Genomic DNA, 115,343 nt, shown 5'->3' on the forward strand with positions numbered 1-115,343 from the left:
TCACGTAAGTGATGCGGTAGAGGAGCGTTCTGTAAGCCTGTGAAGGTGAGTTGAGAAGCTTGCTGGAGGTATCAGAAGTGCGAATGCTGACATGAGTAACGACAATGGGTGTGAAAAACACCCACGCCGAAAGACCAAGGTTTCCTGCGCAACGTTAATCGACGCAGGGTTAGTCGGTCCCTAAGGCGAGGCTGAAAAGCGTAGTCGATGGAAAACAGGTTAATATTCCTGTACTTCTAGTTATTGCGATGGAGGGACGGAGAAGGCTAGGCCAGCTTGGCGTTGGTTGTCCAAGTTTAAGGTGGTAGGCTGGAATCTTAGGTAAATCCGGGGTTCTAAGGCCGAGAGCTGATGACGAGTTACCTTTTAGGTGACGAAGTGGTTGATGCCATGCTTCCAAGAAAAGCTTCTAAGCTTCAGATAACTAGGAACCGTACCCCAAACCGACACAGGTGGTTGGGTAGAGAATACCAAGGCGCTTGAGAGAACTCGGGTGAAGGAACTAGGCAAAATGGCACCGTAACTTCGGGAGAAGGTGCGCCGGTGAGGGTGAAGGACTTGCTCCGTAAGCCCATGCCGGTCGAAGATACCAGGCCGCTGCGACTGTTTATTAAAAACACAGCACTCTGCAAACACGAAAGTGGACGTATAGGGTGTGACGCCTGCCCGGTGCCGGAAGGTTAATTGATGGGGTTAGCTAACGCGAAGCTCTTGATCGAAGCCCCGGTAAACGGCGGCCGTAACTATAACGGTCCTAAGGTAGCGAAATTCCTTGTCGGGTAAGTTCCGACCTGCACGAATGGCGTAACGATGGCGGCGCTGTCTCCACCCGAGACTCAGTGAAATTGAAATCGCTGTGAAGATGCAGTGTATCCGCGGCTAGACGGAAAGACCCCGTGAACCTTTACTATAGCTTTGCACTGGACTTTGAATTTGCTTGTGTAGGATAGGTGGGAGGCTTTGAAGCGTGGACGCCAGTCTGCGTGGAGCCATCCTTGAAATACCACCCTGGCAACTTTGAGGTTCTAACTCAGGTCCGTTATCCGGATCGAGGACAGTGTATGGTGGGTAGTTTGACTGGGGCGGTCTCCTCCTAAAGAGTAACGGAGGAGTACGAAGGTGCGCTCAGACCGGTCGGAAATCGGTCGTAGAGTATAAAGGCAAAAGCGCGCTTGACTGCGAGACAGACACGTCGAGCAGGTACGAAAGTAGGTCTTAGTGATCCGGTGGTTCTGTATGGAAGGGCCATCGCTCAACGGATAAAAGGTACTCCGGGGATAACAGGCTGATACCGCCCAAGAGTTCATATCGACGGCGGTGTTTGGCACCTCGATGTCGGCTCATCACATCCTGGGGCTGAAGCCGGTCCCAAGGGTATGGCTGTTCGCCATTTAAAGTGGTACGCGAGCTGGGTTTAGAACGTCGTGAGACAGTTCGGTCCCTATCTGCCGTGGACGTTTGAGATTTGAGAGGGGCTGCTCCTAGTACGAGAGGACCGGAGTGGACGAACCTCTGGTGTTCCGGTTGTCACGCCAGTGGCATTGCCGGGTAGCTATGTTCGGAAAAGATAACCGCTGAAAGCATCTAAGCGGGAAACTTGCCTCAAGATGAGATCTCACTGGAACCTTGAGTTCCCTAAAGGGCCGTCGAAGACTACGACGTTGATAGGTTGGGTGTGTAAGCGCTGTGAGGCGTTGAGCTAACCAATACTAATTGCCCGTGAGGCTTGACCATATAACACCCAAGCAATTTGCGAACTCGAAAGAGGCCAGATTGCGGTGTGTGAAGACGATACAAACCGAAAGTTTGCACAACACACAAAGCTATTACATGCCCAATTTGCTGAAGCGAGGCCATCCGGTCACGAGTCAGTACCCGAATTTCTTGACGACCATAGAGCATTGGAACCACCTGATCCCATCCCGAACTCAGAAGTGAAACGATGCATCGCCGATGGTAGTGTGGGGTTTCCCCATGTGAGAGTAGGTCATCGTCAAGATTAAATTCCGAAACCCCAATTGCGAAAGCAGTTGGGGTTTTGCTTTTGGGCGACAAAAAATGCTTCATTCCTCGCAACACTCGTGTTGTTCCTTTCGGCTGTCACTGCTGCGCGACGGTGCTAAGGTTCGCCCCTAGCTTTTGCATTTTCCAAGGAAGCCCTTATGCCGGACGCCATGTCCCTCAGCGCTGGTTTTATGGTGGTTCACGGCAACCGCCTGGATGAGCTGCGCAGCCTGGTGGTCAGCTGGATGCGGCGTTACCCCTTGGCGCCTCTGGAAAACGAGATCGCTCTGGTGCAGAGCAATGGCATCGCTCAATGGCTGAAACTGGCACTGGCGGAAGATCCTGAGGAAGACGACATGGGCGGCTGCGGCATCGCCGCGGCCATCGACGTACAGCTTCCGGGCAGTTTTATGTGGCAGCTCTATCGCATGGTGTTGGGGCGCGATGAAATTCCACCCAAATCCCTTCTGGATAAAGCCCCGCTGACCTGGCGTCTGATGCGGCTCTTGCCTGAGCTGATCGGCCAGCCGCACTTCGAACCCCTGCAACGTTTTCTCACTCATGACACGGATCTGCGCAAGCGCTATCAATTGGCTGAGCGCCTGGCCGACCTGTTCGACCAATATCAGGTCTATCGTGCCGACTGGCTGGAAGATTGGGCGGCAGGACGTCATCAACTGCGCAGTGCGCGGGGCGAAGCCAAGGCCCTGGCTCCGGCCAATTGCTGGCAAGCCGAACTCTGGCGCGCATTGTTGCTGGATGTGGGCGAAGAGGGCATGGCGCAGAGCCGCGCCGGTGTCCATCAGCGTTTTATCGAGCGTATTCTCACCCTGGAAAACGCACCACAGGGTTTGCCTTCGCGAGTGATCGTTTTCGGGATTTCTTCCTTGCCGGCACAAGCTCTCGAAGCCTTGGCCGGATTGGCTCGATTCAGCCAGGTCCTGCTGTGTGTGCATAACCCCTGTCGTCACCATTGGGCGGATATCGTCGCCGACAAGGATTTACTGCGCCATCAGTACAAGCGCCAGGCGCGCAAAGCAGGAATGCCTGTGGCGCTCGACCCGCAAACCCTGCATCAACATGCCCACCCGCTGCTGGCTGCGTGGGGTAAGCAAGGGCGCGACTACATCAGTCTGCTCGACAGTTACGATGATCCCAACAGCTATCGCTCGGCCTTTCGCGATGGGCGTATCGACCTCTTCAGCGAGAGCGAGCCGCAAACCCTGCTGAACCAGTTGCAGGACGATATTCTCGAATTGCGCCCGCTGGAGGAAACCCGTCAGCTGTGGCCGACAGTCGATCTGCGGCAGGACAAGTCGATCCGTTTTCACATAGCCCACAGTGCCCAGCGCGAAGTGGAGATCCTTCACGACCAACTGCTCGCGCGCTTCAGTGAGGACGCTGATTTGTGCCCGCGAGATGTGATCGTGATGGTGCCGGATGTCGACAGTTATGCTCCGCATATCCGAGCGATTTTTGGCCAGTTGGAGCGTGACGATCGGCGCTTCATTCCATTCACCCTGACGGACCAGGGCCAACGTGGCCGCGATCCATTGCTGATTGCCGTGGAGCATCTGCTCAAGCTGCCGGACAGCCGTTTTCCCGTCAGCGAAATTCTCGACCTTTTGGACGTTCCCGCATTACGCGCACGCTTTGGCGTCGATGAGGCCGACCTGCCGACCCTGCATCGCTGGATCGAAGGCGCGGGTATCCGCTGGGGGATGAATGCGCAGCAACGGGCCGACCTGGGGTTGCCAGAGAAACTGGAACAGAACAGCTGGCGTTTCGGCCTGCGCCGGATGTTGCTGGGATATGCCGTAGGGCGTTCCGACGCCTGCGAAGGGATCGAACCCTACGACGAGATCGGTGGCCTGGATGCGGCCTTGATCGGTCCGTTGGTGGCGTTGCTCGATGCGCTGGATGTGGCCTACCAGAGCCTTACCCTGCCGGCTACGCCGTCCCAGTGGGGGGAACGCCTGCAAGCACTGACGCAGCAGTTTTTCCTCGCCAGCACCGAGCATGACGACTATTTGCTGAGCCAGTTGGAAGACCTGCGCGAAACCTGGCTGGAAACCTGCGAGTCGGTCGGCCTGTACGATGAGTTGCCATTGACCGTGGTGCGGGAGGCCTGGCTGGCTGGCCTGGACCAGGGGCGTCTGTCCCAGCGCTTCCTGGCCGGCGCGGTGAACTTCTGCACGTTGATGCCGATGCGCGCGATTCCCTTCAAGCTGGTGTGCCTGTTGGGGATGAACGACGGTGACTACCCTCGGGCACAACCGCCGCTGGATTTCGACCTGATGGGCAGCGACTATCGGCCCGGTGACCGCTCACGGCGCGAGGACGACCGTTATTTGCTGCTGGAAGCGCTGCTTTCGGCGCGGGATCAGTTGTACGTCAGTTGGGTCGGCCGCAGCATTCGCGACAACAGCGAGCGTCCGGCTTCGGTGCTGATCGGTCAGTTGCGCGATCACTTGGCCAGCGGCTGGAAGCTGACGAGCGAGCCTGGCGAACTGCTTGAGGCCATGACCCAGGAGCATCCGCTGCAACCTTTCAGTGCCCGCTATTTCCACGAAGGCGACGACCTGTTCAGTTATGCGCGAGAGTGGCAACTGTTGCACCAGGCGCAGCCCGCTCCTCAAACGCTGGAGCCTCTGGTGCCCTATGTCCAGGAGGAGCCTTTGAGCCTGGGGCAGTTGCAGGATTTCCTGCGAAACCCGGTGCGGCATTTCTTCAGCCAGCGTTTGAAGGTGTTCTTCGAGGCGGCCGATGCGCCGTTAGCCGATGAAGAGCCGTTTGTGCTCGACGCGCTGCAACGTTACAGCCTGAGTGACAGCTTGCTGGAGGCGGCGTTGAACAGTGCCGGTGATCCAGAGCAGGCCCTGCTGGACCAGGCACAACGGCTACAGGCCAGCGGCCTGCTGCCCATGGCCGGTTTTGGCGAGAGTCTGCAAAGAGAGTTGATCGAGCCTTTGCCGGATCTGTTGATGCGTTATCGACAATTGCTGGAGCTCTGGCCGATCCCGCTTACCAGTGCCTTGCCAGTGACTCTGGAGCTCAAGGGCGTGAGCCTAGAGGGCTGGCTGAGCGGCTTGCATCAACGCAGCGATGGCGGGTTGCTGTCGGTCACGACCATCCCCAATAGCATCGGCTCGTCCAAGACTCGAAAGTGGCATCGCCTGACTCGTCCCTGGGTCAACCATCTGGTGGCCTGTGCCAGCGGCTATACCTTGACCACTGCGTTGGTGGCCAGTGATGACACGTTGTTGTTATCGCCTCTGGACCCTGGCTCGGCGTTGCAAAGCCTGGGCGACTTGCTGCTGGCCTGGCAGACGGGCATGTGCCAGCCGTTGCCGGTGGCGGTAAAAACCGCCTTTGCCTGGCTCGGCCAGAGCGATCCGGGCAAAGCCGAAGCGGCGGCGCGTAAAGCTTATGAGGGAGACGGCCAGACTACCGACGGCGAACGTCGGGAAAGCCCGGCCCTGGCGCGTCAATACCCGGACTACAACGCATTGATGGCCGATGAAACCTTCAGCGGCTGGGCCGACTCGCTGTACCGCCCACTGCTGCAAGCGCCTTGGCGCTCTGCGATTGATGGGGAGGCTGACGCATGACCCGGCAAGCACCTCTGGCCCTGGCGTTTCCGCTACGGGGCAGCCAACTGATCGAAGCCAGCGCCGGCACCGGCAAGACCTTTACCATCTCGGCGCTGTACCTGCGCCTGGTGCTGGGGCATGGCGGCGAAGAGGCCGGGTTCGGCCGCGAACTGCTGCCTCCGCAGATCCTAGTGGTGACCTTCACCGACGCGGCGACCAAGGAGCTGCGCGAGCGGATCCGCACCCGTCTGGCTGAGGCCGCACGTTTCTTCCGGGATGAAACCGCCGCGCCGGATGCGCTGATCGCCGAGTTACGCGAACAGTTCGCCGCCGAGCAATGGCCGGGGTGCGCCAGCCGGCTGGACATCGCCGCGCAGTGGATGGACGAGGCCGCGGTCTCGACCATCCATAGCTGGTGTCAGCGCATGTTGCGCGAACATGCGTTCGACAGCGGCAGCCTCTTTACCCAGACCCTGGAAACCGATCACAGCGATTTACTGGGCGAAGTGCTGCGCGACTACTGGCGCCTGTTTTGTTACCCGATGCAGGGCGATGCGCTGAACTGGGTGCGGGCCAACTGGGGTGGGCCGGCGGCCCTGCTACCCAGGGTGCGTGCGTTGTTCGGCAGCGAGCGGGAAGCGCTCGATGAACGCTCGCCGGCAGAGCTGATCGACGCCTGCCTGCTGGAGCGGCGCGAAGCCCTGGTGCAGCTCAAGGCGCCGTGGTTGCAATGGGCCGCGCAATTGCGGGAGATCTGCCTGCAAGGCGTCGCTAACAAGGCGGTCGATGGTCGGAAGATGCAGGCCCGTTACTTCGAGCCCTGGTTCGACAAGATCATCGCCTGGGCCGAAGACGAAACCATCGAGCAACTGGATATCGGCACCGGCTTCAGCCGCCTGACCCCCGAAGGCATGGCCGAGGCCTGGAAAGGCGAAGCACCGGATCACCCCGCACTGGCGGCCATGGCCGGCTTGAAAAGCGCGCTCGATGTCTTGCCAAGCCCTGATGCCGCGGTACTGCAACATGCCGCGCGTTGGGTCGGCGCACGTTTCGAGGAAGAAAAGCGTCGACGGGCCGAAATGGGCTTCGACGACATGCTGCTGCGCCTCGACGCGGCCTTGCAGGCCGAGGGCGGCGAGCGCCTGGCGACGCTGATTCGCGAGCAGTTCCCGGTGGCGTTGATCGACGAGTTCCAGGACACCGACCCGGTGCAGTACCGGATCTTCGAAAGCATCTACCGCATCGAGGACAACAATCCAGAGACCGGACTGTTTCTGATCGGTGACCCCAAGCAGGCGATCTATGCCTTTCGTGGGGCGGATATCTACACCTACCTGCGCGCTCGCCAGGCTACCAGCGGCCGCTTGCACACCCTGGGTACCAACTTCCGCTCCAGTCATGCCATGGTCCATGCGGTGAACCATGTGTTCGCGCGTGCCGAGTCCCGGGAGCAAGGGCGTGGTGCGTTCCTGTTCCGCGAACAGAGCGGAGAGAACCCGGTGCCGTTCCTGTCGGTGGCATCGCAGGGGCGTAAAGAACAGCTACAGATAGACGGACGACTAATTCCGGCACTGAATATCTGGCACCTGCCGACAGAGCAGCCCATTTCCGGCGCCCTGTACCGGCAACAACTGGCGGCGGCCTGCGCCAGCGAAATCGTCGCGCTGCTCAACGGCGGACAGCAGAACAGTGCCGGGTTCGCCCGGGACGGGCAGCCCTTCAAAGGGTTGTTGCCGGCAGACATCGCGATTCTGGTGCGCGATGGCAAGGAGGCCCAGGCCGTGCGTGGTGAACTGGCCGCGCGCGGGGTACGCAGCGTCTACCTGTCGGACAAGGATTCGGTGTTCGCCGCCCAGGAGGCCCACGACCTTCTGGCCTGGCTCAAGGCTTGCGCCGAACCGGATGTCGAGCGCCCGCTGCGCGCCGCGTTGGCCTCCATCACCCTGAACCTGCCGCTGGTTGAGCTGGAGCGCTTGAACCAGGACGAGCTGGCCTGGGAGAGCCGGGTCATGCAGTTTCGCGGTTACCGCCTGATCTGGCGGACCCAGGGGGTGCTGCCGATGTTGCGTCGCCTGCTGCATGACTTCCAGTTGCCCCAGGCCTTGATTGCCCGCAGCGACGGCGAGCGGGTCCTGACCAACCTGCTGCATTTGTCCGAACTGTTGCAGCAAGCAGCTTCCGAGCTGGACGGCGAACAAGCGCTGATCCGCCATCTGGCCGAGCATCTGGCATTGTCCGGCCAGGCTGGCGAAGAACAGATCCTGCGCCTGGAAAGCGACGAGCAGCTGGTCAAGGTCGTGACCATCCACAAATCCAAGGGCTTGGAATACCCGTTGGTGTTCTTGCCCTTTATCTGTTCGAGCAAGCCGGTGGACGGCAGCCGCCTGCCGTTGCATTACCACGATGCAGCGGGCAAGGCGCAGGTAACGCTGCACCCGACCGCGGAGCTGATCGCCCAGGCCGACGACGAACGCCTGGCCGAAGACCTGCGCTTGCTCTATGTCGCCCTGACCCGTGCCCAGCATGCCTGCTGGCTGGGGGTTGTCGACCTCAAGCGCGGCAACCACAGCAGTTCGGTGTTGCACCTCTCGGCCCTGGGTTACCTGTTGGGCGGCGGTGCGTTGTTGGGTGAGTCCAGTGCCCTGGCTCGCTGGCTGCAGGACCTGCAGCAAGGCTGCGAGGCAGTGAGCGTCGACGAAATGCCGAGTCCTTCCGAGAGCCGCTTCCACCCGCCGCGCAACGACGCCACCCTGTTGGCGCCCTTGATGCCCAAGCGGCGTGCCGCGGAAAACTGGTGGATTGCCTCCTACAGTGCCCTGCACATCGGCGACAGCCTGGGGGCCGGCAGCACCGAGGCCCCGGAAAACCCGCAGGCGCAAAAGCTTTTCGACGACGAGCGGCTCGACCCCGATGCGCCCCGCGAAGTCGTGGCCAGCGGTGTGGATATTCATCGTTTCCCCCGTGGGCCGAACCCGGGGACCTTCCTTCACGGCCTGCTGGAGTGGGCGGGCGACGAAGGTTTCGCCGCCGACCCCGCAGCCATTGAGGATGCCATCGGTCGTCGCTGCAATCGCCGGGGCTGGGAAGGCTGGATCCGTACCTTGAGCGACTGGTTACGGCATCTATTGCAACTGCCTTTGCCGGCCGGTGCGGGGCGACCGCCAGTGGTGCTCGCACAACTGACCCAGTACCGAGTCGAGATGGAATTCTGGTTCGCCAGCCACAAGGTCGATGTGCTCAAGCTCGACGAACTGGTACGCCAGCACACGCATCAGGGCGTGCCGCGGGTGACGGCCGAGCCGGTACTGCTCAACGGCATGTTCAAGGGGTTTATCGACCTGACCTTCGAGCACGAGGGGCGCTATTACGTGGCCGACTACAAATCCAACTGGCTGGGCGTGGACGACGCCGCCTATACCGAGCAGGCCATGGAACAATCGATTCTCGACAACCGTTACGACCTGCAATACGTGTTGTACCTGCTGGCCCTGCACCGCCAGTTGCGGGCGCGCCTGGCGGACTACGATTACGACCGGCACGTGGGCGGCGCCCTGTACCTGTTCTTGCGTGGCACGGGCTCGGCCAGCCGCGGCGTGTATTTCACCCGGCCGCCCCGTGAACTGATCGAGCGCCTGGACCGGTTGTTCCAGGGCAAGCCCGAGCAACCCAAGGCCGAGCCGGCGTGGGAACAGGGAGTATTGCTGTGAGCGAGGATCTGCTGACATCTCTTGAACCGCGGCCGCAGCCCGACCTGATGCCCCTGGTGCGGGCCGACGACCTGCTGTCATTGCTCGATCGCTGGGTCGAGCGGGGCTGGTTGCGTGCCCTGGACAAAGCCTTTGTGTCCTTTCTCCATGAGCTGGAACCGCAAGGCGATCCGCGGGTGCTGATGGCTGCCGCGCTGACCAGCCATCAGCTGGGCCATGGCCATGTCTGCCTGGACTTGTTCGAGACCCTCAAGGAGCCGGACTTCGCCCTGTCCCTGCCACCTGAAGGCGACCTGCAAAGCACGGCCGCGGTATTGCCATCGCAAGTGCTGGCGACGCTGGAGGGCGCGCACTGGTGCAAGGCCCTGGCGACCAGTGGCCTGGTGGCGTTGGCGGCCGATCAGAGCGAGCACGCTCGCCAGCGGCCTCTGGTGTTGTCGGGCAAACGCCTGTATCTGCGCCGTTACTGGGCCTACGAGCGGCGTATCGACAACGCCTTGCGCCAGCGCCTGGCGGTGCGGGAGGAAACCCCTGCGGATCTCGCCGAGCGCCTCGCCGGTCTGTTCGGTGCGGCCAAGGCGGCGGGGCCGGTCGACTGGCAGAAGCTCGCCTGCGCGCTGGCCACCCGTGGCGCCTTCAGCATCATCACCGGTGGGCCGGGAACCGGCAAAACCACGACCGTGGTGCGTCTGCTGGCCCTGCTCCAGGCTCCGGCCGTCGAAGCCGGCAAGCCGTTGCGCATCCGTCTCGCGGCGCCCACCGGCAAGGCCGCGGCCCGCCTGACCGAGTCCATCAGTCTGCAAGTACGTTCCCTGTCGGTTGCCGACAGCGTGCGCGAAAAAATTCCCAGCGACGTGACCACGGTGCATCGCCTGTTGGGCAATCGTCCGGGCACCCGGCACTTCCGTCACCATGCCGGCAACCGCTTGCCGCTGGATGTGCTGGTGGTCGACGAAGCCTCGATGATCGACCTGGAGATGATGGCCAACCTGCTCGATGCCCTGCCCATGCATGCTCGCCTGGTGTTGCTGGGAGACAAGGACCAGCTGGCCTCGGTGGAAGCCGGCGCGGTGCTCGGCGATTTGTGCCGCGACGCCGAAGCCGGCTGGTACAGTCCGCAAACGCGTAGCTGGCTCGAGGCGGTCAGCGCAGAACGCCTGGCTGATAGCGGCTTGCAGGAGGACAGCACAGGCGCTCATCCGCTGGCCCAGCAGGTGGTGATGCTGCGCCACTCCCGACGTTTCGGCGAAGGCAGCGGTATCGGCCAGTTGGCACGTTGGGTCAACCAGCAACAGGCAGAGGAAGCGCGCCGGCTGCTGGCTGCCCGTAGCCATGCCGACCTGTATGGCTTGAGCCTCAAGGGCGAACAGGACCGCGCCCTGGAGCGCTTGTTGCTGGAAGGCCACGGCGACGGGCCGCAGGGGTACCGGCATTACCTGAGCCTGTTGCGCGGTCAGCGCCCGCCCGCAGGTACCGTGCTGGAAGATCCGCGCTGGACCACCTGGGCCCGCGACGTGCTGTCGGCCTTCGATCAGTTTCAGTTGCTCTGCGCGGTGCGCAAGGGCCCCTGGGGCGTCGAGGGGCTGAACCAGCGGATCACCGCCGCCCTGTTCAAGGCACGGCTGATCGAAAGCGACCAGCAGTGGTATGAGGGTCGTCCGGTGCTGATGACCCGCAACGACTATGGCTTGGGCCTGATGAACGGCGATATCGGCATCGCCTTGAAGCTGCCCGAGCACGACGGCACCGAGGGTGGGCGTCAGGTGCTGCGGGTGGCTTTTCCGCGCAACGATGGCCAGGGCGGGGTGCGCTTCGTGCTGCCGAGCCGGCTCAACGACGTGGAGACCGTGTACGCCATGACCGTGCACAAGTCCCAGGGCTCGGAGTTCGCTCACACCGCGCTGATCCTGCCCGAGGCATTGAACCCGGTGCTGACCAAGGAGCTGATCTACACCGGCATTACCCGGGCCAAGGATTGGTTCAGCCTGATCGAGCCACGGGCCGGGGTATTCGAAGAGGCGGTGCGGCGCAAGGTCAAGCGCCTGAGCGGTTTGATGCTCGACCTGGGGTGAGCGTGGGGGCGCTGGTCTGCGGGAGGCGTTCGGTTGAAAACCAGCGCATTGTCACCCGGGGCATGGAGTACCCCTTCACGCGTTGCTTATCCGTGCGCAGCAACGAAGCGGCGGTCTGTTATCGCGTCCATTACGCCGGCTGTTTCTGTGGGCGTCACGGACGGCGAAAGGGCCTGGAGAGCAGCGGCTGTTGTCCCGTAGAAAAGTGCTGAATCCGCCGCGTTGGCGGGCTTGCAAAGGGGGCTGGGCTTTCATACCGTCGAACCCGCCGTCGCAGCTTGTCGACGGTCTCGCAGATTGACGAAATAGGCCATGAGCGGGCGACGTGTTTCTAGTGGTCTCAGCTAACCTCAAGGAGTCCTGGCGGCGTAGTGGCACCTGGTTGAGGTGGCGGGATGGGATCGATGGCAATCGACGCTCCGTGTAGCGGTTTTTTCACATCTCTGGTCGCGCTGGAGGTTCATCCGGATCTCGCCTTTGGGTGGGCAATACAGGCTATGACGAACAGGAAGGTTGAAATCGCCAGGTCACTTTTTTCCGCCTCAATCGCCTGCCCTGCATGGCTGGCAACCTCGCGGCGGTTTCGCCGGTTGTGCTATCGTTGCGGCATCATTGTATGAAGATCAAAGAGAATCCCTGCATGAACGTGGCTGTCTCGGCGACAGAGCGCTTTTCGGGCTGGAGGCAGGTACTGCTGTCTGCCCTGATCTGTCTGCTGAGTACTTTTGCCGTCGCGCAACCCGAGCCTGCTGCCAGCCCCGCGGAGCAGCGCGCCAAGGCTGTGACTCAAGTGGTGCTGGGCATCCTCAGCTATGCGCGCTGGCCGGTGGAGCCGGCGCAATTGCGTTTGTGCGTGGTGGGGCCGACCGAGTACACCGACGACCTGGTCAAGGGCACGACCCAGGCCACAGGGCGCCCGGTCCTGGTACGGCGGTTGCTGGCCGATAATCCGGCCATCGTCAGCGAGTGCGATGCGTTGTATATCGGCAAGCTGACGGACGACCAACGTACGCGGTTGTTCAATTCCCTGGTCGGTCACCCGGTGCTGAGCATCAGCGAGGGCGGCGACCAATGCACCGTAGGCAGTCTGTTCTGCCTGCGCGTCAGCGATAACCAGGTGTCATTCGAGGTCAACCTGGATTCCGTGGCCCGCAGTGGCGTGCGGATTCATCCGAGCGTGCTGCAACTTTCCCGTCGTCGAACGGCGGTGCCATGAGCTTCTTCAAGTCAACTGCCCGCCCTACGTTGCGTTCGGTTATTGGCCGCGGGAACCTGATCGTCGCGTTGCTGGCCATTTCCATGGCCAGCCTGTCCCTGACGTTTCTCGGGGTGCTGGCGTTGCGGGTGTATGCCGACCACAACCTGCACCTGATCGCGCGCTCGATCAACTACACCGTCGAAGCGGCAGTGGTGTTCAACGACAGTGCCGCGGCGACCGAGGCCCTGGCGTTGATCGCCTCCACCGAAGAGGTGGCCGATGCCCAGGTGCTCGATGTCCGGGGCCGGGTACTGGCGCGCTGGGAGCGCCCGGAAACCGGTTTGCTGACCGATCTGGAAATGCAGATTGCCAGGGCCTTTCTCGAGAAGCCCATCACGGTGCCGATCCAGCATCAGGGCCAGGAAATCGGCAGCATTGTCTTGACCGGGCATGGTGGCAGCCTGCTGCGGTTCCTGCTCAGCGGCCTGGTGGGGATTGTCCTGTGTATCGCCGTGAGCGCCTGGGTGGCGCTGTATCTGGCTCGGCGTCAGTTGCGCGGCATTACCGGGCCGCTGCGCAGCCTGGCCAACGTGGCGCATGCCGCGCGTCGCGAGCGGGCGTTCGACGTACGGGTGCCGCCGGCGCAGATTGCCGAGCTGGACAACCTGGGCAATGACTTCAATGCCCTGCTCGATGAGCTGGAAGCCTGGCAGAGCCACCTGCAAAGCGAAAACGAAACCCTGGCCCACCAGGCCAGCCACGACAGCCTGACCGGGTTGCCGAACCGGGCGTTTTTCGAGGGCCGGCTGATCCGCGCGCTGCGCAGCGCAAGCAAACTCAATGAGCGGGTGGCGGTGCTGTTTCTTGATAGCGACCGCTTCAAGGGCATCAACGACAGCTTCGGTCACGCCGCTGGCGACGCGGTGCTGATGGCCGTGGCGTCGCGCGTGCGGGCGCAACTGCGTGAAGAAGACCTGGTGGCGCGCCTGGGGGGCGACGAGTTCGCCATTCTGCTGAGCCCGCTGCATCGGGTCGAAGACGCCCAGCGCATCGCCGAGAAAATCATCGCCAGCATGGAGACGCCGATCGCCTTGCCTGGCAGCACCTCGGTGCTGACCTCGCTCAGTATCGGCATTGCCGTCTACCCTGATCATGGCACCACCCCGGGTGCGCTGCTCAACGCCGCCGATGCGGCGATGTATCAAGCCAAGCGTGTCTCGCGAGGCGGGCAACACACCGCGGGGGAGGATCCCCCCGTTGTTCACGTTCAATCCAGGAGCTAATCCTTTGTTTTCACTGACTCGACCTTCCTTGCGTTTTCTCACCGCCACGCTGTTGCTGGCGCTGCTTTCATTGACCGGTTGCCAGAGCGTGCCGCCCAAGGGGCTGACGCCGCAACAAGTGGCGGTGCTCAAGCAGGAAGGGTTCGAACTGACGGATGAGGGCTGGGCCTTCGGCCTGTCCGGCAAGGTGCTGTTCGGCAGCGACATCGAGCGCCTGAACGCCGCCAGTACCGATATCGTCGAGCGCATCGGCAAGGCCCTGGTCAGCGTGCACATCGATAAGGTCCGCGTCGATGGCCACACCGACGCTTCCGGCAAGGAAGCCTACAACCAGCAACTGTCCCTGCGTCGGGCGAAAAGCGTGAGCAAGGTCTTGGTGGGCACGGGCATGCGCGAAGAAAATATCCAGCTGCGCGGCCTCGGCAGCAGCGAGCCGGTGGCTCCCAACAACACAGTGGCCGGCCGCACCGAAAACCGTCGCGTCTCGATCGTGGTGATCGCCGACTAATCGGCGAACACCATCGCCCGGGTCTGCCCCATCAGCAGGCCCTGATTCTGCTCGGTCACGCTGCGTATGTAATCCCACAGCAGGGTGATCCGCTTGAGCTTCCTCAAGTCTTCCCGGCAGTACATCCAGAACTGTCGGGTAATGTTTATTTCTTCCGGCAGCACGGGCAGCAGGCGTGGGTCCTGGGCGGCGAGGAAGCAGGGCAGGATGGCCAGCGAGCGGCCTTGCTGCGCCGCCACGTACTGGGCGATCACGCTGGTGCTGCGCAGGTTGGCGCTGGCGCCGGGCAGCACGTTGGCCAGGTACAGCAGCTCCGAGCTGAACGCCAGGTCGTCCACGTAGCTGATGAATTGATGCTCGCCCAGGTCCGCCGGGCGGCGGATCGGCGGGTGCTGGTCGAGGTATTCCTGGGTCGCGTACAGCTGCAGGCGGTAGTCGCAGAGTTTGCAGCAGACGTAGGGGCCGTGCTCCGGCCGCTCCAGGGCGATGACGATGTCGGCTTCGCGCTTGGACAGGCTGATGAAGTGCGGCAGCGGCAGGATGTCCACCGAGATCGCCGGGTAGGCGTCGACGAAGTGGCTCAGCTGCGGGGTGATGAAAAAGCTGCCGAAGCCCTCGGTGCAACCCATGCGTACATGACCGGACAGCGCCACGCCCGAGCCCGAGACCTGTTCGCAGGCCATGTGCAGGGTGCTTTCGATCGACTCGGCATAACCCAGCAGGCGCTGGCCCTCGGCGGTCAGCACGAAGCCGTTGGTCCGGGATTTTTCAAACAGCAACGTACCCAGCGCGCCTTCCAGCGAACCGATGCGCCGCGACACGGTGGTGTAGTCCACCGCCAGGCGCTTGGCCGCGCTGCTGGCCTTGCGGGTGCGGGCTACTTCGAGGAAAAACTTCAGGTCGTCCCAGTTCAGCGAACCCAGGGAGGTGATGTTTTTTTGCATGATGGACCGGATTTTATGTGCGTTCTTGTTAGAAGTTTGCACATCTATACTCCAAAAACAGCCCGACAACCAATCCGGCGCACGCCTCGTTTCAAGGCGCTTCCACGCCTTGGCTCCCTGCATAAGAACCTCAAGAAGTCAGGAGACCCGCATGAACGCATCCCTCAAGCCCGAGGGCACCACCCTGCAAACGGTCAAGCTGCTGATCGACGGCCAGTGGGTCGAATCCCAGACCCGCGAGTGGCACGACATCACCAACCCGGCCACCCAGCAGGTGCTGGCCAAGGTGCCGTTCGCCACGGCAGATGAAGTCGACGCCGCCATTGACGCCGCGCAGCGCGCCTTCCAGACCTGGAAGCTGACCCCGATCGGCGCGCGGATGCGCATCATGCTCAAACTGCAGGCGTTGATCCGCGAACACTCCAAGCGCATCGCCCAGGTGCTCAGCGCCGAGCAGGGCAAGACCATCGCCGATGCCGAAGGCGACATCTTCCGCGGCCTGGAAGTGGTCGAGCATGCCTGCTCGATCGGCACCCTGCAGATGGGCGAGTTCGCCGAGAACGTCGCCGGCGGTGTCGATACCTACACCCTGTGCCAACCGATCGGCGTCTGCGCCGGCATCACCCCGTTCAACTTCCCGGCGATGATTCCGCTGTGGATGTTCCCGATGGCCATCGCCTGCGGCAACACCTTCGTGCTCAAGCCTTCGGAGCAGGACCCGCTGTCGACCCTGCTGCTGGTGGAGCTGGCGCTGGAGGCCGGCGTTCCGCCTGGCGTGCTCAACGTGGTGCACGGCGGCAAAGAGGTGGTGGACAAGCTGTGCACTCACCCGCACATCAAGGCGGTGTCGTTCGTCGGTTCGACCGCGGTCGGTACCCACGTCTACGACCTGGCCGGCAAACATGGCAAGCGCGTGCAATCGATGATGGGCGCGAAGAACCACGCCGTGGTGTTGCCTGACGCCAACCGCGAGCAGGCGCTCAATGCCCTGGTCGGCGCCGGTTTCGGCGCGGCCGGCCAGCGCTGCATGGCCACCTCGGTGGTGGTACTGGTGGGCGCGGCGAAACAATGGCTGCCGGACCTCAAGGCGCTGGCGCAGAAACTCAAGGTGAATGCCGGCAGCGAGCCGGGCACCGACGTCGGGCCGCTGATTTCCAAACGCGCGAAGGAGCGCGTGCTGGGCTTGATCGAAAGCGGTATCAAGGAAGGCGCCAAGCTGGAACTGGACGGTCGCGACGTCAAGGTGCCGGGCTTCGAGCAGGGCAACTTCGTCGGCCCGACCTTGTTCTCCGGGGTGACCACCGACATGCAGATCTACACCCAGGAAATCTTCGGCCCGGTGTTGGTGGTGCTGGAAGTGGACACCCTCGACCAGGCCATCGCCCTGGTCAACGCCAACCCCTTTGGCAACGGCACCGGCCTGTTCACCCAGAGCGGCGCGGCGGCGCGCAAGTTCCAGAGCGAGATCGATGTCGGCCAGGTCGGGATCAACATTCCGATTCCGGTACCGGTGCCGTTCTTCAGCTTCACCGGCTCCCGCGGTTCCAAGCTGGGCGACCTGGGGCCGTACGGCAAGCAAGTGGTGCAGTTCTACACTCAGACCAAGACCGTCACCAGCCGCTGGTTCGACGACGACAGCGTCAACGATGGCGTGAACACCACCATCCATTTGCGTTGAGGAGTCGCTCATGAAAATCGCATTCATCGGCCTGGGCAACATGGGCGCGCCCATGGCGCGCAACCTGCTCAAGGCCGGGCATCAGCTGAACCTGTTCGACCTCAACCAGGCCGTGCTTCAGGAACTGGCCGGGCTGGGCGGCAGCATCAGCGCCTCGCCCCGCGCCGCCGCCGAAGGCAGCGAACTGGTGATCACCATGCTGCCGGCCGCCGCCCATGTGCGCAGCGTCTGGCTGGGCGACGACGGCGTGCTGGCGGGAATCGCCCGCGGCACGCCGGCGGTGGACTGCAGCACCATCGATCCGCAGACCGCCCGTGATGTCGCCGCGGCCGCCGCCAAGCAAGGCGTGGTCATGGCCGATGCGCCGGTCTCCGGCGGGACCGGCGGCGCGGCGGCGGGCACCCTGACCTTCATGGTCGGCGCCAGCGCCGAGCTGTTCGCCACCTTGCAGCCGGTGCTGGCGCAAATGGGCCGCAACATTGTGCACTGCGGCGAAGTGGGGACCGGGCAGATCGCCAAGATCTGCAACAACCTGCTGCTGGGCATTTCGATGATCGGCGTCAGCGAGGCCATGGCCCTGGGCAACGCCTTGGGCATCGACACCAACGTGCTGGCGGGCATCATCAACAGTTCTACCGGGCGCTGCTGGAGTTCCGACACCTACAACCCCTGGCCCGGGGTGATCGAGACCGCCCCGGCCGCGCGCGGCTACACCGGCGGCTTCGGCGCCGAGCTGATGCTCAAGGACCTGGGGCTGGCCACTGAGGCCGCGCGCCAGGCCCATCAGCCGGTGGTACTGGGCGCCGTGGCGCAGCAGCTATACCAGGCCATGAGCCTGCGCGGTGAGGGTGGGCTGGACTTCTCGGCCATCGTCAACGGCTACCGCAAGCCGAGCTAGAAATGGCGAAGCCTGCGCTCGGCAATGAGCGCAGGCTTCGTCGACGTCTGTGGACGCTGCAAACTTTCCGGGACCCATGTCGGGTGGGCTCCCGGTTTTTTGTTTCTGGCGTAGAACAAAGACCCTGTAGGAGCGAGGCTCGCCCGCGAGGCAGGCAATACGGTGTGCCTGACGTACCGCCATCGCGAGCAAGCTTCGCTCCTACAGGTCTGCGGAGGGTCAGGCGAAGACGAAATACTTGCGCACGGTCTCGACCACTTCCCAGGTGCCTTTCATACCCGGTTCGACCACGAAGATATCGCCGGCGCGCAGGTGGATCGGCTCCATGCCGTCCGGGGTGATCACGCAGTAACCTTCCTGGAAGTGGCAGTACTCCCACTTCACGTAGTCCACGCGCCATTTGCCGGGCGTGCAGATCCAGGTGCCCATGATCTTGCTGCCGTCTTCGCTGGTGTAGGCGTTGAGGTTGACGGTGTGCGGGTCGCCTTCGAGCTTTTCCCATTTGCAGGCATCGAGCACGGGCAGCGGGTGGGTATCGCGCAGAACGGTAATCGGACGAGTCATGATGGCTCCAGGCAAGAGGGCTAACTGAAGTCGCACCCTATAGCGCCCGGCACGGTCTTGGTTGTCTGTGCTCGACATCGGGGTGTCCAGAAACGCAGTGTCGGCCACTGAAGCGCGATGGCGGTTTGCATTGAAATTTCCGAGCGCGAATCTGAGTTTTCCTGAAAGTTTTTGCGAAAGATTCCTTGGAGGCCGCAGCATTTCGCAAGAATATTCACGGGTTTCGCTCGTATGATTCAGCTCGAAGTGGCCGAGAACAGTGCGATGAATAAAACAACAACCTGGTGGGACATCAGCCCGCCCCTGAGTACCGCGACCCCGACCTGGCCCGGCGACACACCGTTCCAGGAAGAACGGGTCTGGCAGTACGGCCCGGAGTGCCCGGTGAACGTCGGGCGCATCACCCTGTCGCCGCACACCGGTGCCCACGTCGATGCGCCGTTGCATTACAGCGCCGACGGCGCGCCCATCGGCGAAGTGTCGCTGGACGTTTACCTCGGCCCGTGCCGGGTCGTGCATTGCCTGGACTGCGGCCCGCTGGTATTGCCCCGGCACCTGCAAGGCCAGCTGGACAACCTGCCCGAGCGCGTGCTGCTGCGCACCTATCGACAGGCGCCGCTGAGCACCTGGGACCCGGATTTCAGCGCCGTGGCCAAAGAGACCGTCGAGCTGCTGGCCAGCCACGGGGTGCGGCTGATCGGCATCGACACGCCTTCCCTTGACCCACAGCAATCGAAAACCATGGACGCGCACAACGCCGTGGCTCGCCATGGTTTGGCGATCCTCGAAGGCATCGTGCTCGACGAGGTGGCCGAGGGCGACTACGAGCTAATCGCGCTGCCGCTGCGTTTCGCCCATCTGGACGCGAGCCCGGTGCGCGCGATCCTGCGGCCTTTGCCGCGCTAGTCTTTACAACAACGAAGCGTCGACTCCGCGCGCCCTCGATCAAGTTCGGCGGCGGACGATCGACCCGCCGCCACCTGGCATGAGGAGCCCACGCGATGAGTCAATGTCCCTACTCGAATAATCCGCCGCCCGACAATTGGCATGACGCCGAGCTGAATTTTTCCGATTCCATGAGCTACGGCGACTACCTGGACCTGGGGCGCATCCTCAATGCCCAGCACCCTTTGTCGCCGGACCACAACGAGATGCTTTTCATCATCCAGCACCAGACCTCGGAGCTGTGGATGAAACTGATGCTGCACGAGCTCAAGGCGGCCCGCGAACATGTGCATCAGGGGCAGTTGCCGCCGGCGTTCAAGATGCTGGCGCGGGTCTCGCGGATCTTCGACCAACTGGTGCACGCCTGGGCGGTGCTGGCGACCATGACCCCGTCGGAGTACAAGTCGATCCGCCCGTACCTGGGGCAGTCGTCGGGCTTCCAGTCGTTCCAGTACCGCGAGATCGAGTTCATCCTCGGCAACAAGAGCGCGACCCTGCTGCGCCCTCACGCCCATCGTCCGGAGCTGCTCAAGGAGCTGGAGCTGGCCATCGCCACGCCGTCGCTGTACGACGAGGCCATTGGCCTGATGGCCAAGGCCGGGTTGCCCATCGACCCCGAACGCCTGGCCCTGGGCAGCCGCGCGCCGACCCAGCACGATGCGTCCGTGGAGGCGGCCTGGCGCGAGGTCTATGCCGATCCGTCGCGTTACTGGGACCTGTACCAGCTGGCGGAGAAGTTCATCGACCTGGAGGACTCCTTCCGCCAGTGGCGCTTCCGCCATGTGACCACGGTGGAGCGCATCATCGGCTTCCAGCCCGGCACCGGCGGCACCGAAGGCGTCGGCTACCTGCGCAAGATGCTCGACACCGTGCTGTTCCCCGAACTGTGGCGCGTGCGTTCGGCGCTGTAGGCGCCAGGCATGAAAAAGGCCCGGCATTCGCTGAATGCCGGGCCTTTTCGTTTATCACCAATCCCTGTAGCCGCTGTGGATCAGGCCACCGCGCGAGCGCCGGAGCGGGCCAGCCGCAGGCGGTAGAACACCCAGATCAGCGCCGCCCACACCGGGATGGCGTAGACCGACACGCGGATCCCCGGAATCATCAGCATCACGCTGATGATCACCAGCATGAAGGCCAGGCACAGGTAGTTGCTGAACGGGAACCAGAAGGTCTTGAACGCCGGCACCTGGCCCTGTCGATCCATGGACTTGCGGAATTTCAGGTGGGTCAGGCTGATCAGCGCCCAGTTGATCATCAGCGACGCCACGACCAGGGCCATCAGCAGCTCCAGCGCTTCGTGCGGCGCCAGGTAGTTGACCAGCACGCAGAGCAGGGTGATCAGCGCCGAGACGCCCAGGGCTAGCAACGGTACGCCCTGCTTGTTCAGCTTCATCATCGCCTTGGGCGCGTCGCCCTGTTCGGCCAGGCCGTAGAGCATGCGGCTGTTGCTGTACACGCAGCTGTTGTACACCGACAGCGCGGCGGTCAGGACCACGAAGTTCAGCACCTGGGCGGCGGTGTCGCTGCCGATCAGCGCGAAGATGCGCACGAACGGGCTGCCGCTGTAGGAGTCGCCGGACGCGTTGAGGCTGACCAGCAGATCGTTCCACGGGTACAGGCAGAGCAGCACGGTGAGGGCGCCGACGTAGAAAATCAGGACCCGGTACACCACCTGGTTGATCGCCTTGGGGATCACCTTGCGCGGCTCGCTGGCCTCGGCGGCGGTGATGCCCACCAGTTCCAGGCCGCCGAAGGAGAACATGATGAAGGCCATGGCCATCAGCAGGCCGGTGCCGCCGTTGGGGAAGAAGCCGTCGTGGGCCCACAGGTTGCTCACCGCGGCTTGTGGGCCGCCGCTGCCGCTGAACAGCATGTAGCAGCCGAGGACGATCATGCCGATGATCGCCACCACCTTGATGATCGCGAACCAGAACTCCATCTCGCCGAAGTTCTTCACGTTCATCATGTTGATCAGGTTGATCAGTACGAAGAACGCCGCCGCGCTGACCCAGGACGGTATCTCGGGCCACCAGAACTGTACGTACTTGCCCACGGCCGTGAGTTCGGCCATGCCCACCAGGACGTACAGCACCCAGTAGTTCCAGCCGGCGAGAAAGCCGGTGTAGCCGCTCCAGTATTTGTGCGCGAAGTGGCTGAAGGAACCGGCCACCGGCTCTTCGACGATCATCTCGCCGAGTTGGCGCATGATCAGGAAGGCGATGAACCCGGCAATCGCATAGCCGAGAATCATCGAAGGCCCGGCGGACTTGAGCACGCCGGCGGAGCCCAGGAACAGTCCGGTGCCGATCGCCCCGCCCAGGGCAATCAGCTGGATATGGCGATTCTTCAAGCCACGCTTGAGTTCGCCGGGTTTCAAGATCTCATCCACTACTCACGCTCTCTTTGTCGTTGTTATCCGATCTGCCCGTTGTCGCGAGCCGATCTTGGCTGAAGGCTGACGGATCAGATATTACTCTCGGTGAACTTCTCGTAATACAGCTGAACGCTCTCAAGTTGCTGATCTTGCAGCCAGATTCGGATCGATTCGACCATCGGCGGCGGTCCGCAGACGTACATATCCACTGGCGTGTCGCGCAGTTCGCTGCAATCGAAGTGCTCGGCGATGTAGCCGCGCTTGCCCGGCCAGTCCGCCGTCGGTTCGCTGACCACGGCAGTGTAGCGAAAGCCCGGCAATTGCCCGGAATACGCCTCGATGCGCGCGGTTTCGCACAGGTCGGCGACGTGGCGCACGCCGTAGTACAGGTGTACCGGCTGGGTGCAGCCGTCGGCGACCAGTTGTTCGAGCATCGCCAGCAGCGCCGAGAGCCCGGTGCCGCCGGCCACCAGCACCAGCGGCCGGGTGATATGGCGCAGGTAGAAGGCTCCCAGCGGCGCCTCCAGCCCGATGCGGTCGCCGACCTGGCAGCCTTCGCGCAAGTAGTTGCTCATCGCCCCGTCGGGCAGCAGGCGAAGCAGAAACTGCAACTGGCGTTCACCCGAGCGATTGGCGAACGAGTAGGAACGTTTGCTCGAGGTGCCGGGGATCGATAGTCGGGCGTATTGCCCCGGCAGGAAGTCCAGCGCCGGTTGATCCGGGTCGAGTTGCAGTTGCAGGATCGCCGTGTTGTCGGACACCTGGCGTACCTCGCTGACTGTGGCGTTCAGCGGCGTCGGCCCCGCGGCGCTGCACAAGCTGGAGTCGAAGTCGAAATAGAACGTTGCATCGGACTGCACCCGGGTCTGGCAACTGAGCATCTTGCGCTGCGCCAGATCGGCCGGGGTGAGTGCTTCCTCGTCCACGTAGTCCTGGCTGTAGCGGCCGGACTCGCAGCGGCCCTGGCAGGTGCCGCAGACGCCTTCGCGGCAGTCCAGGGGGATCTTGATACCGTTGCGCAAGGCGGCATCGAGCAGTATTTCGTTGGCGTGCACGGGGAAGAACAGCGTCTTGCCGTCGGCAAAACTGAACGCGACCTTGTGGTTCATGCCCGGTCTCCGTCAGAGGTGGTAGAAATCGAGCACCGAATTGATGCGGTCGTTGAGCAACAGCACGTGCTTGCGGGCGATCAGCCAGCTGTCGCCGTGGGGCTTGAGGCGATAAGTGGCATGGCCGAAGAACTGCTCGGCGGTGGCCAGGCGGTAGAACAGCGTGTGCCAGTTCAACCGCACTTGCAGGCTGCCGTCGGCCTCTTCGGCGATCCGCACATTGGCGATGTTGTGCAAGGTGCGCGGCATGGGAATGGTCGAGGCGGCCTTGCCGGTGCGGATGCGAAACACCCGGTCTTCCAGGCCCGAGCGGCTGGCGTAGTAGATCAGCGACATACCGCGCTTGGGGTCGGTGGTGTAGACATGCTCGGAGTCCCATTGCGGCAGGTGGAACTCGCTCTGCGGGTCGAAGAGCTCGAGGTAGGCGTCCCAGTCCTGAGCGTCGCACAGCTCGGATTTACGGTAGAAAAACTGCTCGATACGGTATTGCAGGTCGGCGTTCATCGTCACACTTCCTTGAGCTTGAGGGACTGTTCTGCGGCGGCCTTGCGGGCCAGGCCTTCGAGCAGGAAGCGCTGCCAGTTGCCATGCTGGTTCACGTACAACCCTTCGTGGGTGAATTCGGTGCCGGTCATGGCCGGCTGGATGCCGAGGGTCTCGCTGTTGCGGGTCGGCCCGGTTGCCCAGCGGTGGCTGCCGCGGGAGATGTCGCTCCAACGCTCCAGGCGGCCCTGGAAGCCGCGCTGGGCTTCGCGAAATTCCACCAGGTCGTCGGGGGTGCCCATGCCCGAGACGTTGAAGAAGTCCTCGAACTGACGGATGCGGTTCTCGCGGTCGGCGTCGGACTCGCCCTTGACCCCGATGCATTGGCTGACGATCTCGGTCTGGTTCCAGGCCAGCGGGCGGATGATCCGCAACTGCGAGCTGATCTGGTCGAGGAAGAACAGGCTGGGGTAGACGTTGAGGTTGCGCAGGCGGTGCATCATCCACTCGGCCCTGGCCTGGCCGTGCTCTTCCACCAGCCGCGGCATGATGCTGGCGTAGCCGGAGCGCACCGCGGGGTTGGGCATGTCGCTGAACAGCACGCTATGGCCGTTCTCGAAGGCGAACCAACCGTCGTCGGTATCGGCGTCGCCGGCGCCGAGCTTGCTGTAGTCCAGGGTCGCGCCGCTGCTGCCGTGCTCGCTGTTGACCTGCTGGCGGTGCTGCACGGTGGCCACGTAGTTGTAGTGCACGGTGCTCACGTGATAACCGTCCAGGCCATTCTCGTTCTGCAGCTTCCAGTTGCCGTCGTAGGTATAGGCGGACTTGCCCGGCAGTACCTCCAGCTCACCGGTGGGCGACTGGGCGACCATCATGTCGAAGAACACCTTGGCGTCACCGAGGAAGTCCTCCAGGGAATTGTCGGCCTGGGTGTCGAGGCTGATGAAGACGAACCCCTTGTAGCTGTCGATGCGCGCTTTCTTCAGGCCGCGGGTGGCCTTGTCGAAGCCCTCGGGGTATTCCCCCGGCGCCTTGACCTTCACCAGGCGCCCGTCGCTCTTGTAGCACCAGGCGTGGAACGGGCAGGTGAAGGTGGACTGGTTGCCCTTGCCGACCCGGGTCAGGGTGGTGCCGCGGTGTTGGCAGGCGTTGATCAGCGCGTTGAGCCGGCCTTCGCCGTCGCGGGTGATGATCATCGGCTGGCGTCCGGCGCGCATCGTCACGAAGTCGTGGTTATTGGCCAGCTCGCTTTCGTGGCAGGCGTAGATCCAGTTCTTCTCGAAGATCAGTTCCATCTCCAGGTCGAACAGCTCGGGCTCGGTGAACATGTCCCGGGCAATGCGGAATACGCCGTCGTCGGGGCGAAAGTCCAGGCAGCCGTCGATAAAGCTTTTCCATTGTTCTGCGTTTCTCGCACCACTCATGAGTGAGTACCTTTCTTGTTCAGGCCAATCGGTGCCTGCATTAGAGAGAGTGGGGCGCCTGGGTGGCTATCCGCTTAATCGGCCAAGGCCATCCACAAAATTGAATGCCCTGGATGCGCTCTTGTAGGAGCGCAGCTTGCTCGCGATCGAGGCGACGCAGTGGGTCAGGAGAAGCGCTATCGCGGGCAAGCCTCGCTCCTACAGGACTGCACAGTCGTTCGCAGCCCGCGGCAGCGGCCACAGGGGGCGTGGGTGTGGGGGAAATACCCAGGGCGCGCGCGGCAGGCGATCAACGGCTGCACCGCGCTGCACCGATGGGCTACTGTTTGGCGCAGCCTCGTTTGGGTTTTTAGCCAGGGTCGGGCCGGCTCTATCCACTTAGTTGGCGATTGCTATCCAGTTGGTTGGCAGTGCCGGGCGGTGGCGTAAAACTTGCTCTTCTTGCTGTCGACTGTTGCAAGCAAGCCGTACTTCAAGCCAGACGCGCCGTCAGAGCGCGCCAAAAAAATATTGCCGTGGGTGCGCCGTGATGAATAGCAAGGCCGATTCGCCGTTTCGCGACATTCGTATCGATCGCTACGACCTCGAAGGGGCGCGCACCTGGATGTCGGGAATCTGCGGGCCGCACCGGCTCGAGACCGCGACCCCCGAGCGCATCCGTTTTCACCACAGCGCCAATGTGTTCAAGTCGCGGGCCACGACCCTGGGCATCATCGAATACGGCACCGACGTCACCATCGATATCGAGGACGCCGAGCATTTCAGCAGCTACAGCCTGAGCCTGCCGCTGAGCGGCGACCAGGAGCTGAGCAAGGACGGCCGCCTGCTGCGTTCCAATCGCGACCAGGGGGTGATCATCGCGCCCAACGAAAGCCAGATGCTGGCGATCTCCGGCGACTGCCGCAAAGTCCAGGTGGTGATTACCCGCGCGGCCATGGGCGAGGCCCTGGAAGCCCTGTTGCAACGCCCGCCAGAGGCGCCGCTGCGTTTCGAGGCGGTGATGGATGCGGTGGACGGCGCGTCGGCGTCCTGGTGGCGCATGGCGCGGTACTTCATCGGCGAGCTTGAGCGCAGCAGCGAGCTGTACGAACAACTGGCGTTTACCCGCGACCTGGAAAGCTCGTTGATCAAGGGCCTGATCCTCGCCCAGCCGAACAACTACTCGGCGCAGTTGCGCGAGGTGCTGGAGGTCAAGTTGCCCCACTACCTGCTCCGCGCCCGCCAGTACATCCATGCCAACGCCCGCGAGCCCTTGTGCCTGGAGGACCTGGAAGCCGCCGCCGGGGTGTCGCGCTTCAAGCTGTTCGAGGCGTTCAAGAAGTACTTCGCCCTGTCGCCGATGGCCTACCTGAAGAAATACCGGCTCACCGCGGTGCGCCAGGAAATCCTCGAGCACGGCTCGGCGCGGACCATTTCCGAGATCGCCCTGGGCTGGGGCTTCAGCCACCTGGGGCGGTTCTCCGCGGAGTACCGCAAGCTGTTCGACGAGCCGCCCAGCGTCACCTTGCAGCGCCACGACGCGCGGCGCCTGGGCGGTTTTTGAGGCGCGCTACTTGCGCAGCACCAGGTCCAGCAGGCCGTCCTGTTCCTTGATTTTCTGCAGGATGATTTCCGAGCGGATGTCGGTGACCCCGGACGTACGGTTCAGGTGATTGACGATGAAATCCGAGAAGTGCTTGAGGTTGCGCGCCTGGATCCGCAGCACATAGTTGCTGGCGCCGGTGATCACATAGGCGCTGGCTACTTCCGGCCACTGCTGGAGCTTCTTGATAAAGGTCTCGTGCCAGTCGGCCACGTCCTGGCGCAGCGAGACATGGACGATCGCCTCCAGCTCGACGCCCAGGCGCTCGGCGTCGAGCACCGCGCGATAGCCGCTGATGATGCCTTCGCTCTCCAGCAGGCGCAGGCGTCGCAGGCAGGCCGAGGGCGAGAGGGCGACTTTTTCCGCCAGCTCCTGGTTGCTGATGCGGCCGTCCTGTTGCAGGAAGTGCAGGAGGCGCAGGTCTGTCGAGTCGAGAATCATGGTTGGCATTTATCCGCGTTTTTTTAAGTTGTAGTCGAATAATCTTCGAGGCTGTGCCGCACTCGTAGCGCATTTTGCATGAAAATTCTCCAAGGCTTCGTTCATTATTTTCCTCACCGTGCAGGCACCGATGCCCTTCGGGTATTGCGTGCGCTGTCGCCTGCCCAGCGAAAACAGGAACGCCCATGACAACAAGAAACCACTGCCTGGCCCTCGATGCCCAAGACCCGCTGGCGCCGCTGCGCGACCAGTTCGCGCTGCCCGACGGGGTGATCTATCTCGACGGCAACTCCCTGGGCGCGCGCCCGGTGGCGGCACTGCAACGCGCGCAGCAAGTGATTGCCGAAGAGTGGGGCAACGGCCTGATCCGTAGCTGGAACAGCGCCGGCTGGCGCGACCTGTCGCAGCGCCTGGGCGACCGCCTGGCGCGGCTGATCGGCGCCGATGCCAACGAAGTGGTGATCACCGACACCACCTCGATCAACCTGTTCAAGGTGCTTGCCGCGGCCTTGCGCGTGCAGGCGCTCAAGGCGCCGCAGCGGCGGGTGATCGTCAGCGAGAGCAGCAACTTTCCCACCGATTTGTACATCGCCGAAGGCCTGGTCGAGATGCTCCAGCAGGGTTATTCCCTGCGCCTGGTAGACGGCCCCGAGGAGCTGCCCCAGGCCATCGGCGACGACGTCGCGGTGGTCATGCTCACCCACGTCAACTACAAGACCGGCTACATGCACGACATGCAGGCGGTGACCGCGCTGACCCACGAATGCGGCGCGCTGAGCCTCTGGGACCTGGCCCATTCCGCCGGCGCGGTGCCGGTGGACCTCAAGCAGGCCGGCGCCGACTACGCCATCGGCTGCACCTACAAGTACCTCAATGGCGGGCCGGGTTCGCAGGCGTTCGCCTGGGTCTCGCCGGCGCTCTGCGACCTGGTCAAGCAGCCGTTGGCCGGATGGTTCGGCCATGCGCGGCAGTTCGACATGGACGCGCAATACCAGCCCAGCAGCGGCATCGCCCGTTACCTGTGCGGCACCCAGCCGATCACCTCGCTGGCCATGGTCGAGTGCGGCCTGGAGATCTTCGAGCAGACCGACATGGCCAGCCTGCGGCGCAAGTCCCTGGCGCTGACCGACCTGTTCATCGAGTTGGTGGAACAGCGCTGCGCGGCCCACGGCCTGACGCTGGTCACCCCGCGCGAACACGCCAGGCGCGGCAGCCATGTCAGCTTCGAGCACCCCGAAGGTTACGCGGTGATCCAGGCCTTGATCGCCCGAGGCGTGATCGGCGATTACCGCGAGCCGCGGATCATGCGTTTCGGTTTCACGCCGCTGTACACCCGCTTCAGCGAAGTCTGGGACGCGGTAGAGATCCTCGGCGAAATCCTCGACCAGCGAACCTGGGCCGAGCCGCAGTTCCAGATTCGCCACAGCGTGACCTGAACACAGCAACCCGATACCTGTAGCCGCTGCCGCAGGCGGCGTTCGGCGACGAAGTCGTCGTGAAGCCGATGGGCGCGGTTTTCCAGTGACACCGCGGACATCGGTTTACGCCTGCTGCGCAGTCGATCGCAGCCTGCGGCAGCGGCTACAGGAATGTTCGACGTTACAGCGTGCCAATAACAATAAAAGAGGCTCACACACGTGACCAATACCAACCAGGGTTTCGCCGCGATCTCCCATCGCGAACAGGGCTTGCGCCGCCAGCTCACGGCCGGGCAGATGAGCATGATCGCCATCGGCGGGGCGATCGGCACCGGGCTGTTCATGGGCAGCGCCTACGCCATCGGTTACGCCGGCCCCAGCGTACTGCTCAGCTACGCCATCGGCGCGCTCATCACCTTGCTGCTGATGGGCTGCCTGGCGGAAATGACCGTGGCCCATTCCACTTCCGGCTCCTTCGGCGCCTACGCCGAGTTCTACATCAGCCCGCTGGCCGGGTTCCTGGTGCGCTACGCCTACTGGGCGGCCATCGTCCTGGCGGTCGGCGCCGAGGTCACGGCCATCGCCATGTACATGAAGTACTGGTTCGCCCACGTGCCGGAATGGGTGTGGATCGTCTCGTTCTCCAGCGTGCTGATCCTGCTCAATGCCATCAGCGTGAAGACCTTCGGCAACTTCGAGTACTGGTTCTCGACCATCAAGATCGCCGCCATCGTCGGCTTTATTCTCCTCGCGGTGTACGTGGTGTTCGGCTCCGGCAACGCCGACTACGGCTTGCACAACTACACGGCCTTCGGCGGCTTTTTCCCCAACGGTATGGAGGGCATGTGGATCGCGGTGATCGTCTCGATCTTCAGCTACCTGAGCGTGGAGATGATCGCGGTGGCCGCCGGCGAAGCCGAGGACCCGCAGCAAGCGGTGAAAAAGGCCTTTCGCGCGACCATCGTGCGGCTGGTGGTGTTCTACCTGCTGACCCTGGCGCTGATGCTGGCCATCGTGCCCTGGACCCAGGCCGGCAAGGCGCAAAGCCCGTTCGTCACGGTGATGCAGACCCTGGGCATTCCCGGTGCCACCGGGGTGATGAACTTCGTGATCCTGGTCGCCGCGCTGTCGGCGATGAACAGCCAGCTGTACATCACCACGCGCATGATGTTCAGCCTGTCCCGAGGCGGCTATGCGCCCAAATCCATGGGCACGCTGAGCAAGAGCGGCATCCCGCTCAATGCCTTGCTGCTGTCCAGTTCGGGCATCGCCCTGGCGACCCTGGTCAACGTGCTGTACCCGGAAAGCTCGTTCACCCTGATGATGGCGATCTCGATGTTCGGCGCGATCTTCACCTGGTTCATGATCTTTCTCACTCACTACTGCTTCCGTCGTTACCACCAGCGCCATGGTGAACAACAGTTGTCGTTCCGCATGCGTCTGTTTCCCTGGAGCACGTTGTTGGGGCTGGTGTTGATGGGCGCGGTGATGGTTACCACTTACTTCACCGAGGCGTTCAAGATGACCCTGGTGTTCGGCGTGCCGTTCCTGGTGATCCTGACCCTGGTGTACGGGCTGTTCTTCAGGAAGCCCCGGGCGGCGGGCGCGCTGTCCAAGGTCTGATTAAAAACCTGTAGGAGCGCAGCTTGCTCGCGATCCGCGTAGCGGCCATCCACCGCAGCGTTGCGCCGAACGCTATCGCGAGCAAGCTGCGCTCCTACAGGGCCCTCAGGGCTTCCAGCAAGGCCTTGGCGTAGGCCGGCAACTGCGCAAAATCTTGCGCGCACAGCAGCAGTTTGCGTTGCGCCCAGTCCTCCTTCAGCGCCACGCAGCGGAAGGCGCGCGGCTGCGGCCAGCGCTCGACCGCCGCTTGCGGCACCACCGCCAGCCCGGCGCCGCGGGCGACCATGCGCAGTACTGCGTCGAAACCTTCGGCGCGGATGCGGATGTGCATGCGCAGGCCGAGGTGCAGCGCCTGTTCTTCCAGGTAGCCCGCCAGCGCACTGTGGGCAGCCAGGCCGACATAGGGGTAGGGCAGGGTCTCGGCGAAACCAGGCCGCTCGGCCTGGGCCAGGGGATGCCCGACGGGCAGGACCAGCACCAGCGGGTCGTCGCGAAACGGCCGGGTCTGCAAGCCCTGGGTTTCCACCGCGTCGGAGACGATGCCCAGGTCCGCCGCGCCCTGGCGCAACGCATGGGTGATACGCAGGCTGGGCAGTTCCTGCAGCTCGATATCGAGGTTGGGGTGGCGGCAGAGAAAGTCCGCCAGCGGCTCCGGCAGGTATTCGGTGATCGCCGTGGTATTGCACAGAAGGCGCACCTGGCCTTTGACGCCCTGGGCGTACTCGGCCAGTTCCTGTTGCAGGTGCTCGGCCTGTCGCAGCAGGCTGCGCGCGTGTTGGGCCAGGGCCTTGCCGGCGGGCGTGGGGCTCACGCCACGGCGGCCGCGGTGCAGGAACTCGGCGCCCAGGGACGCCTCCATCGCCCGGATTCGCGCGCTGGCGGCGGCCAGCGACAGGTGGCTGCGGCTGGCGCCGGCAGTGATATTGCCGGCGTCGAGGATGTTCAGGTACAGGCGCAGGTCGGTCAGGTCGAAGTGCATTAGAGGTGTCCTTGATAGCGCCGCGTTGCGGCTATCGCGAGCAAGCTCGCTCCTACAGGGGACGCGTTCTTCTGTAGGAGCAAGCTTGCTCGCGATAGGGCCATAACAGCCGCTGAAAATCTCAAGCCTCTGCCTAAACAAGAGGCTGCCTCAGTATATGGCAGATTTTCAGCCCGCCGCCGCGGGCGCAGGATGGCGCCATGAATACCTCTCTCGCGTTCTATCAACACCTCGGTTTAGCCCTTTCCCTGCTGGTGCTGGGGACTTTCGTCGTGGCCGGCATGATCAAGGGCGTGATCGGCCTCGGCCTGCCGACCATCGCCATGGGCTTGCTCGGCCTGGCTATGGCACCAACGCAGGCTGCGGCGCTGCTGATCATTCCCGCGACCCTAACCAATGTCTGGCAACTGGCGTTCGGCGGGCACCTGTGGGGGCTGCTCAAGCGCTTGTGGCCGATGCTGCTGGCGATCTGCCTCGGCACCGGCCTGGGCAGCCTGTGGCTGGGGATCGACGGCGGGCATTGGGTGGTGCGGGCGTTGGGGGCGGCGCTGCTGCTGTATGCCCTGAGCGGCTTGCTGCTGCCGACCCTGCGCCTGCCGCCGCGCCTGGAAACCTGGCTGGGCCCGGCCTGTGGCCTGGTAACGGGCGTCGTCACTTCGGCCACCGGGGTGTTCGTGATTCCGGCGGTGCCTTATCTGCAAGCGTTGGGGCTGCGCAAGGACGAGTTGGTGCAGGCGTTGGGGTTGTCGTTCACCGTCTCGACCCTGGCCCTGGCGGCCGGCCTGTACGGGCGCGGCGCCCTGGGCGGCGGCGAGCTCGGCGCCTCGCTGCTGGCGCTGGCTCCCGCGCTGCTCGGCATGTGGCTGGGCCAGGTGTTGCGCCAGCGCATCAGCGCGGTGCTGTTCAAGCGGGTGTTTTTCAGCGGCCTGGGGCTGCTGGGCGGTCACTTGCTGATCAGCGGCTAGCCGAGGACGGGCTGAGCATATCGATACGGCGGATATCGAAGTCGCGCTCCAGGTAATCCATGCGTTTGTCGAAGAACGCCTTCATGTGCGGCAGGTTGGAGTGCACGTCCAGATGCGCCTGGGATGCCCAGATCTCGTAGAAGATGAACAGGCTCGGGTCCTGCTGGTCGCGCAGCATGTGGTATTCGATGCAGCCGGGTTCGGCGCGGCTGGGTTCGACGTAGGCGCGAAACAGCGTCTCGAAGGCCTCGGACATTTCCGGGCGGGTCTTGGCGTGAAGGATAAAACCGTGCTGTTGGGACATGGTGCGGTTCCAGGAAGGGGGAGGTTGAAAAATTCTACGGCACGAATCCATTACCAATTCGTGCCGATTGGTCAAAAGTTTTTTGCCTGAACCGCGCTTATTCATATCGTCTTTCGCCGATATTCTGCGCCCCATCGTTTTCAAACTTCTCGACCCGGTCCTGCCTCGCAGCGCCAAAGGGGTCGTTCCTGATGAGGCCGGACCCATGAAAAAAGTGCTGTTGCTCAACGGTGGCAAGAAATTCGCCCACTCCGACGGTCGCTATAACGCGACCCTGCATGAAGCTGCGGTGGCGGTGCTGGACCGCGGCGGGGTGGACGTGAAAGTCACCCACATCGACGAGGGCTACGACATCCAGGAAGAAGTGGCCAAGTTCCTCTGGGCCGACGTGATCGTCTACCAGATGCCGGGCTGGTGGATGGGCGCGCCCTGGATCGTGAAAAAGTACATCGACGAAGTCTTCACCGAAGGCCACGGCAGCCTCTACGCCAGCGACGGCCGCACCCGTTCCGACGCTTCGCAGAAATACGGCAGCGGCGGCCTGATCCACGACAAGCAGTACATGCTGTCGCTGACCTGGAACGCGCCACAGCAGGCGTTCGACGACCCCACCGACTTCTTCGAGGCCAAGGGCGTGGACGCGGTGTACTTCCCGTTCCACAAGGCCAACCAGTTCCTTGGTATGTGCGGTTTGCCGACCTTCCTCTGCGTGGACGTGATGAAGCGCCCGGACATCGACAACGATGTGAAGCGTTACGAAGAACACCTCAAGGCGGTGTTCAACCTGCCGGCGTAAATCCGGCTACTATCGGTTTTTGCGCCGTATGCACGATGTAACCCCTGTAGCCGCTGCCGAAGGCCTTCAGCGATCTCACGGCCTTGCGCCCCCTTCGGTGGCGATCGCAGCCTGCGGCAGCGGCTACAGGTGCATGGCCAGCCAACCGATACAGAGGACTTACGTGAAAGCCAGATCCGACGAACTGCAGATCTTCGTCTGCGTCATCGAGTGCGGTTCGATCTCCGCGGCGGCCGAGCAGGTGGGCCAGACGCCGTCGGCGGTCAGCCGCACGCTGTCGCGCCTGGAGAGCAAGCTCGACACCACGTTGATCAACCGCACCACCCGGCGCATGGACCTGACCGAAGAGGGCAAGTACTTCTTCGAGCAGGCCAAGCTGATCCTCGACCAGATGGACGAACTCGAAGAGCGCCTGTCGTCCCGCCAGCAGACCCCGTCCGGACGCCTGCGCATCAACGCTGCCTCGCCGTTCATGCTGCACGCTATCGTGCCCTACGTTGCCGAGTTCCGTAGCCTGTACCCGGATATCCAGCTGGAGCTCAACAGCAACGACCTGATCATCGACCTGCTGGAGCAGAGCACCGATATCGCGATCCGTATCGGCACCCTGGCGGATTCGACCCTGCATGCGCGTTCCCTGGGGTGCAGCCCGCTGCATATCCTCGCCAGCCCCGCGTACCTGGAGCGCCACGGCACGCCGGCCACCGTGGCCGCGCTCAACGAGCACACCCTGCTCGGTTTCACCCAGACCGAAAGCCTCAACCACTGGCCGCTGCGCCACGTGCACGGCGACCGCTGGCCGATCCAGCCGGGCATCAGCGCCTCCAGCGGCGAGACGGTGCGCCATTTGGCGCTGGAAGGGCAGGGCATTGCCTGCCTGTCGCACTTCATGACCATCGACGACATCCGCGCCGGGCGCCTGACGCCGATCCTCGCCGAGTTCAACAGCGGCTATCGCCAGCCGATCAACGCGGTGTACTACCGCAACTCGCAACTGGCCCTACGCATCCAGTGCTTCCTCGACTTTATCCAGGGCAAGCTGGCCGATTACGCCAATCCGCTGTTCAGCGCCTGATTCCGACCAATGCCTGATCCCTGTAGGAGGTTGTTGGCCGCTGGAGTCGATGAAAATACGGCGGGTCGATTTTCATTATTCGCGACACGACATATCTATCCGCGACAAAGCGTGTCTCTCCACGAAAGTTACTTTCATGCGGTTTGAAAACTCTTTCATTAAATGATTAATGAGTTTCACAAACATTCGACGTGACCCTTTTTCGAGGAGTACCGCATGACACCTGCATCGGGCTATTGGCTGTTGGGCTATGCCGCCATTGCCATCATTGCGCTGATCGTCCTGATCGCGCGTTATCGGATCAATCCGTTCATTGTCATCACCCTGGTTTCGCTGGGCCTGGCGCTGATGGCCGGGATGCCGCCGTCCGGCGTGGTCGGTGCCTACGAGGCAGGTGTCGGTAAGACCCTCGGGCACATCGCCCTGGTGGTGGCGCTGGGCACCATGCTCGGCAAGATGATGGCCGAGTCCGGCGGGGCGGAGCAGGTGGCGCGGACCCTGATCGACCGTTTCGGCGAGCGCAACGCGCATTGGGCGATGGTCTGCATCGCTTTCCTGGTGGGTCTGCCACTGTTCTTCGAGGTCGGTTTCGTGTTGCTGGTGCCGATCGCCTTTACCGTGGCGCGGCGGGTCGGCGTGTCGATCCTGATGGTCGGCCTGCCGATGGTCGCCGGCCTTTCGGTGGTGCATGCCCTGGTGCCGCCGCACCCGGCAGCGATGCTGGCGGTGCAGGCTTATCAAGCCTCGGTGGGGCAGACCCTGCTCTACGCGATCCTGATCGGCATTCCCACGGCGATCATCGCCGGCCCCGTGTACGCCAAATTCATCGTGCCGCGTATTCAACTGCCGGCGGAAAACCCGCTGGAGCGTCAGTTCATCGAACGCGAACCGCGCACCCGCCTGCCCAGTTGCTCAATCACCATGGCCACCATCCTGTTGCCGGTGGTGCTGATGCTGATCGGCGGCTGGGCCAACCTCATTTCCACCCCGGGCAGCGGCTTCAACCAGTTCCTGCTGTTTATCGGCAACTCGGTGATCGCCCTGTTGCTGGCGACCCTGCTGAGCTTCTGGACCCTGGGCCTGGCCCAGGGCTTCAACCGCGAGTCGATCCTCAAGTTCACCAACGAATGCCTGGCGCCGACCGCCAGCATCACCCTGCTGGTGGGCGCCGGCGGCGGCCTGAACCGGATCCTGGTGGACGCCGGGGTCACCGACCAGATCGTCGGCCTGGCCCATGAATTCCAGTTGTCGCCGCTGCTGATGGGCTGGCTGTTCGCCGCGCTGATGCGGATCGCCACCGGCTCGGCCACCGTGGCCATGACCACCGCCTCGGGCGTGGTGGCGCCGGTGGCCCTTGGCCTGGGCTATCCGCACCCGGAACTGCTGGTGCTGGCCACCGGCGCCGGCTCGGTGATCTTCTCCCACGTCAACGACGGCGGCTTCTGGCTGATCAAGGAATACTTCAATATGACCGTTGCCCAGACCTTCAAGACCTGGACGGTGCTGGAGACCCTGATCTCGCTGGTCGCCTTCGCCCTGACTGTCGGTCTTGCCCAATTGCTTTGAGCCCAGGTGCCGTTTATGGACATCCTCTACCAGATCCGCTCCCGCCAGGATTCGTTCAGCGCCGGCGAAGGCCGCATCGCCCGGCTGATGCTCGACGACGTCGGTTTCGCCGCCTCCGCCAGCCTGGAAGACCTGGCGCAGCAGGCCGAAGTCAGCGCCGCCACGCTGTCGCGTTTCGCCCGCAGCGTGGGCTGCCGCGACCTGCGCGACCTGCGCCTGCAGCTGGCCCAGGCCAGCGGGGTCGGCAGCCGTTTTCTCGACCCCGCGGGCACCCCGGAACAATCGGGGTTCTACCGGCAGATCGTCGGCGACATCGAATCGACCCTGCATCGCCACCTGGCCGGGTTCGACGAGTCGCGCTTTCGCGACGCGGTCCGCCTGCTGGGCAAGGCGCAGATGATCCACGCCTTCGGCATGGGCGGCTGCTCCACCCTGTGCAGCGACGAGTTGCAGGTGCGCCTGGTGCGCCTCGGCTACCCCATCGCCGCCTGCCACGACCCAGTGATGATGCGCGTGACCGCCGCGGCCCTGGGCCCGCAACATGCGCTGATCGCCTGTTCGCTGACCGGCATCACCCCCGAGCTGCTGGAGACCGTCGAACTGGCTCGCAGCTACGGCGCCAGCGTGCTCGCCATCACCCTGGCCGACTCGCCGCTGGCCGAACTGGCGGACGTGGTGCTGCCGCTGCAAAGCGCCGAGACCTCCTTTATCTACAAACCCACCGCCGCGCGCTACGGCATGCTGCTGGCCATCGACGTATTGGCCACCGAGCTGGCCCTGGCGCTGCCCGAAGACAACCAGGAACGCTTGCGCCGGATCAAACTGGCCCTGGACGATTACCGCGGCGGCGACGATTGCCTGCCGCTGGGAGACTGACATGCTCTACGACACCCTGATCCGCAACGCCCTGGTGATCGACGGCAGCGACACCCCCGGCTACCCCGCCGACGTGGCGCTGCTCGACGGCCGCATCGCGCGCATCGGCGACTTGAAAGAGGCCCGGGCCAAGAGCGAAATCGACGCCGCCGGCCAGGTGCTGGCGCCGGGTTTCATCGACGTGCACACCCACGACGACACCGTGGTGATCCGCCAGCCGCAGATGCTGCCCAAGCTCAGCCAGGGCGTGACCACGGTGATCGTCGGCAACTGCGGCATCAGCGCCTCGCCGGTCAGCCTGCGCGGCGATCCGCCGGACCCGATGAACCTGCTGGGCACCCAGGCCGCCTTTGTCTACCCGCGCTTTCGCGACTACCGCGACGCGGTGGACGCCGCGCAACCGGCGGTCAACGTCGCTGCGCTGATCGGCCATACGGCGCTGCGCAGCAACCACCTGGACGACCTGTATCGCACGGCGTCGGCAGATGAAATCGCCGCCATGCGCGAGCAACTGCGCGCCAGCCTGGAAGACGGCGCCCTGGGGTTATCCACCGGCCTGGCCTACGCCAGCGCCTTCTCGGCCGAGACCGACGAAGTACTGCAACTGGCCGAAGAGCTGACGGCGTTCGGCGCGGTGTACACCACCCACCTGCGCAGCGAATTCGAGCCGGTGCTGGAGGCCATGGACGAAGCCTTCCAGATCGGCCGCCACGCCAAGGCGCCAGTGATCATCTCCCACCTCAAATGCGCGGGCGCCGGCAACTGGGGGCGCAGTCCGCAGTTGCTGGCCTCCCTGGAGCGAGCGGCCAAGGACCATCCAGTGGGCTGCGACTGCTACCCCTACGCGGCCAGTTCCTCGACCCTCGATTTGAAACAGGTCACCGACGCGTTTCGCATCACCATCACCTGGTCCACTCCGCACCCGGAACTGGGCGGGCGCGACCTGATGGACATCGCCGCCGAATGGGGCACCAGCCTGCTCGACGCCGCGCGGCGCCTGCAACCGGCCGGCGCGGTGTACTACGGCATGGACGAGGCCGATGTGCGGCGCATCCTCTCCCACCCGCTGTCGATGATCGGTTCCGACGGCCTGCCGGAAGACCCGTTTCCCCACCCGCGCCTGTGGGGCGCCTTCCCGCGGGTGCTCGGGCATTTCAGCCGCGACCTCGGGCTGTTTCCGCTGCACACCGCGGTGCACAAGATGACCGGCCTGTCGGCGGCCCGCTTTGGTCTCAAGCAGCGCGGCGAAATCCGCGAAGGGCACTGGGCCGACCTGGTGCTGTTCGACCCGGCGCGGGTCCGCGACGTGGCCGATTTCAAAAGCCCGCAACAGGCGGCCGAGGGTATCGAGGGCGTGTGGGTCAATGGCGTGCGCAGCTACGCCGAGGGTCAGGCCAACGGCCGCAGGGAAGGGCGTTTCCTGGCGCGGGAAGGGGATCTGCGCGATGGCTTCAAGGCTTGAATGGTGAGTTCGCCACAATGATGGCTCAATGATATTAAAGAAAATGAGCGTCGGGCCGAAGCGCTGACATCCACGTGTTGTACTGTGATGCATCTTTGATCAGGGAGTCGCGCAATGAGCTTCGGCAAAACCACCCCCATCCTGCGGATCTTCGACGAAGCCAAGGCGCTGGAATTCTACGTCGGCTTCCTGGGTTTCGCGCTCGACTGGCAGCACCGCTTCGAAGACAACTTCCCGCTGTACATGCAGGTGTCGCGCGGGGCGTGCGTGCTGCACCTGTCGGAGCATCACGGCGACTGCACCCCGGGCGCGGCGCTGCGTATCGAGACCGACGAACTGGAAGCCTTCCAGCAGCAGTTGCAGGCCAAGAACTACCGTTTTTCCCACCCGGGGATCGAGGCCACGCCTTGGGGCAGCCAGGACCTGACGGTGGTCGATCCGTTCGGCAATCGCCTGGTGTTCACCAACGCCATCAGCGTCTGAGCCAAGGCCTTCGGAACGCCTCGTCACCCCTGTAGGAGCGAGCTTGCTCGCGATGGCGTCCTGCCTGAGACACCGCGCCGTCCGGATCGCCAGCAAGCTGGCTCCTACAGGGAAGGGCGGGGCCGCTGGTGCTGGCGAAACTCCCCCGGCGTCATCCCCGTCCGGCTCTTGAAGGCCCGATGGAACGAGCGCGGTTCGGTAAAGCCCAGATAATGGGAAATGTCGTGGATCGCCAGGTCGCTGTGCAGCAGGTAATGCTCGGCCAGTTCCTGGCGCAGGTCGTCGAGGATCTGTTGGTAGGAGGTGCCGGCCTGCTGCAACTGGCGTTGCAGGGTACGCACCGACATCGCCAGCAGCTCGGCCACCTGTTCCTTGCGCGGCAAGCCTTCCTTGAGCAGCCGGCGCAGGGCGTTTTTCACTTGCAGCGCCAGCGGCGCTTCTTCCAGCGACGCCATCAGGCTCATCGCATGTTCTTCCAGGGTGCGCAGCAATTGCGCGTCGGCCTGGCGCAGCGGCAGTTGCAGGTAATCCAGCGGCGCGAGCAGGGCCGAGCCGCTTTGCTCGAACAACACCGGGCAGCCGAAAAACGCCTCGTATTGCGCCAGTGTGGTGCCGACCGGCAGCGGGTGCTCGAACCACACGGCGCTCGGCGAGAGCTGGGTGTCGGCGATCCAGCGGGCGTAGAGCAGCCAGGAGGCGAGCACGTTTTCCACCAGTTGGCGGCGGGTGTCGGAGGGCCGCAGGCGGCAGTTCCAGATCAGCCGCACCTGCTGTTCGGTCATCTCGACGCGACTGACACCCATGTCGCCCACCAGTTTCTCGAACGGCATGATCCGGCTCATGGCCTCGCCCAGGGTCGCGCAGTTCATGGTGATGTAACCGAGCACGCTCCAGGAGTTGGGCAGCACGTAGCGAGCGGCATTGAGGCCGAACAGCGGGTCGCCCGAGTGTTGGCAGAAATACCCCAGCAGGCGTTCGTGGACCTCGACGGGCAGGCGCAGGCTGTTGTCGTTCAGTTGCTCGGCCCCGATGCCGGTGGCGTCCAGCGCGGGGGCGGTGGGCAGGCCGAGGTGTTCGGCGTGGCGCAGGTATTTGAGCAGCGGTGGGACCGAGGTGTAGCCAAGGGGCTGCATGCGGGGGTTCCTGGCGGTGGGCGCGCTTTTTGACGTTAAGGTAAAGGCCCGCGGTCCTGGGTGCAACGCTGGTCTTGCCGTGGCTGTCCGGGTATTCGCCTTTCCCTGTAGGAGCGAGCTTGCTCGCGATGGCGTCCGCCCTGGCGCCGCATCTTCCGGACGGGACTCTATCCATTGCTACGGTTCAAGACGATGGGTCGCCAGCCGATTTATAAGAGGCGAGAAAATTCTTGAGGGGCTTGAACAGTGCTCCTCTCACAACGTCAGGAACGGAATCCAAAGATGAATACGACACCTGTATGGCCAGAGGTTTTTCTCGGGGCGTTTGACGCAATCAGTGAGCGCATGGCGCAGGTCCTGGAACTGGCCGATTGCCGGGAGCACTGGATTCAGGCGGAGCTCAGCCTGTATGCCTGGCAGCAGGGTCATCCGGATATCTGGACTGGCGGCAACGCCGGAGGGCGGACCAAAGTCGATCTGTACACGGAAGACTTGGACATGGCCGCCGAGGTGAAATGCCTGGGGGATGTGTCGTTTCCCAAGTGCCTGATGGGCAAGGGCATGGGCGAGACTCGCTCAGTGCTGCGAGAGGATGGCGAGGGGCGACTCTGGTTTCCGCAGGTCGATCCGCAGGAGTCCGTGGTGTGGTCGGTGTTTGCTGATCTGGGGCGGTTGCAGCGGATGGTGGGGGTGCGGAACAAGTTTCTGATTTTGGTGATTGCCAAGGATTATGTGGCTGAGACGGAGATGGGGGGGACGCTGCGGCGGCTGCGGTTGTCGGAAGAGGAGTGGTCGCTTGAGTTGGAGAGTGCGACGGTGCGGATTTGGCGGATTGAGTAAATCGAGTACGCCGGATTCTGTAGGAGCGAGCTTGCTCGCGATGACGTCCGTTCTGGCGCTGCGTATTTTTGACGGTGTACATATCCATTGCTGCGGTCACGGCCACTTAGGGTTCCGCCCTTACGGCGGGTCACTTTTGGCTGACGTCTGTAGGAGCGAGCTTGCTCGCGATGGCGTCCGGTTTGGCGCTGCATTTTTTGGACGGGGTACATATCCATTGCTGCGGTCATGGCGGCTTAGGGTTCCGCCCTTACGGCGGGTCACTTTTATCAAACGCCATAAAAGTAACCAAAAGGGCTTGCCCCCGCGTACGGCCCTCGCTGCGCTCGGGTTCCCTCGTTCCGGCATTCATCAGGGGGCATCGCCGCCGGCGATGTCCTCGACTGCGTCGAGGGGCGCTGCGCGCCATCCCCCTGATGAACGCCTCCACTCGGCCTGCCGAAGGGGCAGGTAGATCAAGATCAAAAGCGGCGCTGGCGCGACCTACCGGTCGGCGCGGAACCCTGTAGCCGCTGCCGAGCCTGCGAGGCTGCGTACGACCGCGCAGCGGGCGCAGGGGCTTGAGACCGCCGGAGGACCTGCGGTCCTTGCGCAGCCTTCGGCAGCGGCTACAGGGATCGATGCGTTCTCACGTTGTGCATTCGCCCTTTGTAGGAGTAGCTGGTCGACGCACGATTGCTCGCGAAAAAGCGGGTGGCGTGTACGGTTTTTCTCTTTGATTTGTAGGGTGTTTCCGAGAGAATCGCGGGGTTACATTTCTGTGGTTTTGGCGTCTTGTGCCTGCTGAATGTTCGGGGCTAGGCTGCCCCGGTCGCTGCAAAATCAGCGGCCGGGTTTGGTAGCCCGAGCGATTTCCAGGCGCATAGAGCGCCGCTATTTCTTTGGCAGATATCCATTCTGTCGTTGCGTTATGGCGGCTGTGCGCAGGGCACCTTGTGTGCGCTGGGTTCCTGGAGTCCCGGTCTACCAACCTGTGTACAGCCGCCACCCTGATCGTTTGGTAGCGATCTGTGGCGGCTCCATGACTCCGGGAGTTTGCCATGAAAAAAATTGTCCCCGATCCGCCCATGTACCAAGCATCAAAGAAGGCTGCTTGGACTTCTATGGTAGTTGCGTGTGAGAGGTTTCTGAACCTGCCAGGTTTGCTTCTTCCTGGTTTTGCAGGCTTGCATGCAACTGCCGCCTATCCTCTGTGTGATGCTTGCGACTGCCTTGCAAGAAGGGGCTTTGCATCATGAAGAAAATCATTTCTGAGTCGCTTATCCCTCAACCCAGCCGCGGCCTGATCACTGAACTGGAATCCCCCAATCGTTCACTGCTCGACGCTTTGCAGGACAACACGTCCGGTCTTCCCTTGCACGGAACCTTGCAGGAAACCGGCAGCACTTCTTTCGGCTGTCGCGATGGCAACGGCCGTCCGCTATTCGCCGTCCGCCCCGGGGTCAGTGCCGAGGAGGCGTTGTTGCATGTGTCGTTGTTGCTCAAGTGTGCCGAGGAGACGGCGGACGAGATCACCAGTGCCAGTGGCATCGAGCGTGGCCTGGTCTGGTCGATGATTCATTCGGTGGAGATGGCGCGGGCGGTGGTGGATGCGTTGCTGGATGGGGCGGGGAGGCAGGGGGTGTCGCGGGAGGGGTGAGCGGGGGATTGCAAGGTAGCCCACTTCCTTGTGGGCGCCTGGCTTTTCCCTGGGGGAAAGCGAGGGTCAGACGCGGAAGTGGCTGACCATCATTTGCAGCTGGTTGCCCAGGCGAGCGAGTTCGACGCTGGAGGCGGCGGTTTCGTCGCTGGCGGCGGCGGTCTGTTCGGAGACGTCGCGCACGTTGATGATGCTGCGGCTGATCTCTTCGGCCACGGCGCTTTGCTCTTCGGCGGCGGCAGCGATCTGCTGGTTCATCGACTGGATGTTCGACACCGTGCGGGTGATGTTTTCCAGGGAGGCGCCGGCCTTGCGGGTCAGGTCGACGCTGCTGTCGGTCAGGCTGCGGCTGCTGTTCATCACCTGGGCCACTTGCTGGGTGCCGTTCTGCAGGCCGGCCACCAGGCCTTCGATTTCCTCGGTGGATTTCTGCGTGCGTTGCGCCAGGGCGCGCACTTCGTCGGCGACCACGGCGAAACCGCGGCCGGCTTCACCGGCGCGGGCGGCTTCGATGGCGGCGTTCAGGGCCAGCAGGTTGGTCTGTTCGGCCACGGCCTTGATCACGTCCATGACGCTGCCGATCTTCTGGCTTTCCTGTTGCAGCACGGTCATGGCGTCGGTGGAGCGCACCACTTCGCTGGCCAGGCGTTCGATCTGGGCGATGGCTTCGGCCACTACCTTATCGCCTTCGCGGGCTTCGCCGTCGGCGGCGGCCGCGGCTTGCGAGGCTTCTTCGGCGTTGCGCGCGACTTCCTGCACGGTGGCGGTCATCTCGTGCATGGCGGTGGCCACCTGGTCGGTCTCGACCTTCTGGCTGTTGACCCCGGCGCTGGTTTCTTCGGTCACGGCCGAGAGTTCTTCGGCGGCGCTGGCGATCTGGGTCACGCCGTCGCGGATGCCGCCGATCAATTCGCGCAGGGTCACGCCCATGCGGCCGATGCCTTGTTGCAACACGCCGAGTTCGTCGCGACGGGTGACGCGCACGTCCTGGGTCAGGTCGCCGGAGGCGATGCGCTCGACCACGGTCATGGTTTCACGCAGCGGACGGGTGATCTGGCGGGTGATGATCACTGCGGCCAGGATGCCCACCAGCAGCGCCAGCAGGGTGCTGATCATTTGCAGGCTGCGGGCCTGGACGCTTTCTTCGTCGCGGCGGTCGAGCTGGAACTGGTACAGGTCTTCGCTCTGGCTGACGATCAGGGCGCCCTGGTCGGTCATTTCCTTGCGCGCCTGGGCGGCTTCGCTGACGGCCTTTTTGAAGGTCAGCAGGGAGCTGCGGTAATCGTTCAACGCGGCCTTGAGCTGGCGCAGGGAGTCGCCCTGGGTGCTGGCGAAGTGGCTGTCCAGGTCGCCCAGCGCGGCAATGGCCGCGTCCATTTGCTGGATGGCGTTGCGTTCGCTGTCGGCGTTGCTGTTGTAGATGTATTCGCGGGCTTCGAAGCGTGCCAGCAGGAACTCCTCGCGGGCCTTGGTGATGGCCTGGAACTGCTCGAAACGCTGGTCGCTGAGGGCCATCTGCTGGACCCGGGCGCTGATGGTGTTGATCAGGTTGCGCGCGGTTTCCGAGTTGCCGTTCATGGTCTGGCGGGCGGCGTTGGCGCTGCGGTAGGCGCCGCGCATCTGGTTCAGGGAGTCCTGATAGGCGGCGATGGTCGCGCCCTGTTCCTTGAGCAGCTTGACGTTGGCCGGGTTCTTGAAGCTGTTCTGCAGCTTCTGCTGCTGGGCCGAGAAAGCATCCAGGGTGGTCTGCACATTCTGCGCGGCGGTTTCGTCGCCGTTGGTCAGCATGTATTGCAGGCGGGTCACGCGCAGCTTGGTCAGCCCGGCGTTGAGTTGGGTGATGTCGCTCATCCAGTTGCTGCGGTCAATCAGACCGCCAAGGCTGGTCCAGCCCGTGATGGCGAGGATGGTGGTAAGGGCCAGGACCAGGCCGAAGCCCAGGCCTAACTTGAGATTGACGCTGATGTTGCCGAACCAGCTATTCATGCAATTCCTCCAGGAACGTTGTGCTTCTTGATCATGTATCGCTGGAAGATTGTTGTTATTGGTTGGCCAGCAAGGATTTGTTCGCAGGTGTGTATCGGCGGCCCGGGCAATAGCTGAAACGATTTCGTCGGATTAGTTTTTTGCACCATTTTGGGGCTTTTTCCAGGCCCCATTTGTCCCTTGCCGCCGCTTGGCTGATTGAGCTTTTTTTCACATCCGTTTCACTGGGCGGCCACGCCCTCCTGCCTAGAGTTCGCCCATCGATCGAGGCGTGCGCTCGATTGTCATGAGCGGCGGTTAGCTTCGCCTGCGCTGCTCGATTTCAATGTCTGGTGCTCATAGGGGCGGCTCGAACGTGGCGTCAGGACTCAGTCTTCCGGTGGCAAAACCCGCGCTTGGCGCGCGTCGTCTTGCCCGTTATCGCAATACCCTGGTGATCGCTCTGGTGGCCCTGCTGGTGCTGCCGTTGACGTTGTTCCTGCTCAAGCCCGCGGCGGTGCCGGACCTGGCCCACGGCAACGTGCCCGGGGCCACGGCCTTGAGCGCTGGCTGGGCCAAGGGCCAGATGATTGTGCTGATCCGCCATGTGGAACGTTGCGACCATTCCAGGGCCGCCTGCCTGAATGCGCCCGACGGCATTACCGACCGCGCCCGCGACGTCGCGGTGGGGGTCGGCGCGCGGTTCGAGCACCTGGGGCTGGCCAAGGCCGACATCTATCACAGCCCGCTGACTCGCGCGGTGCAGACCGCGGGTTATATGTTCAGCCAGGCCGGCAGCGGCGAAGACTGGCTGATCAACTGCAGGCAGCACCTGTTGCGCGATGCCCTGGCGCACAAGGTGGCGGGGCGCAACCTGGTGCTGGTCACCCACAGCGAATGCATGAACGCGTTGGAGAAGGAGCTGAAGCTGCCGTCTTCGACCCTGGGTTACGGCGCCTCCTTGTTCGTTTCCACCGATACCCTCGACGGGCGTCCGAAAATGCTCGGTTTCATCGAAGCCAGCGACTGGCGTTCCGTTGCCCTCAACCGTCCTTGATCCCTTGCCCGAGACTGTGAATATGCAGGCGCTTTCCCGCTCCCGCGCCGATGCGTGGCGCTTTTACACCTGGAACCTTGGCCTGCCGCTGCTGTGCGCGGCCCTGGTGTTCCTGATGTTCGACATGACCCGCATCGACATCGCCTTCAGCGACCTGTTCTACGACCCGGTGAGCCAGACTTTCCCGTTGGACCAGTCCCATCTGTTCGAGAAGATCACCCACAAATGGGCGCGGATCATTCCCGACTGGACCGGCGAGGCGGCAGTGATCGGCCTGCTGTTGTCATTCCTCTGGCCGCTGTTCAAGGGGGAACGGCGGGGCCGCGGCCAGGCGTTGCTGGAGAAACTCCGCGTGGCACCGCTGCTGCGCTTTACCGCGCGCCATCGCCGGGACTTTTTGTTCGTGGTGGTGGCCTTCGCCCTGTGCACCGGGGCGATTCACTTCCTCAAGAGCCACACCAGCGTGTATTGCCCGGTGGAAACCACCCAGTACGCCGGCAAGATTGAGCACAAGGAGTGGTACCAGAACTTCGAGCTGCTGAAGACCGCCGGCGATGGCCGCTGCTGGCCGGGCGGCCATGCCTCGGGCGGTTTTACCCTGCTGGCGCTGTACTTCGTGGCCCGGCGCTATCGCTGGCGCCATGCCAAAGCGCTGCTGCACGGGCCGCTGCTGCTGGGCTTCGTCTATGGCACCACCCGGGTGCTGCAGGGCTGGCACTACATGTCCCACACCTTCTGGGCGGGCATCGTGGTGTGGCTGGTCTGCCTGCTGACGGCGCTGCTGTTTTATGGACGGGAACGGTTGGAGCAGCCGCTGCTGAAACACAGCGGCCCTGAGCGTGCCGGCACGCTAGTCAGTAACTGACGAAGTAGTAGGCCTGGCGGCTGACGACGACTTTCTTCAACACCTTGAGCGGCGCGGAAGGGGGTTCTTGCGCTGCCAGCAGCGCTACGTGGTTGGGCGCGGCACTGAGGTATTCCTGCAACTGGGCTTCGGTCTGCACGTCCTTGAGCAGGCTCTGGGTATAGAACACGCTGGCGCCGGCCGTGCGTTCGTTGGCCTGGTACAGCGCCACTGGCTGGCCCTGGGCCTGGAATGCCTGGATCTCGCTGATCAGCGGCACGAACGACAGCTTGCGATCGGCGCGCGGCGCGGCCCATTGCGCCGCCGCCAGGTAACTGCCTATCACCAGCGCCAGCACGCCAATGGCCAGGCCGCGTCGCTGGCGCCCCACGGCGCTCCAGAAACCCGCGCCCGCCGCGCGCAGCCGCAAGCGTTGGTAGAGCACCGCGCCGTACTCGGCGGCGAGCACTGCCGCGGCCGGGGTCAGCGACATCAGGTACACGGTGCGCTTGCTCGACGCCAGGCACAGCAAGGTGAACTGCGCCAGCAGCCACAGGCTGAAAAACAGCAGGTAGCGGTTCTTCGCCAGGCTTTTACGGAAGTGCCACAGCCCCAGGTAGACCAGGATGTTCCACGGCAGGAAGGCTTGGGGCAGCTTGGCCAGGTAGTAATAGAAGGGTTCGTAGTGCCCGGCTTCCTCGAACGAGCCGTCGAAGCGCCCGACGCTGTTGGTCCACAGCACTTCGCCCAGCGCTTGCAGGCCGCCGCGCTGGTAGAGGAAACCCAGCCAGACCAGCAGCGGCACCAGGCCGAGCAGGGTCAAAAGGGCGGGCTTGAGCCAATGGCCGAAGGTGAAACGCTTGTCGATCAGGCTGTCGGCCAGCAGGTAGGCGAAGATCACCACGCCCGGCATCGCCAGGCCCAGCACGCCCTTGCTCAGGGTGGCGATGGCGATGCCGACGGCGAACAGCAACCAGCTCAGGGGCGCCGGCTGCTGTTCGGCCTGGCGCCGCTGCGCCTGGAAAAACGCCAGCAGGGCCAGGGTCACGCCGAGGCTGAGCAGGGCGTCTTCGCCGACCCCGCGCACGTTGCTCCAGTAACTCGCCATGGTCGCCAGCATGATGCCCGCGGCCCAGGCCACCGGCGCCGGGCGGCCAAAGCGGCGCAGCATGGCGTACACCAACAGCACGCTGAACAGGCCGGCGAAGGCCGACGCCAGGCGCACCGCCCACGGCGTGCCGCCGAAGACGCGGATGGCGCTGGCGTCGAGCCACAAACTCAGCGGCGGTTTTTCCAGGAACGGCTGGCCGAACAGGCGGGGCGTCACCCAGTCGTCGTCCAGGTGCATCTGCATGGCGATCCCGGCGACCCGGGCCTCGGTGGAACCCTGCAACTGGTGGTTGCCCAGGGCGAAGAAAAACAGCAGAGCGGCGAGCAGAAGCAGCAGCGGGGCGGGTCGCGACATGGAAGGAGTGCCGAAGAAGTTGCGCCGGGGAGAATCAGGCCGATCGAGTATACGGAGGCGATTCTTAACAAATCGTGAACGGGAGAGCGGCGAATGGGGGCAACCCGGTTGGGTTGGGCGTGCGAGCCCGCGCTCCCGGGCGCCAGTCCGATCCCTGGAGCTGGCGCCCGAACGCGGCCCTGCCGCCGGGCGCAAGGGGCAACACCCGACGGCGACGCTCAGGACTCTATTTGAGGTTGCCGGAAAGAAACTGTTTCAGGCGCTTGCTGCTGGGCTGTTCGAGGACCTGGGCGGGCGGCCCTTCTTCTTCCACCCGGCCCTGGTGCAGGAACATGACGTGGTTGGAGACTTCGCGGGCGAAGGCCATTTCGTGGGTGACCACCACCATGGTCCGGCCTTCTTCGGCCAGTTGCTGCATGACCCGCAACACTTCCGACACGAGCTCAGGGTCCAGCGCCGAGGTCGGCTCGTCGAACAGCATCACCTGCGGTTCCATGGCCAGCGCCCGGGCGATGGCCACGCGCTGCTGCTGGCCGCCGGACAGGTAGGAGGGGTACTGGCGCTCGACCTTGGCCGGCAGGCCGACCTTGTCCAGGTACTTGCGCGCCCGCGCGACGGCTTCGTCGCGCGGGATGCCGAGCACGTTCATCGGGCATTCGATGAGGTTGTCCAGCACGCTCATGTGGCTCCACAGGTTGAAGTGCTGGAACACCATCGCCAGTTTGCTGCGCATCGCCTGCAACTGTTTCGGGTCGGCCGCGCACAGCTCGCCCTGGCGGTTCTTGCGGGTGCGCAGTTCCTCGGCGTTGACCGTGATGCGGCCGCTGCTCGGTTGTTCCAGGTAGTTGATGCAGCGCAAAAAGGTGCTTTTGCCGGAGCCGGAGGAACCGATGATGCTGATCACATCGCCGGCCCTGGCCTTGAGCGAGATGCCCTTGAGCACCTCGTGGCTGCCGTAGTTCTTGTGCAAGTCTTCGACGATCAATTTGTACATGCGAGCCTCTCCCGCAAGGGATCAGTGAGTCTGTGGCTTGAGGTAGGCCAGCCAGCGCAGTTCGGCGCGGCGAAACAGCCAGATCAGGAAAAACGCGCTGCAGGCGTAGAGCACGCCGGCAATGCCGAAGGCGCTGAAGGACGCATAGGTGGCCGAGTTCACGTCGCGGGCGATCTTCAGCAGGTCCGGCACCGTGGCGGTGAAGGCCACCGAGGTGGAGTGCAGCATCAGGATCACTTCGTTGCTGAACGACGGCAGTGCCCGGCGCAACGCCGACGGCAGGAGGATGCGCCGGTAGAAGGTCCAGCGGCTCATGCCATAGGCCTGCGCCGCCTCGACCTCGCCGTGGGCGATGGAACGGATCGAGCCGGCGAAGATTTCGGTCATGTAGGCGCAGGTGTTGAGCCCGAACGCCAGCACCGTGCAGTTGAACCCGTCGCGGAAGAAGGCGTCGAGAAAATCCTGGGCGCGGACCACGCTCAGGCTGTAGACCCCGGCGTAGAAGAACAGCAACTGGATGTACAGCGGCGTGCCGCGAAACACATAGGTGTAGAGCCACACCGGAGCGCTCAGCAGCGGGTTGCGGCTGACCCGGGCCAGGGCCAGCGGCACCGCCAGGGTGAAGCCGATCAGCACCGACAGCACCAGCAGCCACAGGGTCATGGCCAGCCCGGACAATTGCGCGGCGTCGCTCCACAGGTACGCCTGCCAATACTCCTGGAGAATCTCGGTCATAGCGCGGCCCTCTTCACGCCGACCGAATAGCGCTGGCTCAGCCAGATCAGCAGCAGTTGGGAAACGCTGGTGATGGCGAGATAGATCAGGCCGCCGACCAGGGTGAAGTAGAAGAACTGCATCGAGCCTTTGCCGGCGTCCTGGGTGGCCTTGACCACGTCGCTCAGGCCGATGATCGACACCAGCGCGGTGGACTTGATCAGCACCAGCCAGTTGTTGCCGATGCCCGGCAGGGCATGGCGCAGCATCTGCGGGAACAGCACCTTGCGAAAGGTCTGGGCGCGGCTCATGCCATAGGCCCGGGCCGCCTCCAGCTGGCCCTTGGGCACCGCCTGGAACGCGCCGCGAAAGGTCTCGGTGAAGTACGCGCCATAGATGAAGGCCAGGGTCAGCACCCCGGCCAGGAACGGGTCGATGTCGATCTGCGCCAGGCCCAGCCGGTCGGTGAGCTGGTTGAGCAGCATCTGCAGGCTGAAGAACAACAGCAGCATGATCACCAGGTCCGGCATGCTGCGGATCAGCGTGGTGTAGCCGCTGGCGAGCGCCAGCAGGAGCCGGTTGCCGGAGGACTTGGCGCTGGCGCCGAGCAGGCCCAGCAGCACCGCCAGCAGCAGCGACGACAAGGCCAGTTTGAGGGTGGTCAGGGTGCCCTGCAGAATCTGCGGGCCAAAACCTTCCAGAAGCATTTCGCGCCCCTTGTTGTTATTAGAGTGAGCTGAAAAGGCCGCGACGCCGCTGCGCTGGCGGCGGGCGTCGCGCTTGGGGTCCGGCGCCGCGGTCAGGGGGCGCCGTAGATATCGAAGTCGAAGTATTTCTGGTTGATCCTGGCGTAGGTGCCGTTGGCCAGGATGGTCGCCAGCGCCTTGTTCAGGTCGTCGCGCAGTTCCACGTCGTCCTTGCGCAGGCCAATGCCGTCGCCCACGCCGAAAAACGCCGGATCGCCGAGGGTCGCGCCGGCGAACTCGAAATCCTTGCCGATGGGTTTGGACAGGAAGCCGTAGCTGGCCTGGATCGACGACTGCAACGAGGCGTCGAGGCGGCCGACGAGCAGGTCGGCGTAGACCTGGTCCTGGCTCTGGTAGGAGAGGATCTGCACCCCCTGGGCGCCCCACTTGGCCTTGGCGTAGGCCTCCTGGGCCGAGCCCTGTTCGACGCCGACGCGCTTGCCCTTGAGCGATTCGAGCGTTGGCTCAAGGCCCGCGCCGCGCTTGGCGATCAACCGCGCGGGAGCGTTGGAGACCTTGTCGGTGAAGGCGATACGGGTCATGCGCTTGGGGGTGACCGTCATCGACGAGGCGATGGCGTCGAACTTGCGCGCGAGCAGGGCGGGGATCATCCCGTCCCAGCTGCTTTCGACCCACACGCAGCGGGCCTTGAGTTCGGCGCAGAGGGCCTCGGCGATGTCGATGCCGAACCCGCTCAGCTTGCCGTCGGGGTCTTTGTATTCCAGGGGCGGGTAGGTCGGGTCGACGCCCAGCTTCAACACCTTGCCCGACCAGTCGGCCGCGCCGGCATGCGCCGAGAGCGCCAACAGAACCCATGAAACCGCAGCGATCGTTTTTCTCATTATTGTGTCCTCGGTTAATCGCCTATCTACAACGGTGGTAGCACTGCTACCGCGCCTTTGCTACCGGCCCTCGCCGAGAAAACGCTCGGCCAGCTTGACCCAGTAGGTCGCGCCGATGGGCAGGCAGTGGTCATTGAAGTCGTACCCCGGGTTGTGCAGCAGGCAGCTGCCTTCGCCCTGGCCGTTGCCGATCACCAGGTAGCTGCCGGGGCAGCGTTCCAGCATGAAGGCGAAGTCTTCGCTGGCGGTGAACGGCTTGAGGTCGTGGATCAGTTGGTCGTCGCCCAGCCATTCGCGTGCCACGTCCCGGGCCAGGGCGGTTTCGGCGGCGTGGTTGATCAGCACCGGGTGGCAGTGCTGATAGTCGATCTGCGCCTGGGCGCCAAAACTCGCGGCCTGGCCGTGCACCAGCTCGGTGATGCGCCGTTCGAGCAATTGCCGCACCTCGGGCGTCAGGGCACGCACGCTGATGCTCATGTCGGCCGAGGCCGGGATCACATTCGAAACGGTCCCGGCGTGGATCGCGCCGACGCTGATGATGGCTGTGTCCTGCGGGTCGATATTGCGCGCGACGATGCTTTGCAGGGCGACCACGATCGAGGCGCACACCAGCACCGGATCGACCGCCTTGTGCGGCACCGCGCCATGCCCGCCGTGGCCGAGGATCTTCACCGTCACCGTATCGGCCGAGGCCATGAACGGGCCGCTGTAGAAGCCCAGGTGGCCAGTGGGGTGGCCCGGCACGTTGTGCATCGCGAACACCGCGTCGCAGGGAAAACGCTCGAACAGGCCGTCGTCGAGCATGGCCCGGGCGCCGCCCAGACCCTCTTCGGCGGGCTGGAAAATCAGTTGCAGGGTGCCTTTGAAGTGGCGCGTGCGCGCCAGGTGTTGCGCCGCCGCCAGCAGGGTCGCGGTGTGCCCGTCGTGGCCGCAGGCATGCATCACCCCGTCGATCCGGCTGGCGTGGGGCACGCCGCTGGTTTCCTGGATCGGCAGGGCGTCCATGTCGGCCCGCAGGCCGAGCGCGCGGCCCACGCCGTTTTTCAGGGTGGCGACCACGCCGGTGCGGCCGACGCCGGTACTGACCTCATAACCCCATTCGCGCAATTGCCCGGCCACCAGCTCGCTGGTGACGAACTCGGCGAAACCCAGTTCGGGATGCGCGTGGATCTGGCGGCGCAGGGCGATCATGGCGCTCTGTTGCTCGGCAATCTCGGGTAGCACGTAGCGGGGGTTCATGGTGGGGCTCCTCGGTCAGGTCCTTGCCTGCTCGGACCCGTCGGGCGAATCGTTGAGGCGCTGTTGGGCCGATCTTAGGCATCGCTCGCGCTGCCGGGGAGGCTCAGTTTGGTTATGATGACAACCCGAAGTTGTCACCTGGGCACGCAGATGAAATTGCATCAACTCCAAGCCTTGATCGCCAGCGCAGAGACCGGAAGCATCCGTGGCGCCGCGCGTTCGTTGAACCTGTCCCAGGCGGCGGTGACCAAGGCGCTGCGCGAGCTGGAAACCGCGCAGCAGTTGCCGCTGTTCGTCCGCACTCCCAGCGGCCTGAACTTCACCGAGTACGGCAAGGTGCTGCTGACCCACGCGCGGCTGGTGCTCAAGCAACTGGAGCACGCCCAGGCCGAGCTGGACCAATTGCGCGGCAAGAACAGCGGCCGGCTGTGCGTCGGGGTCACGCCGTGGATCGCCCTGACCCTGTTGCCGGAAGTGGTGCTGGAGTTTCGCCAGCGCATGCCCCAGGTGCGGCTGGAGCTGTTCGAGAGCCTGATGGCTGTGGCCCAGCCGCTGCTGCGCGACGGCAGCATGGACTTCGCCATCGGCCAGTTGCACCCGTCCCAGGCGCCGCAGGATTTTTCCTGCGAAACCCTGCTGGACTATCAGACCTCGGTGCTGGTGCGCCAGGGCCACCCCCGGCAGGATGCGCGCTCGATCCATGAACTGCTCGACCAGGACTGGACCCTGAACTACGCCCCGGACGGCCACGACGCGCTGATGCAGGATCTGTTCTGGCGCCACGGTGCGCAGATCGACGAGCGGCGCATCGTCCAGGCGCATTCGCTGGCGATCCTGCAAATGCTGGTCGAGCGCGCGGACATGTGCACCTGGGGCCCGACCATCATGAGCACCGCGCCGCCGTTTCTCGGGCGCCTGGTGTCGTTGCCGTTGCAGGAACAGTTCGAGCCCCGGCACCTGAGCATCGTCACCCGCTGCAACGTCGCCCTCAGCAACCCGGCGCTGTGTTTCACCGATTGTCTGCTGCAAGTGATCCGCCGGCACGCGCGTTCGTCGCGCAAAGAGGACCGGGCGCTGTTCGAGACGGTACGCCTGCGGGTCTGAGGCGCCAGGCGCTTTGCCGCAATCGTCACTACGCTGGAATGTGCGCCTGCGCGGCCCCGAGGCGCACCTCTTCCCAGCAGCCGAATAGGTGCCTTGAACATGCGCAAACTATGGCGAAAGTATCTGGAGCTGCTGGACGGCGACCTGAATACGCGGGTCTTCGACAACTTCAAGAACCTGCTGGTCTGTGCCTTGCTGTTCGCCGCCGGGAGCAACGCACTGCACAGCGAGCAACATGTGTTCATGGGCCTGTTCGGCTCCAGCCTGACCGGCTGGGGGCTGATCGGGGTGTCGGCACTGCTGATGCTGCTTAATATCAGCGACGGCCTGCGCCGGCTGGCCAAGCTGCCTTATCACCGGCTGCTGCAGGTCGCGTTGTTCCTGGTGTACCTGGTCCTGGCCGTGCGGGTGGTGGAGATCGTCTGGAATTTCCGGGCCGAGTAACGCCAGTCAGTCCGGGGCTGTGTTGACCCGTACGGTGAGCACATGCTCCTGTCTGCGTCCGACGATCTTTAGATTGGCCCAGGCATAACCTTCGCGTTCGAACTCGGGCCTCAATTGGGGGGGTACTCAATCGAGCATTGGCTTCAAGATGCGGCTTTTAATATTTAATTAATTGATAAATAAAGAATTTATTTTTATTTAGGCATCGCGTCGTGGTGCCGTCTTTTTGTATCGATTGAGGGGTTGCTTATTTTTGGTGGGTACGATTACTGTATATAAAAACAGTGTTTGTGCTTGGTTTTGCTTTTCGCAAACCAGCAGAACCTCATCAGAAGGAGCAAAGGAAATGCTGGAAAACATTAACGAAATGGGTGGTGCGAGTCGGGTTGTCGACAGTATTCCAGCCCTGAAGGCACTTCCCGCAACCGGGAGTGAAGTGGTGTTTGTGCTGGGGTATTACACCGCGGGGGATGGCGGCGGAGGTACCTATCGTCAGGACCTGAACGACACCACTACGCCGGACAACAAAGGGAGCGTGATCATTGGCGATGACCTCACGCTTCGCTGGAAGCTCTGCCAGACCACGCCCTATACCCTGAAGCAGTTTGGCTGCAAGGGTGACGCCGTCACGGACGATACCGCCGGGTATCTGGCTTGCTTCAGCACAGGGCTGCCGGTGCATATCCCGGCCGGGCGATACAAGGTGGCGCCTATCGGACCGATTACCTCGTATCCAGGAGGACATGAGCCGAACCGCACGTCTGGCCTGACACTGAGTACTGGTCAGAACATCACGGGAGAAGGTGAAAGCTCGGAACTGATTTGGGGCAGTACGACCAAACAGGCGTTTTCGAGGGTGGTCAACGCCAGGGATATTGTAATCTCGGGCGTCAAATTCACGGGCGGTTACTCCGCGGTCATCGTCGACCCGGTCGCTGACGGATCGGTTGATAGTATCGGTCTGCAAAACTGCATTCTGGACGGACAGTTGATCGGGCTTCTCGGTGGTCGACAATATGCCCTGGACCCTGAAGGGTCCAAGTACTGCTCCAATATCTGGATGGAAAACTGCGATCTTCGGAACATCACCGTTCACGGGATGGTCGCTACTAATTGTTATCGCCCCAGGGCTACGAGCAACAACTTTGAGTCTTGCGCTGGTGGCTTCTGTATAGACTTCTCCCAGGGTTCTCGTGGGGGAGTCATCAACAACAATACCGGTAACAGTGTCCTGCATTTTTGCAAGGTTGAATCCTCGAATATCAACCTGAATGGGGAACCGTTGGTTACGGACTCCAATGTTGTTGCGAGCAGTGACTGTCTGATTTATGGGAATAACGTAACAGGCATACAGCAGCTGGGAATCTTCTTCAACAGCCATACTGAAAGGCTCATAGCGACCTCCAATAATCTGCAAGGCTCCTTTACCGTTGCGATAAGCATCGGTTCAGTAACTGGTTTTGCCCACGACGGCCAGATCATCATTTCAAAAAACATCGTGAAGATGCTTTCCACAAACGCCATCGGCATCAGGTCCCAACTCAATACGCCAAAGCAGCCACCCTTGATCGAAGGGAACAGTCTCACGGGCGGATCCATTGGGGTCGACTGGCAAACTTCACGCGGCAGATTTATTGGCAATAACATTGCCTCTATCAATATCGGGGTTCAGATAGGCGCAGCCGTTACAAATATCGATCTGCTCAATAACGATATAACCGCCACTTCTGCTGTAGCGGGTGTCGGTACCGCTTCGTGGAAGGGACTGAGGGCCAGGGGTAATACGCTGAATGTCACAGAGTGGTCATTCTATTTGGGAACGATCGCAGGTCTTGGTTTCTCCGAGTTCTTCGATAATAGCGTGAGCAACCCAACGACCAGAGCCAATGGCTCATTGTTGGTTAACAATCCAAGTTCCACGCGCTTCTCGATGAACTCCTTCAATATTCCGTCTGCATCGGGGTCTTCGATCGCAACGATTGGTAGTGCGATGAAGTGCTCTTTGCTGGGAAATATTGCGACAGTGGGTTTTAAAGTGGCAGGTCCCGATGCCACCACCACCGCACAGACGTTGAATAACATCACGGATGCGAGCTACGTGGCTTGATACCCGGGTACTTTCAAGGAGGGGGATCTCGGCACACAAATGCCCTACAAAAAAGCCGTGTCGGGCGCCCCGGAAATGCCCTATACAGATAGCGACCCGCAATCGCCCATGGAGGCTTTAGCGGGCACCGGTACCACCCACCACGCAGGAGATGGACATGTTCAGGTTCCTCACGGTCACTGAATTGGAACACACCCCTCGGCATCGTCATGGCGGCTCCGTCAGCGGAGCCATTGCGGCCTGGGAGCTGAAAAATCTGGCTCTCAATACCAAGGGGTTTGTCATATGTCCAAAGAATTACTCGGAGTTTCTGCTGTAGGGCTGATGGTGCTGGGCGAGTTCTGCGCGATCTACAGCGAAGTGGTTGCGGCCCGTCTGGCGCACACCGGCAATACGTCGTGGCCGGAGCTGGCGTTTCCGGTGCTGGTGATGTGTTTCGCCGGCATTTGCCTGATCGGCGCCTATTGGCTGGGGTACCTGGCGGTGGGCGACATCTGGATGATCACGGTGGTGTCGGTGACTTCGCTGTTGCTGCTCGAGCCGCTGGTGATCTGGTCGGTGTTCCATGAGTTGCCGGGGCGCGGCACCCTGATTGGCTGTTGCCTGGGGGCGCTGGGCATGCTCTCGGCGGTTTTGTTGTAAGTCGTGCAACGACTCGAATGCGGCCTGGCGGCGACCCCACCGGGCCGTTTTTTTGTCCATTGTTGGCCGCTCGGTGAGGGTTAAGTGGCCGTTTCGGTTTGCGCATCGAAGGCCGCCATGGCCATGGGAATCATCGCCAGCAGCCGTGACCGGCCGATGCCGTCCCGGGCCTGCACCGACAACCCATGCAGCACCGTGGCGTAGCAGTCGCCCAGGGACATCACGTCGGTGCGCTTGGGCAACTCGCCGGAGCGTACGGCCTGTTCCAGGCGCTCGATGATGGAGCGGGTCCTGTCGCGGCGGTGTTCGGCCAGCCATTCCCTGATGCTGTCGTTGTCCGCCGAACAGTTGGTGGCGGCGGATACCACCATGCAGCCCAGCGGCCGATCGGCCTGGGTATAGAGTTCGACGGCTTCCCTGAGCATCCGCTCGATGGCATCGCGGGCACTGATGTCGTCATCCAGGGCGGCATCGGCAAAGGCGCCGTCGCCCGACTCATAGAGTTCGATGGCTTCGCGAAACAGCGCTTCCTTGGAGCCAAAGGCCGCGTAGATGCGCGCTGAGGCGATGCCTAGCGCGTCCACCAGGTCGGACATGGACGTGGCTTCGAAACCGCGCTGCCAAAACACATCGCGTGCCTTGTGCAGGGCTTGCTGTCGGTCGAACTCTCGGGGTCTGCCTGCCATGGTCCATCTCTCGATTCAAAGGGTGCTGCGCCAATTATTGGTTGATCGACAAAAAAATCAAGGCTGCTGCATTGACGAGGCATTGAAAGTCGCTCTATTGTTTGTCGATCGACAAATAATAGGAGGTGAACGATGAAAACCCTCAAGGGCCCCAGCCTGCATCTGGCTCAGTTCAGTGATGCGGCGCCGCCATTCAATACGCTGCCCGCCATCGCCGAATGGGCGGCGGACCTGGGCTTCAAGGCGTTGCAGGTACCGGCCTGGGATGAGCGCCTGTTCAATGTGGGGTTGGCGGCCAGCAGCCAGGACTATTGCGACGAGGTGCGCGGCACCCTGGCCGAGCACGGGCTGGTGATCAGCGAACTGACCACTCACCTGTTCGGCCAGTTGGTGGCTGTCCATCCTGCCTACGACACCCTGTGCGATGGCTTCGCTCCGTTGGCGCTGCGGGGCGACAGCGGCGCCAAGACCCAATGGGCGCTTGAACAGTTGAAACTGTCCGCCAAGGCCTCGCGCCGGCTGGGCCTCAGCGACATGGGGACCTTTTCCGGCTCCTTCGCCTGGCCGTATTTCTTTCCCTTTCCGCAACGCCCGGAAGGCTTGATCGATTCGGCGTTCAAGGAGCTGGCCAGGCGCTGGTTGCCGATTCTTGATGCCTGCGACGAGGAGGGCGTGAACCTGTGCTACGAAATTCACCCTGGCGAAGACCTGCATGACGGCGTGACCTTCGAGATGTTCCTGGAGCGGGTCGGCCATCACCCACGCTGCAAGATGCTTTTCGACCCCAGCCATTTCGTCCTGCAGCAGCTCGACTACCTGGCCTACCTGGACATCTATCACGAGTTCATTGGCATGTTTCATGTGAAGGATGCCGAGTTCAATCCCTCCGGCCGCCAGGGCATTTACGGCGGTTATCAGCCCTGGGCCGACAGGGCCGGGCGGTTCCGTTCGCTGGGCGATGGGCAAGTGGATTTCAAGGGGATTTTTTCCAAGCTGGCGCTCCATGACTACACCGGTTGGGCGACCCTGGAATGGGAGTGCTGCCTCAAGGACCAGGAGCAGGGCGCGCGCGAGGGCGTGGCCTTTATCAACGAGCACATTATCCAGGTGACGGACAAAGTCTTCGACGACTTCGCCGGCGCTCCGCTGGACCAGGCCCAGCTCAACCGACTGCTGGGCATTGCCCAGCCCTCTCATCAAGGACGCTGACCATGGATCTTTTCGAGCAGCAGGCTTTTGCCGGGCGTGACTATCGCCATGGCTATGTGCAGGTGGACGGTGGGCGTATTCACTATGTCAGCGAGGGTCAGGGCCGGCCGGTGCTGTTGATCCCCGGGTGGCCGCAAACCTGGTTTACCTGGCGCCACGTCATGCAGGCGCTGGCCGGGCAGGGGTACCGGGCGATCGCGGTCGACCTCCCTGGCATGGGCCTGTCCGATCGACCCGAGCAGGGCTACGACACCGGGACCGCGGCGTCGTGCCTGCATGCCTTGATGCTGGAATTGGGTTACAGCCACTACTCGGTAGTGGGGCATGACGTCGGCATGTGGGTGGCCTATGCCCTGGCCAGCGATTACCCGCAGGCGGTGGAGAAGCTGGTGCTGACCGAGGCGGTGATTCCCGGCCTGGCCGACGCGCCGTCGATTTTCGCGCCCGCGGGGCAGAACATCTTTCTCTGGCATTTCATGTTCAATCAGTTGCAGGACCTGCCGGAGATGCTGATTAGCGGGCGGGAGGCGCAATACCTGAGCTACATGTTCGAGAAGTGGTCGGTCCATCAGGAGCGGGTCGCGGTCCAGGCCTATGTCAAAGCCTACTCGGTGCCCGGCGGGCTCCGGGGCGGGTTTGCCTATTACCGGGCCATTCCCGAGAGCATCCGACAGAACCGCGAGCGCGCCCGCCGCCCGTTGGCAATGCCGGTCCTGGCCATCGGCGCCGAACAGGCCACCGACGATGCGCCGCTGCTGACGATGAAGGGCAATGCGCTGAACCTCCAAGGGGTCAGGGTGCCCGGGTGCGGGCACTTCATTACCGAAGAGGCGCCCGAGGCATTTGTCGCCCATGTGCTGCCGTTTCTTGGGGCGGGAGGCTAATCGGGAGTGGGTTGCGACGGTCGCCTTCCTCCAGAGGGCGACAGGTTGGGCGATCAGAGAGTGTGGGGCGTCGGCCGGTCTTGGTCAGTGGCGCCGATGGAGGGGCGGGTATTTCGGGTGGCATTTTTTTGCAGCCTGTTCAGGGCTGGTTCAGGACCTGGCGCTGCAACATGGCAGCCGGCATGCCCAACCTCCGGGCAGCGAACCCTCTGACGGATCAACCATGGATCACCACCACCGCATTCGCGTCGAGATGTCAGGCATCTTCCTGCTGGCCCTGTTCCTGTTCACGTTCGGCATCTGGGATCAGCCGGCACAAGGCTTTGACGGGCGCTGGTGGCTGTTTCTCCAGGAGATGTTCCGTCACGGCGCTAGCCTGTTTCCCACGACCTATGGCGAGCCTTACCCGGATTACCCGAGCACCGCCACCTGGTTCAGCTACGGCTTTGCCCAACTGTTCGGCGCGCCCAACCAGTTGGCCAATATCCTGCCTACCGCGCTGGCCTCGGCCGGCGTGCTGGCACTGCTGTATCGCCTGCTGGCGCCGTTCGATCGCCACTGGGCGTTGCTGGCGGTACTGCTGACGGCCCTGACCACGCAGTTGCTGGAGAAGTCGCGCTCGGTGTGCCTGGACCAGATGGTCTCGCTGCTGTGCCTGGGCTGTTTCTACCTGCTGCACAGTGGCGAGCGGATGGGCTCGAAATGGCGCCAGTACGCGATTTTTCCTTTGTTCGTCGTCGCCTTCGCCATTCGCGGCCCCCTGGGCCTGATCGAGGTGTGCGGCGTGGCCTGTGTCTTCTGGGCGCTCGGGCCGCTCCGGGAACCGGGCAATGGCTGGCGTCTGCTCAGCAAGGTGCTGGTGCATGGCGCGATCGGCCTGTTCCTGCTCGGTGCCTGCTGGTGGTCGCTGATGCAATTGGCGCAGTTCAGCGGCGGTGAAGCCTTCGCCAGCCAGGTCTATCACATGCAGGTGGGCGGGCGTCTCGACGAAAGCGGCGAGCCGTTCTACTTCTACTTTCAGCTCAGCCTGTACCGTTATTTCCCGGTGGTGCCGCTGGCGCTGGCGACGCTGTTCGTGCTGCGCCGGTTATGGCCCGCGCGACACACCGACGAGCGCGTGCAGCTGTTGGTGCGTCTGGCGGCCTGCGGCTTGATGATCTTGCTCGGCTTGTCGCTGCCGCACTTCAAACGCGCCTATTACATCCTGCCCATGGTGCCGATGTTCGCCGCGGTCGCGGCTTACGGGCTGCTCAATCCGCGGCGCTGGCTGTTCGGCGTACAGCGCTTCTATCTCGGCCTGGTGGCGCTGTTGCCGGCGCTGTGTGCCGTGGCCTTGCTGGTCTGCCGGCACAGCTGGCAGAAGCACGGATACTGGCCGGCGATTTCGTTGCCGCTGACGATCGCGGTCTTTTTCGGCTTGCAGGTGCTGGCGCTGCATGGCTGGCAAAGCCTGCGCGGCTCGCCGGCGCGGCGCCTGGTGCTGCTCAGCCTGTTGGCGTTGGCGGCGCAGTGGTGGTTGCTGGTGAAGGTGATCGAGCCAGCCAAGGACCTGCAATTCGACACACGGGGTTTTGTCACTCAGGTGGAACAGATGCGTACGGAAAACCGCGGCACCCTGGTGTTTTTCAACCTGGGCAAGGACACCTGGGCGGTGCGCTACATGATGAACCTTGGGCGCGACGAGCAGCCGCTGTTTATCGGCCGGGACGATCGGGCGCGCTTGGCGTCGTTGCCGCGGCCGGCCTGGGTGATCGTGGCGCGCAAGGACCGGGCGTTGCTGGCGGGAACGCCGCTGGAGCAGGCGACCCCGGTGTTCGAGGGGCGCTTGAACGACAACCCCTGCCTGGTGTTCGAGCTGAAGTGAGCCCCACGCCGCCCCGGGCTGGGGCGGCCTGAGGGCGCGGATCATTTGTCCGATTTGATGCTGGTCCAGACCCGGGTCCGCACGCGTTCCAGCTTCTGCGGCAGTGGCTGCACTACATAGAGTGTCTTCAGGGCTTCGCGGGTTGGCGTCAGGTTCGGGTTGCCGGTGATCTCCTTGTTGATCAGCGGGATCGAATCCTTGTTGGCGTTGGGGTAACCGAGGAAGTCGCTGATGGGCGCGATGACTTTCGGGTCCAGCAGGGTGTTGAGGAACTCATGGGCCTCGGCGACATTCTGCGCGCTCTTGGGAATGGCGAAGGTATCGAACCAGATCGGCGCGCCTTCCTTGGGCAGCCGCCAGTCCACCACCACACCGTTGCCGGCCTCTTTGGCGCGATTGCCGAACTGGTAGAAGCTGCCGGAGTAACCGATGGCCACGCAGATGTCGCCGTTGGCGATATCGGTCATGTATTTGGCCGAGTTGAAGTAGGTGACGTAGGGGCGGACTTTCAACATCAGCGCCTTGGCCTTTTCGTAGTCCTGCGGGTTCTGGCTGTTGGGGTCCAGGCCCAGGTAGTGCAGGGCCAGCGGCAGGATTTCCGACGGCGAATCGAGCATGGCCACGCCGCAGGATTTCAGCTTCTCCATGTTCTCCGGCTTGAACACCAGGTCCCAGCTGTCCACCGGCGCGTTCTCGCCCAGCGCCGCCTTGACCTTGGCAGGGTTGAAGCCGATCAGCACCGTGCCGTACATGTAAGGCACGCCGTACTGGTTGCCGGGGTCGTTGCTGTCCAGCAGCTTGAGCAGCTCGGGGTCCTGGTGTTGCCAGTTGGGCAGCTTGGACTTGTCGAGCTTCTGGAACACCCCGGCCTTGATCTGGGTATCGAGGAACTGGTTCGACGGCACCACCAGGTCGTACCCGGAGTTGCCCGTGAGCAGCTTGGCCTCCAGGGATTCGTTGGTGTCGAAGGTGTCCCAGGTCACCTTGATCCCGCTGTTCTTGGCGAAATCCTTGGGCACCGACGGCAGGATGTAGTCGGCCCAGTTGTACACCCGCAGTTCGCGCTGCTCGGCCTGCGCCGCGCCGGCCAGCAGCGACAGTCCACAAACGGCGGTACTCAATATGCGTTTCATCGTGACCATGAATTGTTTCCCCAAGCGTGGCGATGGTTTTTATGTTCGGTGCACGGCAGGTGGTCCCTTGAAGGGCAAGGGACAAAGAGCTTCAAAGAAGGGGCTGCTGCAAGCGTAGGTCACTGAGTCAGAGGCCCGGGTTCGATTCTTGCCGAGGGTGCTTGTGATTCACAGCACGGGGTTGGCCAAAAGGGGATCGGGATGGCCATTGATCAGTGTCCGGACGAGCGGAATGCAATGAGGTTAAAGATAAGCGGCGCAACGACGATTATCTTGGAGAGAACAATACGGATCTTGTTTTACAGGTGAAAAACAACATGCCTGTACATGTCGTTTAGACCACTTGAAGAAACTTGGATCCAACTAACGCTACGGGTTTTTCCGGTTTTTTCCATAAGGAAATACCTGTGTGGGATTTTTGTTCGATTCTGCTTCCAGTATGAGGATTCGGCGTAGAGTGACGGCGTTGGGAGCACCATGCATCAGGATGAAGGGGAGGTTTTCAGGGAAGGTTAAAGGTATTGATAGGAGCGTAGCGGTTACCTCGCCAAGTATTAAGCGCTGTCAAAAACCGTACTTTTAGCTTTTGCCGTTCTTGCATAAAAAATCTGCAGTGTCAGGAATAATAAAATGAAAAAAGCCAGCAGTTCGAGAGCGATCCAGTACACGTTAGTTGTGATAGTCGCAACGTTTGCAGGCCTGCTATATACCTTCATGGCCCTCAAGCAATCGGCGAGTGATGCTCGCGAGGTCAGCGAAAAGCGTTATCGGTCCTACCTGTTGGCCGATGAGATGCGTCAGAGCTCCGATGACCTGACCCGTCTGGGGCGTACTTATGTGGTAACGGCGAACCCGGAATACGAGCGCGAGTATCTGAAGATCCTGGACATTCGCAACGGTAAGGCACCCCGTCCGAAAGACTACCACCGCATCTACTGGGACTTTGTCGCCGCGGGCAATACCCAGCCTCGTCCCGATGGAGAAACGGTGGCGTTGCAAACGTTGATGAAGCAAGAAGGGTTCACCGAGGAGGAATTCGCCAAGCTCCAGGAGGCGCAGAACAATTCCGACAGCCTGGTGCAACTCGAAGTCAAGGCAATGAACGCGGTCAAGGGCAAGTTCGCCGATGCCCAGGGCAACTACACAGTGGCCGGCGAACCCGATCTCGCCCTGGCCCGCACGTTGGTGCACAGCCCGCAATACCATGCCTTCAAGGCGCAGATCATGAAACCGGTGGACGACTTCTTCGGGTTGATGGAGAGCCGGACCCTGGCCGAAGTGACCCGAGCAAACCATGAGTTGGATGTCGCGCAGAACCTGTTCGTGGTGGTCCTGCTGATGCTGATCGGCGAGATCGGCCTGCTGATCTACCTGGGGCGCAGGCAGATCCTGGAGCAATTGGGCGGTGCTCCCGCCGAGCTCGATCGGGTGTTGAACGAGATCGCGGCTGGCAATCTGGGGGTGTCGATTCCCGATGCGCCGCAAAAAAGCGCCCTGGGCAGCGTGCGAGTGATGACCGATAAGCTGCGGTCGCTGATCGGCGCGGCGACCAAGACCAGCGAGCAGTTGTGTACCGCGGTCGCCCAGGTGGCCCAGGTGGTGGAAGACACCGCGGCCCGGGCCACTCAACAGCATGAGATGACCGATCTGGTGGCCACGGCGGTCCATGAGATGGGGCTGACCGTCCAGGAGATTGCCCGCAACGCCAACGGAGCGGCCCAAGCGTCGCAATCGGCGCGGCAGGAAGCGCAGCAGGCCAGCGACATCGTTGGCGAGTCCACGGCGCATATCGAGCGCATGGCCCTGGAAATCGGTACGGCGGACCATTCGGTGGGGGAGTTGGCCGGTCATGTCGGGTCCATCGATCAGGTGTTGGCGGTGATTCGCGGCATTTCCGAGCAGACCAATCTGCTGGCCCTGAACGCCGCCATCGAGGCGGCGCGGGCTGGTGAGCTAGGCAGAGGGTTTGCCGTGGTGGCCGATGAAGTCCGGACCCTGGCGGGGCGCACCCAGAATTCGACCGATGAAATCCAGCAGATGATTCTGGGGCTCAAGCAAGGGGCGGAAACGGCGGTGAATTCGATGCGTGCCGGCCAGGCCGCGACGCAGACTGGCGTGCAGGCCAGCCAGCGGACCAATCAGTCGCTGGAGGCGATCGCGGTCCAGATCGAGCAGATCAGCGATATGAATAGCCAGGTGGCCACGGCGACCGAGGAGCAGTCTTCGGTGACCGAGGAAATCAACCGCAACGTTCAGGGGATTGCCGACTTGGCGCACTCTACCTCCAGCGAAACCTTGCGCTGCCGGCAAGACTGCCAGACCCTGCGCCGGATGAGCGAAGAGTTGACGCAACAGATGGGCAGCTTCCGCTTGTAGCGGTCGACGGCGGATCGAAAACGCCCCGATTGAAGGGTCATGACCGTTCAATCGGGGCGTTTTTGTTTCCAGGAAAATCGAGCGGTTTCGGCGTGTTTTGCCCGCGTCCTTCTACTGCGATCAGGGCTTGAACCCGGGCAACTGCGCGATGTGCTCGGCAAGGTATTCCATGAGCAAGCGCACGCGCAGGGGCCGGTAGCGGCGCTCGGGGTAGATCAGGAACGCCTCGTTCGGCGGGCCGCTCCAGTCGGGCAGGACCCGCACCAACTGCGCGCTGTCCAGCAGGTCGCTGACCAGCCAGGCCGGGGTGACGCAGAGCCCGGCGCCTTGCAGCACACCGTCGCGGATGGCCAGCGAGCTATTGGTTCTATAACGACCTTGCAGGGGCACGCTGACCTTCTCGCCGCCCGTGCCGCTCAGCTCCAGGCGATCGCCCGTGGCCAGCCAGGCGAAGCGCAGGAAGTTGTGTGCGCCCAGGTCGGCCGGGCTGTTCAAGGGGTCGTGCTGGCGCAGGTATTCCGGTGCGGCCACCAGGTAGCGCGGCGACGTGGCGATGTGTCGGGCGATGGCGTTGGGCGGCAAGTCGCCGCCCAGGCGCAGGGCCAGGTCGACGTTTTCCTCGGTGAGGTCGACAAAGCGATCGTTGAGGATCAGCTCCACCTCGATCTCCGGATATTGCGCCATGAACCGCAGCAACAGCCCATTCAGGTGCAACACCCCGAGGCTCACCGGCACGTTGACTCGCACCAGCCCCTCGGGGCGCTCGGTCAGCCCGCGTACTTCGGCGACAGCCTCGCCGTATTCCTCCAGCACGGCCTTGGCCCGTTCGTAGAAGCGCTTGCCCTGCTCAGTGGGGGCCAGCCCGGTGGTGCCACGGGTAAGCAGGCGCGTGCCCAGCTGTTTTTCCAGGGCTGCGACCAGCTTGCTGACGGTGGGCTGAGTGCTGTCCAGCTCACGGGCGGCCGCCGACAGGCTGCCGAGCTCGACGGCGCGGACGAAGCAGTGCATGGCTTTGAGGCTGTCCATGGGTATTCGATATCGGAATGGCTGATATGGGGTTATGCCTTCTATCACGGTTATTTCGCATGGAGCAATCTGGCTTGCCTCAGCCTTATTGCTTCAAGGAGATACCTGGAATGAAAGCCCGGCACTCAAGATTTTCCCTGCCCCTGGCAATGACGGCGCTGCTGGCCGCAGGCCCGACCCTGGCCGAGGAACACTGGCTCACCACCTGGACGGCCAACCCGCAGCCCACCTGGGGTCACGAATTGCCGCTGCCGACACGGATTCCCGAAGCGCTGACCGACAGCACCGTTCACCAGCGGGTGCGGATCAGTGTCGGTGGCAGCCGGGTGCGGGTGGTGGTTTCCAATGAGTACGGCAAGCAACCGCTGCTGATCGGCGCTGCGCGGGTTGCCCGCGCCGATTCCGGGCAGCCCCTGACGTTCGGCGGCGAGGAGCAGGTCAGCATCGCGCCGGGCGAAACCCGCACCAGCGATCCCCTGGCACTGACGGTGCCGGACCTCAGTGATCTGCTGGTCTCGTTGTACCTGCCGCAACGCACACCGTTGACCACCTTCCACTGGGACGGCAAGCAAACCGCGTTTATTACCCCGGGCAACCACCTCGCCGCCCAGCAGCTAACGGGTGACCAGCAAGTGGAAGCACGATTGTTCCTCAGCGACGTCCTGGTAGATGCCGCACCCGACAGCCGCGCCCTGGTGGTGCTCGGCGACTCCATTACCGACGGCAACGCTTCGACCCTGGACCGCAATCGACGCTGGCCGGACTTCCTCGCCCAGCGCCTGGCCGCCAAGAACGTCGCCGTACTCAACGGCGGCATCTCCGGCGCACGCCTGCTCGAAGACGGCATGGGCGCCAGCGCCCTGGCGCGTTTCCAGCGCGACGTACTGGACAAACCCGGAGTGAAAACCGTGGTGCTGATGCTGGGCATCAACGACATCAGCTGGCCGGGCACCGCCTTCGCCCCAAACGCACCCCTGCCGTCGCTGGAAAGCCTGATCGCCGGCTACCGACAACTGATCGACCAAGCCCATCGCCATGATGTGCGCATCATCGGCACCACGTTGCTGCCCTTCGAAGGCGCCCTGGAGGGCAGTGTCATCGAGCACTATCACAACGCATCCAAGGAACAGCTGCGCCAGGCGCTCAACCAGTGGGTTCGCACCAGCCGGGCATTTGATGCGGTGATTGATTTTGACCGGATGACTCGTGATCCCGAGCATCCAACTCGCTTGCTGCCGCAGATCGATTCGGGCGATCACCTGCATCCGGGGGATGCGGGGAATAGGGCGATGGCGGAGGGGGTGGAGTTGAAGGCGCTTCTCTGAGCGCGCTAGCTCCTACAGGGGAAGTTACTTTCTGGAGGTCGGAAACGACAAAGCCCGCACAAGGCGGGCTTTGTTTTGCTTCGTATTTGGTGGAGCCGGGGGGATTTGAACCCCCGTCCGCCAGTACTCCGCTGTCGGTACTACATGCGTAGCCGTGTCTATTGAGTTAACCCTCAGCGACCCGACGGGCAGGGTGCTTTGGGCGAGTTGTGTAAGTTTTAGCCGCTTCGTCCACAACGTACTGCACGGCGATTCTGTTCTGTATGACAATCATTTCGGGTTTACAGACATCCCCTGATGATTGCTGGACCCGAAGGTACCAGGAGGAAGGCTAGCGCCGCTTACGCAGCGAGAGCGTATTCCCCGTAGGTTTCGTCATTGGCAACTATAGGAAGTTGCAACAGTGGATTTACGAGTTCTGTTACCAACTCGGCATGCACCTAAAGTTTCGCAACCGGCGTCGAATCCTAAACGGCCCCGAACCTGCTGTGCATTACCAGCAGGTTTGTGCAGTCTACGCCAAAATGGCTCGCAAGGCCATCCCGAAGGCTCGCTCCGTTAGCTGCCGCCCTCGCCCTTGGTGCTGTTCTGGATGCTCTGGATGGCGCGGGTGGTCAGGGCGATGCATTCCTTGGTGCCTTCCTCGGTGTTTTTCGCCTGGGCGGCCTGGGCCTGTTGCACGGTGGCCTCCATGTTGGCTTGCAGGTCCGGGGACTGGATGTTGGTGCGGGCGTCGCGGATGGTTTGCAGGTTCACCTGGCACAGGTCTTCCTGGTTCCCGGCGAAGCTGGGGGACGCGAGGATCGAAGCGGTGACGAACCGGCCTAACAGTATTGGATGTTTCATAGTGGTCTCCTTGAGCCGAAGGGCCAGGCGTCGCCGGCCATCAGCACGAACTGCCGAGTTTCAGGAGGCTCCCGTTTTCGGGGCCTTGATCGGTGGACTGTGCTGTTGCGGCAGGGTTCTATCTTTCTGCCCGACGTCCCGAGCACTGAGTCTGCGGGTGCAAGAAAACCTGTAGGAGCGAAGCTTGCTCGCGATGGTCGTTAAGGGTATCGCGCATTAACTGGCTAACCGTGGCGCTCTTCCGTCCATCGCGAGCAATCGAACGTCGACCGGCTGCTCCTACAATGGGGCATGCCGGTCAGGCTGGGCGGGCCCGGGTCACTCGATCCACCAGGTAGACCAGCCCGTGGTAGTCGATACCGCCGTGCTGGCTCAGGCCGATCTCGCAGGTACGGCTGGTGGAGATACCTTCGCTGCAATGTTGCACCGCGTTCTTGAGGCTGCGCAGGGAGTGGGCGTTGAGCTGCGGCGTGGTGAAGCCCTTGTCGCCGGCGAAACCGCAGCAGTGGATACCCTCCGGGATCACCACATTGGTGCTGCAACGCCGCGCCAGATCGATCAGCGCCTGGCTCTCGCCCAGGTGCTGGGTGCTGCAGGTGACGTGTACCGCCACTGGCGCTTCCTGGGGGGTGAACTCGAGTTTGTCCAGCAGGTGAGTGCGGATGAAACGCACCGGGTCGTACAGGTCCAGGCGCACCTCGCCCAGGTCTTGTACCAGGCGCAGGGTGCAGGGGCTGGTGTCGCAATAGATCGGATCGAGGCCGCCACGGCTGGCGTGGAGCAGGGCGCCGATCAGTTCCTGGCGCTTGTGTTCGGCCTGTTCCGCGTAGCCCTTGGAGGCGAACGGCTGGCCGCAGCACAGGTTCTCCACCTGCTCTGGAATCACCACCTGGTAACCGGCTTTTTCCAGCAGGCCGCGGGTCTTGTCGTAGAGCGAGCTTTGCTCTTTGTCCCCGGCCGCGGGACCCATTATCCGAGATACACAAGCCGCCAGATAAACTACGCGCGGCCGCTGATCGCCGATCGGCGGGCTGAAGCGAATGGCCCGTTCCGGCTGCGGCATGGCGTTGGTCCATTGCGGCACCTGGCCTTTGGACAGCTTGGTCAATGCCGCCGAAACCCTGGCCAGCCGCGGCGCCCCCAGCAGCATCCGCGCGCCATTGGCCACATGCAGGGTAAAACGCGCGCCCTGCAAGGTGGTGGCGAAGTGCGAGCCGAGCCAGTTGGCGGCCTTGGCATGGGTGGCGTGTTGGCTGCGCAGCTTTTTCACCAGCTCGCCGGTGTTGATGCCCACCGGGCAACGTTGGGCGCACAGGCCGGTGGCGGCGCAGGTGTCGAGGCCCTGGTATTGATAAGCCGCTTCCAGTTCGCTGGTGTCGATGCCGGCACGTTTGCGGGCCTGGATGTCGCGCCAGATCACGATGCGCTGGCGCGGGCTCAGGGTCAGCCCCTTGGACGGGCACACCGGCTCGCAGAAGCCGCACTCGATGCACTTATCCACAATCTCGTCGGCTGCCGGCAGCGGCTTGAGGTGCTTGAGGTGGATCTGCGGGTCCTCGCTGAGCACCACGTCCGGGTTGAGGATGCCGTTGGGGTCGAGCAGGCGTTTGAGTTGCCACATCAGTTGGTAGGCATCGCTGCCCCATTCCAGCTCGACGAAGGGCGCCATATTGCGGCCGGTGCCGTGTTCGGCCTTGAGCGAACCGCCGAACTCCACCGCCACCAGCTGCGCCACGTCGTCCATGAAGGCCTGGTAGCGCGCCACTTCCTCGGCACTGTTGAAACCCTGGGTGAAGACGAAGTGCAGGTTGCCCTCCAGCGCATGGCCGAACAGGATCGCCTCGTCGTAGCGGTGCTTGTCGAACAGCGCGATCAGGCGATTGACGCCGATGGCCAGCTGTTCCACGGGGAAGGTCACGTCTTCGATGATCACCGTGGTGCCGGTTTTGCGCACCGCGCCGACGGCAGGGAAGGTGTCCTTGCGGATCGCCCAGAGCTTGGCGTTTTCCTGCGGGTCTTCGGTGAAGTCGACCTGCTTCTCCACCGGGAAAGAGGCCAGGGACGCCATGATTTGCGCCAGTTGCTCCTGGAGCAAGGCAGAGGAGGCGGCGCGGGACTCGATCAGCAACGCACAGGCATTGGCCGACAGCTGCCGGACGAAGGCCGGCATCCCCGGTTTGTCCTGCACCGAGCGCAGGCTGCGGCGGTCCAGCAGTTCCACGGCGGACACCGGCTGGCTTTTCAGCACGGTCACCGCGTTGCAACAGGTTTCCACATCGGGGAAGACGATCAGCGCCGAGGCCTTGTGCGGATGATCGACCACCGTGTCGTAAGTCACCGCGCTGATAAACCCGAGCGTGCCTTCGGAGCCCACCAGCAGATGGCTGAGGATATCCAGCGGCTCGTCGAAATCCACCAGGGCATTGAGCGACAGGCCGGTGGTGTTTTTCAGGCGGTACTTGTGGCGGATCTTTGTCGCCAGTTCGCTGTTGGCACGAGTCTCGCGGCCCAGGTTCGCCAAGCGCTCCAGCAACTCGCCGTGGCTGGCGCGAAAGGCCGCGACGCTGGCGGCGTCTTCGGTATCCAGGCGAGTGCCGTCGGCCAGCACCAGGCGCAGGCCGGCCAGGGTGTGGTAGGTGTTTTGCGCGGTGCCGCAGCACATGCCGCTGGCGTTGTTGGCAACGATGCCGCCGATCTTGCAGGCGTTGATCGAGGCTGGGTCCGGGCCGATCTTGCGCCCGAACGGTGCCAGCCAGGCGTTGGCCTGGGCGCCGATCACCCCCGGTTGCAGGCGGATCTGTTGGCCCTGGTCGCGGATCTCGCGGCCGTTCCAGTTATCCCCAAGGACGATCAATACCGAGTCGCTGATGGCCTGCCCGGACAGGCTGGTGCCGGCGGCGCGGAAGGTCACCGGCACGCGGTCGCGTTGGGCCAGCTGGAGCAGGGCCACCACTTCGTCTTCGGACTCGACGCGGATCACCAGTTGCGGAATCAGCCGATAAAAACTCGCGTCTGTACCGAAGGCCAGCGTGGAGAGCGGATCGTCGAAACGCCGCTCCTGGGGAATCAGTCGCTGTGCATCACGCAGAAAAGCCGCCGGTAGACTCATTGGTCCTCCAGAATCAGCACCACCAGGTCTTTCGGGCCGTGGGCGCCGTAGGCCAGGACTTGTTCGATATCGGCGGTCTTCGACGGACCGGACACCAACAGCGCGTTGGTCGGCATGCCCTGGGCCCAGGCGTATTCCTGTTGCACCTGGTAGAAGTTGTCGCGGATTTCGCTGGCCTTGAGCAGGGCGAAATGCACGGGCGGCACCAGGCTCATCAGCCGCGGTTCTTCGCGGGTCGGCCAGATAATCAGGCTGCCGGTGGCAGCGATGGCGCCGAGGGTGGTGGTGAGGCTGGCCGGCGTGTCGTTGAACAGCTCGGCTTTCCATTCTTCTATCGGCCGGTCGTAGGCCTTGAGCGTCGGCAGGCCGGGATGTTCGGCCCAGTAGTGGCTGACGCGTTGGCCGTGGGGCGTGGTCGGCGCGATCAGCAGGCTTGGCAACTGGCGTTCGCCCAGCAGGCGGGCGAGCAGCGCCGGCCAGTCCTGGCCGGTGGTCAGGTGGATTTCGGTGTGCACCGCTTCCATCAACTTGCGCAACTGCGCAATGCGCTGCTCGGGCGCGTAAGTGTAAGGCTCGGTGACCAGCGCCTCGTCGAAGTTATCCACAAGCGGCGTGGTGCCGGTCAGGCTGCTGCGCAGCTTGTCGAGGATGTTCTGTTTGGCGCTCATCAACGGTCTCCCTGTTTGGCCAGATGCTCGCGCGCCAGGTCGTGCAGGGACCGGGCGGCGGGTTTCGGTGCGCTGTGGTTCTGTGTCCAGGGGCCGACGTTGCTCGGGGTCAGCGCGCGCAGCCGAGTGGCCGCAAGGCTGAACAGGCGATAAAGGGTCGGCGAGCTGTTGAGCCGGGCCCAGGCATTCCAGATAAAGCGTTCCTTGCGCGAATACTTGCTGCCCTGGCCGCGCATCACTTGGTGTGGGCTGTCCGGGGCCTTGACGTTTTCTTCGCGCAGGCGCCGCAGCAGGGCCGGGATCGGGATTTTCACCGGGCACACTTCGCCGCAGGCGCCGCACAGCGACGAGGCGCTCGGGTGGTCCGGGACCTTGGCCAGGCCGACCATGTGCGGGGTGATGATCTTGCCGATGGGGCCGGGGTAGACCTCGCCGTAGGCGTGGCCGCCGATGCGGGTGTAGACCGGGCAATGGTTCATGCAGGCGCCGCAGCGGATGCAGTTCAGGGTCTGGCGCAGTTCGCTGTCGGCGAAGGCCTGGCTGCGGCCGTTGTCCAGCAGCACCACGTGCACTTCCTGCGGGCCATCGAGTTCATGTTCCTGGCGCGGGGCCGAGATCATGTTGACGTAGGTGGTGATCGGCTGGCCCAGCGCCGAGCGGGTCAGCAGCGACAGCAGCGGCACCACGTCGCGCAGGTTCTCGACGACTTTCTCGATCCCGGTGACGGCGATATGCACCGGCGGCACCGTGGTGGACATGCGGCCGTTGCCTTCGTTTTCCACCAGCAGCAGGGTGCCGGTCTCGGCCACGGCGAAGTTGACGCCGGAGACGCCGATGTCCGCTTCGAAGAATTTCTGCCGCAGGACCCTGCGACCGATCTGAATGAGTTGGTCGACGTCCTTGGTGTACTCCACGCCAAGTGTGTCGTGGAACAAGGACGCGACCTGACCGGCGTTCTTGTGGATCGCCGGCATAATGATGTGTGAAGGCTTCTCGTGGTCGAGCTGGACGATGAACTCGCCCATGTCCGACTCAAGGCATTCAATGCCTTGTTCAGCGAGGACATGGTTCATCTCCATCTCTTCGCTGACCATCGATTTGCCCTTGATCACTTGCCGCGCCTCGTGAGCCCGGATGATCGAGAGGACGATGCCATTGGCCTCGTCCACCGTTTCCGCCCAGTGCACAGTCACACCGTTGCGGGTCAGGTTCTGTTCCAGTTGCTCGAGCAGGTCGGGCAGCTTGGATAACGCCCGGGCCTTGATCGCATTGCCCAGGGCCCGAAGGTGTTCGCGTTCATGGGCATCGCTGAACGACGCCGCACGTTTGGCCATGAGGGAATCCATGGCGCTGCGAAAGTTGTTTCGCAGTTGCTGATCGCCCAGGGCCTGGTGGGCCCGGGTGCGAAAATCGTCCGCCACCGTGGTGGTCGGAATAAGCTCCGGGGCGCTCATGCGGCACCTCCGGTTCGTTGCCAGAGGAAGCTGGCCAGGTGTTGGCCGCGCAGCGCTTCCCGTTGTTTCTCCAGCGAGCCGTTGATGTTCATCAAGCAGCCGCAGTCGGCGCTCAGCACTTGATGGGCGCCGGATTCCTTCAGCGCGCGGGTCTTGTCCGCGACCATCGCGCCGGAGATGTCTGGCATTCGGACGCTGAAAGTCCCGCCAAAGCCACAGCATTCGCTTTCGTGGCTGTGTTCGACTCGCTCCACGTTGCCCAGTTGCGCCAGCAGCTCGCGACCGTGCAGGTGGGTGTTCATCTCGCGCCGTGCCGAACAGGAGGTGTGCAGTGCCACCTTGACCGGCTCGCCGCGATCCTCAAGCCGCACCTTGCACACATGCAGCAGGAACTCGGCCAACTCGTAGGTGCGTTCCGCCAGGGCCCGCACCTGTTGCAGCGTGTGCGGCTCGTCCTTGAACAAGTCGCTGTAATGCTCGCGAAGCATGCCCGCGCAGGAGCCCGAAGGCACCACCACCGGATAGTCCCCGGCGAACAACGCCAGTTGCGAGCGGGCCACGGTGCGCGCCTGCTCGGTGTAACCCGAGGTGTAGGCCGGTTGTCCGCAGCAGCTTTGCCCTTGCGGGTACTCCACGCGAATGCCTTCGCGCTCGAGCAGGTGAATCGCATCCATCCCGGCTTCGGGATAGAACAGATCGACCACGCAGGTGCCGAACAGGTAGACCCGCGACGGTTTCTCGCTGGGGTACTGCCGCGGTTCGGCCAGGGGCGGTGCGACGCGGGTTGCGTTAGGCACGGCGTTGTAAAAAAGCTCGCTCATCAGGCGTGTCTCCGGGTGGTCCCGGTTATCCGTCTGTCGCGGCTGCCGAATATAGAGATCCAAGCTTTCAGCAACCTTGCAGACCGGGTTGTGAGTTGCAGACACCGGGGCAGGCCCGGCGTCGGTTCTTTCGGTGTTGCGGTTCTTAGCGCACCAGCATGCCAGTGAACCAGTAGGCCTGGGCCAGGGTGATCAGGCCGACGATGGTGGCAAAGAATAGGCTGTGCTTGAGAGTAAAGCGGAACAGGTCCGATTCCTTGCCCACCAGGCCGGTGGCGGCGCAGGCCACGGCGATCGATTGCGGCGAGATCATCTTGCCGGTCACGCCGCCGCTGGTATTGGCGGCCACCAGCAGAGTGTCATTGACGCCGATCTGATGCGCGGTGGTGGCTTGCAGCGAGCTGAACAGGGCGTTGGACGAAGTGTCCGAACCGGTCAGGAACACCCCCAGCCAACCCAGGAACGGCGAGAAGAACGGGAACGCCGCGCCGGTGCCGGCCAGGACCAGGGCCATGGTCGACGACATGCCGGAGTAGTTGGTGACGAAGGCGAAGGCCAGCACCATGCCGATGGACAGGATCGGCCAGCGCAGTTCGTAGAAGGTCTCTTTTAAAGTGGTCAGACCAGTTTTGAAATTGATCTTCAGCACTAGCATCGAGATCAGCGCGGAGAAGAAAATCGCCGTGCCGGTGGCCGAAATCGGGTCGAGTTTGAACACCGCTGGAATCGCGGTCGGGGTGGCGACGATGGGCGCGCTCTTGATCACCAGCTGATCCAGGTGCGGGATCGCAAAGTTGAAGACCCAGCTGTACATCGAGCCGCCGGCGGCGAACATCGCCTTGAACGGCTTGAGGGTCCAGATAGTGACCAGTACGGTGAGGATCAGGAACGGCGACCAGGCTTTGAAGATCTCGCCGAAGCTGTAAGGCGAAGGCTGGGTGGTGCGTGGCTGGCCGAAACCGCCGCTTTGCACGGCTGCGGCGCCGACGCTGGTGGTGGCCGAGGCGAACGAACGCTTGGGTTGCCAGACTTTGAGAAACAGGGTCAGGGCAATCAGGCTGGCCAGGGCCGAGGTGATGTCTGGCAGTTCTGGGCCGATGAAGTTGGAGGTGAAGTACTGGGTTACGGCGAAGCTCAGGCCGGCCACCAACGCTGCCGGCCAGGTTTCCTTGACGCCGCGCAGGCCGTCCATCATGAACACCAGCCAGAAAGGTACGAACAGCGACAGCAGCGGCAGTTGGCGGCCGGTCATGGCGCCGATCTTGAACGCGTCGATACCGGTCACCTGGCCGGCCACGATGATCGGAATGCCCAGCGCGCCAAAGGCTACCGGCGCGGTGTTGGCGATCAGGCACAGGCCGGCGGCGTACAGCGGATTGAACCCCAGGCCCACCAGCAAGGCTGCGGTGATGGCGACCGGCGCGCCGAAACCGGCGGCGCCTTCGAGGAAGGCGCCGAAGCAGAAACCGATCAGCAGCACCTGCAGGCGCTGGTCGTCGGTGATCGACAGCACGGAGCTGCGGATGACTTCGAACTGGCCGCTCTTGACCGTCAGTTTGTAGAGGAATACCGCGGCGACAATGATCCAGGCGATGGGCCACAGGCCATAGGCGAACCCATAGCCGGCGGCGGCGAGCGCCATGTCGGCGGGCATCTGGAAGGCAAGGATCGCCACCAGGATCGACAACGCCAGGGTGATACTGCCGGCGACATGTCCTTTGAGGCGGAACACGGCCAGAGCCAGGAAGAAGAAAACGATCGGGATGACAGCGGCGAGGGCGGACAGGCCGAGGCTGCCGAGCGGGCTGTAGAGCTGTTGCCAGGTTTGCATATGGGTGGCCCCTAATTGTTGTTGGTCAGGCACTGGACAGCGTATTTGGTTAATTGGTAAGACCAATTTACAGTCGCTGTTGGCTAGGGTAAAAGCCTTGTGAGCGGTGTGTCAATTTGCCGCCCTAAAACTTTTGTCGAAGATGCGGTGCAGATGGCTTCTGATCCGCTTGCCGAGATGCGTTCTGATAGGTGCCGGAGTAGCCCCGATAGGCCAGAATAGAGAGCCCGGCGCGCGGTCGGGATCGTGGAGAGTGAGTTATGGGGTTTGATCAGATTCGTCAGCGCCGTTTGTCTGACGATATTGTCGAGCGGCTCGAGGGGATGATCCTCGAGGGCACGCTGAAGTCCGGCGAGCGCCTGCCGGCGGAGCGTGCGTTGGCGGAGCAATTCGGTGTCTCGCGACCTTCGTTGCGCGAGGCGATCCAGAAGCTCACGGCCAAAGGCTTGCTGGTCAGTCGCCAAGGCGGCGGCAACTATGTGGTGGAGTCGCTGGGTTCGACCTTCAGCGATCCGCTGTTGCAACTGTTGGAGAGCAACCCTGAAGCCCAGCGCGACTTGCTGGAGTTTCGCCACACTCTGGAAGCTTCGTGCGCTTACTACGCAGCCTTGCGGGCCACCGCTGTGGATCGCGAGCGCCTTACCGCGGCTTTCGAGGGGTTGCAGGATTGCTATGCCCGGGCGGGCGATGCGGGCCGGGCGGAGGAGGGCGCGGCGGATGCGCAATTTCACCTGGCGATTGCCGAGGCCAGCCACAACGCCGTGTTGCTGCACACCATTCGCGGCTTGTTCGATCTGCTCAAGCGCAACGTGGTGACCAACATCGGCGGCATGTACAAACAGCGCACCGAAACCCGCGACATGCTGATCAGTCAGCACCGCGATCTGTACCAGGCCATTATCGAGGGGCGTGCCGAGCAGGCGCGCGAAATTTCCAGCCGGCACATTCTGTATGTGCAGGAAGTGCTGGAAGAAGTCCGTCAGGAAGTGCAGCGCGTGGCTCGGGCGGAGCGGCGCAAGGGGATCTAGCGGGTGTGGGATTCATCGCGAGCCGGCTCGTTCCTACAGGGAGCGAGCCGGCCTGCGATCATGGCATCAAGGCAGAAGAGCGTTACTCTTCCTTGCCCTTGTTGCGTACCGCGCGATGCAGCTCACGATCGGAATCACGTTCGCGTTCGGTATGGCGCTTGTCGTATTCCTTCTTGCCTTTGCCGAGCGCGATCTCGCACTTGACCATGTGCTTGCTCCAGTAGAGCGACAGGCATACGCAGGCATAACCCTTCTGCTGCACGGCGGCGAAAATCTTCTCTAGCTCGCGCTTGTTGAGCAGCAGCTTGCGCGAACGCACGGGGTCGGCGATCACGTGCGTGCTGGCGGTGGTCAGGGGCGTGAAGTGGCTGCCCAGCAACCAGGCTTCGCCATCCTTGAGCAACACATAACTGTCGACCAGTTGTGCCTTGCCTGCGCGCAGACTCTTTACTTCCCAGCCGGCCAGGACCATGCCAGCTTCGAACCGTTGTTCGATGAAGTAATCGTGACGCGCCTTTTTATTTTGCGCGATGGTCCCTGTGGGGTGTTTCTTCTGTTTAGCCATAGGGGCGGCATTATAGGCAGTTGCACGCGTGTCGGCTACGGTGTCGCGGCGTGCTTGAGCAGGTTGAGTGAATCCCGGACAATGCGCGCTCTTTTTTATCGGTTGGGCGCGTTTTTGATGTCGACGGACAAGGTTTCTGTCCACGGCGGCTGGGCCAGTCGCTGGGTGTTCATCCTCGCGGCGACCGGTGCGGCCGTGGGCCTGGGCAGTATCTGGAAGTTCCCCTACATGGTCGGCGTCTATGGTGGTGGCACCTTTGTCCTGGTGTTCCTTGCCTGTATTGCGCTGATCGGCGTGCCGGTGATGCTTGCCGAAACCCTGATCGGCCGTCGTGCGCGGCAAAGTCCGGCGAATGCCTTGAAGGCGCTGGCCCTCGAGGCCGGGCATTCGGCCAAATGGTCCTGGGGCGCGTTCGCCGGGATGATCACGGCGCTGTTGATTCTTTCTTTTTACAGCGTGGTCGGTGGTTGGTCGCTCGACTACATCATCGATATGGGGCGTGGCGACTTCCAGGGTGTAACGGCGGATCAGGTCGGCGCCCATTTTGACCGGGTGGTAGCCGACCCTTGGCGCCTGACGTTGTGGCATACGCTTTTCATGCTGTTGTCGGCCGCGGTCATCGCCAAGGGTGTAGTGGCGGGGCTCGAGCGCAGCCTGCGGATCATGATGCCGCTGCTGTTCGTGATGCTGGTGATTCTGTTGGGTTACAGCTTGAGCACCGGACACTTTATGGAAGGCGTGCATTTCATGTTCGACTTCAGTACCGACAAGTTGCTCGACGGTCTGTTGCCGGCCATGGGGCATGCGTTCTTTTCCCTCAGTGTCGGTGTCGGTTCCATCATGATTTACGGCGCTTACATGCCGAAGCATTCCTCCATCTCCGGCACTATTGTCGGCGTGGCGCTGCTGGATACCTTCGTTTCGCTGCTGGCGGGGCTGGCGCTTTTTCCGATTGTGTTTGCCGCTGGGCTGAATCCGAGTGAAGGCCCGGGGTTGATGTTCGTCAGTTTGCCGTTTGCCTTTGGTAATGTGGCATTCGGCCAGTTGATGGGCGTGGTGTTTTTTATCCTGGTGGCCATCGCCGCCTGGAGCTCGGCGATTTCGCTGTTGGAGCCGATGGTGGCTTACCTGGTCGAACGAACCCGGGTCCGTCGTGGCTGGGTGACTTTCTGGCTGGCGTTCAGCTGTTGGTTTGTCGGTTTGGGAACGGTGTTCTCCTTTAATATCTGGCAACAGGCCAAGTTTTTCGTGAACGAAGGCGGGGCTTTCCATCTCTACCAATGGGGAGCGGCAAGTGGTCTGGATTTCTTTGGGGTGATCGATTTTTTCACCTCGCGGATCATGTTGCCCTTGGGCGGCCTCTGCTTTGTGGTGTTTGCGGGTTGGGTGATGGGGCGCGAGGCGGTTCGCGATGAGCTGTCGATTCGCAGTCCGCTGATTTTTGCCCTGACCCTGTTTTTGATGCGCTATGTGGCGCCCATTGGCATCCTTATAGTGTTTGCCGCCCAGTTGTGGAAATGACGCTGACATGACGACACATATTCAACGCTCGGCCCTGCTGCCTTATCCGGCGCAGTTCTTGTACGACCTGGTCAATGACGTGGCTCGTTACCCAGAGTTCTTGCCCTGGTGTTCGTCGGCCGAGGTGCTGGAGAGCAGCGAGGTGCAGATGCGCGCCAGCCTGGCCGTTGCCAAGGGCGGGCTCAGTCAGCACTTCGTCACGCGCAATACCCTGGTCCCGGGCCAGTCGATCGAGATGAACCTGGAGGAAGGGCCGTTCAACCAGTTGCATGGTGTCTGGATCTTCAAGCCGCTGGGTGAAAAGGCCTGCAAGATCAGCCTGGATCTGTCGTTCGACTATGCCGGCCCCTTGGTTCGTGCAACCTTGGGCCCGTTGTTCAATCAGGCGGCTAACACGCTGGTCGATGCGTTTTGTCAGCGGGCCAAGCAGTTGCATGCCTGAGCCGATGATTGAGATCGAGGTGGTCTATGCCGCAGTCGAGCGGCAGCTATTGCTTACTATTGCGGTGCCATCAGGGACGACAGTTCGTGGGGCGGTGAAAAGCTCCGGGATAGGGGAGCAGTTTCCAGAGCTGGACCTGGACAGCTGTCCGCTGGGGATTTTTGGCAAGGCGGTGGCTGATCCAGAGGGGCGACAGGTTCTGGCAGGGGACCGTATCGAGATCTATCGTCCATTGCTGGCCGATCCCAAAGAGGTCCGGCGTTTACGTGCGGCAAAGGCGGCCTTGGCCCGGGCTCGTACTTCGGATTCCTGAGCAAATAGACAGGCAACAAAAAGCCCGGACTTGCCGGGCTTCTTTATTTCGCCACAAATTATTGCGGCGAGGTGTCCAGCGGTTCTGGTGTAGGGACCGGAACAGTCTCGACGTTGTCGACATCTTTCTGAATCTGGTCGAGCAGAGAGCCTGGTTTGGCCGGTTTTTCCGGTTTTGGCTGCTCGGCATTTTGGGCGGGGGTGTTTACGGTGGTGCCGCTTTCCTTGCCCAGAATGGCTTCGTCGCGGCTTACGCCAGGCATGAAGTCACCGGAAAGGCTTACCAGCTGGTCGCTACCGTTGAAGATAACGCTGACGCGTTCCTGTTGGCGTTCACCGCCACCTGGCTGCAGGCTGTACAGGTAATCCCAGCGATCGGCGTGGAACGTGTCGGTCAGCAGAGGGTTGCCCATGATAAACCGTACTTGCCGACGGGTCATTCCCGGGCGTAACTGGTCTATCATGTCCTGCGTGACGACATTGCCCTGCTGGATGTCGATTTTGTAAACCCCGGGGAATGAACAACCGGCGAGTGCGAGCAGTCCCACGAAGGTGAAACTGGTTAGCAAGAGCTTGGTGTTTTGCATCGGTGGGCGACTTCCACTATCTTGGCTGGGACAACGTAAACCCCGATCATACCCGCATTAAGAGAAGCTGCGAAGCAGCATCCGCGAGAAAGCTGACCATGGTTGAAAATAGCGAACTACGTAAAGCCGGCCTTAAAGTGACTCTGCCACGAGTCAAAATTCTACAAATGCTCGATTCCGCCGAGCAGCGACACATGAGTGCCGAGGATGTTTACAAGGCGCTGATGGAAGCTGGCGAGGATGTCGGTCTGGCCACGGTTTACCGTGTCCTGACTCAGTTTGAAGCAGCAGGCCTTGTGGTCCGCCACAATTTTGATGGTGGTCATGCTGTATTCGAACTGGCTGACGGCGGTCACCACGACCATATGGTCAACGTGGATTCCGGTGAAGTGATCGAATTCTTCGACGAAGAAATCGAGAAGCTGCAGAAGGCGATTGTCGAGAAGCATGGCTTCGAGTTGGTGGACCACAACTTGGTGCTGTACGTCCGTACGAAGAAGTAAACATGTCACGCGGATCCTGTCCGCGAAACGATCGAAGGCGACCTCAGGGTCGCCTTCGTGCTTTCTGCTCTATTAAAGAAGCAGGTTGTCAGGCCTTGGCGGTCACCACCATTTTTTTCGCATGGGCCAGCGACTCCTTGGTCAGGTCGATGCCACCCAGCATGCGCGCCACCTCTTCGATCCGCTCGGTCTTGCCCAGTTTGGATACGGCGGTGTGAGTCGCATCGTTGCCACGCACCTTGTGCACAAACAGATGTTGGTGGCCCTGGGCCGCCACTTGCGGCAAGTGGGTAACGGTCAAGACCTGGCCGCGCTCGCCAAGGCGACGTAACAGCTGGCCGACGATTTCCGCAGTCGGCCCGCCGATGCCGACGTCCACTTCGTCGAATACCAGGGTGGGGATGCGGGAGGTTTGCGCGGTAATTACCTGGATGGCCAGGCTGATTCGCGACAGCTCGCCGCCGGATGCCACTTTGGCCAGGGCCTTGAGCGGTTGGCCGGGGTTGGCACTGACCAGCAACTCGACCTGCTCGAGACCATTGGGCTGCAATTCGTCGCCATTGTTGGTATGAAGTTCGATGGTAAAGCGTCCCCCGGGCATGCCCAGGCGCTGGATTTCCTGTTCTACGGCGCTGGCCAGGCTGGTTGCGGCCTCTTGGCGCAGTTCGCTCAGTTCCCTGGCCTTTTCGTGATAGTGCCGGGCATAGGATTTCAGTTCGTCTCCCAGGCGCTCGATGGATTCGTCGTTGGCGTCCAGTGTTTCGATTTCGTCCAGCAGTTTCTGCTGCATGGCCACCACCTCGGTGGGCTGGATCCGGTGTTTGCGCGCCAGGGAATAGATGGCGTCCAGCCGCTCCTCCAGTTGCTGCAGGCGCGCCGGGTCCGCGTCGAAATGGTCGACGAAACGGTTCAGTTCACCGACGGCTTCCTCGACCTGGATCTGTGCGCTGGCCAGTAGATTGGTGGCTTCTGCCAGTGCGCCGGAGGCATTGCCAATGCTCGACAGGCGATTGAGGCTCACCGTCAGTGCACTGAGGACATTCCCCGAATCGCTTTCGCTGCAGTGCTCCACAACCTGTCGGCAGATGCCCAGCAGGCTTTCGGCGTTGGTCAGGTTCTTGTGTTCGAGCTCCAGTTGTTCGAGTTCGTTTTCGCCCAGGGCCAAATTCTCCAGTTCCTCTAACTGGTAGCTGAGGAGTTGGTGGCGAGCCCGCTGCTCATCCCCTGAATTGGAGAGGCGCTCCAGCTCTTGGCGGGTCTGGCGCCAGCGCTGGGCGGCCAGAGATACCTGGCGAGCGAGGTCGGTTGCGCCGGCGTATTCATCGAGCAGGCGGCGGTGGGTGTCGGTTTTCAGTAGCGACTGGTGCTCGTGCTGGCTGTGAATATCGATCAGCAGCTCGCCGAGAGCCTTGAGGTCGCCCAGCGGGCAGGGTGAGCCGTTGATGTAGCCACGCGAACGCCCTTCGGCGGTGATGACCCGGCGCAGGATGCAGGGGCTGTCGTTGTCCAGGTCGCGCTCGGCGAGCCAGATGCGGGCTTCGGGAATGTCCTCGAGGTCGAAGGTCGCGAGAATGTCGGCTTTGTCCGCGCCTGGGCGGACCACGCCGCTGTCGGCGCGATCACCGAGGGTCAGGCCCAGGGCGTCGAGCATGATCGACTTGCCGGCGCCGGTTTCGCCTGTGATGACGCTCATCCCGCGATCCAGTTCCAGATCGAGATGTTCAACGATGGCGTAGTTGTGTACGGACAGGTGCACCAGCATAAAGGCCGCTCCCAGGCTTTAGGTCTGGTTATTTATACAGTGTTTTGTTTTGGGCTGACAATGCCCGCTCTTAGCTCGATTCGCTTGAATCGTAGGGTTTTTTATCGCGTGCCGGAATGGTTGGTGGGCGGCGTTCTGGCCCGGGCAATGTTTTTTGCCGGCGGCACAGCCCTTGAACCTGGAAAATGCGGCCCCATATATCTGGGCAGAAGCGTGAGTTGAGCTCACGGACGATATTGAAAGGAGAGAATGGTATGGCTGACGAACAGACGCTGGACACGCAAAATCTCGACGCCAATCAGGCCCCCGAGGCTTCGGGCGAAGATCTGGCGGCTCGTGTGCAAGTGCTCGAAGAGCAGTTGGCTGGCGCTCAGGATCAGGCATTGCGTGTCGCGGCCGATCTGCAGAACGTCCGCCGTCGCGCCGAGCAGGATGTAGAAAAAGCCCATAAATTTGCCCTCGAGCGTTTTGCTGGTGACCTGTTGCCGGTGATCGACAGTCTCGAGCGCGGCCTTGAGCTGTCCAGTCCGGACGACGAAAGCATCCGTCCGATGCGCGAAGGGATCGAGCTGACCCTGAAAATGTTCCAGGACACCCTGAAGCGTTATCAGCTGGAAGCGATCGATCCGCATGGCGAACCGTTCAACGCTGAGCTGCACCAGGCGATGGCGATGCAGGAAAGTGCCGACGTCGAGCCGAACAGTGTCCTCAAGGTGTTCCAGAAGGGCTATCAGCTCAACGGCCGCCTGCTGCGCCCGGCCATGGTTGTGGTCAGCAAGGCCCCAGCGCCGGTTTCGCCTTCGATTGACGAGAAGGCTTGAAATCGCGCACAGGGCCCCCATTTATAGGTCAAGCGTTTGAGTGCTACCGCAGTTAGCCACCACTGCTGCGGCAACAAAATCTAAAGTTTCGGGAGAGTTAACATGGGCAAAATTATCGGTATCGACCTGGGGACTACCAACTCCTGCGTCTCCATTCTTGAAAACGGCAACGTAAAAGTTATCGAAAATGCTGAAGGCGCGCGTACCACGCCGTCGATCATCGCTTACGCCAACGATGGCGAAATCCTGGTTGGCCAGTCGGCCAAGCGTCAGGCAGTGACCAATCCGCATAACACCCTGTACGCGGTGAAGCGTCTGATCGGTCGTCGTTTCGACGAGGAAGTCGTACAGAAAGACATCCAGATGGTCCCTTACAAGATCGTCAAGGCTGACAACAGCGACGCCTGGGTTGAAGTGAACGGCCAGAAAATGGCTCCGCCACAGATCTCGGCTGAAATCCTCAAGAAAATGAAGAAGACCGCCGAAGACTACCTCGGCGAGGCTGTGACTGAAGCGGTGATCACCGTTCCGGCCTACTTCAACGACAGCCAGCGCCAGGCGACCAAAGACGCCGGCCGCATCGCGGGCCTGGACGTAAAACGTATCATCAACGAACCAACCGCGGCCGCTCTGGCTTACGGCATGGACAAGGCCAAGGGCGATCACACCGTGATCGTTTACGACCTGGGTGGCGGTACCTTCGACGTATCCGTGATCGAAATCGCTGAAGTCGATGGCGAGCACCAGTTCGAAGTACTGGCAACCAATGGCGACACTTTCCTCGGTGGTGAAGACTTCGACATCCGTCTGATCGACTACCTCGTGGACGAGTTCAAGAAAGAAAGCGGCATGAACCTCAAGGGTGACCCGCTGGCCATGCAGCGCCTGAAAGAAGCCGCTGAAAAAGCCAAGATCGAGCTGTCCTCGAGCCAGCAGACCGACGTCAACCTGCCGTACATCACTGCAGATGCGACCGGTCCTAAGCACCTGAACGTGAAGATCTCCCGCGCCAAGCTGGAGTCGCTGGTTGAAGACCTGGTTCAGCGCACCATCGAGCCTTGCCGCATTGCCATGAAGGACGCTGGTATCGACGTCAGCAAGATCGACGACGTGATCCTGGTTGGCGGTCAGACCCGTATGCCTCTGGTGCAGAAGCTGGTGACCGACTTCTTCGGCAAGGAAGCGCGCAAGGACGTCAACCCGGACGAAGCGGTTGCCATGGGTGCTGCGATCCAGGGCGCGGTATTGGCCGGTGACGTGAAAGATGTACTGCTGCTGGACGTCAGCCCGCTGACCCTGGGTATCGAAACCATGGGTGGGGTGATGACCGCGCTGATCGAGAAAAACACCACGATTCCTACCAAGAAATCGCAAGTGTTCTCGACTGCCGACGACAACCAGGGCGCAGTGACCATTCACGTACTGCAGGGCGAGCGCAAGCAAGCCGCGCAGAACAAGTCCCTGGGCAAGTTCGACCTGGCCGAGATTCCGCCGGCTCCGCGTGGCGTGCCGCAAATCGAAGTGACCTTCGACATCGACGCCAACGGCATCCTGCACGTAGGTGCGAAAGACAAGGCTACCGGCAAGACCCAGTCGATCGTGATCAAGGCCAACTCCGGTCTGTCCGAGGAAGAAATTCAGCAGATGGTTCGTGATGCTGAAGTCAACGCCGAGGAAGACCGCAAGTTCGAAGAGTTGGCCAGCGCGCGCAACCAAGGCGATGCCCTGGTTCACTCGACTCGCAAGATGATCGCTGACGCGGGCGACAAAGTGACCGCCGAAGAGAAGACTGCGATCGAAGCCGCCGTGGTTGCTCTTGAAGCCGCTATCAAAGGCGACGACAAGGCTGCTATCGATGCCAAGGTCGAAGAGTTGTCGAAAGTGTCGGCTCCAGTTGCGCAGAAGATGTACGCCGAGCAGGCTCAGCCGGCAGAAGGCGCTGCTTCGCAGGGCGAATCGGCGGAGAAAGCCGACGACGTCGTCGACGCCGAGTTCGAAGAAGTAAAAGACCACAAGTAAGACTGCTTGTTGGTCGGCCGGTTGACTGCCTTTGTGCAGTGACTGGTAGGATGTCGCCGCGCGGGAGCTTGCTCCCGCGTTGGCGTGTCTGGAGCAAGCGAAATTTTTACAGCGCGCGACGCTTTCGCGCGCTGGCGGTACGAGGGGAAATGCTCCTGCTTTCCGCTCGGGATTGCCGCAGTTGTCGGCCAGTCTGTTGGTCGTCTATCCAAGACCAGGATCGTTGAATTGACGTGAGTTGGGTCCGGGCCTGTATTGGGGCTCAACGAGTTTGGCGGGGCTCAGGAGAGCGTTGCCGAACGTCCTTAAGAGTGTGAAGACTTATGGCAAAGCGTGACTATTACGAAGTATTGGGTGTGGAGCGAGGTTCCAGCGAGGCGGACCTGAAAAAGGCTTACCGTCGCCTGGCGATGAAGCACCACCCGGACCGTAATCCCGGCGACAAAGCGTCGGAAGATATGTTCAAGGAGGCCAACGAGGCCTACGAAGTATTGTCTGACTCGAGCAAGCGCGCGGCGTATGACCAGTACGGTCATGCTGGTGTCGATCCGAGTATGGGTGGTGGCGGTGCCGGTTTCGGTGGTCAGAATTTCTCTGACATTTTTGGCGATGTTTTCAGTGATTTCTTTGGTGGCGGTCGTGGCGGTTCCCGTGGCGGTGCCCAGCGCGGCAGCGACCTGCGTTACACCCTGGAGCTGAATCTGGAAGAGGCGGTGCGTGGCACCACCGTGAATATCCGTGTTCCGACGCTGGTCAACTGCAAGCCTTGCGATGGTTCGGGCGCGAAGAAAGGCTCTTCGCCCGTGACCTGTCCGACCTGTGGTGGTATTGGCCAGGTGCGCATGCAGCAGGGCTTCTTCTCGGTGCAGCAAACCTGCCCGCGTTGCCATGGCCAGGGCAAGATCATTTCCGATCCGTGCGATTCCTGTCACGGCGAAGGTCGCGTCGAAGAATACAAGACGCTGTCGGTGAAGGTGCCTGCGGGTGTCGATACTGGCGACCGCATTCGCCTGTCCGGCGAAGGGGAGGCGGGTACCCAGGGTGGCCCTACGGGTGACCTGTATGTGGTGATCAATGTGCGCGAGCACGCGATCTTCCAGCGCGACGGCAAGCATCTGTTCTGTGAGGTGCCTATCAGTTTCGTGGATGCGGCGCTGGGCGGCGAGCTGGAAATCCCGACGCTGGATGGTCGGGTCAAGCTGAAGATCCCTGAGGGGACTCAGACTGGCAAGCAGTTCCGTGTGCGCGGCAAGGGTGTGGCTCCGGTTCGGGGTGGCGGCGCTGGCGATTTGATGTGCCGCGTTGCGGTGGAGACGCCGGTCAACCTGAGCCGCCGTCAGCGCGAGCTGCTCGAAGAGCTGCGCGGTTCCCTGGCGGATGACAATAGCCATTCGCCGAAAACCGCTGGCTGGTTCGAAGGCGTGAAACGCTTCTTCGGCGACCTGTAAGGAGCGGGGCATGCGACGTATAGCTGTGATGGGCGCCGCAGGGCGCATGGGCAAGAACCTGGTCGAGGCGGTGCAGCAGCGCTCGCCGCTTTCGGGGCTGACCGCAGCGATCGTGCGGCCTGGCAGTTCACTGGTTGGCGCGGATGCGGGCGAGCTGGCGTCTCTGGGGCGTATCGGTGTGCCAATGTCCGACAGTCTGGAAAAGGTGGCGGATGAGTTCGATGTATTGATCGACTTCACGCTGCCTGAGGTGATGCTGAAGAACCTGGCATTCTGCCGCAGGGCGGGCAAGGCCATGGTGATCGGTACCACGGGGCTCGGCGCCAAGGAGAAGCAGCTGCTGGCCGATGCGGGCAAGGATATTCCTATCGTGTTCGCTGCCAACTTCAGCGTGGGCGTCAATCTGTCGCTGAAGCTGCTCGACATGGCGGCTCGGGTCATGGGTGACGATGCGGATATCGAAATCATCGAGGCGCATCACCGGCACAAGATCGATGCGCCTTCGGGGACGGCCTTGCGTATGGGGGAGGTGATCGCCGATGCGCTGGGGCGCGACCTGGAGAAGGTCGCGGTGTATGGTCGTGAAGGCCATACCGGCGCCCGTGAGCGGGAAACCATCGGTTTTGCTACGGTGCGCGGTGGCGATGTGGTGGGTGATCACACGGTGTTGTTCGCTGCCGAGGGCGAGCGCCTGGAAATTACCCATAAGGCTTCCAGCCGCATGACCTTCGCCAAGGGGGCGGTGCGTGCTGCGTTGTGGTTGGACGGTCGTCCGGCGGGTCTTTATGACATGCAGGATGTGCTGGATCTACGTTGAGATGCATCCAAAACAGGGCTCGGCTTCGCGCTTGAGCCCTGTTTTACCCCGCTAAGCGATGTCCTGTCGCATTCCTCTGCCTTTAAGGCTCTTTAGCGGTGGACCGAAAAAGCCTTTTTCTGTAAGCTACAGCTTTAGTGTGTCCACTAAAAGCGCGCAGAATAATTCAGTGAAGAAGCGGGGTGACGTGTCCATACGTCACTCCGCTTTTTTACAACCTGCGATCGCCCTTTCAGGCTTTATTTACGGGAGGTCTTCTTGACTAAGCCAGCCATACTCGCCCTTGCTGATGGCAGCATTTTTCGCGGCGAAGCCATTGGAGCCGACGGTCAGACCGTTGGTGAGGTGGTGTTTAACACCGCAATGACCGGCTATCAGGAAATTCTTACCGATCCTTCCTACGCCCAGCAGATCGTTACCCTGACTTACCCGCATATCGGCAACACCGGCACCACGCCGGAAGATGCTGAGTCTGATCGCGTCTGGTCGGCCGGTCTGGTGATTCGCGACCTGCCGCTGGTCGCGAGCAACTGGCGTAACACGCTGTCCCTGTCCGACTACCTGAAAGCCAACAACGTTGTGGCAATCGCCGGTATCGACACCCGTCGCTTGACGCGCATCCTGCGCGAGAAAGGCGCGCAGAACGGCTGCATCATGGCTGGCGACAATATTTCCGACGAAGCGGCGGTTGCAACTGCCCGCGGTTTCCCAGGCCTGAAAGGCATGGACCTGGCGAAGGTCGTCAGCACCAAGGAAACCTACGAGTGGCGCTCGAGTGTCTGGAGTCTGAAGACTGACAGCCATCCGACCCTCGAGGCTTCCGAGCTGCCGTACCACGTGGTTGCCTACGACTACGGCGTCAAGTTGAACATCCTGCGGATGCTGGTCGAGCGCGGCTGCCGCGTGACCGTGGTGCCGGCGCAAACCCCGGCCAGCGATGTCCTGGCGCTCAAGCCTGACGGCGTGTTCCTGTCCAATGGCCCTGGCGACCCCGAGCCTTGCGACTATGCGATCCAGGCGATCAAGGACGTGCTGCAAACCGAGATCCCGGTCTTCGGTATCTGCCTGGGCCACCAACTGCTGGCGCTGGCCTCCGGTGCCAAGACCGTGAAGATGGGCCATGGCCACCACGGCGCTAACCACCCGGTCCAGGACCTGGACAGCGGTGTGGTGATGATCACCAGCCAGAACCACGGTTTTGCGGTGGACGAGGCCACATTGCCGAGCAATGTGCGGGCGATCCACAAGTCGCTGTTCGACGGTACCCTGCAAGGTATCGAGCGTACCGACAAGAGCGCATTCAGCTTCCAGGGCCACCCTGAAGCGAGTCCGGGCCCGAACGATGTGGCACCGCTGTTCGATCGTTTCATCAACGAGATGGCCAAGCGACGCTGACTGCTCGCCCCTGAAGGTGGCCCCGGCCTCGGCGGCCCCTTCAGCGCTTCAGAGATTTGATCAAGACGGCTTGCCGACTGACCTGCGGATTTGAGTGACAACCATGCCAAAACGTACAGACATTAAAAGCATCCTGATTCTCGGCGCTGGCCCGATCGTGATCGGCCAGGCCTGCGAATTCGACTACTCCGGCGCCCAGGCCTGCAAGGCCCTGCGCGAAGAGGGTTACCGGGTCATCCTGGTGAACTCTAACCCGGCGACCATCATGACCGACCCGGCCATGGCCGACGCGACCTACATCGAGCCGATCAAGTGGCAGACCGTTGCCAAGATCATCGAGAAGGAGCGTCCGGACGCTCTGTTGCCGACCATGGGTGGCCAGACTGCGTTGAACTGCGCCCTGGACCTGGAGCGCGAAGGCGTTCTGGAGAAGTTCGGCGTGGAAATGATCGGCGCCAATGCCGACACCATCGACAAGGCCGAAGACCGTTCGCGCTTCGACACCGCGATGAAGGCTATCGGTCTGGAGTGCCCGCGCTCCGGTATCGCCCACAGCATGGACGAGGCCAACGCGGTCCTCGAGAAGCTGGGCTTCCCTTGCATCATCCGTCCGTCCTTTACCATGGGCGGTACTGGCGGCGGCATCGCCTACAACCGTGAAGAATTCGAGGAAATCTGCGCTCGCGGTCTGGATCTGTCGCCGACCAAAGAGCTGCTGATCGACGAGTCGTTGATCGGCTGGAAAGAGTACGAGATGGAGGTGGTCCGCGATAAGAAGGACAACTGCATCATCGTTTGCTCGATCGAAAACTTCGACCCGATGGGCGTGCATACCGGTGACTCGATCACCGTGGCTCCAGCGCAGACCCTGACCGACAAGGAATACCAGATCCTGCGTAACGCCTCCTTGGCGGTACTGCGTGAGATCGGCGTGGAAACCGGTGGCTCCAACGTCCAGTTCGGCATCTGCCCGGACACTGGTCGCATGGTGGTGATCGAGATGAACCCACGGGTATCCCGTTCTTCGGCCCTGGCTTCGAAGGCTACTGGTTTCCCGATCGCCAAGGTCGCGGCCAAGCTGGCTGTGGGTTACACCCTGGACGAGCTGTCTAACGACATCACCGGTGGCAAGACCCCGGCGTCTTTCGAGCCGTCCATCGACTACGTCGTGACCAAGCTGCCACGCTTCGCCTTCGAGAAGTTCTCCAAGGCCGACGCGCGCCTGACCACTCAGATGAAGTCGGTGGGTGAAGTGATGGCGATCGGCCGGACCTTCCAGGAATCCCTGCAGAAGGCCCTGCGCGGCCTGGAAGTGGGGGTCTGCGGTCTGGATCCGAAGCTCGACCTGAGCAATCCGGAAAGCATGAACGTGCTCAAGCGCGAGCTGACCGTGCCGGGCGCCGAGCGTATCTGGTACGTGGCCGACGCTTTCCGTGCCGGTATGACCGTCGAGCAGATCTTCAGCATGAACATGATCGACCCTTGGTTCCTGGTACAGATCGAAGATCTGATCAAGGAAGAAGAGAAGGTCAAGACCCTGGGCCTGTCGGCTATCGACCGCGACCTGATGTTCCGACTCAAGCGCAAAGGTTTCTCCGATCAGCGTCTAGCCAAGTTGCTGGGTGTGACCGAGAAGAACCTGCGTACCCATCGCCAGAAGCTGGATGTGTTCCCGGTCTACAAGCGCGTCGACACCTGCGCCGCCGAGTTCGCTACCGATACCGCCTACCTCTACTCGACCTACGAGGAAGAGTGCGAGGCAGCGCCTTCGACCCGCGACAAGATCATCATCCTAGGCGGTGGTCCGAACCGTATCGGCCAGGGCATCGAGTTCGACTATTGCTGCGTACACGCGGCACTGGCGCTGCGTGACGATGGTTACGAAACCATCATGGTCAACTGCAACCCGGAAACCGTTTCCACTGACTACGACACTTCCGACCGTCTGTACTTCGAGCCGGTGACCCTGGAAGACGTCCTGGAAATTGTTCGCGTTGAGAAGCCAAAAGGCGTGATCGTCCAGTACGGTGGTCAGACTCCGTTGAAACTGGCTCGCGCTCTGGAAGCGGCCGGCGTGCCGATTATCGGCACCAGCCCTGACGCCATCGACCGTGCCGAAGATCGTGAGCGCTTCCAGCAGATGGTCGAACGTCTGAACCTGCGCCAACCGCCAAACGCCACCGTGCGCAGCGAAGACGAAGCGATTCGTGCTGCGGCCAAGATCGGTTATCCGCTGGTGGTGCGTCCGTCCTACGTGTTGGGCGGCCGGGCGATGGAAATCGTCTACGAAGAAGAAGAACTCAAGCGCTACCTGCGTGAAGCGGTGCAAGTGTCCAACGATAGCCCGGTTCTGCTGGACCACTTCCTCAACTGCGCCATCGAGATGGACGTGGATGCGGTCTGCGACGGCAAGGATGTGGTCATCGGCGCGATCATGCAGCATATCGAACAGGCTGGCGTGCACTCCGGCGACTCCGCTTGCTCGCTGCCACCGTACTCGTTGCCTGCGCATATCCAGGACGAGATGCGCGAGCAGGTCAAGAAGATGGCTCTGGAGTTGGGCGTAGTTGGCTTGATGAACGTACAGCTGGCCCTGCAGGGCGAACAGATCTACGTCATCGAGGTGAACCCGCGCGCCTCCCGTACCGTGCCGTTCGTTTCCAAGTGCATCGGTGTGTCCCTGGCCATGATCGCCGCGCGTGTCATGGCGGGTAAGACCCTGCAAGAGCTGGGTTTCACCAAGGAAATCATTCCTAACTTCTACAGCGTCAAGGAAGCGGTGTTCCCGTTCGCCAAGTTCCCAGGTGTCGATCCGATCCTCGGCCCAGAGATGAAGTCGACCGGTGAGGTGATGGGCGTTGGTGATACCTTCGGTGAAGCCTTTGCCAAGGCCCAGATGGGCGCCAGCGAAGTACTGCCGACAGGCGGTACTGCATTCATCAGCGTGCGTGACGACGACAAGCCATTGGTTGCGGGCGTGGCTCGTGATCTGATCAACTTAGGCTTCGAAGTGGTTGCCACTGCCGGTACCGCCAAGCTGATCGAAGCGGCCGGTCTGAAAGTGCGTCGGGTGAACAAGGTGACTGAAGGTCGTCCGCATGTGGTCGATATGATCAAGAACGACGAAGTCACCCTGATCATCAACACCACCGAAGGTCGTCAGTCGATCGCCGACTCTTACTCCATTCGTCGTAACGCTCTGCAGCACAAGATCTACTGCACCACGACCATTGCTGCTGGCGAAGCTATCTGCGAAGCGCTCAAGTTCGGTCCGGAAAAGACTGTGCGTCGCTTGCAGGATCTACATGCAGGATTGAAGGCATGATCAAATATCCAATGACTGTCCAGGGCGCTCGCGCCCTGGAAGAAGAATTGACTCACCTGACCAAAGTCGTTCGTCCGAAGCTCAGCCAGGACATCGGTACGGCCCGCGAGTTGGGTGATTTGAAAGAAAACGCGGAATACCACGCTGCGCGCGAACAGCAAGGCATGGTCGAGGCGCGGATTCGCGATATCGAAGGTCGCATGCAGAATGCGGTGATCATTGACGTCACCACCATTCCTCATACTGGAAAGGTGATCTTTGGTACCACGGTTGAAATCGCTAACGTCGAAACCGATGAAAGCGTCACTTACCAGATCGTCGGTGAGGATGAGGCCGACATCAAGCTCGGGAAAATCTCCGTAGGTTCGCCTATTGCTCGAGCCTTGATTGCCAAGGAAGAAGGCGATGTCGTTACCGTTAAAACGCCTAGCGGCGTGATCGAGTACGAGATTGTCGAAGTCCGCCACGTCTGAGCGAGGGCGCCTGCTTCGTGCAGGGGCCATGCTCTGGCAACTGACCCAGATGTTATGGGTGGGTGGCGTGTGGTTGTTGCATGTCGGCTTGTTGCCGGTGCTGGATCGGATCGGTCTGGCACCGCTGTTGATCGAAGAAATTGGCAGTGTGCTGAGTATGCTGCTGGTTGGTTTTTCGGCGGTATGCGTCGTTCTTCAGATGCTGGTATTAGTGCGTGCTGAAGGGTTGGCCAGCCTATGGCGGGATATGCGTGGGCAGTTGCTATTGATGGCGCTGTATGCGTGCGCGATGTATTTCGTGGTACGCATAGGGCTGCCAGATGCCGAGCGCTGGCAATTGTTCAGCTATCTTATCTTGGGTTTTTCCGGTTTGTTGCTGGTCTTGCAGCCAGTACCCGGATGGGGTGGCAGGGCACGCGAAGCGCACCCTTGACCCTTCCCGACGTCAGTGGAAACGATGGACGTTGGACAGTTGCTTGTTTACCTTGGCGTTTTTGCGATAAATCAGCGCCATTTTGCCGATGACCTGCACCAGATCCGCTTTGCCGGCCTTGCACAGTTCGGCGATGGCTTCCAGGCGGGATTCGCGCTCGAGGATGTTGAGCTTGATCTTGATCAGCTCGTGGTCGCTCAAGGCGCGTTCAAGTTCGGCCAACACACCTTCGGTCAAACCGTTGTCAGCCACAGTCAATACTGGTTTCAGATGGTGGCCAATGGATTTGTACTGTTTCTTCTGCTCTTGAGTGAGCGGCATAATCTGACCCCTGCGTCTGATCTTGTAAAAAGCGGCGGCCAGTTTACCCGAGCGCGTCCGGGACCGCCCAGTTAATCACGACCCGTTTTATTTTTGAGGTGGCCCGTGGCCCGTTCCAAAACAAGCCATAACTGGCTGAAAGAGCACTTCAACGACCCATTCGTCAAAATGGCGCAAAAAGATGGGTACCGTTCACGTGCCAGCTACAAACTTCTGGAAATTCAGGAAAAGGACCGTCTGATCCGCCCTGGAATGAGTGTGATCGACCTGGGGGCGGCGCCTGGTGGTTGGTCGCAGGTTACCAGTCGTCTGATTGGCGGGCAGGGGCGTTTGATCGCTTCCGATATCCTGGAAATGGACAGCATTCCCGATGTGACCTTTATCCAGGGCGACTTTACCGAAGACGCCGTATTGGCCCGGATCCTCGAAGCGGTCGGAAATTCCGAGGTCGACCTTGTGATTTCCGATATGGCCCCCAATATGAGTGGTACGCCTGCGGTGGATATGCCGCGTGCAATGTTTCTGTGTGAACTGGCACTTGATTTGGCGGGGCGGGTTCTGCGTCCCGGTGGCGACTTCCTGATAAAGATTTTCCAGGGAGAGGGCTTCGACGAATACCACAAGAACGTTCGCAAGATGTTCGACAAGGTCGTGATGCGTAAGCCAAGTTCTTCCCGTGACCGTTCTCGCGAGCAATATCTGTTGGGACGTGGCTTTCGCGGACGTATTGAATAACGATGCTTTTGACCGGGCTGATAGTTTTTTCGTATTTCGTCCTGGGGGTTTAAACGAATATTGTGTCATCCGGGTTTCACAAAGGGTTACAGACAGCGCCTGCCAGAGCTGTAGGTAATGTAGTAAGTTAGGTCGGTGAATATCATGCGAAGCGCGCGCCAGCAGCGGAGCTTGCTTCAGAGGGTAGTTAATTGAACGATATGGCAAAGAATCTGATCCTGTGGTTGATCATCGCGGCTGTCCTGGTGACGGTGATGAACAACTTCTCCAGCCCTAACGAGCCGCAGACCCTCAACTATTCCGACTTCATCCAGCAAGTTAAGGATGGCAAGGTCGAGCGTGTAGCCGTTGATGGCTATGTGATTACCGGCAAGCGCAACGATGGCGACAGCTTCAAGACCATCCGTCCTGCGATTCAGGACAACGGCTTGATCGGTGATCTGGTGGATAACCATGTGGTCGTCGAAGGCAAGCAGCCTGAGCAGCAAAGCATTTGGACCCAACTGCTGGTCGCCAGCTTCCCGATCCTGGTGATCATCGCCGTCTTCATGTTCTTCATGCGGCAGATGCAGGGTGGTGCCGGTGGCAAGGGCGGGCCAATGAGCTTTGGCAAGAGCAAGGCGCGCCTGCTGTCCGAAGATCAGGTGAAAACCACCCTGGCAGATGTCGCGGGTTGCGACGAGGCCAAGGAAGAAGTAGGCGAGTTGGTAGAGTTCCTCCGCGATCCTGGTAAGTTCCAGCGCCTGGGCGGTCGTATTCCTCGTGGTGTGTTGATGGTGGGCCCGCCTGGTACCGGTAAGACTTTGCTGGCCAAGGCCATTGCGGGCGAAGCCAAGGTGCCGTTCTTCACCATCTCCGGTTCCGACTTTGTCGAAATGTTCGTTGGTGTCGGTGCCAGTCGCGTTCGCGATATGTTCGAGCAGGCCAAGAAGCATGCTCCGTGCATTATCTTCATCGATGAAATCGATGCCGTTGGTCGCCATCGTGGTGCCGGCATGGGCGGCGGTCATGACGAGCGCGAGCAGACTCTCAACCAGTTGCTGGTCGAGATGGATGGCTTTGAAATGAATGACGGCATTATCGTCATTGCAGCAACTAACCGCCCTGATGTACTGGACCCGGCATTGTTGCGTCCTGGTCGTTTCGACCGCCAGGTCGTGGTCGGCCTCCCGGACATCCGTGGTCGTGAGCAGATTTTGAAGGTTCACATGCGTAAAGTGCCGATGGGCGATGATGTTGCCCCGGCAGTGATCGCACGCGGTACCCCTGGCTTTTCTGGTGCCGATCTGGCCAACCTGGTGAACGAAGCCTCGCTCTTCGCTGCCCGTAGTGGCAAGCGCATCGTCGAGATGAAAGAGTTTGAACTGGCCAAAGACAAGATCATGATGGGGGCGGAGCGCAAGTCCATGGTCATGTCTGAAAAGGAAAAGCAGAACACTGCTTATCACGAGGCTGGTCACGCTATTGTCGGTCGCGTAGTTCCTGAGCACGATCCGGTCTACAAGGTTTCGATCATTCCACGTGGTCGAGCCTTGGGTGTCACCATGTTCCTGCCGGAAGAAGATCGCTACAGCCTGTCCAAGCGTGCGCTGATCAGCCAGATCTGTTCGCTTTACGGTGGCCGTATCGCCGAAGAAATGACATTGGGTTTTGACGGTGTCACTACAGGGGCTTCCAATGACATCATGCGTGCCAGCCAGATTGCACGGAATATGGTGACCAAGTGGGGGCTTTCCGAAAAACTGGGTCCTTTGATGTATGCCGAAGAAGAGGGCGAGGTTTTTCTGGGGCGCAGTGCGGGTAGCCAGCATGCCAGCCTGTCTGCTGAAACAGCCAAGCTGATTGACTCCGAGGTTCGTAGCATCATCGATCAGTGCTATGGCACCGCCAAGCAGATCCTGACGGATAACCGCGACAAGCTTGATGCGATGGCTGATGCCTTGATGAAGTATGAAACCATTGATGCCGAGCAAATCGACGACATCATGGCTGGTCGTCCTCCTCGCGAGCCACGTGATTGGGAGGGCGGTTCGGGGACTGCCCCTCCGGTGGTGCAGAATGAGCGTCCAGAAACACCGATCGGTGGCCCGGCTGCTGACCACTAAGGTTTGAAATGACTTCTTTGTCGTCCTCGACCCGGTTGCCTTGCGGCAACCGGGTTCTTGATTTAGCCCGTACGCATGTTATGGGCATTCTTAATGTCACTCCTGATTCCTTCTCTGATGGCGGTCGTTTCAGTCAGCTTGATGCTGCCTTGCGTCATGCCGAGGCTATGGTGAGCGCGGGTGCGACGCTGATCGACGTGGGGGGGGAATCCACTCGTCCTGGCGCGCGAGCGGTGTCACCGCTTGAAGAGTTGGAGCGCGTAGCGCCTATCGTCGAGCGTATCCATCGTGAACTGGATGTCATTATCTCGGTCGATACATCCACGCCTGCGGTTATGCGCGAAACTGCGCGCCTCGGTGCGGGGTTGATCAATGACGTTCGCTCTTTGCAGCGAGATGGTGCGCTGGACGCAGCGGCGGCCACTGGCCTACCTGTCTGTCTCATGCACATGCTCGGTGAGCCTGGCGATATGCAGGACAATCCGCAGTATCGAAATGTGACCAGTGAAGTGAGTGAGTTCCTGGCTGGGCGTATGGCCCAATGTGCGGCAGTGGGTATCGGAGCGGAGCAAATTATTCTGGACCCGGGGTTTGGTTTCGCGAAAACCTTGCAGCACAACTTGAGCCTGTTCAAGCATATGGATGCTCTGCATGCCCTTGGTCGGCCATTGCTGGTCGGAGTTTCGCGAAAGAGCATGATAGGTCAGGCGTTGAATCGTCCTGTAACGGAACGGCTCTATGGCGGGCTTGCTCTTGCAGCCTTGGCGACTGCCAAGGGGGCAAGGATTCTGCGGGTCCATGATGTGGCCGAGACGGTTGATGTCGTGCGGATGATCGCTGCTGTGGAATCAGCCGAATAAGAATGATGGAGCGCTTATGAGCAAGAAATATTTTGGTACCGACGGCATTCGCGGTCGTGTGGGTGTGTATCCGATTACCCCTGACTTCATGCTCAAGCTGGGTTGGGCCGCGGGTATGGCCTTCCGTAGCATGGGCGCTTGCCGTGTGCTGGTGGGTAAAGACACGCGCATTTCCGGTTATATGTTTGAGTCCGCGCTTGAAGCGGGGCTCTCTGCTGCAGGGGCGGATGTCATGCTGTTGGGGCCGATGCCTACTCCTGCCATTGCTTACCTGACGCGCACTTTCCACGCTGAGGCGGGGATCGTGATCAGTGCTTCGCATAATCCTCATGATGACAACGGCATCAAGTTCTTCTCTGGTGAAGGCACCAAACTCCCAGATGAAGTCGAGTTGATGATCGAGGAGTTGCTGGATGCGCCGATGACCGTCGTGGAGTCGAGCAAGTTGGGCAAGGTCTCGCGTATCAATGACGCGTCGGGCCGTTACATCGAGTTCTGTAAGAGCAGCGTTCCTTCCAGCACCAGTTTTGCTGGACTGAAGATTGTCGTCGACTGTGCCCACGGTGCGACCTACAAGGTGGCGCCAAGTGTTTTCAAGGAGTTGGGTGCGGAGGTGGTGGTTCTTTCTGCGCAGCCTAACGGTCTGAACATTAACGACAATTGCGGCTCCACTCATATGGGGCAACTACAGGCTGCGGTATTGGCCGAGCATGCCGATTTAGGCATTGCTTTCGATGGCGATGGCGATCGTGTGCTGATGGTCGATCACACAGGGGCTGTCGTCGATGGTGACGAGTTGCTGTTTATCATCGCCCGGGACCTGCATGCGCGGAACAAGCTACAAGGCGGTGTGGTCGGCACCTTGATGAGTAATCTGGGGCTCGAATTGGCGCTGGCTGACCTGGGTATTCCATTTGTCCGCGCCAATGTCGGCGACCGCTACGTCATTGCCGAGTTGCTTGAGCGCGAGTGGTTGGTAGGTGGCGAAAATTCCGGCCATATCGTGTGCTTCCAGCACACCACCACGGGCGATGCGATTATCGCTGCTCTCCAGGTGTTGATGGCGCTGAAACGGCGTGATGAAGGGTTGGCGCAATCGCGTCAGGCGCTGCGCAAGTGCCCGCAGGTTCTGGTCAATGTACGCTTCGGCGGCGGGGCCAATCCTGTTGAGCATCCGGCTGTCAAAGAGGCCTGCGCGCGGGTTACTACAGCGATGGCGGGGCGTGGTCGAGTGTTGTTGCGCAAGTCGGGTACCGAGCCTTTGGTTCGTGTCATGGTTGAAGGTGACGATGAGGCTCAGGTTCGCGGCTATGCCGACGAGCTGGCAAAACTGGTTGCAGAAGTTTCTGCCTGATTTCGGCTTGCCAGTGTTGATGCGGTTGGGTAACATCTGCGCCCACTTTGACCGACGAGGTACAGCATGCGTCGCCCTATGGTAGCTGGTAACTGGAAAATGCACGGTACCCGCGCCAGCGTCGCTGAGCTGATCAACGGCCTGCGTCATCTGGCCTTGCCTAGCGGTGTTGATGTCGCGGTGTTCCCGCCTTGCTTGTATATCAATCAGGTGATTGATGGCTTGAAAGGCAAGTCGATTTCGGTCGGCGCGCAGAATTCTGCGGTGGAGCCCATGCAAGGTGCGCTGACAGGGGAAATTGCTCCGAGTCAGTTGGTCGACGCAGGTTGTTCCCTGGTGTTGGTTGGGCATTCCGAGCGCCGTCTGATGATGGGTGAGCGCGATGGTACGCTGAATCGCAAATTCGCAGCGGCACAGGCCTGTGGTTTGAAGCCGGTCTTGTGTGTAGGGGAAACCCTCGAGCAGCGCGAGTCTGGCAAGACTCTTGAGGTTGTCGGGCGTCAGCTGGGCAGCATTATCGAAGAGTTGGGTGTTGGTGCGTTTACCAATGCCGTTATTGCTTACGAGCCGGTCTGGGCTATTGGTACCGGGCTGACGGCTTCACCGCAACAGGCTCAGGATGTGCACGCAGCCATCCGGGCGCAGTTGGCGGCAGAGAATTCTGAAGTGGCACGAGGTGTGCGGCTTCTATACGGCGGCAGCGTGAAGGCGGCCAATGCGGTCGAACTGTTCGGCATGCCGGATATCGATGGGGGGCTCATTGGTGGAGCTTCCCTGAATGCAGATGAGTTCGGTGCGATCTGTCGCGCCGCGGGAAACTGAAAAAATGCTGGAAACAGTCGTAGTCGTTTTTCATCTGCTGGGTGCGCTGGGCGTAGTCGCCTTGGTATTGCTGCAGCAGGGTAAGGGTGCGGACGCTGGCGCGTCTTTCGGAGCAGGTGCTTCAAATACTGTGTTCGGAAGCCAAGGTTCCTCTACCTTTCTTAGTAAGTTTACTGCTATACTCGCCGCAGGTTTTTTCATAACCAGCTTGGGGTTAGGTTACTTTGCTAAAGAGAAAGCTCATGAGCTGACTCAAGTAGGTTTGCCAAATCCAGCGGTGCTTGAAGTACCAAAGCAACAACCGGCTTCTGATGATGTCCCGGTGCTCCAAGAGCAAAAGTCGGCAACTAATGCGACTGACGTACCTCCAGCTCAAGAGCAGAAGTAAGAAGAGATTCACGCAGTAACGTAGTCTATGCCGAGGTGGTGGAATTGGTAGACACGCAACCTTGAGGTGGTTGTGCCCATAGGGTGTAGGGGTTCGAGTCCCCTTCTCGGTACCAATTATCAGGAGAGCCCGCTGTTGCGGGCTTTCTTGTAGGTGGAAGGTTACATTGACCCAAAAAGGGATCAGTCGTATACTTCCGCCCCAGCTTTGTCGCGGGGTGGAGCAGTCTGGTAGCTCGTCGGGCTCATAACCCGAAGGTCGTCGGTTCAAATCCGGCCCCCGCAACCAGTTTTAGCGGAGCCCCTTTTCAGGGGCTTTTTGTTAGCTGGTCACTTTATAGCGCCGATGTTCAACGGCGTTTCCGGGATGGGCGTTTCGCCCATTTTTTATTTGCACAAGCATGCACGAGGGGGTTCAGGTGTCGAGCAAGCTAGAACAGTTGCAGGCCTTGTTGGCCCCGGTGGTCGTGGCCCTTGGCTATGAATGCTGGGGTATCGAGTTTTCGGCTCAAGGTCGCCACTCACTATTGCGCGTTTATATCGATAAAGAAGGCGGAGTGCTGGTGGACGACTGCGCCATCGTCAGCCGTCAGCTCAGCGGTGTTTTGGATGTCGAAGATCCGATCACTGTTGAATACACCCTTGAAGTTTCCTCTCCTGGCATGGAACGCCCGCTGTTCACTCTTGAACAGTTTGCCAAGTATGTCGGTGAACAAGTGAAGATCAAGCTGCGCTCGCCCTTTGAAGGCCGGCGTAATTTTCAGGGCCTTCTCCGCGGGGTGGAGGAGCAGGACGTCGTGGTGCAGGTGGAAGACCATGAGTTCCTGTTGCCGATCGATATGATCGACAAGGCCCACATAATTCCCAGTTTTGACTGAGACGCGGATCCCGCGGATCCAATGGCTTGCGAAAGGCGAGGCGTACGATGAGCAAAGAAGTACTGCTGGTTGTTGAGTCGGTATCCAACGAAAAGGGTGTACCGGCAAGCGTGATTTTTGAAGCGCTGGAGCTGGCTCTGGCCACTGCTACCAAAAAGCGTTTTGAAGACGAAGTTGATCTGCGTGTGGAAATCAATCGCCACACCGGTGCTTACGAGACTTTCCGTCGTTGGACGGTAGTCGAGGAAGCCGACCTGGACGATCCGGCGGTGGAAACCTGGCCGAGCAAGGTCCAGGAAACTCATCCCGGCGCGAAAGTCGGTGATGTCGTCGAAGAGAAGATCGAGTCGATCGAATTTGGCCGCATCGCTGCGCAGACCGCCAAACAGGTCATCGTGCAAAAAGTTCGCGAAGCCGAGCGGGCTCAAGTCGTCGATGCCTACCGCGAGCGTCTGGGTGAAATCATCTCGGGCACCGTGAAAAAAGTGACGCGCGACAACGTGATCGTCGACCTGGGTAACAACGCCGAAGCGCTGTTGGCCCGTGAAGACATCATCTCCCGCGAGACTTTCCGTGTTGGCGTGCGTCTTCGCGCGCTGCTCAAGGAAATCCGCACCGAGAACCGCGGTCCTCAGCTGATCCTGTCGCGTACTGCGCCGGAAATGCTGATCGAGTTGTTCCGCATCGAAGTGCCGGAAATCGCCGAAGGCCTGATCGAAGTCATGGCGGCGTCCCGGGATCCGGGCTCGCGTGCCAAGATCGCGGTTCGTTCCAAAGATAAGCGCATTGACCCTCAGGGCGCGTGCATCGGTATGCGCGGTTCGCGTGTCCAGGCCGTTTCCGGTGAGCTGGGCGGTGAGCGTGTGGACATCGTCCTGTGGGACGACAACCCGGCGCAGTTCGTGATCAATGCCATGTCGCCGGCCGAAGTCGCGGCAATTATCGTCGACGAAGATGCCCACGCCATGGACATCGCCGTCGGCGCAGACAATCTGGCTCAGGCCATCGGTCGCGGTGGTCAGAACGTGCGTCTGGCCAGCCAGCTGACCGGCTGGACCCTGAACGTGATGACCGAATCGGACATCCAGGCTAAGCAGCAAGCTGAGACCGGCGACATCCTGCGCAACTTCATCGAAGAGCTGGAAGTCGATGAGGAGCTGGCACAGGTGCTGGTCGATGAAGGTTTCACCAGCCTGGAAGAGATTGCCTACGTACCGTTGGAAGAAATGCTCAACATCGACGGCTTTGACGAAGACATCGTCAACGAGCTTCGCGCTCGTGCCAAGGATCGCTTGTTGACTAAAGCCATCGCTACTGAGGAAAAGCTGGCAGACGCCCATCCGGCCGAAGACCTGCTCTCGCTTGAGGGTATGGACAAGGATTTGGCGATGGAACTGGCGGTGCGCGGCGTAATTACCCGCGAAGACCTGGCCGAGCAGTCTATTGACGACCTGCTCGACATCGACGGCATTGACGATGATCGTGCCGGCAAGTTGATCATGGCCGCCCGAGCCCATTGGTTCGAGTAATAGGCGCGGCCTGAGGAGAGAAGTGCATGACGCAAGTCACGGTGAAACAACTGGCCGATGAGGTCAAAACACCGGTAGAGCGCCTGTTGCAGCAGATGCGTGAGGCAGGTCTGCCGCACACCGCCGCCGAGGAACATGTGACCGACAGTGAGAAGCAATCGTTGCTGACTCACTTGAAGAGCAGCCACAAGGCGAAAGTGGAAGAACCGCGCAAGATCACTTTGCAGCGTAAAACCACCAGCACCCTGCGTGTCGCCGGCAGTAAAAGCATCAGCGTTGAAGTGCGCAAGAAGAAAGTCTTCGTGCAACGCAGCCCGGAAGAAATCGAAGCCGAGCGCCAACGCGAACTGGAAGAACGTCGCGCAGTGGAAAATGCTGCACGTCAGAAGGCTGAAGAAGAAGCCAAGCGTCGCGCCGAAGAAGAAGCGCGTCGCCAGCCTGCTGCTGCGCAACCTGCTGTCGTTGAAGCTGTCGCTGCCCCGGCAGTGGTTGCCGAGCCTATCGTGGAAGACGCACCTGTTGCCGCTCCAGCGCCAGTCGCTGAAGTGCGCAAGAAGGACGAGCAGCGTCGCCCGGACAAGAGCCGTAACGACGACAACCGTCGTGGTGGCGATGGCGAGCGCAAAAACGCTCCGCATCGTGCTTCCGTGAAGGAAAAGGCTCCGGCTCCACGCGTTGCCCCACGTACTACCGATGAAGAAAGCGATGGCTTTCGTCGCGGCGGTCGCGGCAAGGCGAAGCTGAAGAAGCGTAACGCTCACGGCTTCCAGAGCCCAACCGGCCCTGTCGTGCGTGAAGTGAAGATCGGCGAAACCATCACTGTTGGCGATCTTGCCCAGCAGATGTCGGTCAAGGCTGCCGAAATCATCAAGTTCATGTTCAAGCTGGGCACCCCGGCCACCATCAACCAGGTACTGGATCAGGAAACTGCCCAGCTGGTTGCTGAAGAGCTGGGCCACAAAGTGACCCTGATCAGCGACACCGCCCTGGAAGATTCCCTGGCCGAGTCCCTGAAGTTTGAAGGTGAGGCCGTACCTCGTGCGCCAGTCGTGACCGTAATGGGTCACGTTGACCATGGTAAGACCTCGCTGCTCGACTACATCCGTCGTGCCAAGGTAGCGGCTGGCGAAGCCGGCGGTATTACCCAGCACATTGGTGCCTACCACGTTGAAACTGAGCGCGGCATGGTCACCTTCCTCGACACCCCAGGTCACGCCGCGTTTACCGCCATGCGTGCTCGTGGTGCCAAGGCGACCGACATCGTGATCCTGGTGGTTGCAGCGGACGACGGTGTGATGCCGCAGACCGTTGAAGCCGTTCAGCATGCCCAGGCCGCTGGCGTACCTCTGGTCGTTGCGGTGAACAAGATCGACAAGCCGGGTGCCGACCTCGATCGCATCCGTAGCGAACTGTCGGTTCACGGCGTGACTTCCGAGGACTGGGGTGGCGACACTCCATTCGTTCCGGTTTCGGCGAAGATGGGTACTGGTGTCGACGAATTGCTCGAAGCCGTGCTGCTGCAGGCCGAAGTTCTCGAACTGACCGCCACTCCTTCGGCTCCTGGCCGTGGTGTCGTGGTTGAGTCGCGTCTCGACAAGGGCCGCGGCCCGGTGGCGACCGTGCTGGTTCAGGACGGTACCCTGCGTCAAGGCGACATGGTGCTGGTCGGCTCGAACTATGGCCGCGTGCGCGCCATGCTCGACGAGAACGGCAAGCCGATCAAGGAAGCCGGTCCGGCCATTCCGGTCGAGATCCTCGGCCTGGACGGTACCCCGGACGCTGGCGACGAGATGAGCGTGGTTGCCGACGAGAAGAAAGCCCGTGAAGTGGCTCTGTTCCGTCAAGGCAAGTTCCGCGAAGTCAAACTGGCTCGTGCTCACGCCGGCAAGCTGGAAAACATCTTCGAAAGCATGGGCCAGGAAGAGAAGAAGACGCTCAACATCGTCCTCAAGTCCGACGTCCGTGGATCGCTGGAAGCTCTGCAAGGCGCTCTGAACGGCCTGGGCAACGACGAAGTGCAAGTGCGCGTGGTCGGCGGCGGCGTCGGTGGTATCACCGAAAGCGATGCCAACCTGGCACTGGCCTCCAACGCTGTACTGTTCGGCTTCAACGTGCGTGCCGATGCCGGCGCACGGAAGATCGTCGAGCAGGAAGGTCTGGATATGCGTTACTACAACGTGATCTACGACATCATCGAAGACGTCAAGAAAGCCCTGACCGGTATGTTGGGCAGCGACGTCCGGGAGAACATCCTGGGTGTTGCCGAAGTTCGCGACGTGTTCCGCTCGCCGAAGTTCGGTGCGATCGCCGGTTGCATGGTCATCGAAGGTGTCGTGCACCGTAACCGTCCGATCCGCGTACTGCGTGAAGACATCGTTATTTTCGAAGGCGAGCTGGAATCCCTGCGCCGCTTCAAGGATGACGCTTCCGAAGTGCGTGCCGGCATGGAGTGCGGTATCGGCGTGAAGAGCTACAACGACGTCAAAGTCGGCGACAAGATCGAAGTCTTCGAGAAGGTTCAGGTTGCTCGCAGCCTCTAACTCGCGCACTTCAAGAGCCATGATGGGCAGCGGCGTGCACTTGCGCAGCGCCTCATCCAGACTCTAAACGCAACGCCCGGTCTGGCTTTTGTCAGGCCGGGCGTTTGCCGCTTTCAGACCTTGCGGGTTTCGCCGTGAGGCAGCAACAGGTAACAAGACATGGCAAAAGAATACAGCCGTACCCAACGTATCGGCGACCAGATGCAGCGCGAGTTGGCTCAGCTGATCCGTCGTGAAGTCAAAGACCCGCGCGTCGGCCTGGTCACCATCACCGCCGTTGAAGTCAGCCGTGACGTTGGTCACGCGAAGATCTTCATCACTGTGATGGGCCAGGACAACCCTGACGATATCGCCCAGAGCATCAAGGTGCTCAATTCGGCCGCCGGCTTCCTGCGTATGCAGCTGGCTCGCGAGATGAAGTTGCGCAGCGTTCCACAGCTGCATTTCCACTACGACGAAAGCGTCGTGCGGGGCGCGCATCTGTCGGCCCTGATCGAGCGCGCCGTGGCCGAAGACAGCCAGCACGCCGCTGAACCCGAAGACGCCAAGGAGTAAGCGGTGGCTCAGGTCAAGCGTATCCGTCGTAATGTCAGCGGGATCATCCTGCTGGACAAGCCGCTGGGGTTTACCTCCAACGCGGCACTGCAGAAAGTCCGCTGGTTGCTCAACGCTGAAAAGGCTGGGCACACCGGTAGCCTCGATCCCCTGGCCACCGGTGTGTTGCCGCTGTGCTTCGGCGAGGCGACCAAGTTCTCGCAGTACCTGCTCGATTCCGACAAGGGTTACGAAACCCTGATGCAGTTGGGCAAGACCACCACCACGGCCGACGCCGAGGGGGAAGTCCTGCAGACTCGCGAAGTGACCGTTGGTCGCACTGATATTGAAGCGGTGCTGCCGGAATTTCGTGGGCAAATCAGTCAGATACCGCCGATGTACTCAGCCCTCAAGCGTGATGGCCAGCCACTTTACAAGCTGGCGCGTGCAGGCGAAGTGGTGGAGCGCGAAGCGCGTTCTGTTACTATTGCGCGCTTGGAATTACTTGCCTCTGAAGGCGATACTGCGCGGCTGGCGGTGGACTGCAGTAAAGGCACCTATATCCGGACCCTGGTGGAGGATATCGGTGAGAAGCTGGGTTGTGGGGCTTATGTCGCAGAGTTGCGGCGCACCCAGGCCGGCCCTTTCAGCCTGGCCCAGACCGTTACGCTGGAAGAGCTTGAAGCGGTACATGCCGAAGGCGGCAACGAAGCGGTGGATCGCTTCCTGATGCCATCGGACAGCGGCCTGTTGGATTGGCCGCTGCTGCAGTTCTCGGAGCACAGCGCGTTCTACTGGCTCAACGGTCAGCCGGTACGGGCTCCAGACGCACCGAAGTTCGGCATGGTGCGGGTACAGGATCACAATGGTCGCTTTATCGGTATCGGTGAAGTGAGCGAAGACGGGCGCATCGCGCCGCGTCGACTGATTCGGTCGGAATGACCGGAACCAGCCTGTGTAACAGCAGGCTGGAGAGGGTGGCTGTTAACAGGCACGGTCACAGCTCATTTATAGATACAGGGATTTGTCCCTGGCCTGTTGGTGGCGTTTCTCGGAACGTTGCCCTATGAGAGGAAAGCCAAATGGCACTCAGCGTTGAAGAAAAAGCTCAAATCGTAACCGACTACCAGCAAGCTGTTGGTGACACTGGTTCGCCAGAAGTGCAAGTTGCACTGCTGACCGCCAACATCAACAAACTGCAAGGTCACTTCAAGGCCAACGGTAAAGACCACCACTCCCGTCGTGGTCTGATCCGCATGGTTAACCAGCGTCGTAAGCTGCTGGACTACCTGAAAGGCAAGGACCTGAGCCGTTACAGCGCTCTGATCGGTCGCCTGGGTCTGCGTCGCTAATCAGCGATTGCGCTCTGAGGTTGGTTGTCTGTCAGGCGTCAGCGGGGTTCCGCCGGCGCTTGTCAGGCTTCCAGCCTCAAGTTTTATCTGCGGTACCGTTTTACCTGGACAATCAGCATCGGGCCGATTCCCGACATTGCCCAAGAATTTCGCAAGAAACCAGTTCCCCCAAGAGCCACAAAGAAGGTAGGACACCGTGAACCCGGTAATCAAAAAATTCCAGTTCGGTCAGTCGACCGTTACCCTCGAGACTGGCCGTATCGCCCGTCAGGCCTCCGGCGCAGTATTGGTCACCGTTGACGACGACGTCAGCGTATTGGTGACCGTGGTTGGCGCCAAGCAAGCCGATGCAGGCAAGGGTTTCTTCCCTCTGTCTGTTCACTACCAGGAAAAAACTTACGCTGCCGGTAAGATTCCTGGCGGTTTCTTCAAGCGCGAAGGCCGTCCTTCCGAGAAAGAAACCCTGACCTCGCGTCTGATCGACCGTCCGATCCGCCCTCTGTTCCCAGAAGGCTTCATGAACGAAGTGCAGGTTGTCTGCACCGTGGTTTCCACCAGCAAGAAGACCGATCCGGACATCGCTGCGATGATCGGTACCTCGGCTGCCCTGGCGATCTCCGGCATTCCTTTCGACGGCCCGATCGGCGCTGCCCGCGTAGCGTTCCATGAAAGCACCGGCTACCTGCTGAACCCGACCTACGAGCAGCTTCAGGCCTCCAGCCTGGACATGGTCGTAGCCGGTACCTCGGAAGCGGTGTTGATGGTTGAGTCGGAAGCCAAAGAGCTGACCGAAGACCAGATGCTGGGCGCCGTGCTGTTCGCCCACGACGAATTCCAGGCGGTGATCCAGGCCGTCAAAGAGCTGGCCGCTGAAGCTGCCAAGCCAACCTGGGACTGGGCTGCTGCTCCAGAAGCCACCGCGCTGCTGGGCGCTATCCGCGCCGAGTTCGGCGAAGCGATCTCCCAGGCTTACACCATCACCGTCAAGGCCGACCGTTATGCGCGTCTGGGCGAGCTGAAAGACCAAGTCGTAGCCAAGCTGTCCGGCGAAGAAGGCCAGCCTTCGGCTTCTGAAGTCAAAGCTGCTTTCGGCGAGATCGAATACCGCACCGTTCGCGAGAACATCGTTAACGGCAAGCCACGTATCGATGGTCGCGACACCCGCACCGTACGTCCGCTGAACATCGAAGTCGGCGTTCTGCCGAAGACTCACGGTTCGGCGCTGTTCACCCGTGGCGAAACCCAGGCCCTGGTCGTCGCGACTCTGGGTACTGCCCGTGACGCACAGCTGCTGGACACCCTGGAAGGCGAGAAAAAAGACCCCTTCATGCTGCACTACAACTTCCCTCCGTTCTCGGTGGGCGAGTGTGGTCGCATGGGCGGCGCCGGTCGTCGTGAAATCGGTCACGGCCGTCTGGCCCGTCGTTCGGTCCAGGCCATGCTGCCAGCCGCCGACGTGTTCCCGTACACCATCCGCGTGGTATCGGAAATCACCGAATCCAACGGTTCCAGCTCCATGGCTTCGGTCTGCGGCGCTTCCCTGGCGCTGATGGACGCAGGCGTACCGATGAAGGCCCCGGTTGCCGGTATCGCCATGGGCCTGGTTAAGGAAGGCGAGAAGTTTGCCGTCCTGACCGACATCCTGGGCGACGAAGACCACCTGGGCGACATGGACTTCAAGGTAGCCGGTACCGCCAAAGGCGTGACCGCGCTGCAGATGGACATCAAGATCAAGGGCATCACCGAAGAAATCATGGAGATCGCCCTGGGCCAGGCCCTGGAAGCTCGCCTGAACATCCTCGGTCAGATGAACCAGATCATCGGTCAATCGCGTACCGAACTGTCGGCCAACGCTCCGACCATGATCGCGATGAAGATCGACACCGATAAAATCCGTGATGTCATCGGTAAAGGCGGCGCGACCATCCGTGCGATCTGCGAAGAGACCAAGGCTTCGATCGACATCGAAGACGACGGTTCGATCAAGATCTTCGGCGAAACCAAGGAAGCTGCAGAGGCTGCGCGTCAGCGCGTTCTGGGCATCACCGCGGAAGCCGAGATCGGCAAGATCTACGTCGGCAAGGTTGAGCGCATCGTCGACTTCGGCGCGTTCGTCAACATCCTGCCGGGCAAGGACGGTCTGGTTCACATCTCCATGCTGAGCGATGCTCGCGTCGAGAAAGTGACCGACATCCTGAAAGAAGGCCAGGAAGTGGAAGTGCTGGTACTGGACGTGGACAACCGCGGCCGTATCAAGCTGTCCATCAAAGACGTGGCGGCAGCCAAGGCTTCGGGCGTTTAACACGACCGCAGCACTGAGCTGAACAAGCAAGCGCCCCGACTGATTCGGGGCGTTTTGCTATCTGCCACACCGCTATTCCCTGTAGGAGCGAGCTGGCTCGCGATCCAATCTCAAGGCCGCTACCTGCTCCGGGGCGACCGCTGCGTGGTCATCGTGAGCAAACCGCTCCTACAGGGGGGAGGCGATATGGCAAAACCTCGGCCTCGGTGCTAGGTTTAGCCCTGCGCCCGTGTAGCTCAGCCGGTAGAGCAGCGCACTCGTAACGCGAAGGTCGCAGGTTCGATTCCTGTCTCGGGCACCATGTTCACTTTCATTGGGTTCTGCAACGTTCAAATGATGCCCGCGTGCATCGCTATGATGCGTGTTCTCGGGGGAGGGCTCGAAATTGTCATAAAACGACGGGCCATCGGGACATCACTTAAAGAACCCGGTTACATTGATTTTACAAAAAAAGACGAGAAAGCGCACAGATGAAGTCGTTCTGCATATTGGTTTTTACTCTTGTTTTTTCATCGGTTTCGGTTGCGGCGCAAGAACTTCCGGTGGGTATAGAAGGAACAGTAAAGCTATTTAAGCTTGCACCCGTGAAGGTAGATGTCAGCGAGAGCAAGATCACTCTTGATTATGGGAAAGTATATTTTTCGAAGGTGACAATTACCCCTGATCAGGAGAATGTCGGCCGCGCGATAACCATAAAGCTAAGAGAAAGTAGTCAGCCAGACCCACTTCCAAGTACCGGCCCGGAAAAAATTGGCGTCCGCTACCTTGAAGAAAATATTACCTTGCGCAAAGGCTCACAGGAGCTGCCGCTTCCTGTCGCGGATAAGAGGTTGATGCCAGCGAGTATCGGCGCTGTAATGCCGTTCCGTTACATTGATATCTATGGATGGAAGGGAGAGTTTTCGGAAAAGTTCATCAAGGTCGAATTTTCTCGCTCATCGAAGTATGAGAACCGAGGCGTTATTAGTTTTTCCGGTGGTCAAACGGCTGATGAGTTAAATCGAATCCTTGAGTTGACGAGCCATACACTCGAAGCCACCAGTTTTGCGGGTGTATTCGTGGATGGGGATCGAGAGCGGCTACCGTACGAGGCTGATGCCTATATCAATATGCTTGGCTGGTTTGCCAGCGTTGGAGACGTTACCGTGCCTCGGCGAACGTTCGAGTATCTGGTTAAGCATCCAAGCTGGCCAACGGAGTGGCAGGCACACATGATATTCATGGCCTGGGCTGACTATTTACAGACCGGCGATATCAAGTTCTTGCGTAAGCATTACGACTGGCTCAAAACGTTGAGCCTTGGAGAGGCCATCTCGGAGTCAGGGATGGTGGATGTGACGAAAATTTCTCCGGAGTTGAAAGAAAAGCTCAAGGTAACCTACCCACTAGGAGATATTGTGGATTGGCCACCCAGTCAGCGGGACGGTCATGAAATGCTTGCAAACAACACGGTTACCAATGCATTTGTCTATATGGGTTTCAAGCGCATGGCGGATATCGCTCATGCTTTGGGAGAGGAGTCGGACCGTAGTCGATTCAGCGATTTGGCCAGCGGTTTGAAATCTGTCATGGACGTTAAGGTGAAGGGGCAGGACGGAGTGTATGTCGATGGTATTGGCTCCACGCATACATCAGCCCATAGTCTGTTTATCCCTTTGGCATTTGGCATGGTTGATAACAGCCAGCGCGGTGATGTCTTGAAGAGACTGGCCACGAAGATTGAAAGTTATGATGGTGGTTTCCCAGGTTCGGTTTTCACGGCCCAGTATCTATTGGAAGGGTTATTCGAATCGGGTGAAGACGATCTGGCTCTCGCGCTGATGCTGAATAAGACTGAGCGTGGTTGGATGAACATGTTGAATAAATATGATGCCACCATTACCCATGAGGCTTGGGATGTTCAGTTCAAGTATAACGAAGACTGGACCCATGCTTGGGGAGCCGCGCCAGCCAATATAATTCCGCGATTCATCTTGGGTGTTAATGCGACTGCACCTGGCTGGGCACGCTGGGAAATAAAGCCATCGAAGGTTTTGAAGTTTTCCGCGAAAGCGAAGATACCAACTCCTCATGGATTGATCGATATTGTTTATGATTATCCAAAACGGAAAATATTATTCAGTGTGCCAAAAGGTACAGTGGCTGAACTAAGCCTTAATCATCGTTCGCTGCAATTCAAGCCAGGTCGGCACGAAGCCGTATGGGACATCCAATGAGTTCGTCTGCATTGAATTTATGAGTTTTTACGAGAGTCATGCAGAAACATGTTTGGACGTTTTTGTGTGTGCGTGAGGTAAGGCGAGTTGTATGTAAGTGCAACCAACTTGGTTCGGTTGCACTTCTTGGATAGGAGGCCTAAATTTTCTACGGCATGATTTTTTGGAAGGCCTCTGGGTTTGCTGGTACAGGCAGGGTCAGGACTTAATAAAGTAAAATCTCTTGTTGCTGAGGTAGCTATTTATGCCAAGGATGGCGGACACCGCAATAAATACGGCAAAAATACTATTCCATGTCATAATGCTGATAAGGAAAGATGAATATGTATAAGCTATAAAGCACATGTATAGTGCAACGGAGATAACTGGTTTTTTTGCTTTTAGTATCGTGAGATATGCTAGATTGAAAATAAAGCCAGTGAGCGTGAAGTATATTAAAGATCCAATCATGGAGAAGTCGGTAATCAAGCCTCGAAACATGGTGTATATGTTTGACTGTATTATGTCGTGATAGTTGTAGTACTCATCATAGTAGCCCTCTGGGATGTAGGTTGTGTTGCCCATGGCTTTAAATATAGCCATGAATGTGTATAACCCATATGTGTTTTGTTTGAGTAGTGCGTACTCCATATTTGAGTGGCCTAAATAAACGCTGGAAAACCAGTCGGAAAACGCATAAAAACTACCGAAGGCATATGAAGATAAGTAGAACTCCAATTTTTTAATAGTTTCCTCTATAGTCCCTTCTCCAATGCCTCGCGCCAGAAACGAGGCTATTAAAATTGGGAAAAGCAAAACCACAGAAATGAATATTACTTTGTTGGTTAGTTTGTTTGTAAGGGAGTAGCTTCCTGCATGCATTCTTGCGACTAATACACCCGAGTAGAAAAAGGCTGCACATAGGAACAGAGTTCCCTTGTCAGCGTAAATTATCATGTGAAGTCCGGCAGGAATAAAGCTGCAAAGGAATATTAAGACTCTCTTGAAATTGCTTTTGTTGGCGATGATTAATCCGCCAATGCAGTTTGCAGTGTAATTTAGTACTACACCGATCTGTGCGAAAACGTTTGGTTCAATGTGCCCATTGTAGCGGTCGCTAAGGTATCGGTTTGCAGTTCCTATTAGGTCCGTAATAAACTCATAAGGCGAGTAACCTTGAATGGCTAAGTTTGCAAGCATGCAAAGAATTACAATTATTTGCATTGAAAAAAAGCTTAGTGTTAATATTTTATTGTTGTAAAGGTTTGGAGATGTCGTTTGCTTGTAATGGTTTGCTTCTCTGGCTCTGTTCCAGTTTGTAAGGAATGCAGGTATGGAAAACGCTAATGTGCAAGCAAATATGTAAAGCGTTGCCATCGGGGTTGATGGGACGTTAGTCATTACTACTAATGGGAAGAAAGTAAAGAGGAACCAGAATAAAGAGAATACAACGGGCGGCGCTACCCATGATCTACATTTGATTTTGAGTATATATGCTGACAATAGCATCGCTAGACTAAACCCGATGGACGCTACCTTAAATATGTAATCTTCTTCTGTCACTGGGCTACCACTAATTAAGTGTTGTTGAATGAGTGTTGCTATAATCATCACTATAAGGAAGAGTGCTAAAGCTTGAGGCATGGCTTTATGGGCCAATCTTTACTGTCGCTTTCCAGGGGGCATTCTTACCTGGAGTCCTTTAGTAGTTGTTGCTCAAAGACTTTTTCTCGTGGTTCCTTGAGCTCGAATACCGCCACGGTAGATTCTGGTGTCCAAGCTGCTACTCGTTACCACTTTGATCTCCAGCATGTCTGTATTAAGCATCGATATTGATGCCTAAGGATAGTCGAGGATTCTACAAGCGAACGCCGGGTGTGTCAGTGTCTGTGTCATGTAGGTACTTGTCTGGCTTGTGCTTAGCCGGCTGACTGGCTCGTGATCAATTAACGGGTGAGTTGATGAGCGACCCGCGGCAGTGAAAAAGTACACTAGCTGGGGACAACTGTTGATGCGTAGTCAGATAGAGTCGGTAGATATGGCTTGGGGGTACCAAATCTGATTCCTGTTTCGGGACTCGGTTAGTCGTTTCAAGCAATCAATGAATGCCTGTCAGCTACTTACAAAGCCCGCCCAGTGCGGGCTTTGTCGTTTCTGGTGGTCTTGTCTGTTTCTGGGTATCCGGACGGCTAGGGGGCATCCCGGTTTTGCAAGGTAACCTCTTCAAGCTCTCCCAGGGCCTTCGGCCAGCCAGTCGCAGAAGCCGCGAGTGAGGGTGTCGCCTTCGCTGCCGCGGTGCACCAGCCAGCTCCAGTTTGGGCCGGGTACAGTCGGTCTTCCAGCGGCAGGCAGAAGCTGCATTCGGCCTGAGTGCTGAGGTCGTCGCGCGCGGCGATGTCGATGGTCTGGGTAGCCATGTCGGGTGTTTCATCGGTGGTCAGTAGCCAGAGATCAACCTGCCGATGGAGCCGGTGAAAGTCCGCCAGGCGTGGCACAAGCCAGTGGTGGGCGAAGGCCGGGGTGGTGTTGACCACCAGTTGGTTGGGTTTGCGCTTCTGGTCCAGGCGGCGGATGCCCACGGCCAGTTATTGCAGCAGTGACTGGGTAGTGCTGAGCAGGTCGCAACCGGCATCGGTCAATGCCACGCTGCGGCTGTTGTGCAGGAACAGCGGCTGTTCGAGGAAGCTTTCCAGGCTGAGAATCTGCTGACTGATGGCCGACAGGGTAAGGTGCAGCTCTTTGACGGCCTTGTGGAAGCTACCCAGGCGGGCGGCAGCTTCTAAGCCGCGGAGGGCGTTCAGGGGGGGGGCAGTGTTTAAGCATGATCGATAAGCTAATCAAGTTTCGGAAAAATCTATCGTTCTGGATGGCTTTTCCTCATAATCAGGCCCTGTGGGAAACCACTTGGGGCGTGACCCTGGCCGATGTGTAAGTCGACTTCGCCCGAGTGGCCAACGCCATTGCCTGTTTCGAACCGCTGAAGATGGTGGTCGCCCCCTACGCTGTGGTGCAGGCCCGTGAGTTGTGCGCGGCGAATATCGAACTGGTCGAACTGTCGATCAACGACAGCTGGTGCCGCGACACCGGTCCGAGTTTTGTCTGCCATCCGCATCTGGGCACGGCCGGGGTCAACTGGCGCTTCAACGCCTGGGGCGGCAAATCGGCCTTTGACCTGGACGCAAGCCTGGCGCGACGTATCTTCGACAGCCTTGGTCTGGAATGTTTCGACGTATCGCTGACCAACGAAGGCGGCGCGATTCATGTGGACGGGCAGGGCACCCTGATCACCCAGTACACTCGCGACAACCCGGATTTTGCGCCGGGCTACATCAACTTCCTGCCGATCAATGAAGCGGTGATCGCCCCGCCGTTCGGCGACGCGGCGGCTGACCAGTACTGCAAGGACCTGCTGGTCAGGCTGATCCGGGGCAATATCGACCCGATCGCCGCGGGCGGCGGTGGCATTCATTGCGTGAGCAAGCATTTGCCGCGGGCATGAGATGGCTTTGGTTGCGTAAGGCTCGGGGGCGGATCTGATTCGAACCTTCATGTACGACAAAGCCCGTATCGAGTGGGCTTTGTCGTACTTGCCAGACAGGCCCAGAGGGGCTGGGCAATTAGTTTTCTAATGTGAGTCATGACCTCGCGCAGCTAATTAGTGAGGCTTTTAGCTCTGGTAATGGGCAGCGTGATTCATGAGTCGCATAGGTCCATCATTGACAGCGGCCCGGGACTACATTGCAAGGCCGCATGTCAGATGCATATGGAACGTAACTTGGTGAGTTGGAGCGTACACGCCGGGATCTGTCACTCCCCGAACTTCTTGGTCTGAAGCGGCCCTCGGTCCAAGAGTGTTCGGGTATCAACTAGTAGTTGTAGAATCCAATGCCTGTTTTTCGTCCAAGTCGATTGGCTCTGACCATTTTCCTTAATAACGGATGGGCTCGATATTTTGGATCGCCCGTTTCGTTGTGAAGCGTTTCCATGATCGACAGGTTCACGTCATTGCCAATGAGGTCGGCAAGAGCCAGTGGGCCAATAGGGTGATTTGCCCCAAACTTCATTGCCTTATCGATCTCCTCAGCGCTAGCCACACCTTCAGCCAATATGCCGATAGCTTCATTGATCATCGGTATGAGCATTCGGTTAACGATGAAACCAGGTGCTTCGTTAACCAATACTGGCTCTTTGCTTAATTCTTTTGCGAAGTTGAATGCCCAAGTGGCGGTTTCATTGGAAGTAGATAGACCGACAATGACCTCGACCAGTTTCATCACGGGGGCGGGGTTGAAGAAGTGCAAGCCGACGACGTTTTCAGGGTATTTAGTAATGCTCGCAAGTTCGGTGATGGAGAGCGATGATGTATTTGTGGCGATCACCGACTGAGCATTGGCATGCTTGGCAATCTCTCGGAATACTTCGTGTTTGGCCGCCATGTCTTCGGTAATGGCTTCAAGAACCAGATCGCAATTTGAAATTTCTTCGAAGCTGCTGGCAACGGATATCTTGGCAGAATAACTTTGGGCATCTTCGCGCAAAAGTCTCTTTTTATTGATCATCCTTTCCCATTGGGAGTTCAGATCATCGAGCGCGGAGCGGCAGCCGGATTCGGAGCGG

The 115,343-nt window shown here is 61.0% G+C and carries 92 protein-coding genes, 3 tRNA genes, 2 rRNA genes, 1 other RNA gene and 4 pseudogenes (2 of these 102 cut by a window edge); 67 read left to right on the forward strand and 35 right to left on the reverse strand.

What is annotated here, in order from left to right; all coding sequences use genetic code 11:
* The 8 genes from BTN82_RS03245 to BTN82_RS03280 all read left to right on the forward strand — a co-directional run.
* Positions 1-1,734, forward strand: a 23S ribosomal RNA gene (locus BTN82_RS03245) (it extends 1,158 nt beyond the left edge of the window).
* Positions 1,735-1,883: 149 nt separating this feature from the next.
* A 5S ribosomal RNA gene (rrf, locus tag BTN82_RS03250) occupies positions 1,884-1,999 on the forward strand.
* A 163-nt stretch (positions 2,000-2,162) separates the two neighbouring features.
* Positions 2,163-5,615 carry an exodeoxyribonuclease V subunit gamma gene (gene recC, locus BTN82_RS03255; protein ID WP_075117744.1) on the forward strand — a complete coding sequence of 1,151 codons (3,453 nt, stop codon included), beginning with the start codon at positions 2,163-2,165 and terminating at the stop codon, positions 5,613-5,615.
* A complete protein-coding gene (gene recB, locus BTN82_RS03260) occupies positions 5,612-9,304 on the forward strand; it encodes an exodeoxyribonuclease V subunit beta (RefSeq protein ID WP_075117745.1) in 3,693 nt (1,230 codons plus the stop codon). Before recC ends, recB begins: the two co-directional genes overlap by 4 nt.
* 47 nt (positions 9,305-9,351) lie before the next feature.
* Complete coding sequence (gene recD, locus BTN82_RS03265) at positions 9,352-11,376, forward strand: exodeoxyribonuclease V subunit alpha (RefSeq protein WP_410002787.1); 2,025 nt, start codon at positions 9,352-9,354, stop codon at positions 11,374-11,376.
* Positions 11,377-12,016: 640 nt separating this feature from the next.
* A complete protein-coding gene (locus BTN82_RS03270; RefSeq protein ID WP_075117747.1) occupies positions 12,017-12,592 on the forward strand; it encodes a YfiR family protein in 576 nt (191 codons plus the stop codon).
* Positions 12,589-13,857 carry a diguanylate cyclase domain-containing protein gene (locus BTN82_RS03275; protein WP_075117748.1) on the forward strand — a complete coding sequence of 423 codons (1,269 nt, stop codon included), beginning with the start codon at positions 12,589-12,591 and terminating at the stop codon, positions 13,855-13,857. Before BTN82_RS03270 ends, BTN82_RS03275 begins: the two co-directional genes overlap by 4 nt.
* A 4-nt stretch (positions 13,858-13,861) precedes the next feature.
* A complete protein-coding gene (locus BTN82_RS03280) occupies positions 13,862-14,365 on the forward strand; it encodes an OmpA family protein (RefSeq protein ID WP_075117749.1) in 504 nt (167 codons plus the stop codon).
* On the opposite strand, the gene BTN82_RS03285 is transcribed toward BTN82_RS03280, so the two are convergent.
* Positions 14,362-15,309, reverse strand: a complete 948-nt coding sequence (locus BTN82_RS03285; RefSeq protein WP_075117750.1) for a LysR family transcriptional regulator — start codon at positions 15,307-15,309, stop codon at positions 14,362-14,364. The two genes, BTN82_RS03280 and BTN82_RS03285, sit on opposite strands and share 4 nt — an antisense overlap.
* 151 nt (positions 15,310-15,460) lie before the next feature.
* Here BTN82_RS03285 and BTN82_RS03290 point away from each other — a divergent pair, with 151 nt between their 5' ends.
* Both BTN82_RS03290 and mmsB read left to right on the forward strand, forming a co-directional pair.
* Complete coding sequence (locus BTN82_RS03290) at positions 15,461-16,987, forward strand: CoA-acylating methylmalonate-semialdehyde dehydrogenase (protein WP_075117751.1); 1,527 nt, start codon at positions 15,461-15,463, stop codon at positions 16,985-16,987.
* A 10-nt stretch (positions 16,988-16,997) separates the two neighbouring features.
* The gene (gene mmsB, locus BTN82_RS03295) at positions 16,998-17,885 is read left to right on the forward strand and encodes a 3-hydroxyisobutyrate dehydrogenase (RefSeq protein WP_075117752.1); all 888 of its coding nucleotides are present in this window, start codon (positions 16,998-17,000) and stop codon (positions 17,883-17,885) included.
* A 219-nt stretch (positions 17,886-18,104) separates the two neighbouring features.
* On the opposite strand, the gene BTN82_RS03300 is transcribed toward mmsB, so the two are convergent.
* Positions 18,105-18,449, reverse strand: coding sequence for a cupin domain-containing protein (locus BTN82_RS03300; protein ID WP_044461042.1), 345 nt, complete (start codon positions 18,447-18,449; stop codon positions 18,105-18,107).
* 264 nt (positions 18,450-18,713) lie between these two features.
* Here BTN82_RS03300 and kynB point away from each other — a divergent pair, with 264 nt between their 5' ends.
* Entirely contained in the window at positions 18,714-19,355 is a 642-nt protein-coding gene (gene kynB, locus BTN82_RS03305; RefSeq protein WP_075118119.1) for an arylformamidase, read from the forward strand.
* 95 nt (positions 19,356-19,450) lie between these two features.
* On the forward strand, positions 19,451-20,305 hold the full coding sequence (kynA, locus tag BTN82_RS03310) for a tryptophan 2,3-dioxygenase (RefSeq protein WP_075117753.1): 855 nt from the start codon (positions 19,451-19,453) through the stop codon (positions 20,303-20,305).
* An 80-nt stretch (positions 20,306-20,385) separates the two neighbouring features.
* Here the strand turns inward: kynA and BTN82_RS03315 are convergent, their stop codons facing one another.
* The 4 genes from BTN82_RS03315 to antA form a co-directional block, all read right to left on the reverse strand.
* Positions 20,386-21,783 (reverse strand): amino acid permease, encoded by a 1,398-nt coding sequence (locus BTN82_RS03315; protein WP_075117754.1) that lies wholly within the window; start codon positions 21,781-21,783, stop codon positions 20,386-20,388.
* Between the two features lie 74 nt (positions 21,784-21,857).
* A complete protein-coding gene (gene antC / locus BTN82_RS03320; RefSeq protein ID WP_075117755.1) occupies positions 21,858-22,877 on the reverse strand; it encodes an anthranilate 1,2-dioxygenase electron transfer component AntC in 1,020 nt (339 codons plus the stop codon).
* 12 nt (positions 22,878-22,889) lie between these two features.
* Positions 22,890-23,381: an anthranilate 1,2-dioxygenase small subunit gene (antB, locus tag BTN82_RS03325; protein WP_075117756.1), complete on the reverse strand. Its 492-nt coding sequence runs from the start codon at positions 23,379-23,381 to the stop codon at positions 22,890-22,892.
* Positions 23,382-23,383: 2 nt separating this feature from the next.
* Positions 23,384-24,784: an anthranilate 1,2-dioxygenase large subunit gene (gene antA, locus BTN82_RS03330; RefSeq protein WP_075117757.1), complete on the reverse strand. Its 1,401-nt coding sequence runs from the start codon at positions 24,782-24,784 to the stop codon at positions 23,384-23,386.
* Positions 24,785-25,313: 529 nt separating this feature from the next.
* Between antA and BTN82_RS03335 the strand changes: the two genes are divergently transcribed.
* Positions 25,314-26,327 (forward strand): AraC family transcriptional regulator, encoded by a 1,014-nt coding sequence (locus BTN82_RS03335; RefSeq protein ID WP_075117758.1) that lies wholly within the window; start codon positions 25,314-25,316, stop codon positions 26,325-26,327.
* A gap of 6 nt (positions 26,328-26,333) precedes the next feature.
* On the opposite strand, the gene BTN82_RS03340 is transcribed toward BTN82_RS03335, so the two are convergent.
* On the reverse strand, positions 26,334-26,807 hold the full coding sequence (locus BTN82_RS03340; RefSeq protein WP_075118120.1) for an Lrp/AsnC family transcriptional regulator: 474 nt from the start codon (positions 26,805-26,807) through the stop codon (positions 26,334-26,336).
* Positions 26,808-26,992: 185 nt separating this feature from the next.
* Between BTN82_RS03340 and kynU the strand changes: the two genes are divergently transcribed.
* Together kynU and BTN82_RS03350 are read left to right on the forward strand one after the other, a co-directional pair.
* Complete coding sequence (gene kynU, locus BTN82_RS03345; RefSeq protein ID WP_075117759.1) at positions 26,993-28,243, forward strand: kynureninase; 1,251 nt, start codon at positions 26,993-26,995, stop codon at positions 28,241-28,243.
* A gap of 201 nt (positions 28,244-28,444) precedes the next feature.
* Complete coding sequence (locus BTN82_RS03350) at positions 28,445-29,848, forward strand: amino acid permease (protein ID WP_075117760.1); 1,404 nt, start codon at positions 28,445-28,447, stop codon at positions 29,846-29,848.
* Positions 29,849-29,942: 94 nt separating this feature from the next.
* On the opposite strand, the gene BTN82_RS03355 is transcribed toward BTN82_RS03350, so the two are convergent.
* Entirely contained in the window at positions 29,943-30,827 is an 885-nt protein-coding gene (locus BTN82_RS03355; RefSeq protein WP_075117761.1) for a LysR substrate-binding domain-containing protein, read from the reverse strand.
* 200 nt (positions 30,828-31,027) lie between these two features.
* On the opposite strand from BTN82_RS03355, the gene BTN82_RS03360 reads away from it, so the two are divergent.
* Positions 31,028-31,792: a sulfite exporter TauE/SafE family protein gene (locus tag BTN82_RS03360; protein WP_075117762.1), complete on the forward strand. Its 765-nt coding sequence runs from the start codon at positions 31,028-31,030 to the stop codon at positions 31,790-31,792.
* On the opposite strand, the gene BTN82_RS03365 is transcribed toward BTN82_RS03360, so the two are convergent.
* Complete coding sequence (locus BTN82_RS03365) at positions 31,782-32,096, reverse strand: putative quinol monooxygenase (protein WP_075117763.1); 315 nt, start codon at positions 32,094-32,096, stop codon at positions 31,782-31,784. The two genes, BTN82_RS03360 and BTN82_RS03365, sit on opposite strands and share 11 nt — an antisense overlap.
* A 205-nt stretch (positions 32,097-32,301) precedes the next feature.
* Here BTN82_RS03365 and BTN82_RS03370 point away from each other — a divergent pair, with 205 nt between their 5' ends.
* The 6 genes from BTN82_RS03370 (at position 32,302) to BTN82_RS03395 (ending at position 38,354) form a co-directional block, all read left to right on the forward strand.
* Entirely contained in the window at positions 32,302-32,892 is a 591-nt protein-coding gene (locus tag BTN82_RS03370) for an NAD(P)H-dependent oxidoreductase (protein WP_075117764.1), read from the forward strand.
* Between the two features lie 163 nt (positions 32,893-33,055).
* Positions 33,056-33,967 carry a LysR family transcriptional regulator gene (locus BTN82_RS03375; RefSeq protein WP_075117765.1) on the forward strand — a complete coding sequence of 304 codons (912 nt, stop codon included), beginning with the start codon at positions 33,056-33,058 and terminating at the stop codon, positions 33,965-33,967.
* A gap of 216 nt (positions 33,968-34,183) precedes the next feature.
* Positions 34,184-35,533: a gluconate:H+ symporter gene (locus BTN82_RS03380; RefSeq protein WP_075117766.1), complete on the forward strand. Its 1,350-nt coding sequence runs from the start codon at positions 34,184-34,186 to the stop codon at positions 35,531-35,533.
* Between the two features lie 15 nt (positions 35,534-35,548).
* Positions 35,549-36,409, forward strand: a complete 861-nt coding sequence (locus BTN82_RS03385) for a MurR/RpiR family transcriptional regulator (protein WP_075117767.1) — start codon at positions 35,549-35,551, stop codon at positions 36,407-36,409.
* Between the two features lies 1 nt (position 36,410).
* Entirely contained in the window at positions 36,411-37,871 is a 1,461-nt protein-coding gene (locus tag BTN82_RS03390) for an N-acyl-D-amino-acid deacylase family protein (protein ID WP_075117768.1), read from the forward strand.
* 114 nt (positions 37,872-37,985) lie between these two features.
* Complete coding sequence (locus BTN82_RS03395; protein WP_075117769.1) at positions 37,986-38,354, forward strand: glyoxalase superfamily protein; 369 nt, start codon at positions 37,986-37,988, stop codon at positions 38,352-38,354.
* 104 nt (positions 38,355-38,458) lie between these two features.
* Here BTN82_RS03395 and BTN82_RS03400 read toward each other — a convergent pair whose 3' ends face one another.
* Positions 38,459-39,487 carry an AraC family transcriptional regulator gene (locus BTN82_RS03400; protein ID WP_075117770.1) on the reverse strand — a complete coding sequence of 343 codons (1,029 nt, stop codon included), beginning with the start codon at positions 39,485-39,487 and terminating at the stop codon, positions 38,459-38,461.
* Between the two features lie 282 nt (positions 39,488-39,769).
* Here BTN82_RS03400 and BTN82_RS03405 point away from each other — a divergent pair, with 282 nt between their 5' ends.
* From BTN82_RS03405 to BTN82_RS03410, 3 genes are all read left to right on the forward strand, one after another.
* Entirely contained in the window at positions 39,770-40,327 is a 558-nt protein-coding gene (locus BTN82_RS03405) for a hypothetical protein (protein WP_075117771.1), read from the forward strand.
* A 1,040-nt stretch (positions 40,328-41,367) separates the two neighbouring features.
* Positions 41,368-41,565: a hypothetical protein gene (locus tag BTN82_RS30870; RefSeq protein WP_148169452.1), complete on the forward strand. Its 198-nt coding sequence runs from the start codon at positions 41,368-41,370 to the stop codon at positions 41,563-41,565.
* Positions 41,562-41,966, forward strand: coding sequence for a DUF6124 family protein (locus tag BTN82_RS03410; RefSeq protein WP_075117772.1), 405 nt, complete (start codon positions 41,562-41,564; stop codon positions 41,964-41,966). The genes BTN82_RS30870 and BTN82_RS03410 overlap by 4 nt, the downstream gene beginning before the upstream one ends.
* 66 nt (positions 41,967-42,032) lie before the next feature.
* On the opposite strand, the gene BTN82_RS31785 is transcribed toward BTN82_RS03410, so the two are convergent.
* Positions 42,033-42,896 carry a methyl-accepting chemotaxis protein gene (locus tag BTN82_RS31785; RefSeq protein ID WP_410002788.1) on the reverse strand — a complete coding sequence of 288 codons (864 nt, stop codon included), beginning with the start codon at positions 42,894-42,896 and terminating at the stop codon, positions 42,033-42,035.
* Positions 42,897-42,938: 42 nt separating this feature from the next.
* A pseudogene (locus BTN82_RS31790) lies at positions 42,939-43,952 on the reverse strand (methyl-accepting chemotaxis protein); the annotation flags it as partial.
* A 325-nt stretch (positions 43,953-44,277) separates the two neighbouring features.
* Here BTN82_RS31790 and BTN82_RS03420 point away from each other — a divergent pair.
* A complete protein-coding gene (locus tag BTN82_RS03420; RefSeq protein ID WP_186828350.1) occupies positions 44,278-44,988 on the forward strand; it encodes a histidine phosphatase family protein in 711 nt (236 codons plus the stop codon).
* Between the two features lie 22 nt (positions 44,989-45,010).
* Positions 45,011-45,853, forward strand: coding sequence for a phosphatase PAP2 family protein (locus BTN82_RS03425; protein WP_075117775.1), 843 nt, complete (start codon positions 45,011-45,013; stop codon positions 45,851-45,853).
* Here the strand turns inward: BTN82_RS03425 and BTN82_RS03430 are convergent.
* The 6 genes from BTN82_RS03430 to BTN82_RS03455 form a co-directional block, all read right to left on the reverse strand.
* On the reverse strand, positions 45,843-47,297 hold the full coding sequence (locus BTN82_RS03430; RefSeq protein ID WP_075117776.1) for an ArnT family glycosyltransferase: 1,455 nt from the start codon (positions 47,295-47,297) through the stop codon (positions 45,843-45,845). The genes BTN82_RS03425 and BTN82_RS03430 overlap by 11 nt on opposite strands.
* A 226-nt stretch (positions 47,298-47,523) precedes the next feature.
* Positions 47,524-48,291, reverse strand: a complete 768-nt coding sequence (locus tag BTN82_RS03435; RefSeq protein WP_075117777.1) for an ABC transporter ATP-binding protein — start codon at positions 48,289-48,291, stop codon at positions 47,524-47,526.
* 21 nt (positions 48,292-48,312) lie between these two features.
* The gene (locus BTN82_RS03440) at positions 48,313-49,026 is read right to left on the reverse strand and encodes an ABC transporter permease (protein WP_075117778.1); all 714 of its coding nucleotides are present in this window, start codon (positions 49,024-49,026) and stop codon (positions 48,313-48,315) included.
* Positions 49,023-49,712, reverse strand: coding sequence for an ABC transporter permease (locus BTN82_RS03445; RefSeq protein ID WP_075117779.1), 690 nt, complete (start codon positions 49,710-49,712; stop codon positions 49,023-49,025). The genes BTN82_RS03440 and BTN82_RS03445 overlap by 4 nt, the downstream gene beginning before the upstream one ends.
* Positions 49,713-49,804: 92 nt before the next feature.
* Positions 49,805-50,593, reverse strand: a complete 789-nt coding sequence (locus BTN82_RS03450; protein WP_075117780.1) for an ABC transporter substrate-binding protein — start codon at positions 50,591-50,593, stop codon at positions 49,805-49,807.
* Between the two features lie 60 nt (positions 50,594-50,653).
* The gene (locus BTN82_RS03455) at positions 50,654-51,832 is read right to left on the reverse strand and encodes a M20 aminoacylase family protein (RefSeq protein WP_075117781.1); all 1,179 of its coding nucleotides are present in this window, start codon (positions 51,830-51,832) and stop codon (positions 50,654-50,656) included.
* A gap of 150 nt (positions 51,833-51,982) precedes the next feature.
* Here BTN82_RS03455 and BTN82_RS03460 point away from each other — a divergent pair, with 150 nt between their 5' ends.
* The 4 genes from BTN82_RS03460 to BTN82_RS03475 all read left to right on the forward strand — a co-directional run bounded on the left by BTN82_RS03460 (position 51,983) and on the right by BTN82_RS03475 (position 56,129).
* A complete protein-coding gene (locus tag BTN82_RS03460) occupies positions 51,983-52,936 on the forward strand; it encodes a LysR substrate-binding domain-containing protein (protein ID WP_075117782.1) in 954 nt (317 codons plus the stop codon).
* A gap of 99 nt (positions 52,937-53,035) precedes the next feature.
* Positions 53,036-53,380: a hypothetical protein gene (locus BTN82_RS03465; protein WP_075117783.1), complete on the forward strand. Its 345-nt coding sequence runs from the start codon at positions 53,036-53,038 to the stop codon at positions 53,378-53,380.
* 346 nt (positions 53,381-53,726) lie between these two features.
* Positions 53,727-55,487, forward strand: a complete 1,761-nt coding sequence (locus BTN82_RS03470; RefSeq protein ID WP_075117784.1) for a right-handed parallel beta-helix repeat-containing protein — start codon at positions 53,727-53,729, stop codon at positions 55,485-55,487.
* A gap of 324 nt (positions 55,488-55,811) precedes the next feature.
* Positions 55,812-56,129 carry a hypothetical protein gene (locus BTN82_RS03475; protein ID WP_075117785.1) on the forward strand — a complete coding sequence of 106 codons (318 nt, stop codon included), beginning with the start codon at positions 55,812-55,814 and terminating at the stop codon, positions 56,127-56,129.
* 80 nt (positions 56,130-56,209) lie between these two features.
* Here the strand turns inward: BTN82_RS03475 and BTN82_RS03480 are convergent, their stop codons facing one another.
* Positions 56,210-56,815: a TetR/AcrR family transcriptional regulator gene (locus BTN82_RS03480; protein WP_075117786.1), complete on the reverse strand. Its 606-nt coding sequence runs from the start codon at positions 56,813-56,815 to the stop codon at positions 56,210-56,212.
* 132 nt (positions 56,816-56,947) lie between these two features.
* On the opposite strand from BTN82_RS03480, the gene BTN82_RS03485 reads away from it, so the two are divergent.
* The 3 genes from BTN82_RS03485 (at position 56,948) to BTN82_RS03495 (ending at position 60,772) form a co-directional block, all read left to right on the forward strand.
* Positions 56,948-58,024 carry a sugar phosphate isomerase/epimerase family protein gene (locus tag BTN82_RS03485; protein WP_075117787.1) on the forward strand — a complete coding sequence of 359 codons (1,077 nt, stop codon included), beginning with the start codon at positions 56,948-56,950 and terminating at the stop codon, positions 58,022-58,024.
* Positions 58,025-58,026: 2 nt separating this feature from the next.
* On the forward strand, positions 58,027-58,908 hold the full coding sequence (locus BTN82_RS03490; RefSeq protein WP_075117788.1) for an alpha/beta fold hydrolase: 882 nt from the start codon (positions 58,027-58,029) through the stop codon (positions 58,906-58,908).
* Between the two features lie 223 nt (positions 58,909-59,131).
* The gene (locus tag BTN82_RS03495) at positions 59,132-60,772 is read left to right on the forward strand and encodes an ArnT family glycosyltransferase (RefSeq protein ID WP_075117789.1); all 1,641 of its coding nucleotides are present in this window, start codon (positions 59,132-59,134) and stop codon (positions 60,770-60,772) included.
* 41 nt (positions 60,773-60,813) lie between these two features.
* Here BTN82_RS03495 and BTN82_RS03500 read toward each other — a convergent pair whose 3' ends face one another.
* A complete protein-coding gene (locus BTN82_RS03500; protein ID WP_075117790.1) occupies positions 60,814-61,914 on the reverse strand; it encodes a polyamine ABC transporter substrate-binding protein in 1,101 nt (366 codons plus the stop codon).
* Positions 61,915-63,795: 1,881 nt separating this feature from the next.
* Between BTN82_RS03500 and BTN82_RS31795 the strand changes: the two are divergent.
* A pseudogene (locus BTN82_RS31795) lies at positions 63,796-64,281 on the forward strand (methyl-accepting chemotaxis protein); the annotation flags it as partial.
* Positions 64,282-64,401: 120 nt separating this feature from the next.
* Here BTN82_RS31795 and BTN82_RS03510 read toward each other — a convergent pair.
* Positions 64,402-65,307, reverse strand: coding sequence for a LysR family transcriptional regulator (locus BTN82_RS03510; RefSeq protein ID WP_075117792.1), 906 nt, complete (start codon positions 65,305-65,307; stop codon positions 64,402-64,404).
* Positions 65,308-65,417: 110 nt separating this feature from the next.
* Between BTN82_RS03510 and BTN82_RS03515 the strand changes: the two genes are divergently transcribed.
* Positions 65,418-66,632, forward strand: a complete 1,215-nt coding sequence (locus tag BTN82_RS03515) for an SGNH/GDSL hydrolase family protein (RefSeq protein ID WP_075117793.1) — start codon at positions 65,418-65,420, stop codon at positions 66,630-66,632.
* Positions 66,633-66,719: 87 nt separating this feature from the next.
* Here the strand turns inward: BTN82_RS03515 and ssrA are convergent.
* The 7 genes from ssrA to BTN82_RS03550 form a co-directional block, all read right to left on the reverse strand.
* Positions 66,720-67,111: a transfer-messenger RNA gene (ssrA, locus tag BTN82_RS03520) on the reverse strand.
* Positions 67,112-67,190: 79 nt separating this feature from the next.
* A complete protein-coding gene (locus BTN82_RS03525; protein ID WP_075117794.1) occupies positions 67,191-67,478 on the reverse strand; it encodes a hypothetical protein in 288 nt (95 codons plus the stop codon).
* A 298-nt stretch (positions 67,479-67,776) separates the two neighbouring features.
* Entirely contained in the window at positions 67,777-70,587 is a 2,811-nt protein-coding gene (locus BTN82_RS03530; protein WP_075117795.1) for an FAD-binding and (Fe-S)-binding domain-containing protein, read from the reverse strand.
* A complete protein-coding gene (locus BTN82_RS03535) occupies positions 70,584-71,255 on the reverse strand; it encodes a lactate utilization protein C (RefSeq protein ID WP_075117796.1) in 672 nt (223 codons plus the stop codon). Before BTN82_RS03535 ends, BTN82_RS03530 begins: the two co-directional genes overlap by 4 nt.
* On the reverse strand, positions 71,255-72,709 hold the full coding sequence (locus tag BTN82_RS03540; protein ID WP_075117797.1) for a LutB/LldF family L-lactate oxidation iron-sulfur protein: 1,455 nt from the start codon (positions 72,707-72,709) through the stop codon (positions 71,255-71,257). The genes BTN82_RS03535 and BTN82_RS03540 overlap by 1 nt, the downstream gene beginning before the upstream one ends.
* Positions 72,706-73,530 carry a (Fe-S)-binding protein gene (locus BTN82_RS03545; protein ID WP_075117798.1) on the reverse strand — a complete coding sequence of 275 codons (825 nt, stop codon included), beginning with the start codon at positions 73,528-73,530 and terminating at the stop codon, positions 72,706-72,708. Before BTN82_RS03545 ends, BTN82_RS03540 begins: the two co-directional genes overlap by 4 nt.
* A 145-nt stretch (positions 73,531-73,675) precedes the next feature.
* Positions 73,676-75,361: a lactate permease LctP family transporter gene (locus BTN82_RS03550; protein WP_075117799.1), complete on the reverse strand. Its 1,686-nt coding sequence runs from the start codon at positions 75,359-75,361 to the stop codon at positions 73,676-73,678.
* A 260-nt stretch (positions 75,362-75,621) separates the two neighbouring features.
* Here BTN82_RS03550 and BTN82_RS03555 point away from each other — a divergent pair, with 260 nt between their 5' ends.
* Positions 75,622-76,389 (forward strand): GntR family transcriptional regulator, encoded by a 768-nt coding sequence (locus tag BTN82_RS03555; RefSeq protein ID WP_075117800.1) that lies wholly within the window; start codon positions 75,622-75,624, stop codon positions 76,387-76,389.
* A gap of 82 nt (positions 76,390-76,471) precedes the next feature.
* Here BTN82_RS03555 and smpB read toward each other — a convergent pair whose 3' ends face one another.
* Positions 76,472-76,954, reverse strand: a complete 483-nt coding sequence (smpB, locus tag BTN82_RS03560; RefSeq protein ID WP_075117801.1) for an SsrA-binding protein SmpB — start codon at positions 76,952-76,954, stop codon at positions 76,472-76,474.
* Positions 76,955-77,071: 117 nt separating this feature from the next.
* Between smpB and BTN82_RS03565 the strand changes: the two genes are divergently transcribed.
* The 3 genes from BTN82_RS03565 to BTN82_RS03575 are packed head-to-tail and all read left to right on the forward strand — an operon-like array spanning position 77,072 to position 79,230.
* Entirely contained in the window at positions 77,072-78,475 is a 1,404-nt protein-coding gene (locus BTN82_RS03565; protein ID WP_075118121.1) for a sodium-dependent transporter, read from the forward strand.
* Positions 78,476-78,482: 7 nt separating this feature from the next.
* Positions 78,483-78,917 carry a type II toxin-antitoxin system RatA family toxin gene (locus BTN82_RS03570; RefSeq protein ID WP_007920838.1) on the forward strand — a complete coding sequence of 145 codons (435 nt, stop codon included), beginning with the start codon at positions 78,483-78,485 and terminating at the stop codon, positions 78,915-78,917.
* On the forward strand, positions 78,910-79,230 hold the full coding sequence (locus tag BTN82_RS03575; protein WP_075117802.1) for an RnfH family protein: 321 nt from the start codon (positions 78,910-78,912) through the stop codon (positions 79,228-79,230). Before BTN82_RS03570 ends, BTN82_RS03575 begins: the two co-directional genes overlap by 8 nt.
* Before the next feature lie 58 nt (positions 79,231-79,288).
* On the opposite strand, the gene bamE is transcribed toward BTN82_RS03575, so the two are convergent.
* Positions 79,289-79,816 carry an outer membrane protein assembly factor BamE gene (bamE, locus tag BTN82_RS03580; RefSeq protein ID WP_075117803.1) on the reverse strand — a complete coding sequence of 176 codons (528 nt, stop codon included), beginning with the start codon at positions 79,814-79,816 and terminating at the stop codon, positions 79,289-79,291.
* A gap of 98 nt (positions 79,817-79,914) precedes the next feature.
* Here bamE and fur point away from each other — a divergent pair, with 98 nt between their 5' ends.
* Positions 79,915-80,319, forward strand: coding sequence for a ferric iron uptake transcriptional regulator (fur, locus tag BTN82_RS03585; RefSeq protein WP_007920840.1), 405 nt, complete (start codon positions 79,915-79,917; stop codon positions 80,317-80,319).
* An 88-nt stretch (positions 80,320-80,407) separates the two neighbouring features.
* Here fur and recN read toward each other — a convergent pair whose 3' ends face one another.
* A complete protein-coding gene (gene recN / locus BTN82_RS03590) occupies positions 80,408-82,081 on the reverse strand; it encodes a DNA repair protein RecN (protein ID WP_075117804.1) in 1,674 nt (557 codons plus the stop codon).
* A gap of 254 nt (positions 82,082-82,335) precedes the next feature.
* On the opposite strand from recN, the gene grpE reads away from it, so the two are divergent.
* The 8 genes from grpE to BTN82_RS03630 all read left to right on the forward strand — a co-directional run bounded on the left by grpE (position 82,336) and on the right by BTN82_RS03630 (position 92,812).
* Positions 82,336-82,902: a nucleotide exchange factor GrpE gene (gene grpE, locus BTN82_RS03595; protein ID WP_075117805.1), complete on the forward strand. Its 567-nt coding sequence runs from the start codon at positions 82,336-82,338 to the stop codon at positions 82,900-82,902.
* A 102-nt stretch (positions 82,903-83,004) separates the two neighbouring features.
* Positions 83,005-84,921, forward strand: a complete 1,917-nt coding sequence (dnaK, locus tag BTN82_RS03600) for a molecular chaperone DnaK (protein ID WP_075117806.1) — start codon at positions 83,005-83,007, stop codon at positions 84,919-84,921.
* Positions 84,922-85,244: 323 nt separating this feature from the next.
* Complete coding sequence (gene dnaJ / locus BTN82_RS03605) at positions 85,245-86,369, forward strand: molecular chaperone DnaJ (protein ID WP_075117807.1); 1,125 nt, start codon at positions 85,245-85,247, stop codon at positions 86,367-86,369.
* 10 nt (positions 86,370-86,379) lie between these two features.
* Positions 86,380-87,186: a 4-hydroxy-tetrahydrodipicolinate reductase gene (gene dapB, locus BTN82_RS03610; protein WP_075117808.1), complete on the forward strand. Its 807-nt coding sequence runs from the start codon at positions 86,380-86,382 to the stop codon at positions 87,184-87,186.
* Positions 87,187-87,444: 258 nt separating this feature from the next.
* Complete coding sequence (carA, locus tag BTN82_RS03615) at positions 87,445-88,581, forward strand: glutamine-hydrolyzing carbamoyl-phosphate synthase small subunit (RefSeq protein WP_075117809.1); 1,137 nt, start codon at positions 87,445-87,447, stop codon at positions 88,579-88,581.
* Between the two features lie 103 nt (positions 88,582-88,684).
* Positions 88,685-91,906 (forward strand): carbamoyl-phosphate synthase large subunit, encoded by a 3,222-nt coding sequence (gene carB, locus BTN82_RS03620; protein WP_075117810.1) that lies wholly within the window; start codon positions 88,685-88,687, stop codon positions 91,904-91,906.
* The gene (greA, locus tag BTN82_RS03625) at positions 91,903-92,379 is read left to right on the forward strand and encodes a transcription elongation factor GreA (protein WP_075117811.1); all 477 of its coding nucleotides are present in this window, start codon (positions 91,903-91,905) and stop codon (positions 92,377-92,379) included. The genes carB and greA overlap by 4 nt, the downstream gene beginning before the upstream one ends.
* A 28-nt stretch (positions 92,380-92,407) precedes the next feature.
* Complete coding sequence (locus BTN82_RS03630) at positions 92,408-92,812, forward strand: MFS transporter (protein WP_075117812.1); 405 nt, start codon at positions 92,408-92,410, stop codon at positions 92,810-92,812.
* A gap of 12 nt (positions 92,813-92,824) precedes the next feature.
* Here the strand turns inward: BTN82_RS03630 and BTN82_RS03635 are convergent, their stop codons facing one another.
* Complete coding sequence (locus tag BTN82_RS03635; RefSeq protein WP_007920867.1) at positions 92,825-93,133, reverse strand: YhbY family RNA-binding protein; 309 nt, start codon at positions 93,131-93,133, stop codon at positions 92,825-92,827.
* Positions 93,134-93,238: 105 nt separating this feature from the next.
* Here BTN82_RS03635 and rlmE point away from each other — a divergent pair, with 105 nt between their 5' ends.
* The 17 genes from rlmE to BTN82_RS03720 all read left to right on the forward strand — a co-directional run bounded on the left by rlmE (position 93,239) and on the right by BTN82_RS03720 (position 110,747).
* Entirely contained in the window at positions 93,239-93,868 is a 630-nt protein-coding gene (rlmE, locus tag BTN82_RS03640) for a 23S rRNA (uridine(2552)-2'-O)-methyltransferase RlmE (protein ID WP_075117813.1), read from the forward strand.
* A 200-nt stretch (positions 93,869-94,068) separates the two neighbouring features.
* Positions 94,069-95,973 carry an ATP-dependent zinc metalloprotease FtsH gene (gene ftsH, locus BTN82_RS03645; RefSeq protein WP_075117814.1) on the forward strand — a complete coding sequence of 635 codons (1,905 nt, stop codon included), beginning with the start codon at positions 94,069-94,071 and terminating at the stop codon, positions 95,971-95,973.
* Between the two features lie 8 nt (positions 95,974-95,981).
* On the forward strand, positions 95,982-96,833 hold the full coding sequence (gene folP, locus BTN82_RS03650; protein ID WP_075117815.1) for a dihydropteroate synthase: 852 nt from the start codon (positions 95,982-95,984) through the stop codon (positions 96,831-96,833).
* 16 nt (positions 96,834-96,849) lie between these two features.
* Positions 96,850-98,187: a phosphoglucosamine mutase gene (glmM, locus tag BTN82_RS03655; protein WP_075117816.1), complete on the forward strand. Its 1,338-nt coding sequence runs from the start codon at positions 96,850-96,852 to the stop codon at positions 98,185-98,187.
* Between the two features lie 66 nt (positions 98,188-98,253).
* On the forward strand, positions 98,254-99,009 hold the full coding sequence (gene tpiA, locus BTN82_RS03660) for a triose-phosphate isomerase (RefSeq protein WP_075117817.1): 756 nt from the start codon (positions 98,254-98,256) through the stop codon (positions 99,007-99,009).
* Positions 99,010-99,013: 4 nt separating this feature from the next.
* Positions 99,014-99,397: a preprotein translocase subunit SecG gene (gene secG, locus BTN82_RS03665; protein ID WP_075117818.1), complete on the forward strand. Its 384-nt coding sequence runs from the start codon at positions 99,014-99,016 to the stop codon at positions 99,395-99,397.
* Between the two features lie 29 nt (positions 99,398-99,426).
* Positions 99,427-99,512: transfer RNA gene (locus BTN82_RS03670), tRNA-Leu, on the forward strand.
* Positions 99,513-99,608: 96 nt separating this feature from the next.
* Positions 99,609-99,685 (forward strand) — tRNA-Met (locus BTN82_RS03675).
* A gap of 130 nt (positions 99,686-99,815) precedes the next feature.
* Entirely contained in the window at positions 99,816-100,274 is a 459-nt protein-coding gene (gene rimP / locus BTN82_RS03680; protein WP_075118122.1) for a ribosome maturation factor RimP, read from the forward strand.
* A gap of 47 nt (positions 100,275-100,321) precedes the next feature.
* Positions 100,322-101,803 carry a transcription termination factor NusA gene (gene nusA, locus BTN82_RS03685; protein ID WP_009046934.1) on the forward strand — a complete coding sequence of 494 codons (1,482 nt, stop codon included), beginning with the start codon at positions 100,322-100,324 and terminating at the stop codon, positions 101,801-101,803.
* Positions 101,804-101,829: 26 nt separating this feature from the next.
* The gene (gene infB / locus BTN82_RS03690) at positions 101,830-104,343 is read left to right on the forward strand and encodes a translation initiation factor IF-2 (RefSeq protein ID WP_075117819.1); all 2,514 of its coding nucleotides are present in this window, start codon (positions 101,830-101,832) and stop codon (positions 104,341-104,343) included.
* Positions 104,344-104,502: 159 nt separating this feature from the next.
* Positions 104,503-104,898, forward strand: a complete 396-nt coding sequence (gene rbfA, locus BTN82_RS03695) for a 30S ribosome-binding factor RbfA (RefSeq protein WP_075117820.1) — start codon at positions 104,503-104,505, stop codon at positions 104,896-104,898.
* Positions 104,899-104,901: 3 nt separating this feature from the next.
* Positions 104,902-105,819: a tRNA pseudouridine(55) synthase TruB gene (truB, locus tag BTN82_RS03700; RefSeq protein ID WP_075117821.1), complete on the forward strand. Its 918-nt coding sequence runs from the start codon at positions 104,902-104,904 to the stop codon at positions 105,817-105,819.
* Between the two features lie 140 nt (positions 105,820-105,959).
* Positions 105,960-106,229 carry a 30S ribosomal protein S15 gene (gene rpsO, locus BTN82_RS03705; protein WP_009042128.1) on the forward strand — a complete coding sequence of 90 codons (270 nt, stop codon included), beginning with the start codon at positions 105,960-105,962 and terminating at the stop codon, positions 106,227-106,229.
* A gap of 196 nt (positions 106,230-106,425) precedes the next feature.
* A complete protein-coding gene (gene pnp / locus BTN82_RS03710; protein ID WP_075117822.1) occupies positions 106,426-108,531 on the forward strand; it encodes a polyribonucleotide nucleotidyltransferase in 2,106 nt (701 codons plus the stop codon).
* Positions 108,532-108,756: 225 nt separating this feature from the next.
* A tRNA-Thr gene (locus tag BTN82_RS03715) sits at positions 108,757-108,832 on the forward strand.
* Positions 108,833-109,001: 169 nt separating this feature from the next.
* A complete protein-coding gene (locus tag BTN82_RS03720) occupies positions 109,002-110,747 on the forward strand; it encodes an alpha-L-rhamnosidase C-terminal domain-containing protein (protein WP_081375408.1) in 1,746 nt (581 codons plus the stop codon).
* A gap of 198 nt (positions 110,748-110,945) precedes the next feature.
* On the opposite strand, the gene BTN82_RS03725 is transcribed toward BTN82_RS03720, so the two are convergent.
* Positions 110,946-112,385, reverse strand: coding sequence for an O-antigen polymerase (locus tag BTN82_RS03725; RefSeq protein ID WP_148169455.1), 1,440 nt, complete (start codon positions 112,383-112,385; stop codon positions 110,946-110,948).
* Positions 112,386-113,044: 659 nt separating this feature from the next.
* Positions 113,045-113,527: pseudogene (locus BTN82_RS03730) on the reverse strand (LysR family transcriptional regulator); the annotation flags it as partial.
* Between the two features lie 20 nt (positions 113,528-113,547).
* Here BTN82_RS03730 and BTN82_RS03735 point away from each other — a divergent pair.
* Positions 113,548-114,225 (forward strand): annotated as a pseudogene (locus BTN82_RS03735) (agmatine/peptidylarginine deiminase).
* Between the two features lie 367 nt (positions 114,226-114,592).
* Here the strand turns inward: BTN82_RS03735 and BTN82_RS03745 are convergent.
* Positions 114,593-115,343: the 3' portion of a 3-hydroxyacyl-CoA dehydrogenase family protein gene (locus BTN82_RS03745; protein ID WP_222610204.1), read on the reverse strand. Its footprint extends 104 nt past the window's final position; 751 of the gene's 855 nt are visible here — the last part of the coding sequence; the start codon falls outside the window, past its right edge; its stop codon occupies positions 114,593-114,595.

The organism is Pseudomonas chlororaphis (assembly GCF_001921865.1).
GTDB classification, from domain to species: Bacteria; Pseudomonadota; Gammaproteobacteria; order Pseudomonadales; family Pseudomonadaceae; genus Aquipseudomonas; species Aquipseudomonas chlororaphis_D.

Excerpts from the sequence above, each read along its gene's own strand:
- BTN82_RS03465 (WP_075117783.1), top strand. The coding sequence starts at position 53,036 with ATGCGCAAACTATGGCGAAAGTATCTGGAGCTGCTGGACGGCGACCTG.
- recD (WP_410002787.1), top strand. The coding sequence starts at position 9,352 with ATGCCCCTGGTGCGGGCCGACGACCTGCTGTCATTGCTCGATCGCTGG.
- BTN82_RS03500 (WP_075117790.1), bottom strand. The coding sequence starts at position 61,914 with ATGGTCACGATGAAACGCATATTGAGTACCGCCGTTTGTGGACTGTCG.
- dnaJ (WP_075117807.1), top strand. The coding sequence starts at position 85,245 with ATGGCAAAGCGTGACTATTACGAAGTATTGGGTGTGGAGCGAGGTTCC.
- BTN82_RS03635 (WP_007920867.1), bottom strand. The coding sequence starts at position 93,133 with ATGCCGCTCACTCAAGAGCAGAAGAAACAGTACAAATCCATTGGCCAC.
- BTN82_RS03360 (WP_075117762.1), top strand. The coding sequence starts at position 31,028 with ATGAATACCTCTCTCGCGTTCTATCAACACCTCGGTTTAGCCCTTTCC.
- BTN82_RS03395 (WP_075117769.1), top strand. The coding sequence starts at position 37,986 with ATGAGCTTCGGCAAAACCACCCCCATCCTGCGGATCTTCGACGAAGCC.
- BTN82_RS30870 (WP_148169452.1), top strand. The coding sequence starts at position 41,368 with ATGAAAAAAATTGTCCCCGATCCGCCCATGTACCAAGCATCAAAGAAG.
- BTN82_RS03555 (WP_075117800.1), top strand. The coding sequence starts at position 75,622 with ATGGGGTTTGATCAGATTCGTCAGCGCCGTTTGTCTGACGATATTGTC.
- BTN82_RS03630 (WP_075117812.1), top strand. The coding sequence starts at position 92,408 with ATGCTCTGGCAACTGACCCAGATGTTATGGGTGGGTGGCGTGTGGTTG.
- ftsH (WP_075117814.1), top strand. The coding sequence starts at position 94,069 with ATGGCAAAGAATCTGATCCTGTGGTTGATCATCGCGGCTGTCCTGGTG.
- BTN82_RS03435 (WP_075117777.1), bottom strand. The coding sequence starts at position 48,291 with ATGTACAAATTGATCGTCGAAGACTTGCACAAGAACTACGGCAGCCAC.
- BTN82_RS03410 (WP_075117772.1), top strand. The coding sequence starts at position 41,562 with ATGAAGAAAATCATTTCTGAGTCGCTTATCCCTCAACCCAGCCGCGGC.
- BTN82_RS03370 (WP_075117764.1), top strand. The coding sequence starts at position 32,302 with ATGAAAAAAGTGCTGTTGCTCAACGGTGGCAAGAAATTCGCCCACTCC.
- rpsO (WP_009042128.1), top strand. The coding sequence starts at position 105,960 with ATGGCACTCAGCGTTGAAGAAAAAGCTCAAATCGTAACCGACTACCAG.
- antC (WP_075117755.1), bottom strand. The coding sequence starts at position 22,877 with ATGAACCACAAGGTCGCGTTCAGTTTTGCCGACGGCAAGACGCTGTTC.
- BTN82_RS03405 (WP_075117771.1), top strand. The coding sequence starts at position 39,770 with ATGAATACGACACCTGTATGGCCAGAGGTTTTTCTCGGGGCGTTTGAC.
- BTN82_RS03385 (WP_075117767.1), top strand. The coding sequence starts at position 35,549 with ATGGACATCCTCTACCAGATCCGCTCCCGCCAGGATTCGTTCAGCGCC.
- BTN82_RS03430 (WP_075117776.1), bottom strand. The coding sequence starts at position 47,297 with ATGTCGCGACCCGCCCCGCTGCTGCTTCTGCTCGCCGCTCTGCTGTTT.
- BTN82_RS03510 (WP_075117792.1), bottom strand. The coding sequence starts at position 65,307 with ATGGACAGCCTCAAAGCCATGCACTGCTTCGTCCGCGCCGTCGAGCTC.
- dnaK (WP_075117806.1), top strand. The coding sequence starts at position 83,005 with ATGGGCAAAATTATCGGTATCGACCTGGGGACTACCAACTCCTGCGTC.
- antB (WP_075117756.1), bottom strand. The coding sequence starts at position 23,381 with ATGAACGCCGACCTGCAATACCGTATCGAGCAGTTTTTCTACCGTAAA.
- nusA (WP_009046934.1), top strand. The coding sequence starts at position 100,322 with ATGAGCAAAGAAGTACTGCTGGTTGTTGAGTCGGTATCCAACGAAAAG.
- kynA (WP_075117753.1), top strand. The coding sequence starts at position 19,451 with ATGAGTCAATGTCCCTACTCGAATAATCCGCCGCCCGACAATTGGCAT.
- BTN82_RS03535 (WP_075117796.1), bottom strand. The coding sequence starts at position 71,255 with ATGAGCGCCAAACAGAACATCCTCGACAAGCTGCGCAGCAGCCTGACC.
- BTN82_RS03300 (WP_044461042.1), bottom strand. The coding sequence starts at position 18,449 with ATGACTCGTCCGATTACCGTTCTGCGCGATACCCACCCGCTGCCCGTG.
- BTN82_RS03335 (WP_075117758.1), top strand. The coding sequence starts at position 25,314 with ATGAATAGCAAGGCCGATTCGCCGTTTCGCGACATTCGTATCGATCGC.
- kynU (WP_075117759.1), top strand. The coding sequence starts at position 26,993 with ATGACAACAAGAAACCACTGCCTGGCCCTCGATGCCCAAGACCCGCTG.
- BTN82_RS03495 (WP_075117789.1), top strand. The coding sequence starts at position 59,132 with ATGGATCACCACCACCGCATTCGCGTCGAGATGTCAGGCATCTTCCTG.
- glmM (WP_075117816.1), top strand. The coding sequence starts at position 96,850 with ATGAGCAAGAAATATTTTGGTACCGACGGCATTCGCGGTCGTGTGGGT.
- BTN82_RS03550 (WP_075117799.1), bottom strand. The coding sequence starts at position 75,361 with ATGCAAACCTGGCAACAGCTCTACAGCCCGCTCGGCAGCCTCGGCCTG.
- BTN82_RS03340 (WP_075118120.1), bottom strand. The coding sequence starts at position 26,807 with ATGATTCTCGACTCGACAGACCTGCGCCTCCTGCACTTCCTGCAACAG.
- BTN82_RS03455 (WP_075117781.1), bottom strand. The coding sequence starts at position 51,832 with ATGAACCCCCGCTACGTGCTACCCGAGATTGCCGAGCAACAGAGCGCC.
- carB (WP_075117810.1), top strand. The coding sequence starts at position 88,685 with ATGCCAAAACGTACAGACATTAAAAGCATCCTGATTCTCGGCGCTGGC.
- BTN82_RS03515 (WP_075117793.1), top strand. The coding sequence starts at position 65,418 with ATGAAAGCCCGGCACTCAAGATTTTCCCTGCCCCTGGCAATGACGGCG.
- BTN82_RS03485 (WP_075117787.1), top strand. The coding sequence starts at position 56,948 with ATGAAAACCCTCAAGGGCCCCAGCCTGCATCTGGCTCAGTTCAGTGAT.
- BTN82_RS03440 (WP_075117778.1), bottom strand. The coding sequence starts at position 49,026 with ATGACCGAGATTCTCCAGGAGTATTGGCAGGCGTACCTGTGGAGCGAC.
- BTN82_RS03365 (WP_075117763.1), bottom strand. The coding sequence starts at position 32,096 with ATGTCCCAACAGCACGGTTTTATCCTTCACGCCAAGACCCGCCCGGAA.
- tpiA (WP_075117817.1), top strand. The coding sequence starts at position 98,254 with ATGCGTCGCCCTATGGTAGCTGGTAACTGGAAAATGCACGGTACCCGC.
- BTN82_RS03720 (WP_081375408.1), top strand. The coding sequence starts at position 109,002 with ATGAAGTCGTTCTGCATATTGGTTTTTACTCTTGTTTTTTCATCGGTT.
- dapB (WP_075117808.1), top strand. The coding sequence starts at position 86,380 with ATGCGACGTATAGCTGTGATGGGCGCCGCAGGGCGCATGGGCAAGAAC.
- mmsB (WP_075117752.1), top strand. The coding sequence starts at position 16,998 with ATGAAAATCGCATTCATCGGCCTGGGCAACATGGGCGCGCCCATGGCG.
- BTN82_RS03545 (WP_075117798.1), bottom strand. The coding sequence starts at position 73,530 with ATGAGCGAGCTTTTTTACAACGCCGTGCCTAACGCAACCCGCGTCGCA.
- BTN82_RS03530 (WP_075117795.1), bottom strand. The coding sequence starts at position 70,587 with ATGAGTCTACCGGCGGCTTTTCTGCGTGATGCACAGCGACTGATTCCC.
- BTN82_RS03400 (WP_075117770.1), bottom strand. The coding sequence starts at position 39,487 with ATGCAGCCCCTTGGCTACACCTCGGTCCCACCGCTGCTCAAATACCTG.
- rbfA (WP_075117820.1), top strand. The coding sequence starts at position 104,503 with ATGGCAAAAGAATACAGCCGTACCCAACGTATCGGCGACCAGATGCAG.
- BTN82_RS03480 (WP_075117786.1), bottom strand. The coding sequence starts at position 56,815 with ATGGCAGGCAGACCCCGAGAGTTCGACCGACAGCAAGCCCTGCACAAG.
- BTN82_RS03460 (WP_075117782.1), top strand. The coding sequence starts at position 51,983 with ATGAAATTGCATCAACTCCAAGCCTTGATCGCCAGCGCAGAGACCGGA.
- recC (WP_075117744.1), top strand. The coding sequence starts at position 2,163 with ATGCCGGACGCCATGTCCCTCAGCGCTGGTTTTATGGTGGTTCACGGC.
- recB (WP_075117745.1), top strand. The coding sequence starts at position 5,612 with ATGACCCGGCAAGCACCTCTGGCCCTGGCGTTTCCGCTACGGGGCAGC.
- grpE (WP_075117805.1), top strand. The coding sequence starts at position 82,336 with ATGGCTGACGAACAGACGCTGGACACGCAAAATCTCGACGCCAATCAG.
- BTN82_RS03275 (WP_075117748.1), top strand. The coding sequence starts at position 12,589 with ATGAGCTTCTTCAAGTCAACTGCCCGCCCTACGTTGCGTTCGGTTATT.
- BTN82_RS31785 (WP_410002788.1), bottom strand. The coding sequence starts at position 42,896 with ATGGGCGTGACCCTGCGCGAATTGATCGGCGGCATCCGCGACGGCGTG.
- BTN82_RS03420 (WP_186828350.1), top strand. The coding sequence starts at position 44,278 with ATGTCTGGTGCTCATAGGGGCGGCTCGAACGTGGCGTCAGGACTCAGT.
- BTN82_RS03285 (WP_075117750.1), bottom strand. The coding sequence starts at position 15,309 with ATGCAAAAAAACATCACCTCCCTGGGTTCGCTGAACTGGGACGACCTG.
- BTN82_RS03450 (WP_075117780.1), bottom strand. The coding sequence starts at position 50,593 with ATGAGAAAAACGATCGCTGCGGTTTCATGGGTTCTGTTGGCGCTCTCG.
- BTN82_RS03380 (WP_075117766.1), top strand. The coding sequence starts at position 34,184 with ATGACACCTGCATCGGGCTATTGGCTGTTGGGCTATGCCGCCATTGCC.
- secG (WP_075117818.1), top strand. The coding sequence starts at position 99,014 with ATGCTGGAAACAGTCGTAGTCGTTTTTCATCTGCTGGGTGCGCTGGGC.
- recN (WP_075117804.1), bottom strand. The coding sequence starts at position 82,081 with ATGCTGGTGCACCTGTCCGTACACAACTACGCCATCGTTGAACATCTC.
- kynB (WP_075118119.1), top strand. The coding sequence starts at position 18,714 with ATGAATAAAACAACAACCTGGTGGGACATCAGCCCGCCCCTGAGTACC.
- BTN82_RS03475 (WP_075117785.1), top strand. The coding sequence starts at position 55,812 with ATGGTGCTGGGCGAGTTCTGCGCGATCTACAGCGAAGTGGTTGCGGCC.
- greA (WP_075117811.1), top strand. The coding sequence starts at position 91,903 with ATGATCAAATATCCAATGACTGTCCAGGGCGCTCGCGCCCTGGAAGAA.
- BTN82_RS03525 (WP_075117794.1), bottom strand. The coding sequence starts at position 67,478 with ATGAAACATCCAATACTGTTAGGCCGGTTCGTCACCGCTTCGATCCTC.
- BTN82_RS03565 (WP_075118121.1), top strand. The coding sequence starts at position 77,072 with ATGTCGACGGACAAGGTTTCTGTCCACGGCGGCTGGGCCAGTCGCTGG.
- BTN82_RS03390 (WP_075117768.1), top strand. The coding sequence starts at position 36,411 with ATGCTCTACGACACCCTGATCCGCAACGCCCTGGTGATCGACGGCAGC.
- BTN82_RS03490 (WP_075117788.1), top strand. The coding sequence starts at position 58,027 with ATGGATCTTTTCGAGCAGCAGGCTTTTGCCGGGCGTGACTATCGCCAT.
- infB (WP_075117819.1), top strand. The coding sequence starts at position 101,830 with ATGACGCAAGTCACGGTGAAACAACTGGCCGATGAGGTCAAAACACCG.
- BTN82_RS03270 (WP_075117747.1), top strand. The coding sequence starts at position 12,017 with ATGAACGTGGCTGTCTCGGCGACAGAGCGCTTTTCGGGCTGGAGGCAG.
- bamE (WP_075117803.1), bottom strand. The coding sequence starts at position 79,816 with ATGCAAAACACCAAGCTCTTGCTAACCAGTTTCACCTTCGTGGGACTG.
- folP (WP_075117815.1), top strand. The coding sequence starts at position 95,982 with ATGACTTCTTTGTCGTCCTCGACCCGGTTGCCTTGCGGCAACCGGGTT.
- BTN82_RS03575 (WP_075117802.1), top strand. The coding sequence starts at position 78,910 with ATGCCTGAGCCGATGATTGAGATCGAGGTGGTCTATGCCGCAGTCGAG.
- fur (WP_007920840.1), top strand. The coding sequence starts at position 79,915 with ATGGTTGAAAATAGCGAACTACGTAAAGCCGGCCTTAAAGTGACTCTG.
- BTN82_RS03290 (WP_075117751.1), top strand. The coding sequence starts at position 15,461 with ATGAACGCATCCCTCAAGCCCGAGGGCACCACCCTGCAAACGGTCAAG.
- BTN82_RS03425 (WP_075117775.1), top strand. The coding sequence starts at position 45,011 with ATGCAGGCGCTTTCCCGCTCCCGCGCCGATGCGTGGCGCTTTTACACC.
- BTN82_RS03470 (WP_075117784.1), top strand. The coding sequence starts at position 53,727 with ATGCTGGAAAACATTAACGAAATGGGTGGTGCGAGTCGGGTTGTCGAC.
- BTN82_RS03540 (WP_075117797.1), bottom strand. The coding sequence starts at position 72,709 with ATGAGCGCCCCGGAGCTTATTCCGACCACCACGGTGGCGGACGATTTT.
- BTN82_RS03570 (WP_007920838.1), top strand. The coding sequence starts at position 78,483 with ATGACGACACATATTCAACGCTCGGCCCTGCTGCCTTATCCGGCGCAG.
- BTN82_RS03445 (WP_075117779.1), bottom strand. The coding sequence starts at position 49,712 with ATGCTTCTGGAAGGTTTTGGCCCGCAGATTCTGCAGGGCACCCTGACC.
- smpB (WP_075117801.1), bottom strand. The coding sequence starts at position 76,954 with ATGGCTAAACAGAAGAAACACCCCACAGGGACCATCGCGCAAAATAAA.
- BTN82_RS03355 (WP_075117761.1), bottom strand. The coding sequence starts at position 30,827 with ATGCACTTCGACCTGACCGACCTGCGCCTGTACCTGAACATCCTCGAC.
- antA (WP_075117757.1), bottom strand. The coding sequence starts at position 24,784 with ATGAGTGGTGCGAGAAACGCAGAACAATGGAAAAGCTTTATCGACGGC.